Origin of the sequence: Phaeobacter gallaeciensis, from assembly GCF_001678945.1 — a bacterium.
Lineage (GTDB): Bacteria > Pseudomonadota > Alphaproteobacteria > Rhodobacterales > Rhodobacteraceae > Phycobacter > Phycobacter gallaeciensis_A.
In genome coordinates, this window is record NZ_CP015124.1 from 2,185,874 (window position 1) to 2,299,535 (window position 113,662).

Here is a 113,662-nt window from a genome sequence, read left to right on the forward strand (position 1 = left end):
CAGCCGTTCGGGCGGGTGACCGAAACTGTCGTCCACATCGACGATGAAATCCACGTCCGTAAAGATCTCGCGCAGGCCGGTGGCCACCTCGCGGCGGGTTTCAGGATCGGGGCCATAGACCTCAGCCAGCAGCGTCGCCAGAACCGGCGGTCCGGGCGGCACCTCGACCACCTTGACCGATGTGCCTTCTGGCAGATCCACCTCGGCCAGCCGCGCGCGCAGGTCCAGCGCGATGGCATGGCTTTGGCGATCACGCTCTTCCGAGTCGGCCAGGTTGATCTGCAGATCGCCCAGTTCCGGGTTCTGCCGCACGAAGTAATGCCGCACGAGGCCGTTGAAGTTGAACGGCGCCGCAGTACCTGCATAGGCTTGGATGCTTTCGATCTCGGGGATTTCGGCCGCCGCCTGCGACAGTGCGAACAGGGCGCGCTCGGTGTCTTCCAGTGTCGCGCCTTCCTGCAGATCGACGATCACCTGCACTTCGGACTTGTCATCAAAGGGCAGAAGTTTCACGACCACCGACTGGGTGCCGAACAGGGTGACCGAGGCCCCGGTGGCCACAAAGACGAGGATCAGGAAAATGGCCGCGCCGCTGCGGCTGGCCAGCAAGGGCCGGGCAATGGCGCGATAGATGCGGGCCATGCGGGAATCCTCGCCGTGACCATCCTCTACCCCATGAGCCGCAACAGCGCCCGGTTTCCGCCGCTGAAGCCGCAGCATGATCCAGGGCGCAAAGATCACCGCCACGAAAAAGCTGAGAATCATCGCCGCCGAAGCATTAGTGGGAATGGGACTCATGTAGGGGCCCATCATGCCGGAGACAAACAGCATAGGCAGCAAGGCAAAGACGATGGTGAGCGTCGCGATGATGGTCGGATTGCCCACCTCGGCTACCCCGCGCAGGGCGACCTTGGTCTTGTCGCCATTGGGATCCAGCCGCCAATGGCGGGCGATATTTTCCACCACCACGATGGCGTCATCCACCAGGATCCCGATCGAGAAGATCAGCGCGAAGAGCGACACCCGGTTGATCGTGAACCCCATCAGGTAGGAGGCGGCAAAGGTCATCAGGATGGTGGCGGGAATGATGATCAGCGTCACCACTCCTTCACGCCAGCCGATGAAGACCACGATCATCAGGAAGATCGACACGCTGGCCCCCGCAAGGTGCGAGAACAGCTCGTCCGATTTCTTCTGCGCCGTCTCACCGTAGTTGCGGGTGACCTCAACCTCCAGCGCATCGGGCAGGAAATCGCGTTCAGCGATCTCCAGCCGCTGCAGCAGCTCCTTGGCCACGTTGACAGCATTGGCGCCTTCACGTTTGGCAAAGGCAAGCGAGACCGCCGGTCGTGGTGTGGCCTCTCCAGGGTGCAGGGTCCAGGCGCGGTTGTCGGCATCGGCGGGCGCAATGCTGACGCGGGCGACGTCCTTGACATAGACCGGGCGCCCGTCACGGGTGGTGACCAGCAATAGGCCCAGATCGGGCTTGCCAACCAGGCTCTGCCCGCTCAGCAAATCGCGGGAGGCGCCGGTCTGGCGCACCCGGCCCAACAACTCAGACCGGTTGGCATTGCGCACCTTCTCGGCCAGTTGCTCCAGCGTGACACCATAAAGGGCCAGCGCCGCCGTGTCCGGCTCCACCCGGATTTCGGTGCGGCTGTCACCAACGATATAGGTGCGGCCCACGTCATCGGCCTTGGACAGTTCCGACATCAGCTGCGAGGCGACTTCGCCCAGGTTTGCCCTGTCCCACCGCTCTGCCTCATCGCGCGGCAGATCCGCGCGCGGGGCGAGTGACAGAACCAGAATGGCGACGTCGTTGACCCCGCGCCCGATGATCAGAGGCTCCGGAATGCCGATGGGCAGTTGGTCGAAATTTGCTCGGATTTCTGAATGAACGCGGAGGATGGCGTCATCCTCGGGAACGCCCACCTCGAACCGGGCGGTGGCCATGATACGGTCGTCAAAGCTCTGACTGTAGACATGTTCGACGCCGGGCAGGCGCTGCAGCAGTGCCTCGATCGGTTTGGCGACAAGCTCCACCGCGTCATCGGCGGCCAACCCGTTGGCCTGGATGAAGACATCCACCATGGGCACCGAGATCTGCGGCTCTTCCTCGCGCGGCAGCAGCAGCAGGGCCACAAACCCCAGAATCAGAGCCGCAATCAGCAGCAGCGGCGTCAGCGGTGAGTTTATAAAGGCGCGTGAAATGGAACCCGCAATGCCCAGCGATTCCCCGGCCCCGTCATCGGTGCGCGCGTCGGTGTTGGGTGTCGTGCTCATTGCTGCGCCGCCTCATAGGGGGTCAGCCGGTCGCCGGGCTTCAGCCCCGCCAGAACCTCGATCCCGCCATCGACACGCACGCCAGGCTGCACCACCACTTCGGCATCGCTGTCGAGCCGGGCAAAGGTGACACCGTGGCGCTGCTGCAGATACCCTTCGGGCACCACGATGGCGGGGCGCTGGCCGGTGGCGATCAGCAGCCGCACCCGTTCCCCGACAAAGAAATCGCCCAGCCCCTCGGCCTCCACATCGACCACGACCTGACCGGCCACCAGCTCGGGATAGATCTTGGCGACGCGTCCATCGCTTTGCACCTCGGTGTTGGTCAGCGCGCCGCGCGCCAGAATGCGCACGGTTTCACCGGTTTCCAGATAGCGGGCGTGGCGTTCCGGCAATTCGGTGCGCAGCACGAAATTCTCGGTGGCGATGGTGGCGATGGTTTCGCCGGGATTGACGAACATGCCATCCACCACCGGCACGCTGAGGATCCGACCCGCTTCGGGCGCCAGTACAATCCCCTCGGCCTGACGCGCCTGCAACAGATCCCGCTGGGCCTGCTGGGCGGCCAAATTTTCCTCGGCCACGTTCAGCGCCGTCTGCGCCTGATCCACCGCCGTTTTGGGCGAGGCGCCCCGCTCGCGCAGCTCCAGGGCGCGGGTCAGATCAATCCGCGCAAGGGCGATCTGCGCCTCCAGCGCCCGGATGCCGGCCTCAACCCCGGCGATCTCAAGCGCCAGCTTTTCATCGACGATCCGCGCCAGGGTCTCGCCGCTTGCGACGCTGTCGCCTTCCTCCGCGCTCAGCTCGTACAGGTTGCCGGACAGGCGGGCGCGGGCAAGGGCGCGTTTCACGCTTTCGACCTTGCCGAACACCGGCCGCCAGTCAGAGACCTCGGTCATCTCAACATCAAAAGCCTGCGCATGGACCCCGTTTGAGGCCAGCAGGCAGATCACCGGCAGCAAGGCACGCAGTGATGAAATTCGGAGCGGCAAGGCTCGGGGCGAAAAGCGCATATTCGTTCCTCTTCAGGGCTTGGGGTCGCGCAACATGACTGGTTCCGCACCGAAAGCTTTGGCCGACACATTCGCAGGGCGAAATGTATCGGGCTTTGACCTAGCTCAACCAACCATCCCAAAGGTTGCATGAAAAACAAAGCTTTTGATCGTGGAAACCTCGACAATTGCGCCCTGGTGGGGCCGGTCCGGGAGCGTTCCCCCGTTGAAACCCAACCTTGATCCTTTCCAAATCGCCTTTGACACACGCTCACTCATTCCATTGCGTCATGAATTGAGCTTGCATACTCATTGGAAATCCGCCCCCATCTGGAGGATAACCCCAACCGGACACTGACATGAGGACATCAGATGGATCGCGCCCAGATCGTGCATCAGAATTTTCTGGACCGGGTTGCAGCCGGACAGTTGCCAGCCGGAGCTTCACCGCGCAGCGGGCTTGCCCCAGAAACAGCCGTCGCGGTCTACCGCGCCCAGGTGCTGAGCCGGGCGCTGGATCTGACCAGCCGCGCCATGCAGAAGGCCGGTGAGGGGTTCTATACCATCGGCTCCTCCGGCCACGAAGGCATGGCCGCCGTCGCCCGTGCCCTCCGCGCCGATGACATGGCCTTCCTCCATTACCGCGACGCCGCCTTCCAGATTGCCCGCGCCGACCAGGTGCCGGGGCAGCGCATCGCCTGGGACATGCTGCTGTCCTTTGCCTGTTCTTCCGAGGATCCCACCTCGGGCGGACGGCACAAGGTTCTGGGCTCCAAGGCACTGATGATCCCGCCGCAGACCTCCACCATCGCCAGCCACCTGCCCAAGGCGGTCGGTGCCGCCTATTCGGTGGGGGCGGCGCGCCGCCACCGCCCGGAACATCAGGTGCTGGCCGATGACAGCATCGTCATGTGTTCCTTTGGCGATGCCTCGGCCAACCACTCTACCGCGCAGGGCGCGATCAACACGGCGGGCTGGACCTCCGTGCAGTCGATTCCGCTGCCGCTTCTGTTCGTCTGCGAGGATAACGGGATCGGCATTTCCACCAAGACGCCAACCGGCTGGATCGAATCCTCGATGGCGGGGCGGCCCGGTATCAAGTATTTCAAGACCGACGGGCTGGATCTCTACGAGGCCTACGCCACTGCGCTGGAGGCCGCCGAATACGTGCGGGCGCGGCGCAAGCCCGCCTTCCTGCACCTGCGCACCGTGCGTCTTTATGGCCATGCGGGCGCCGATGTGCCCACCACCTATCTGGCAAAGTCCGAGGTTGAAGCCGATGAGGCGAACGATCCGCTGCTGCACTCCGTGCGCCTTCTGGCCGAGGCAGGCGCGCTGGAGCCGCAGGAGGCGTTGAAGATCTATAACGACACCTGCGACCGCGTGGAACGCATCCGGACCGAGGTCGTCACCCGCCCGCATCTGAAAACCGGCGCCGATGTGGCCGCCAGCCTGATCCCGCCCGCGCGGGCCTGCACGCCCACCAACGGGGTGCCCCCGGAAAAACGCGCCGAGACCTTTGGCAGCGACATGCGCGCCATGGACGAGCCACAGCCGATGTCCCGCCTGATCAACTGGGCATTAACCGATCTGATGCTGGAGCATGGCGAAATCGTCATGATGGGCGAGGACGTGGGCCGCAAGGGCGGCGTCTATGGCGTAACGCAGAAGCTGCACCAGCGGTTCGGCCCCGACCGGATGATCGACACGCTCTTGGATGAACAATCCATCCTTGGGCTGGCCATCGGCATGGGCCACAACGGCTTCCTGCCGATGCCAGAGATCCAGTTCCTTGCCTATCTGCATAACGCCGAGGATCAGATCCGCGGCGAGGCTGCGACGCTGCCGTTCTTTTCGAACGGGCAGTTCTCGAACCCGATGGTGCTGCGCATTGCCGGGCTTGGCTATCAAAAGGGTTTTGGCGGGCATTTCCACAACGACAACTCCTTGGCCGTGCTGCGCGACATTCCGGGGATCGTCATCGCCTGCCCCTCGGACGGGGCCGAGGCCGCGATGATGATGCGCGAAGCAGTTCGCCTTGCCCGCGAGGAGCAGCGGGTCGTGGTCTTTGTCGAGCCTATCGCACTATATCCCATGCGCGACCTGCATGAGACCAAGGACGGCGGCTGGATGCGGAGCTACCCTGCCCCGGATCAACGGATCGCACTAGGAGAGGTCGGCATCGACGGCGATGGCACCGATCTGGCCATCGTGACCTATGGCAACGGGCGGTATCTGTCGACACAGGCCAAGGCCGAACTGGAAGCCAAAGGCATCAAGACCCGCATCATCGATCTGCGCTGGCTGGCGCCGCTCCCGGCGGAGGCGCTGCTGGAGGCGACCAAGGGCTGCAAACACGTACTGATCGTGGATGAATGCCGCACCACCGGCAGCCAGTCCGAGGGGTTGATGGCGCTGTTCACCGAAAACGGCGTCACGGCGCTCGCCCGCCATGCGGCGGGGGATTGCTTTATCGCGACCGGGCCCGCCTATGCGGCCACTCTGCCGTCCAAGGATAGCATTCTGGCCGCCGCGCTGGACCTGACCGGAGGTGCAAAATGACCCGCAAGGCCGTACTGATCTGCCCCGGGCGGGGCACCTACAACAAACCCGAACTCGGCTACCTGCACCGCCACCACGGGGACAAGGCGGCGCTATTTGCGGGCTTTGACGCCCAGCGCAGCGCCGCAGGACAGGAAGAGGTCACCACGCTGGACGGGGCCACCCGGTTCTCGGTCTCGAAATATTCCCGCGGAGATATCGCATCGCCGCTGATCTATGCTGCTTCGCTGGCAGATGCGCAGTCTCTGGCGAAGGATATCGAGGTTGTCGCGGTCACTGGCAATTCCATGGGCTGGTACATTGCCCTGGCCGCCGCCGGGGCGCTCAGCGCCGAGGACGGCTTTACCGTGGTCAACACCATGGGCACGCTGATGCAGGAGCAATTGATCGGCGGGCAGCTGGTCTATCCTTTCGCAGGCGCTGACTGGCAGAACGATCCCGCCCGCAAGGCGGAACTGCTTGCGATCGTGGCCGATATCAACACTCGCGCGGGCCACGATCTGGTACTGTCCATTGATCTGGGCGGTATGCTGGTCTTGGCCGGGAACGAGGCGGGCCTGTCTGCCTTTGAGGCTGCCGTGCCGGTGGTCGAGGAGCGGTTCCCCATGCGCCTGGCCAATCACGCGGCCTTCCATACCTCCCTTCAAGCCCCCGTCGCTGCCGAGGGGCGCAAACGTCTGGCCGCAGGCATGTTCAGCCAGCCCAAGGTGCCGCTCATTGACGGGCGCGGTCATGTCTGGTGGCCCGGCGCCACCGATACGCAGGCGCTGTGGGATTACACGCTCGGCCATCAGGTGGTGGAGCCTTATGATTTCACCCGCGCGGTGCAGAACGGGGCGCTGGAGTTTGCGCCGGATCTCTTCATCGTCACCGGCCCCGGCACCACGCTGGGCGGCGCGGTGGCGCAATCGCTGGTGCACGCGGGCTGGCAGGGTATGAGTGGCAAGGCTGATTTCAAGGCACAGCAGGCCAAGGCGCCCTCCCTGATCTCGATGGGCGATGACGCGCAGCGCGCGATTGTCACGGGTTAGGGTCTAATCAGCCCTGCGAACAGGCCCGTGATCGGCGGCGCATTGGCTATGATCGCCAAGCGCCGTCAGCACCTTGCAATGACCGCCATTGCCCCCGTCACACAGATGGGAAATACGTTCCAACTCGCTCGCCAGTTGCTGCAACCGTGCAATGCGGGCGCGCACCTGATCAAGCTGCGCGCGGGCGATGCGGTTGGCCTCGGCGCAATCTTCGCCCAGCTCCCCGTCCAGCGCCATCAGCACCTTGATATCCTCCAGCGCAAAACCAAGGTCGCGGGCGTGTTTGATAAAGCCCAGCGCCTCAAGGCCGTCCTGACCATAGCGGCGCTGGTTGCCCGCATTGCGCCCGGCAGGCGGCAACAGGCCAATCTCCTCGTAGTATCGGATGGTGGGCACCTTGACCCCCGTTGCCTTGGACAGCGCGCCGATGGAAAACATTTTAGCCCCCTCTTGAACCTCTAGTGACTAGAGACATTAGGTTGAGCTCGAATCGGAACAAAGGACAAGGGTAATGGCAGGATGTTGCGGGCATGAGGCGCGGTTCGACGGGGTTTCGGCCGCCTATAAACGGCGCCTCTGGATCGTGATCGCGATCAACGCGGGCATGTTCGCGGTGGAGATGGGCGCGGGCCAGATGGCAGGCAGTCAGGCGCTAAAAGCGGACGCGCTGGATTTCCTCGGCGATGCGCTGACCTATGGGATTTCACTCGCCGTCATCGGTACATCGCTCAGCACCCGGGCGCTGGCGGCGCTGGCCAAGGGGATCAGCCTTCTGATGATGGGGATGTGGGTGTTTGGGTCGACCGTCTACCACGTGTTTGTTCTGGGTGTGCCGCAGGCCGAGGTGATGGGCGTCATCGGGTTCATGGCCTTGGCGGCCAATGTGACATCGGTCCTCCTGCTGGCGGCCTATAAGGACGGAGATGCCAATGTGCGCTCGGTCTGGCTGTGTTCGCGTAATGATGCCATCGGCAATGTGGCGGTGATGATCGCGGCGCTGGGGGTCTGGGGGACAGCCACCGGCTGGCCGGACCTGATCGTCGCCGGGATCATGGCAGGGCTGTTCCTGAATTCCGCCTGGCAGATCCTTGTGCAGGCCATTCAGGAACGCCGCGAGGATCTGGCGCATCAGCACTAAGGACTAGGGCGGTGCCTGCCTGGGGAGGCGCATATGCGCCTGCCGGGGGACAGGCAGGCGCAGCCCGACCTATCGGCCGGGCGAAACTCAGGCAAACAGCCCGGCATAGTGTTCGCGCAGGGCCTTTTTCTGCACCTTGCCCATTGTGTTGCGCGGCAGTGCGTCGAGCAGGATCACCTCTTTGGGCTGCTTGAACTTCGCCAGCTGCCCCGAAAGTGCGGCCTTCACCGCCTCGGCACTGGTGCCTTCGCCCGTGGGGACAACCACGGCGACGACGGCCTCGCCAAAGTCGGGATGCGGTACGCCGATCACCGCGCTTTCCAGCACGCCCGGCAGATCGTCGATCAGGCTTTCAACCTCTTTCGGGTAAACGTTGAAGCCGCCGGTGATCACCAGATCCTTTTCCCGGCCGACGATGGTGACATAGCCGTCTTCGTCCATGCGGGCCATGTCGCCGGTGATGAACCAGCCATCAGGCAGCAGCTCCTCGGCGGTCTTTTCCGGCATCTGCCAGTAGCCCTGAAACACATTGGCCCCGCGCACATGAAGGACGCCGGTCTCGCCCGTCGGGACTTCCTTGTCCCCCGCCATGATCCGCGCCTCGACCCCCGGCAGGGGAAAGCCCACGGTGCCTGCGCGACGTTCGCCGTCATAGGGGTTCGACGTGCTCATATTGGTTTCAGTCATGCCATAGCGTTCCAGGATGCGGTGGCCGGTGCGGGCCTCCCATTCCTCATGCGTGTCCACCAACAAAGGCGCCGAGCCGGAGATGAACAGACGCATATTCGCGGCCTGCTCCCGCGTCAGGCGCGGATCCGCCAGCAGGCGCGTGTAGAAGGTCGGAACCCCCATCAGCGCCGTGGCGCGCGGCATCGCCTCCAATATCTCGTCTGCGTTGAAGCCCTTGAGGAACACCAGCCGCGCGCCCGCTAATAGCGCCACATTGGTGGCCACAAACAGCCCATGGGTGTGAAAGATCGGCAGCGCGTGGATCAGCACGTCCTGATCGGTGAACTGCCAGTAATCGCGCAACATCTCCGAATTGGAGGCAAGGTTTGCGTGGCTCAGCATCGCGCCCTTGGAGCGCCCGGTGGTCCCCGAGGTATAGAGGATCGCCGCCAGATCATCCGGTCCGCGCGGCACCGGATCAAAGCCGCCGCGCCCCACGACGGCATCGGTGAGGCTGCCCAGACCCTTGCCATCCAGCGTCACCACGCGGGCATCGCCTGCCACTTCGGCGATATCACCTTCGCGGGCAGGGTCGCAGACCACCACGCGGGGGCTGGCATCGCCAAGGAAATAAGCCACCTCGGGCGTTGTATAGGCGGTGTTGAGCGGCAGAAAGACGCCCCCGGCCATCACGGTACCAAGGTAAAGCTGGATCGCCTCGATGGTCTTTTCCACCTGCACCGCCACCCGGTCACCGGGCTGAACTCCCATCGCCACCAGCGCTGCCGCGTTGCGCTCGGCACCGGCAAACAATTCGCCGAATGTCATGCTGGCCCGTGCCGGGAAAGTGGCGAAATTGCGCGTCTCGTGGCCCATTGAGGCGGCCCGCAGCCGGGAAATCAGGTGGTTGGCATCATACATCGGCTGGCTCCTTCATCAACGCAGGTATCTGCGCCAGAGCGGGGCGGAAAATCAAGCCATTGATCTTTGCCGCGCAGGGGCGCAGGTTCCCCGCCATGACAAAACCCTTAACATCGCATCGACCGATTCTGGCAATCCTGCTGAAAGTCGCCGCCATCGGTCTGTTCACCATGCTGTCGGCCTTGATCAAGGCGGTATCAGAAGAGGTTCCGACAGGTGAGGCGGTGTTCTTCCGTTCCTTCTTTGCCATCCCGGTGATCGTGGTCTGGCTGGCCCTGCGCGGCGATCTGCGTGATGGGCTGAAGACGAAGAACCCGATGGTACACGTCTGGCGTGGGTTGGTGGGAACCTCTGCGATGGGGATGACGTTTCTGGGCCTTGGCCTCTTGCCCCTGCCAGAGGTTACCGCCATCGGCTATGCCACGCCGATCTTTACGCTGATCCTGGCGGCCGTGTTTCTGGGCGAGACCATTCGCATGGTGCGGATCTCGGCCGTTGCCATCGGCCTTGTCGGGGTGATGATCATGATCTGGCCGCGGCTTGGCTCTGGCGCGGATCTGTCGGACGGGGCGACGCTGGGCGCGCTACTGGTTCTTGGGGCGACCATTGCCCGGGGGTTCGTGCAGATCCACGTGCGCCGCATGGTGATGACCGAACCGACCGCCGCCATCGTGTTCTATTTCTCGCTGACCGCATCCGCGCTGTCGCTGCTGACGCTGCCCTTTGGCTGGGTCATGCCCAGCGGAGAGGTTCTGGCGATGCTGATCGGGGCTGGCCTTGTTGGCGGGATTGCGCAGATCCTCGTGACCTCTTCTTATCGCTTTGCGCCCGCATCGATGCTGGCACCCTATGATTATGTCTCGATGATCTTTGCAATCCTGCTGGGGTATTTCTGGTTCGACGAGCTACCGACCTTTGTCATGCTGGCCGGGGCGACGCTGGTAATCGCGGGCAATGGGCTGGTGATCTGGCGCGAAAGCCGCTTGGGACTGGAACGCGGCAAGGCGCGCGCGGTCACCGATCCCAAGGGGGGATAAGGGCAAGGCAGCCACGGCAATGTGATTGGCCCGGACGCCCTGCATGGCGCCACTATGCCGGGATTGACGATAGCCGCTACGGACCGCCGCCTTGACCGAGACATCCCCCAGTTTCCGCCCGCCCGCAATCACGCTGGCGCGTCTGACCGACGTACCGCTCGAGCAGATCCTGGCGCATATGTCCGATCCCCGTGTGGCGACGCATCTGCCCTTGATGACCGAAGGCTGGGATGCCGCGATGGTGCGCCAATTCGTTGAGATGAAAGAGGCACGCTGGCAGCAAGACGGGTTGGGCCATTGGGCGTTTCTGGCTGATGGCGCCTATGTCGGATGGGGCGGATTTGAAAAGGAAGGGGAGGAATGGGATCTCGGGCTGGTTCTGCGGCCAGACTGCTTTGGCCTTGGGCCGCGCATCTCACGGCACCTGCTGGAGTTTGCGCGGCATGATGCGCGCATTCCCTATGTCACCTTCCTGTTGCCGCCCTCGCGCAAATCGCTGGGTGCCCTGTCCCGGCTGGGCGCGCGGTTTCTGGAAGAGATCGACTACGATGGCACCCGCTTCCTGAAATTCCGCCTCAATACTGTATGAGGGCTCCGGCAGACGGCGGAGAACGAAGTTGGCCCGGGACAGTGCCCCGGGCCCTTGGTTCGGTAACTGTGTTCAGTCCTGACAGGCAGTCAGATCAGATGCTGGCGCCCTTGGGATCCAGAGTGATCTTCCACAGCTCCTGATCGGCGCGGTCCATCAGGCGCACGGTCATCTGCTGGGTGGCGCCGTCGATGTCCACCAGACCGAAGAACTGTAGACCCATTGAGGGCGGCAGGTTGGCGCCCTGCTCCTCGGTCGGGGCCTTCACGAACTTCACTTCGGGGCCAAAGGTGCCGTCCAGCGCGTTCGGACCAAAGGTACCGGCGTGCAGCGGGCCGGAGACGAACTCCCAGAAAGGTTCGAAGTCCTGGAAGGCGGCCTTGTCCGGGTTATAGTAATGCGCCGCAGTGTAGTGCACATCGGCAGTGAACCAGACGGTGTTGTCGATCTTGGCGGTCTTGATGAAGCGCAGCAGGTCGGCGATTTCGAATTCGCGGCCCTTGGCGCTGCCATCGTCACCATTTGAGATCGCCTCGACCCGCTCCCCGTCGCGCACGACCAGACCGATGGGCATGTCGCAGGCGATGACTTTCCAGGTGGCGGTGGATTTCACCAGCTCACGCTTGAGCCATGCGATCTGCTCGGCGCCCAGAAGCGTGGTTGCCTCATCCGCGGGGTTTTCCTGCAGACCCAGGCTGTTGCCCGCGCGATAGCTGCGCAAATCCAGGAAGAAGACGTCCAGCATCGGGCCGTAACCGATCTTGCGGTAGACCCGGCCCGGCTCGGCGGGCGTGTAGCTGATCGGGGTCATCTCGTGGAAGGCCTTGGCCGAGCGGGCCGCCAGCACATGCACGTTCTTCTCGGTGTAGCGGTCGTCGCCGCTCAGATCCTTGGAATCGGACCAGTTGTTGACAACCTCGTGGTCGTCCCACTGGAAGAAGGTCGGGCACAGGGCGTTCATTTCGCGCACATGCTCGTCCATCATGTTGTATTTCCACTGGCCGCGGAATTCGTCCAGGGTCTCGGCGACTTTGCGCTTTTCGTCGATCAGGGTGGCGTTCTTCCAGATCAGCTGACCGTCCTTTTCGACCTCGTCCTGCATCGGGCCATCGGCATAGATGGTATCGCCCGAGTGGATGAAGAAATCGGGGCGGTGCTGGGCCATGGTCGCATAGGTGCGCATTCCTTCGTCATCGATGCCCCAGCCCTGACCGGCGGTGTCGCCCGACCAGGCAAAACGCACATCGCGGCGCGCGGTCGGCGCGGTGCGGAACTGACCGACGATGGGGTCCGATGTCGCCTGCAGATCGTTCAGATCCGCAGCCACAAAACGGTAGAAGATATCCTGATCCGACGGCAGGCCATCAACCATGCGCTTGACGGCGAAATCGTTGCTGGGGCCTGCGGTCAGCGGCGCCAGCTGGCGCGCATTGGCAAAGCTTTCGGTGGTGGAGACTTCCATCATCACCCGCGCGGGGCGGTCGGTGCGGGTCCAGATCATGCCGGACATGGTGTCCACGTCGCCGGACTGAACGCCGTGCGTAAAGACCGGGCGTGCCGAAGCACGCGAAATCGAGGGCGCCGCCAGCGAGGCAGCAAAAGCGGTACCGCCCGCCAGGAAAGCCCGGCGGCTGGGGCGCATAAAGCGATGAGAAGACATGAGATTCCCCTGTCTGTTACATTGGATAGGTGGCGCCAGACAGACCGCGCCAATGTAAAATCTTTCCGTGCTCAAAATGAAACTTTGACGAACGTTTTGTGACCCCCTGCCCGCGCGGTGAAAGGACGGGCTGGCCAGGTCAGGCGGAGTCCAGCCGCGCACGCAGGGCGTTTACCCGGTCGCGCAATTCGATCAGCTCATTCAGATCGCCGCCCATCGCCTCGATGACGCAGGTGGAAATTTCCTGCGCCTCGGCCTGCAGGGCCTGCCCCTTGTCGGTCAGGGACACGATCAGGCTGCGCTCATCCTCGGGATTGCGGCGGCGGGTCAGGTAGCCTGCGCTTTCCATCCGCTTCAGCAGCGGCGTCAGCGTATTGGTTTCCAGATCCAGCCGCTTGCCCAGATCTCTGACCTTCTGTTCGTCCTGCTCCCACAGGGCCACCAGCACCAGATACTGCGGATAGGTCAGGCCCAAGGGCGCCAGCAGGGGACGGTACAGTCGCGTCAGCGCGTGGTTCGCCGAATAGAGCGAGAAGCACAGAAGATCGTCAATTTTCAGGGTCCGGTCCATGTCTTCATGATTTATGTCGCGCACGCTTTAATCGCAAGCGGTTGATTTTTGGCTCGTAGCCTCTATTTATATCGTACACGATATAATCGTACACGATTCAAAAAGGAGGCAACATGTCCATCACCCCGATCTACACCGCAGGCGCCACTGCAACCGGCGGCCGCGACGGCAAAGCCAGCATCCACGGCAGCGAGGTTCATTTCGATCTGGATCCGCCCCGCGAAATGGGCGGCGGCGGTAAAGGCAGCAACCCGGAACAGCTTTTCGCCGCCGGATATGCGGCCTGCTATATCGGTGCGATGAAATTCGCCACGACCCAGGACACATCCCTGGCCAAGGTGCCCGACGATGTTTCTGTCGATGCCGCGGTTGGCATCGGTCCGCGCGCCGAAGGCGGCTTTGGCCTCTCGGTGAACCTCAAGGTCTCCATGCCCGGTGTGGACAAGGTCGAAGCCCAACGCATCGCCGATGCGGGCCACGCCATCTGCCCCTATTCCAACGCCACCCGCGGCAATATTGAAGTCACCACCGAGGTGGTCTGACAGCCCCGCCACCGGGCGCCCACTGCACCGCAGGTGCTGAAACAGAAAAAGCGCGGGCCAATCGGCCCGCGCTTTTGCATCTTACCAACAGATCTGACGGATCAGCTGCGCACCAGCGCCTCATAGGCCTCGGCGATCTCGCGGGTCAGCGCGCCCACTTCGAATTTATAGGGGCCGATCTCGCCCACCGGGGTGACCTCGGCAGCGGTACCGGTCAGCCAACACTGTTCAAAGCCTTCCATTTCCTCGGGCATGATGTGGCGCTCGTGCACGGTGATGCCACGGTCCTTCAGCATGCCGATCACGGTCTGACGGGTGAGGCCGTTGAGGAAGCAATCGGGCAGCGGCGTATGCACTTCGCCATCCTTCACGAAAAAGATATTGGCGCCAGTCGCCTCGGCCACGTAGCCGCGGTAATCCATGAACAGCGCGTCCGAGCAGCCCTTGGCCTCGGCCTTGTGCTTGGAGATGGTGCAGATCATGTAAAGGCCAGCCGCCTTGGCGTGCACCGGGATGGTTTCCGGACTCGGGCGTTTCCACTCTGCGATGTCCAGCTTGGCGCCCTGCATCTTGGCGTCACCGTAATAGGCGCCCCAGCCCCAGACAGCGACCGCCATCCGCACCGGGTTCTTGGCCGAAGCGACGCCCATGTCTTCACCCGCGCCGCGCCAGACCAGTGCGCGCACATAGGCGTCGGTCAGACCCGAGGCCTTCAGGGTCTCTTCCTTGGCGGCTTCGATCTGATCCACGGTATAGGGCATCGGCATGTCCAGCGCCTCGGCAGAGGCGATCAGGCGCTCGGAGTGTTCGCGGCTCTTGAAGATCTTGCCGTTATAGGCGCGCTCGCCCTCGAAAACGGAAGACGCATAATGCATCGCATGGGTCAGGATATGCACCTTGGCATCCCGCCATTCGACCATCTCCCCGTCCATCCAGATCAATCCGTCACGGTCATCATATCCGGCCATGCCGCACCTCCACTAAATCCATCGATGTTTTCATAAGTTGCGCTCGAAATGACCGGAGCGGACATATTGTTGCGCCAAAGCTGCGATTCGATACATCTTCACCCTTGGAATGTCAATAACGCTGACTTAAACTGCCTGTGAGAGCAGTGGAGGGGACAGCCATGCCGGAAGGGCGTTCAGGACAGGGTTTTGGCGGCGAAAGCCTGTTGTTTCTGACGGACGAACAGCTCCGCCAGGGGATCGAGGCGGTGTTCTTTGCCTACCGGGGTTTTACCGCAGATCCCGACCGGATCCTCGCCGAAATGGCCTATGGCCGGGCGCATCACCGGGCGATCCACTTTATCAACCGGGCGCCGGGCACAACGGTCAACAACCTGTTGACCATTCTGGGCGTCACCAAGCAATCGCTGAACCGGGTACTGCGCACCCTGATCGAAGACGGGCTGGTCGAAAGCAGGGTCGGCACCGCCGACAAGCGGGAACGGCATCTTTACCTCACCGAAAAGGGCGTGGCCCTGGAAACGGCACTGTCCGATGCCCAGCGCGCCCGCATGCGCAGCGCCTATAAAGAAGCCGGCCCCGAGGCGGTACAGGGCTTCAAGAAGGTGCTGGAAGCGATGATGGATGCGGATATGCGCCGGGTCTATGCCAAGCTGCGGGAAACCGGATCATGAGCACCAACGACGCACATCTGATGATCGTGGATGATGATGAGCGCATCCGCAGCCTGTTGAAGAAGTTCCTGATGCGGGCCGGGTTCCTTGTTACCGCCGCGCGCGACGGCGCCCATGCCCGGCGGCTGCTGGCCGGCCTCGATTTCGATCTGATTATCATGGATGTGATGATGCCGGGCGAGGATGGCGTCAGCCTGACCCGCGCCTTGCGCGAAACCATGACCACGCCGATCCTGCTGCTGACCGCCAAGGGTGAAACCGATGACCGCATCGCCGGGCTGGAGGCCGGGGCCGACGATTACCTCTCCAAACCGTTTGAGCCCAAGGAGCTGCTGCTGCGCGTCAACGCCATCCTGCGCCGGATGCCCGATACCGTGGCCGAGGACAGCATTCCCAAGGTTCTGCACCTCGGCGCCATCCGCTATGACATCGAACGGGGCGAGATGTGGCAGGGGGACGATCTGATCCGCCTCACCGGCACCGAAAGCCAGCTGATGAAGATCTTTTCCGCCCAGCCCGGAGAGCCGATCAGCCGGGCAAAACTGGTCGAGGATCTGGGCCGCGACCGGGGCCAGGCGCAAGAACGCGCCGTGGACGTGCAGATCACCCGCCTGCGCCGCAAGATCGAACCCAACCCGAAACAACCGCAATACCTGCAAACCGTGCGCGGTGCGGGCTATATGCTGGCGCCGGACTGAGCCACCCCCGGCCCCGCCCCAGACCGGTAAAGCTGCCGCCTTTCCACGGCGCGTTTATGCCGCTCTCACACCTCGACTTTGACGTGCAGATATGATCTGAACGCCCTGCCCGTCTCCGCCCGGGCACATGTGGAAGAACTGACAGAGGCAGCCAGATGACCGAAACCCAGACCCCCGTCGAAGAGATGAGCTTTGAACAGGCCATGCACGAGCTGGAACGCGTGGTGGATCAGCTGGAACGCGGCGATGTGGCGCTGGATGCCTCGATCGCGCTGTACGAACGCGGCGCGGCGCTGAAGAAACGCTGCGAGGACGAGCTGAAGCGCGCCGAGGAAAAGGTCGCCGCCATCACCCTGGATGCAAATGGCACCCCGACCGGCACCCAGCCGCTGGATGCGGGCTGAGGGCATGACCACGGAGATGCAGGCGGACACGCGCGCCTTTCAGGCGGCGCTGCTGGATGCCCAGACCCGGATCACCGCCCATATGGACATGCGGCTGGGCGGCACCGACCGGCTGCACGATGCCATGCGCTATGCCATGGTCGGCGGCAAGATGCTGCGCGGATTTCTGGTGCTGGAAAGCGCCCGCTTGCATGGTGTCGATGCCACCGCCGCGCTGGATGCGGCGCTGGCCATCGAATGCGTGCACGCCTATTCGCTCGTGCATGACGATCTGCCCTGCATGGACGATGACGATCTGCGCCGGGGTCAGCCGACCCTGCACCGCAAATGGGACGAGGCCACGGCGACGCTCGCCGGGGATGCCTTGCAGACATTCGCCTTTGAACTGTTAGCTGCCGATCACATCGGCCCGCAGGCGCTGGTGCTGATCCGGGCGCTGGCGCAATCGGCAGGCAAGGATGGCATGGTTTCGGGGCAGATGATGGACATCGCCGCGGAAACCGCAGGCACGCCGCTGACACTTGACGAAATCACCCGGCTGCAAGCCCGCAAGACCGGTTGCCTGATCGAATGGTCCGCCACCGCCGGTGCGGTTCTGGCCGGCGCGGATACCGGGCCTTTGCAGGCCTATGCCTCGGCGCTAGGGCTTGCTTTTCAGATCGCTGACGACATCTTGGATGTTGAAGGCGATGCCAGCAAGGTCGGCAAGGCCCTGCGCAAGGACGAAACTGCTGGCAAGGCCACCTTTGTCTCCCTGCTGGGGCTGGAACCGGCAAAAGCCCGCGCAGAAGAGCTGTGCGACACCGCCTGTGCCGCGCTTTCTCCCTATGGGGAAGAGGCTGCAATCTTGAAGGACGCCGCCCGCTTCGTTATTGCGCGCGATAGCTAACCTGCGCACCATTTGCTGCGCCACTCCCGAGGAGGAGCCATGTCTGAGAGGCCCCATACCCCGCTACTGGATCAGATCGCCCGCCCGGCGGATCTGAAAGGCCTCAGCGACCGCCAGCTGACGCAGGTCGCGGACGAGCTGCGCCAGGAGACCGTTTCGGCCGTTTCCGAAACCGGCGGCCACCTGGGCGCAGGCCTTGGCGTGGTGGAGCTGACAGTGGCGCTGCACGCGGTGTTCGACACGCCGCGCGACAAGGTGATCTGGGATGTCTCCCACCAGTGCTATCCGCACAAGATCCTGACAGGCCGCCGCGACCGCATCCGCACCCTGCGCAAGAAAGACGGGCTGTCCGGTTTCACCAAACGCGTCGAATCTCCCTACGACCCCTTTGGCGCCGCCCATAGCTCCACCTCGATCAGCGCGGCGCTGGGGTTCGCTGTCGCCCGCGATCTTGGAGGCAACGTGCCCGAAGGACTGGGTGATGCCATCGCGGTGATCGGCGATGGCGCCATGTCGGCTGGCATGGCCTTCGAGGCGATGAACAACGCCGGCCACCTGGGCAAGCGGCTGATCGTGATCCTCAACGACAATGAAATGTCGATTGCCCCGCCGGTGGGCGCGCTGTCGTCCTACCTGTCGCGCCTTTACGCCGAAGAACCCTTTCAGGAGCTGAAGGCCGTGGCCAAGGGCGCTGCCTCCTTGCTGCCGGAACCCTTCCGCGAAGGTGCCAAACGCGCCAAGGACATGCTGAAGGGCATGGCCGTCGGCGGCACCCTGTTTGAATCCTTAGGCTTTTCCTACCTCGGACCCATCGATGGGCACGACATGGACCAGCTTTTGCCGGTGCTGCGCACCGTGAAGGCGCGCGCCTCGGGACCGATCCTGATCCACGTGCTGACGAAAAAGGGCAAGGGATACGCCCCCGCCGAGCGCGCCGATGACAAAGGCCACGCCACGGCGACCTTTGACGTGATCACCGGCAAGCAGAACAAGCCGCCGTCGAACGCGCCGTCCTATACCTCGGTCTTTGGCGACGAGCTGGTGAACCTGGCCGCGAAGGACGACAAGATCTGCGCAGTGACCGCTGCCATGCCCGATGGCACCGGCCTGGGGTTGATGGCCGAACGCTACCCCTCGCGCACCTTTGACGTCGGCATCGCCGAACAGCATGGCGTCACCTTTGCCGCCGCACTGGCCGCCGGGGGGATGAAGCCCTTCTGCGCGATGTATTCCACCTTCCTGCAACGCGGCTATGATCAGGTGGTGCACGATGTGGCAATCCAGCGCCTGCCGGTGCGTTTCGCCATCGACCGCGCTGGTCTGGTGGGCGCCGATGGCGCCACCCACGCGGGCAGCTTCGACATCGCCTATATGGCCAACCTGCCCGGCATGGTGGTGATGGCCGCCGCCGACGAGGCCGAACTGAAACACATGGTCGCCACCGCCGCCGCCCATGACGACGGCCCCATCGCCTTCCGCTATCCGCGCGGAGAGGGCGAAGGTGTCGATATGCCCGAAGAGGCCGAAGTTCTGGAGATCGGTAAGGGCCGGATGATCCAGAAAGGCGCCCGCGTTGCGATCCTGTCTTTCGGCACCCGTCTGGGTGAGGTGAAAAAGGCGGCCGAGTCCCTGTCTGCCAAGGGGATCACGCCCACTATCGCGGATGCGCGGTTCGCCAAACCCTTGGACCGCGAGATGATCCTGCAGCTGGCCGAAGGTCACGAGGCGCTGATCACCATCGAGGAAGGCGCAGTGGGCGGTTTCGGCAGCCACGTTGCGCAGCTCCTCGCCGAGGAAGGCGTTTTCGATACCGGCCTGAAGTTCCGCTCGATGGTGTTGCCCGATACTTTCATCGATCAGGCCAGCCCGGCGGATATGTACGACGTGGCCGCCATGAACGCCCCGCAGATCGAAGCCAAGGTGCTGGAGGTTCTGGGTATCGCAACGATTGGGGAAAAGCGGGCTTAACACGCCGTCAATACGCCCGTGACTGCCTGGGGAGGCCCGGCCGATTGGTCCTACTACAAGGCTGGCGGATCCGCCGGGGGCGTGTAGCTTTCCAGATCCTCAGCCATTTTCACCGCGCGCAGGCCCGTGCGGTAATCGGGATAGGCCAGCGTGACGCCCAGTTCCTCCTTGATGCGGGTATTCCGAACGCGCTTGTTCTCTCCGTAGAAACTGCGCGCCATCGGGGTCATCCCGGCCTCATCAAAGGGCACTTCGGCAGGCACCGGCAGGCCCAGCAGCTCGGCGCCGTAACCAAGCACATCCTGCGGCGGAGCGGGTTCATCATCGCAGACATTGTAGATCGCACCCGGATTGGGTCGGTCGATCGAGGCCTCCAGTATCGTAGCGATATCCTCCACATGGATGCGGGAAAACACCTGTCCAGGCTTCACGATGCGCCGCGCCTTGCCCGCCATCAGCTTGGCAAAGGGACCGCGGCCGGGACCGTAGATGCCCGCGAGACGAAAGATGTGCAACGGTAGATCAGGGATCGCCTGCCATGCCGCCTCGGCCTGCGCGCGCCAGTTGCCGCGACGGCTGGAGGGGGCGACGGGCGTGTCCTCATCCACCCAGGCGCCGCCCTGATCTCCATAGACCGCGGTGGTGGAAAGATAACCGACCCAGTCGAACTGTCCAGACGCCGCGCGCGCCACCAGTTCCTCCCGCAGCGCCTCCATCACCGGATCTCCGCCCTCATTCGGACCAACCGAGGAGAGCACATGGGTGACGCCCTCCAGCGGGACGTTCGCGCCGGGCCATTGCAGCAGCTCCACGTCCTCATCCGGCTGGGCCTCACCCAGATCCCTCGTGGTGCCAATCACCCGCCAGCCCCGCGCCAGCATCCGCCGCGCCAGTGCCCGGGCCGAGTAGCCATATCCGATACAGAGAAGTGTTTTTGTCATGCCCCAATAGATGCGTCGCAGAGAGCCGCCCGGCAAGGGCGGAAATATCCGCGATGACGCAAACGGGATGGACCGGGGCGAAAACGGCGCTAAACCGGGGGCAGCGAACGGAAAAGGATCAGGCGATGGCGCTGCTACTCGGTGTGGATACGGGCGGAACCTATACGGATGCGGTGCTGATCCGCGACGAGGAAGAGGTGATCGCATCGGCAAAATCTCTGACCACCCGCCACGATCTAGCCATTGGCGTCGGTGGTGCGGTACGGGCGGTGCTGGCGCAATCCGGCGTTGCGGCGCAGGATGTCTCGATGGCAGCACTGTCGACAACACTCGCCACCAATGCGCTGGTCGAAGGGCAAGGTGGGCGGGTGGCGCTGATCTATATCGGCTTTGCCCCCGAAGATCTGGAACGTCACGGGTTGCGCGATGCGCTGAAAGGCGATCCGGCGCTGGTGCTGGCGGGCGGTCATACTCATGCGGGCAGCGAGGCTGCGCCGTTTGATAAAGACGCGTTAATGGCCTTTTTAGAGACTGAATCGGCAGGGGTGAGCGGCTATGCCGTGGCCGGTGTCTTTGCCACCCGCAACCCTGCGCATGAGCTGGAGGCTGCCCGGATCATCACCGAGGTGACCGGGGCGCCAGTCACCTGTTCGCATCAGCTGTCGGCAAAACTCAACGGGCCGAAACGGGCGCTGACAGCGGTGCTGAACGCGCGGCTGATCGGAATGATCGACCGGCTGATCGGGCGGGCACAGCACACATTGGCGGATCTTGGTATCACGGCACCCATGATGGTCGTGCGCGGCGATGGCGCCCTGATGTCGGCAGAACAGGCGCGGGAACGCCCCATCGAAACCATCCTCAGCGGCCCGGCAGCCTCGATCGTCGGCGCGCGCTGGATGACCGGGGTCGACACCGCGCTGGTCAGTGATATCGGCGGCACCACCACCGATGTCGCGCTGATCCGGGACGGCAAACCGGCCATCGACCCTGCCGGGGCGCGGGTCGGAGATTACCGAACCATGGTAGAGGCTGTGGCCATGCGCACCACTGGCCTTGGCGGCGATAGCCAGATCCATATCCAGAGCGAAGGGCTGAACGGCGGGGTAACTCTGGGTCCGCGCCGTGTGGTTCCGGTCTCGCTGATCGCCCATCAGGCGCCAGAGGTGGTGCATGCGGCGCTGGACCGGCAGGTCAACGCGACGGTTGTCGGGGAACACGACGGCAGGTTTGTCCGGGCGATCCCGGGTCAGCCGACCAGCGGCCTTGGTGAGCGGGAGGCGGCGCTGCTGGAGCGGATCGGCACCGATGTTCACCCCCTTGGCGCCGTGCTGCGCACCCGGATGGAGCAAGGCGCCCTGAACCGGCTGGTGGATCGCGGGTTGGTGCAGCTGGCCGGCGTCACCCCGTCGGATGCCTCCCATGTGCTGGGCCGCCTGAACGATTGGGACAGCGCAGCCGCCGAAAAGGCGTTGTCCATCTTTGCTCGCCGCCGCATCGGCAGTGGCGATCCGCTGGCCCCGGATGCCCAGACGCTGGCGGGCATGATTATCGACCAGCTGACAGAACAGACATCATTAGCCTTGTTAGAGACTGCTTTTGCCGAAGAAAGCGACACATTCGGATTGCCCGCAGATCAGTTGGCCCGCCACGTTCTGCTGCGCAGGGGGCTGGAAAATCACCGGGGCATGCTGTCGCTCAGCGCGGCGCTGAACGTGGATGTGGTGGGGCTTGGGGCCTCGGCCCCCAGTTACTACCCGGCGGTGGGGGAACGCCTGCATTGCCGGATGATCCTGCCCGAACATGCGGGCGTCGCCAATGCCATCGGCGCCGTCGTCGGCCGCGTCACCCTGCGCCGCAGCGGCACCGTGACTTCCCCTGCCGAGGGGAAATTCCGGGTACATCTGGAGGATGGGCCGCAGGATTTCAACGCCTCTGAGGACGCGCTGGCCTTGCTTGAAACCCATCTGAGCCAAGAGGCAGAGAAAGAGGCCCGCGCCGCAGGCGCCGAGGATATCCATGTGCATGTGGAGCGGGATATCCGCACCGCCCAGGTCGAGGCGCGCGAGGTCTTCGTCGAAGCCTTCATCACCGCCGAGGCCAGCGGCCGCCCGCGCGTGGCACTTGGCTGACAGCCAGCAAGAAAGAACCCGCCCCTGCGGCAGCAAGGACGGGTTCAGCACCTTATATTCCGATGATATCAGGCTCTATTCTGCGGCATCTGCCCGTTTTGGCAGCACCCAGTCGGGGCGCGGGAAATGGCAGGTATAGCCATTGGGCAGACGCTCCAGATAGTCCTGATGCTCGGGCTCTGCCTCCCAGAAATCACCGACGGGTTCCAGTTCGGTCACCACCTTGCCGGGCCAGATGCCCGAGGCATTCACATCGGCAATGGTGTCTTCGGCCACGACCTTTTGCGCGTCATCCACATAGTAGATGGCCGAACGATAGCTCATCCCGATGTCATTGCCCTGCCGGTTCACCGTGGTCGGATCGTGGATCTGAAAGAAGAACTCCAACAGTTCCCGGTAAGAGGTCTTTTCCGGATCAAACAGGATTTCGATCCCTTCGGCATGGGTTCCGTGATCGCGGTAGGTGGCATTGGGGACATCACCGCCGGTATAGCCGACGCGGGTCTTGATCACCCCGGGGCGTTTGCGGATCAGGTCCTGCATGCCCCAGAAACAACCGCCGGCCAGGACGGCACGTTCAGGATTGCTCATCTGTTATCCTCCACTTGGTCGATATAGTCGCCATAGCCTTCGGCCTCCATCTCGTCGAGAGGAACGAAGCGCAGTGACGCCGAGTTGATACAATAGCGCAGGCCACCCCGGTCCAGCGGCCCATCCGGGAACACGTGGCCCAGATGGCTGTCACCATGAGCCGAGCGGACCTCGGTGCGGATCATGCCCAGCGAGCGGTCTTCCAGCTCGGCCACATGCGCCGGTTCGATGGGTTTCGTGAAACTGGGCCAGCCGCAGCCGGATTCATATTTGTCGGACGAAGCAAACAGCGGCTCCCCCGAGACGATATCCACATAGATACCGGGCGCCTTGTTATGCAGCAACTTACCCGTGCCGGGGCGTTCGGTGCCGGATTTCTGCGTGACGTAGTACTCTTCGTCTGACAGGGCGGCAATGGCATCTGGATCTTTGGTGTATCGCGTCATGTCGGGTCTCCGGCAAATCGTGGTGAGTCAGTACATGGGCCGCTGCGACGAAAATGCAAAGCGATTATTGCCCATCTCGCGGTCTTGTGCGGCAGCGGGTCATCCCGAAATGATCCAAACCGGCGCCTGGTCCGTAGCCCTTGTAACAACGGTGGAGAGTGGAAATGGTTCGAATATGGGTACTGACGGCGCTGTTGATGGTGGGACAGATGGTGCAGGCGGCACCTGTCGGGGGCGTCTTTGCCTCCATCGATGGCGGCAAGATCGACATATCATCCTTCCGGGGGCAACCGGTTCTGGTGGTGAACACCGCCTCGCGCTGCGGCTTCACCAAGCAATACGACGGGCTGCAAACGCTCTATGACCGATACAAGGACCGCGGCCTAGTGGTGCTGGCCGTGCCGTCGAATGATTTCAAACAGGAATTGTCCAGCGCCGAAGAGGTCAAGGAATTCTGCGCCCTGAACTATGATCTGACCCTGCCGATGACCGACATCACCCCGGTGCGGGGCGATGGGGCGCATCCGTTCTTCCGGGCGGTGCGGGCGGAAACCGGATTTGAGCCGGGCTGGAACTTCAACAAGATCCTGATCGCCGCCGATGGCACGGTTGCGGGCACCTGGGGTTCCATCACGCGGCCTCTGTCGGGGCAGATCACCGGCGCCGTCGAAGCCAACCTGCGGCGATAACAGAAATCTATTCCGCGGGTTTCGCTGCGACTTTGGCCGTTCTGCCCGGCTGACGGGACAATTGCACCGCCAGAATGCCGCCGGTGACAATCACCACCCCAACAATATCCAGCGGCCCCAGTTTTTCACCCAAAAGAAGGCTGGCGATCGCCACCCCGAAGACCGGGTTCAGAAAGTGGAAGGTGGCCGCACGCACCGCGCCAATGCGGTTCAGCAGCAGCACCCAGATAAAGGTCGCGGCAAGCCCCGGCACCAGCGTGGTATAGGCAAAGGCCAGTGCCAGCGGCAGGGTCGGATTGACAAAGATATCCTCGAACAGCGGCGCGGCGATGAACAGGCAGGCCGATCCGATCAGCATCTGCAACCCGACCACCATCATGAAATTGCCGCCCGATGTGGCCCCGCGCAGGGCCAGAGTTGCCAGGGTCAGGGCCAGAACGCCGACACCGCAAAGCGCCATGCCGAACAGATCGACCCCGGCGCTGATCCGGGTGCCCATGATCAGGGCAACGCCGACAACACCGGCCAGAAGGCCGACAATACCCAGGGGTTTCAGACGTTCCCGGAACACCAACCAGGAGGCCAGCGCCACCAGCAAAGGCATTGTCGAAGCGATGATCGCCGCCAGCGACGCTTCGATCGTCTGCATGGCGACAAAGTTCAGCCCCAGATACAGCGCATTCTGACAAATCCCGAAAATGATGGTCGCGCGCCACTGTCCGCGTGTCAGCCGCCAAGTCTGTCCCATTGCCAGCGCAATGGAAATTCCGATCAGGCCCGAGATCAGGAACCGCACCGCCAGGGAAAACAGCGGCGAAGCATCCACGACGATGATCCGCGCCGAGGTGAAAGCCGAGGACCACATCAGGGCAAATGTCAGCCCCATGGCGATTGCACGAATATCCAAAGCTGATCCTCCCCTGAATTGCCCGGACAGTCCCGCAAAAGGCGCCGGGGCGCAAGGCCCGCTCACATCACAGTGAGACATCCCGGCTGGTCCCGCGCCCAAAAAGAAAGGGCCGCCCGAGGGCGACCCAAATTCCTGTCAGATCCAAAGGATCCGGTCCGAGACTTATGCGTCTTCGTTGACGCTGTCTTTCAGAGCCTTGGCGATGGTCATTTTGACAACCTTGTCGGCTTCTTTCATGAACTTTTCGCCAGTGGCAGGGTTGCGCACTTCGCGCTCGGGGCGCTCGCGGCAATAGATCTTTCCGACACCGGGCAGGGTCACGGCGCCGCCGTTGGAAACTTCACGCGTGATCAGCGCGCAGACGGCGTCCAGAGCGGCACCAGCTGCTTTCTTATCGCTGCCCATTTCCTCAGCCAGCGCTGCGACAAGCTGGGTTTTGGTCATCGGTTTGGACATTCTTAGCTCTCCTTAAAACTGCCCGAACTGTGGGGCCTCATTGCGTGACATTATCGTTATGTTGTGCGGTAACACAACGCGTAGCGATAGCAAAGATCGTGAAAACAAGCGAATTTCCGCAGAAATTTGGGGAAAACTAGCCTCAGAGGAAGGCCGTTTCATCAAAAGAGCGCAGTTTTCGGCTGTGAAGCCGCTCCAATGGCATGCCGCGCAGCTGCTCCATTGCCCGAATTCCGATCTGCAAATGGCGCGCAACCTGAGTCTGATAGAAGTCCGACGCCATGCCGGGCAGCTTCAGCTCGCCATGCAGCGGCTTATCCGAGACACAGAGCAATGTGCCATAGGGAACCCGGAAGCGATAGCCATTTGCGGCGATCGTCGCGCTTTCCATATCCAGCGCAATGGCGCGCGACTGGCTGAGCCGCTGCACCGGGCCGGACTGGTCGCGCAGTTCCCAGTTGCGATTGTCGATGGTGGCGACGGTGCCGGTGCGCATGATCCGCTTCAGATCGTAGCCTTCGAACTCGGTCACCTCGGCCACGGCCTGTTCCAGTGCGATCTGGATTTCCGCCAGCGCCGGGATCGGGGTCCAGACAGGCAGGTCATCATCCAGCACGTGATCCTCGCGCAGGTACGCATGGGCCAGCACAAAATCGCCCAGCGCCTGCGTGTTCCTGAGGCCGGCACAATGGCCCACCATCAGCCAGGCATGCGGCCGCAGCACCGCGATATGATCGGTGGCGGTTTTGGCATTGGACGGGCCAACGCCGATATTAACCAGCGTGATGCCGCTGCCATCCGCCCGTTTCAGATGGTAGGTCGGCATCTGCGGCAGTTTGGCGATGGCTGGAATGTCGGCATCTGCATCGGTGATCTCATGATCGCCGGTACTGACAAAACTGCTGTAGCCCGAGGCCGGATCGGCCAGCTGCGCGCGCGCATAGGCTTCGAACTCGGCCACGTAGAACTGGTAGTTGGTGAACAACACGTGGTTCTGGAAATGGGACGGATCGGTTGCCGTGTAATGGGCCAGCCGTGCCAGCGAATAATCGACACGCTGCGCAGTGAACAGTGACAGGGGGCCGCTGCCATTGGCGGGCTGATGAGTGCCGTTGACGATATCATCATTCGTCGTGGACAGATCCGGCACGTCAAACACATCGCGCAGGGTAAACCCGGCGGCGCCGTCCTGTGGCACCGTCAGATCCTGCCGCGAGGCCACGGCAAAATGCACCGGGATCGGCGTTTCCGAAGCACCGATGACCACTGGCTGTCCGTGGTTCTTGATCAGCAGGCCGATCTGCTGGATCAGGTAATTGCGGAACAGGTCCGGGCGCGTCACCGTGGTGGCATAGGTTCCCGGCATCGACACATGGCCAAAGCTGAGCCGCGAATCCACTTGCGCAAAGGAAGAAGTGGTAAAGCGAATTTCAGGATAGAAGGCGCGGATACGCTGATCCTGCGGCGCATTTCCAGACATCACCGCCATGAAAGCGTTGCAAAGGAACTCCGTGGACTGCCGATAAAGCAGCTCCAGCCGCTCCACGGCCTGCGCCGCGTCAGTGAATGTCTCGGGGGCGGGATGTTCAGGCAGGCGGATGGTGGTCATGAAATCGGCTCTAACACGGGGATTTTCTTGAATGTGCGCACATCCACCAGCCCCAGATCTGAAATCCGCAGCTCAGGAATTACCACCAGCGCCAATAGCGAATGCTGCATATAGGCGTTGTTCAGCTTGCAGCCACAGGCCTCCATCGCCTCGACCATCTTCTGCGCCTTGGCGGCAACCTCGGTCGCTGGGCTGCTGGACATCAGGCCCGCGATGGGCAATTCGACCAGCGCCAGCTCCTCTCCGTCGCGGAACAGGGTGATACCGCCGCCGACCTCGGCCAGGCGATTTGCGGCCAGCGCCATCTGCTCCCGGTCGGTGCCAACCACGATCATGTGGTGGCTGTCATGCGCCACGGTCGAAGCCATCGCCATGGACCCCTGATAGCCAAAGCCCGAGACAAAGGCGTTGGTGACGCCGCCCGTGGCCTGATGGCGTTCGACCAAAGCGATCTGGCAGACCTCGCCGCTGCCTTCGACCAGCCCTTCGACCACTGGCAATTCCGCCTTCAGCGCCTTGGTCGGGGCCTGGTTCTCTACCACGCCAATCACATTGGCGGTAACCGAGTTCGCCCCCTCCGGCGCCTTCAGTTCAAAATCACCCGCCGACAGCGCGTGGCCCAGATGCACGGTACCCGTGGCGCTCTCTGGCCAGTCATAGTGCGGGCATTCAACAGTAATAGAGCCGTTTTCTGCCACGATCTGCCCACGCGCGATCACCAGTTCGATGGGCAATTCGCGCAGGTCCGAGGTCAGGATTACATCCGCGCGCCGCCCAGGGGTGATCGAGCCAAGCTCGCGCTCCAGCCCAAAGTGCGTCGCCGTGTTGATGGTCGCCATCTGCAGCGCGATTACCGGATCGCAGCCGCAGGCGATGGCGTGGCGCACCACCCGGTTCATATGGCCATCGTGCACCAGCGTGCCGGAATGGCAGTCATCGGTGCAGAGAATGAAGTTGCGCGGATCCAGGCCCTTTTCCGTCACAGCGGTGATCTGGCTTTCGACGTCATACCAGGCCGAGCCCAGCCGCATCATTGACCGCATGCCCTGACGGACCCGGGCGATGGCATCGGCTTCGCAGGTACCTTCGTGATCATCCGCCGGGCCACCGGCCACATAGGCCGCGAAATCCGGTCCCAGATCGGGAGAGGCATAATGCCCGCCTACTGTTTTACCTGCCCGTTGGGTGGCGGCGATTTCCGCCAGCATCTTGGGATCGGCGTTGGCGACGCCGGGGAAGTTCATCATCTCACCCAGACCGATGATGCCGGGCCATGTCATCGCCTCGGCCACGTCTTCGGCGGTGATTTCATATCCGGTGGTTTCCAGCCCCGGCGCCGAAGGCGCGCAGCTGGGCATCTGGGTGAAGATATTGACCGGCTGCATCAGCGCCTCGTCATGCATCATACGCACGCCATCAAGGCCCAGAACATTAGCAATCTCATGCGGGTCGGTGAACATCGAGGTGGTGCCATGCGGGATCACCGCGCGGGCAAATTCCGCCGGAGTCAGCATGCCGGATTCGATATGCATATGGGCATCGCACAGGCCGGGAACCATAAAGCGACCGTTGGCCTCGATCACCTCTGTCTCTGGTCCGGTGCAATAAGAGGCGTCCGGCCCGACATAGGCAATGCGCCCCGCGACGATGGCGATGTCGTGCCCGTCCAGCACTTCACGGGTGTGGACATTCACCCATCTGCCCTGACGGATCACCGTATCTGCGGGCGCGCGGCCTGCGGCAACTTCGATCAGTTTCGGGGCGGAATCGGGCCAGCTGGGAAATGCGGTCTGTGTCATGCGCCAATTGTTCTGATTGCGCTCACAAGTGCAAGGGCCGAAGGCATCCTGTCATCAAAGGATCACCTTCTGCACAAAGCGAAAAATCCCCCTTGCCACTTCCCTGTCGGCGGAGGAGGCTGGGGCAGGATGATCAATGAGCCCTGAAACAGGCTCTAATTTGGATATATGAAGAGGTTCCCATGACCGTCACGGATCTGCGCCCCGATGTCGACCGGCAGAATATAGAACACTGGCAGGAGCGGGTGGACCTTGCAGCGACCTTCCGCTGGACCGAGCGGCTCAATATGCACGAAGGGGTGGCGAACCATTTCAGCCTCGCGGTGAACCCCGAAGGCACGCGGTTCCTGATGAACGCCAACCAGATGCATTTCACCCGCATCACCGCCTCGAACCTGTTGCTGCTGGATGCGGATGATCCGGCCACGATGAACCGGCCCGATGCCCCCGATCCCACCGCCTGGGGGCTGCATGGCTCGATCCACCGCCTGTGCCCGCACGCGCGCTGCGTGATGCATGTGCATTCGATCTTTGCCACGGTTCTGGCCTCTCTCGCCGACAGCAACCTGCCTGCCATCGACCAGAACACCGCGACCTTCTACGACCGTTACGTAATCGACGATGGCTATGGCGGTCTTGCCTTCGAGGATGAAGGCGCCCGCTGCGCCGCCATGCTCACCGATCCCAAGAAGAAGGTGATGATCATGGGCAACCATGGGGTTCTGGTGATCGGCGACACGCCCGGCGATACCTTCAACCGGCTCTACTATTTCGAACGCGCGGCCGAGACCTATATCCGCGCCCTGCAGACCGGCCAGCCGCTGCGCTATCTGTCGGACGAAGTCGCCGAAAAGACCGCTGCCGAGCTGGACGCCTATCCCGGGCAGGCCGAAGCACACCTGCGCGAGATCAAGGCAGTACTGGACAGCGAGGGGTCAACTTACGCAAGCTGAGGCGGGGCCTGTCCCCGCATGAGTTGTTGATGAGGGCTGCCCGATGCATGCGATTGCCGATACCACCCGTCTGACGGCAGAGGGCGTGATCACCGCCGATCAGGCCCGCATCATCGAATCCCGCGCCCGCGAAGCGATGATCACCCTCGGGGTCAACGTCATCCTGTGCCTCGGGATCCTCGCGGCGACGGGCGGCTTCATCTTCTGGCTGGCCGATCCGCTGCCCGTGGCGATTGCGGGTCTGCTGATGACCCTCACCGGGCTGGCGATCCTGGCCCGGGGGGGCGAGATGTTCCACATGTTCGGCAACGCTGCCACGCTGATCGGCGCAGGCATGCTCATCGGTGGCGCCACGCTGGAACTGATGGACAATTACGAAGAGATCGCGGGCTGGGTCCTGTGGCCTGTGGGTGGTTTGCTGCTGGCAGTTCTTTCCCTGCGGTACTGGCGCGGCGGGCTATCGTCGCATTTCGTGCTGGGGGCGCTGATCCTGATGGGGCTGGCCGTCCATATCATCGGGATCGAGGCGCTGAGCAGACAACACGATATCGGCTCACCGCTGCGCAACTTTGAAATGCTGTATTATGCGGCGCTGCTGGCGGGGATCGGCGCGCTGATCGACGTGCGGCTGGTCACCGCCTTTGCTCTGGCGCCTTTTGCTCAGGCGCTGGAAACGGGCAGCGCCTATTTCCACGCCGCCTACGTGTTCTATTCCCCGGAACCGACCCTATCGATTCTGCAGATGTCTGCGCTGATCGCCCTGTGCCTGTGGCTCGCCCGCAGCCAGCCGGAACGCATTGCGCGGCATCTGCGCATTCTTGTCATGCTGGCCTTTGTGGTGGCCAACCTCTGTGCACTGGTCGGTTCGCTGTGGGGGGATTTCGTGGGCGAAACCATCTGGGGGCCGGGACGCTATTACGGCAGCGTCCATCAGGACTGGGACAGCTTCAATGCCGCGCGCACCGTGTTCCGGGACACTGCGCTGGAGCTGTCGGCCAATCTCTATTCCATCCTCTGGGCACTGGCGCTGGCGGGCATGGTGGTCTGGGCGGCGATGCGCAACGAACGCGGTCTGTTCAATGCGTCGCTGACCTTTGGCGGCATCCACGCCTATACCCAGCTGTTCGAGAGCTTTGCCGATGAACCGCTGGCCTATGTGATCGGCGGACTCACGGCGGTTCCGCTGGCCTGGGGGATCTGGCGGCTGAACCTGTGGATCACTGCCCGGCAGGCTGCCCCCTAACCCCTACCCCCTGCGCATCTGGCGCGGGGTACTGCCGAACTCCTGCCGGAAGGCACGTGTCATGGCGCTGGGATCCTCATAGCCGCAACGCAGGGAAATCTCGGCCACGCTGAGCGTGGTTTCCAGCACCAGTTTGCGCGCCTGTATCAGCCGCAGCCTGCGATAGACCGCTTGCGGCGGCGCGCCCAGTTCCGCCTTCATCCGCGCCTCCAGATCCTTTTGACTGCGGCCCACCCGGCGGGCGACCTCTCCGATGGGCAGCGGCATCTCCAGATTGGCCTGCATCAAGTCGATGGCCCGCACCAGCGACCGGCTGCGGGCCAGTGGGATGACCTGACCGCCAGTGGCCTCCGGGCTCATGAACAGGGCCGCAAGCTCCAGCCGCAGCGCTTGGCCGTGGCGTTCCGCGATCAGATCCAGCATCAGCTCGAAGGCAGCCAGCGCGCCGGAACAGGTGACCCGATCCCCGTCCCGCACATAACGCAGCCGCTGCGCATCGACCGAGGGGAAGGCCTCGGTGAAACCCTGCAACTCTTCCCAGTGGATGGTAGCCCGGTGCCCGTCCAATAGCCCCGCAGAGGCCAGCAGCCAGGCCCCGGCATCAAACCCCGCCATCACCGCGTAGCGCCGCGCCGCAGCCCGCAGCCCGCGCAACGCCTTATCGGTGGCCAATGGCCGGTAATGATAGCTGGGCATGGCGATCAGCATGTCGCCGCCGTATTCAGCGAGCCGCCCGTGCGCGTTGACCTCCATCCCCGCCGAAGACACCGCCGTGCCGCCCTCCAGCGTAAGAAAGCGCCAATCGTAGATCTGCCGCCCGGCCAGCGTATTGGCCGCGCGCATGGGCTCGACTGTATTGGCCAAACAGTGACCCGAGAAATCATCAAACAGCAGCACATCCACCTGCTGCGGTGCGGCGCGATCTTTCACCCAACTTTGCATGATTTTCTCCATTTACGCATGAAACCTACCTATATCCCGCGTAGTCTCCCGGACAAGCGAACAAGAAGGATTCCGCAGATGCAGTTTGGGATGACCGAAGAACAGTCGATGATCGTCGACACCACCCGCGCCTTTGTCGAAAAAGAGCTGTACCCGCATGAGCTTGAGGTGGAGCGCAGCGGTCATCTGCCGATGGAGCTGATCAAGGAGCTGCAGGCCAAGGCGATGGAAGCGGGTCTTTATGCCGCCAACATGCCCGAAGAGGTGGGCGGCGCCGGGCTCGATACGCTCAGCTGGCTGATGTACGAAAAGGAACTGGGTCGCGCCAACTACGCGCTGCACTGGACCTGCGTTGCGCGCCCGTCGAACATCCTGCTGGCCGGTACGGATGAGCAGAAGGAAAAGTACCTCTACCCCTGCATGAAGGGCGAAAAATGGGATTGTCTGGCGATGACAGAGCCGGGCGCCGGGTCCGATCTGCGCGGCATGACCGCCACGGCGCGGGCGGATGGGGATGATTACATCCTCAACGGCACCAAGCATTTCATCAGCCACGCCGATATTGCCGATTTCGCCATCGTCTTCATGGCCACGGGTGAAGAGGATACCCCGCGCGGGCCGAAAAAGAAGATCACCGCCTTTTTCGTCGACAAGGGCACGCCGGGCTTCAGCGTGCGCGACGGCTACCGCAATGTCAGCCACCGCGGCTATACCAACGCGGTGCTGGAATTCGACGATTGCCGCCTGCCGAAATCCGCCATTCTGGGTGAGGTGGACAAGGGGTTCGAGGTTGCAAACACTTGGCTAGGCGCAACGCGACTGCAGGTTGCGGCCACCTGTCTGGGCCGCGCTGAACGCGCCTTGCAGCATGCGGTGGAATACTCCGCCGAGCGCAAGCAATTCGGCCAGCAGATCGGGAAATTTCAGGGCGTGTCCTTCAAACTGGCGGATATGGCAACCGAGCTGAAGGCAGCAAACCTTCTGACCTGGGAAGCAGGCTGGAAATTCGATCAGGGCAGCGTCACCGAAAGCGACATGTCCATGGCGAAACTGAAGGCGACTGAAATGCTGGCCATGGTCGCGGATGAGGCGATCCAGATTCACGGCGGCATGGGCCTGATGGACGAACTGCCGCTTGAGCGTATCTGGCGCGATGCCCGGGTTGAACGGATCTGGGAAGGCACCAGCGAAATCCAGCGCCACATCATCAGCCGGGAGTTGCTGCGTCCTCTGGGCGGGTAACCCCCGGTGGTGAAGACCATATTTCACTGCTACCGGCCGTTTTTCACTCATTGGATGAGCACCGAATTTGGGTCAGATTTCGCGACCTGTTTACGGTACGCCTCTGTCGCAGACCTGATACCGTCGGGTTCCTGTGCAACCAAAGTGCAGCGATCTCCCGGGAAAAAAGGCAGTTCAAAAACGACAACCCCCCGGACCCAAAAGGAACCGGGGGGCGTTCTGAAATCGCGGTCTAAAGCATCCCTACTCAATCCGCACAACCATAAAGGGATCATTTCGTTAATGAAACGTTATCAGCGCGGCTATAATTCCGCCCTTGGCCCAAAATTTTTCAGTTTGCATGGGGTTTCAGCATGACTCCGCGCCTGTCACGACTGTTGCGGCCCGAAACAATCGCCGTCATTGGCGGCGGCGACTGGTGTCGGCTGGTGGTTGAGCAATGCCGGTCGATGGGATTCGCTGGCCAGATCTGGCCAGTTCACCCCAAGGCCGAAGAGATCGCAGGTCTGCCCGCCTATGCATCGGTTGCGGATCTGCCCGCTGCACCGGATGCCAGTTTCATCGGGGTGAACCGCTTTGCCACTGTGGATATCGTCGCCGACCTTGCCGCCCGGAATGCCGGCGGAGCGGTCTGTTTCGCCTCCGGTTTCCTCGAGGCCCAGGCCGAGGATGCCGAAGGCGCTGACCTGCAGGCCAAGCTGCTGGAGGCCGCGGCCGAGATGCCGATTCTCGGACCGAACTGCTATGGCTTCATCAACTATCTGGACGGCGCGCTTTTGTGGCCGGATCAGCATGGCGGGCAACCCACCGACAGCGGTGTGGCCATCGTCACTCAAAGTTCCAACATCGCCATTAACCTCACCATGCAGCAACGCGGTCTGCCCCTTGCCTATGTGGTGACAGCGGGCAATCAGGCGCAATCCGGCATCGCCGACATTGGCGCCGCCCTGCTGGAAGACGACCGGGTGACGGCCCTTGGTCTGCATATCGAAGGCTTTGGCGATCTGCGGGCCTTCGAGGCCCTCGCCCAGCGTGCCCGGGAGCTGGGCAAACCCATTGTTGCCCTCAAGGTTGGAAAATCAGCCGAGGCACAGGCAGCGACCGTTTCCCATACCGCATCGGTCGCCGGGGGAGATGCCGGGGCGGCAGCGCTGCTCGCCCGCCTTGGCATTGCGCGGCTCGATGATCTCTCTTCTTTCCTTGAGACGCTGAAACTGCTGCACGTCACCGGGCCTCTCGCCTCAAACCGGATCGCCTCGATCAGCTGTTCTGGCGGCGAGGCCAGTCTGGCGGCGGATACGGCCCATGACCTTGATGTGGTCTTTCCGCCGCTGAACGAGCGCCAGACGACCAACCTGCGCGCGGCGCTGGGACCGATGGTGGCACTGGCCAACCCGCTGGATTACCACACCTATATCTGGCGCGACGTCGATGCGATGACCCGCGCCTTTTCCGCGATGATGGACCCATCGCTGGCGATGACCCTGCTGATCGTCGATTTCCCGCGCCCCGATCGCTGCTCGGCCGCGGACTGGGACTGCGCGATTGAGGCCGCGATTGGCGCCCGCCAGCAGACTGGCGCCAATGTCGGGATGGTAGCCTCACTGTCCGAACTCTTGCCCGAAGAAGTCGCGGCGCAGCTGATGGCGGCAGGCGTGGTGCCCTTCTGCGGATTGCGCGAAGCGATCATCGCCTGCGAAGCCGCCGCAGGATCCCCCCTGCCCGCTGCCGAGCCGCTGTTGCTGCCCACGCCGACGGTGGATCCCGATCTGATCCCCGAGGCCGAAGCCAAGCGGCGCCTTGCGGATTACGGACTGCGTATCCCGAAATCCCATCGCGCAAAAACACCGGGCGCAGCGCGCGCCAGCGCAGCCGACATTGGCTACCCGGTAGCGCTGAAAGGTGAAGGCGTTGCCCACAAGACCGAGGCGGGCGCCGTGGTTCTGAACCTGATGTCCGGCGGCGCCGTAAGCGCGGCCGCAGAGCAGATGCCTGCCTCCTCCTTCCTGGTCGAAGAGATGATCACGGATGCGGTGGCCGAACTGCTGATCGGCGTAGTGAAGGATCCAGCACATGGCTTTGTCCTGACCCTGGCCGCCGGTGGAACCCTGACCGAATTGATGCAGGACAGCGTCTCACTTCTGCTGCCCGCCAGCGACGCGGCCATCGAGGCTGCGCTCAGCTCCCTGCGTATCGCCCGGGTGCTCGACGGCTATCGGGGCAGACCCGCCGCAGACCACGCGGCCATCCTGCGCGCCGTTCGCGCGGTCGGCTCTTATGTGCTGGACCACGCCGAAGGACTGGAAGAGATTGAGATCAACCCGCTGATTTGTACCGCCGATGATGCCATCGCGGCGGATGCGCTTATGCGCAGAAAGGACTGGATGAGATGACCGACACAGATACCGCACAGAGCCCCGTCAAAACCCGCCGCGAAGGCGCCATCCTTGAGGTGACACTGGACCGACCAAAGGCCAACGCCATCGACCTGAAGACCAGCGTTGTCATGGGCGAGGTGTTCCGCGAATTCCGCGATGATCCCGAATTGCGCGTCGCCATCGTGACAGGTGGCGGTGACAAGTTCTTCTGCCCCGGCTGGGACCTGAAGGCTGCCGCGGATGGTGATGCCGTCGATGGCAATTACGGCGTTGGCGGCTTCGGCGGCCTGCAGGAAATGCGCGAGATGAACAAACCGGTGATCGCAGCGGTGAACGGCATCGCCTGTGGCGGTGGGTTGGAACTGGCGCTGTCAGCCGACATGATCCTTGCTGCCGATCACGCCACCTTTGCCCTGCCGGAAATCCGTTCGGGCACGGTGGCCGATGCGGCCTCGATCAAACTGCCCAAACGCATCCCCTATCACATCGCCATGGAGCTTTTGCTCACCGGACGCTGGTTCGACGCAGAAGAGGCGAACCGTTGGGGTCTGGTGAATGAAATCGTCGCCGCCGATCAGCTGATGGACCGCGCCTGGGAGCTGGCCCGGCTGCTCGCCTCGGGGCCGCCGCTGGTCTATGCGGCGATCAAGGAAATCGTGCGCGATGCCGAAGATTCCAAGTTCCAGGACGCGATGAACCGGATCACCCAGCGGCAATTGCGCTCGGTCGATGTGCTCTATGACAGCGAAGATCAGATGGAAGGTGCCCGCGCCTTTGCCGAGAAACGCGATCCGGTCTGGAAGGGCCGCTAGAGCTTTTCGGGCTGAGCCTGAAACAATGGATCAACTGAGGCATGTCACCTAATCGCCCGCCATGCGGCGGGCGGACGCATGCCTGCCGCTGGCGCGACAGGCGTGAAAAGCTTCAACTCCCTTTGATGCGCTGCACCGCCCAGCGCGCGGCATCGGCGACCACGGGATCCGGATCCTCGGTCAGCCGCGCCGCCACCGGGCCAAGGGCGGGATCGCCCGAATTGCCGATGGCATATAGAACATTGCGCACAAACCGATCCCGCCCGATCCGCTTGATCGGCGAGCCCGAGAACATCGCCCGGAACGCCGTATCGTCCAGCGCCGCCAAATCGGCCAGACGCGGCGCGCTGAGCCCTTCGCGGGCGGCATAACGCATGTCGCTGGCTGCAACCGCAAATTTGTTCCACGGGCAGGCGGCGAGACAATCGTCACAGCCATAGATCCGGTTGCCCATCTTGCCGCGCAGCTCTTCGTCAATCGGGCCTTTGTACTCGATTGTCAGATAGGAAATGCAGCGCCGTGCATCCAGTTGATAGGGCGCGGGAAAGGCATCTGTCGGACAGGCCGCAAGGCAGGACCGGCAGGAGCCGCAATGATCTCGCTCTGGCGCATCGACCGGCAGCTCCAGCGTGGTGAAAACAGAGCCTATGAAGGCCCAGTTGCCCCAGTCCCGGCTCACCAGGTTGGTATGTTTGCCCTGCCAACCCAGCCCGGCCGCCTGCCCCAGCGGCTTCTCCGGCACCGGCGCAGTATCGACAAAAACCTTTACCTCGGCAGGATCGCCCGCCTTCTCCGCCTCGGCAATCAGCCAGCGAGCCAGACGTTTCAGACGTTTCTTGACCAGATCATGATAATCCTTGCCGCGCGCATAGACCGAGACCGCACCCCGGTCAGGCTGGCCCACAACCGCCATCGGGTCTTCGTCGGGGGTATAGCTTTCGGCGAGCATGATCACTGATCTTGCCTCGGGCCACAGCTGCGCCGGATCACCGCGCCAATGGCTGCGCTCCGCCATCCAGCCCATCTGCCCGTGATACCCTGCCTCCAAAAAGGCCTGCAGCCGCGCGGGCACCTCGGGCACATCCCCCGGGCGGCAGACCCGGCAGGCGACGAACCCTTCGTCCAGCGCCTGGCGGATCAGCTTTTCCTTCAGGGCAGCGCTCATGCCAACACCGGCAGGCGCAGATCAAAAATCGAGGTCAGCATAATGCGGCGGCGGCCGGAAGCCGGGGATCTGATCAGCCAGGATCGACCGGAATGCCGGGCGCGACTTGATCTTGGCATACCAATCCTTCACGGCGGCAGAGCGGTTCCAATCCACATCGGAGATATAATCGAGCGATGACAGATGCGCGGCGGCAGCAAAATCCGCCAGCGTCATACTATCCCCCGCCAGCCAGCGCCGGTGGTCCAGCAGCCAGGCCATGTAATCCAGGTGATACTTGATCGCCCGGGCGCCAGCCTTGACGTTGCGGCTGTCGGGATAGCCTTCGCCGGTGACCTTCTTGTTGACCCGCTCATACAGCAGTTTCGAGGTCACCTCGTGGTGGAACTTGTCATCGAACCAGCTGACCAGACGGCGCACCTCATAACGGCCATCGGGATCAGAGGGCATCAGCGACGGTTCGGGGCGGCTTTCCTCCAAGTATTCGCAGATCGCCGCGCTTTCCGACATCATCTTGCCATCAAGACGTACCACCGGAACCTTGGCCGCCGGGTTGCGCCGCAGGAAATCGGGATCTTTCTCCCAATAGCGTTCTTCGACCAGTTCGACCTCGATCTTCTTTTCCGCCAGCGACAAGCGGACCTTGCGACAAAACGGTGAGAGCGGGACATGATACAGGCGTGCCATTGGCGGGTGGAGTCTCCTGAAGCGTGCGGGATAGAACCAGCAATGCCCGCTTGCGGCAAAAGTTTCAATCCTCGAAACAGGCTGATCGTCCATCTGCGCGGATGGTGGCCGCCCCATCCCGGATCTGCGCCGCCCGTTGACGGACGAATTTTGACGGCCGCGACGCCGATCTGCCCTTGGGATCCGGCAGCACCGCCGCGATCAGCGCCGCCTGACGCGCGGACAAAGCATCAGGGCCGACGCCGAAATACTGCCGCGCCGCCGCCTCGACGCCAAAGACGCCTTCGTCCATCTCCGCGACGTTCAGATAGACCTCCAGGATGCGCCGTTTGCTCCAGATCGCCTCGACCAGCGGAGTCATCAGTGTTTCCAGCGCCTTGCGGATCCAGCTGCGCCCCTGCCAGAGGAATACGTTCTTCACCACCTGCTGGGAAATAGTCGACCCGCCACGCTGACCGCCCTCGGCAAGGGCCGCGCGGATCGCGGTGACATCAATCCCCCAATGCTGGCAATACCGCGCATCTTCCGCCGCCACCACGGAGCGCGCCATGACCGGCGCGATATGGTCAAACGGGACCCATTCCCGATCCACCTCACCCAGCCTGCGCTGTTCGCTCCAGATCGTATGGGTGATCGGCGGGTTCACCACCGAATAGAGCGCCACCAACGCCACAGCCAGCAGGGCAGCCGCAAAAAAGGCTCTAAGAACCCATTTGCGCACCCACCTCAAGGGCCAGGTCATCCGGCGCAGCAGAGACGCACTGCGCGGGCCCGGCTTTTTCTTCGCTGCCTTCGCCATACCCCCTCTATACGGCAGAGCCACCCGTGGCTGCCACCGTGAAATCCGCCTGCTGCTCCGGACCCCTCATCGCATGCCCAAAACGGGCACGGGACAAAGGGACGGCTCAGGCAGAATTGCGGAGGCTCCGCGCCGCAGGCGGGGAAACCGCCATTGTGCTTGAACCGGTCCTGTCCCGGGACAGGCAGGGGTCAGGCGATGTAGGCGCCAGGGCTTGCTGCTCGGGTGACCCGGAGAAACACTCCCCCAAAAAGAAAAAGCCCCGCAGGCGGGTCGCCTGCGGGACAATTTGATAGCACTGTTTTCGTTCGGCTTATTCGGCGGGAACGGCAGCCTGCTCTTCCGAGATCGGATGCGTCAGCTTGTTCAGCATTTCCTTGGGGCAAACCTGCAGGAAATTACCCTTCTCGATGTCCCAGTGTTGCAGGATCTCCGCGGCCTTGCGGCTTCCGGTTTCCTCAAGATGACGCTCGATCAGGCCTTTCAGCTGCGCTTCCCAATGCTCAACGGTGACCGGGCAGGTAACCAGCGATTCCATGTTCATCATGGTCTCGGCCTTACCCTCGGGGTCATAGAGATAGGCCATACCCCCGGTCATGCCGGCACCAAAGTTGGCGCCGATGGAGCCCAGGATGACCGCAACACCGCCGGTCATATATTCACAACCGTTGGAGCCGCAGCCCTCGATTACCACCTTGGCGCCCGAGTTGCGGACCCCGAAACGCTCGCCCGCGCGGCCCGCTGCGAACAGGTAGCCGTCCGTAGCGCCATAAAGCACGGTGTTGCCAACGATGGTGTTGTCGCTTGCCACCAGCGGCGAGGCCATCGGCGGACGCACGACGATCATGCCACCCGACAGGCCCTTGCCGACATAGTCGTTGGCATCACCGGACACTTCCAGTTTCAGACCCGGCGCCGCAAAGGCCCCCAGGGACTGACCGGCCGAGCCTTGCAGCTTCACCGTCAGGTGGTTGGGCTGGAAGGAATTACGCATACCGAAGTTGCGCACGATATGGCTCGACGTGCGGGTACCCACGGTGCGGTGGGTGTTCTGCACCGCATAGGACAGCTGCATCTTTTCGCCATCCTGCAGGAACCGCGCCGCATCGCGCACGATTTCCGCGTCCAGCGTATCCGGCACCGCGTTGCGGTCCTTGTCGCGGTTGTAGACGATGCTGGCAGAGCCATCGACGGTGATCAGCAGCGGGTTGAGGTCGAGATCATCGAGATGCGCCGAACCGCGTGAGACCTGCGCCAGCAGATCCGCACGGCCAACCACTTCATCCAGGCTGCGCGCACCGATGGAAGCGAGGATTTCCCGCACTTCCTGCGCGTAGAAGGTGATCAGGTTCACCACCTTGTCGGCGTTGCCGGTGAACTTGTCACGCAGGCTTTCGTCCTGGGTGCAGACGCCCACCGGGCAGGTGTTCGACTGGCACTGACGCACCATGATGCAGCCCATCGCGATCAGCGCGGCGGTACCGATGCCGTATTCCTCGGCGCCCATCATCGCGGCCATGACGATGTCGCGTCCCGTGCGCAGACCACCATCGGTGCGCAGAGTCACGCGGCCCCGCAGGTTGTTCATCGCCAGCACCTGATGCGCTTCGGTCAGACCCATTTCCCAGGGCAGACCGGCGAATTTGATCGAGGTCGCGGGCGAAGCACCGGTGCCGCCATTGGCGCCCGAGATCAGGATGATGTCGGCCTTCGCCTTGGCAACGCCAGCAGCAATGGTGCCAACACCAGAGGAAGCCACCAGTTTCACCGTCACCTTGCAGCGCGGGTTGATCTGTTTCAGGTCATAGATCAGCTGCGCCAGATCCTCGATCGAGTAGATATCGTGGTGCGGCGGCGGCGAAATCAGGGTCACGCCCTTGGTCGAATGGCGCAGGCGGGCAATCAGGTCGGTGACCTTCATCCCCGGCAGCTGACCACCTTCACCCGGTTTGGCACCTTGAGCGACCTTGATCTCCAGCTCTTCACACTGGTTCAGGTATTCGGCGGTGACACCGAAACGGCCTGAGGCCACCTGTTTGATCTTGGCCGACGGGTTGTCGCCATTGGGCTCGGGCACAAAGTGTGCCGGATCCTCGCCACCCTCACCGGAGTCCGATTTGGCGCCGATGCGGTTCATTGCGACGTTCAGCGTCTTATGCGCCTCGGGCGACAGCGCCCCCAGCGACATGCCCGGCGTCACAAAGCGTTTACGGATCGCGGTAATGCTTTCCACTTCCTCCAGCGGCACCGGCTTGCCCAGCGGCTTGATGTCCAGAAGGTCGCGCAGATGGATCGGCGGATTGCTTTGCATCTTGGCCGAATACTGCTTCCACATCTCGTAGGACGCCTTGTTGCAGGCCATCTGCAGCATATGCATCGAGCTGGCTTCCCAGGCATGGGTCTCACCCGATTTACGCGCCTTGTAAAAGCCGCCAATCGGCAGAACGTTTTGCTGCTCTGCCCATGCGGTGCCGTGGATTTCCTCAGCCTTGACCTGGATACCCGACACACCGATGCCGGAAATCCGGCTGGTCATACCCGGGAAGTATTCGGCGCACATGGCGCGGGACAGGCCTACGGCCTCGAAATTGAGACCGCCACGGTAAGAGGAGATCACCGAGATTCCCATCTTGGCCATGATCTTCAAGAGGCCCTGGTCAATGGCTTCGCGGTAGCGGCTGACGTTCTCGGTCAGGCTGCCGTCCAAGAGGCCGCGTTCGATACGGTCTGCCAGCGAATCCTCGGCCAGATATGCGTTCACCACGGTGGCGCCACAACCGATCAGCACCGCAAAGTAATGCGGGTCGATACACTCGGCCGAACGCACGTTCAGCGAACAGAAGGTCCGCAGACCCTTGCGGGTCAGATGCGAATGCACGGCAGAGGTCGCCAGGATCATCGGCATTGCAACCTTATCCGCATTCGAATGCTGGTCGGTCAGAACGATATGGCCAGAGCCGGAGCGCACTGCCTCTTCAGCCTCGGCGCGAATGCGCTGGAGCGCCGCATTCAGCGAGCCTTTGCCCGGTACGAAAGTACAGTCGATCTCGACCAGCGGCGCGTTGAGGCTCTCCATCAGCTTGTCCCACTGGGCGTTGCCGACAAAGGGGCTTTCCAGAACGAAGATCTCGGTCTGGCTGCTGTCCTCATCCAGAACGTTCTTGAGGTTCCCGAACCGCGTTTTCAGCGACATAACCCGGTATTCACGCAGGGAATCGATCGGCGGGTTGGTCACCTGGCTGAAGTTCTGACGGAAGAAATGCGACAGCGGGCGGTATTTCTTGGAGAGAACCGCCGACGGGGTGTCATCGCCCATGGAGGCCAGCGTTTCCTTGCCGTCCTCAGCCATCGGCGCCAGGATCTGCTCCAGCTCTTCGATGGTGTAACCGGCCGCAATCTGGCGGCGGCGCAGTTCTTCGCCCTGGAACAGCGGCTTTTCCGTCACCGTGGCAAGGGATTCGTCCAGATCGTTGATCTTTTCAACCCACTCGCCGAACGGCAGCGCGGCGGCCAGCTTGTCCTTGATCTCGGTGTCGTGGAACAGCTTGCCCTTTTTCATGTCCACGGCCAGCATCTGACCGGGGCCAAGCGCACCCTTTTCCACCACGTTGGCTTCGTCGATCGGAACCATGCCCGCTTCGGACCCCGCGATCACCAGACCATCGCCGGTGACGACATAGCGCATCGGGCGCAGGCCGTTACGGTCCAGACCGGCGCAGACCCAGCGACCATCTGTCATTGCCAGCGCGGCAGGGCCATCCCAGGGCTCCATCACGGAGTTGCAGTAGGAATACATGTCGCGCCAGGCTTCGGGCAGTTCGACCGCCTGTTTCGACCAGCTTTCGGGTACCAGCATGGTTTTCGCCATGGGGGCGGAGCGGCCCGCGCGCACCAGAACCTCAAACACCGAATCGAGCGCCGCCGAGTCGGAAGACCCGCCCGCGATGATCGGTTTGATGTCCTCAGCATAGTCGCCAAAGGTGGAGGAAGCCATGCGGATCTCGTGGCTCTTCATCCAGTTGACGTTGCCCTTCAGCGTGTTGATCTCACCATTGTGGGCCAGCATGCGGAACGGCTGTGCCAGCCACCACTGCGGGAAGGTATTGGTGGAATAGCGCTGGTGATAGATCGCAAAGGCAGATTCAAAGCGTTCGTCCATCAGGTCGGGATAGAAAACCGCAACCTGTTCGGCGAGCATCATGCCCTTGTAGATGATCGACCGGCAGGACAGCGACGCGATATAAAGACCACCAATCCCGGCAGCAGCGGCTGCTTTCTCAATCCGGCGACGGATCACGTAAAGCTCCCGCTCAAAGGTGTCTTCGTCCACGCCCTTGGAGTTGGAGATCAGGATCTGCTCGATCTCGGGGCGGGTGGCGTTGGCCTTTTCACCCAGGCAGGTCACATCCACCGGCACGTGGCGCCAGCCATAGATGTAATAGCCCATGCGCAGAACTTCGGTTTCCACGATGGTCCGGCAGGTTTCCTGTGCGCCGAAATCGGTACGCGGCAGGAAGACCTGACCAACCGCGATCAGCTGATCGGTGTGCGGCTCGTGGCCGGTGCGCTTGATCTGGTCATAGAAGAAGGGAACCGGGATCTGCACGTGGATGCCCGCACCATCGCCGGTCTTGCCATCGGCATCGACCGCACCGCGGTGCCAGATCGCCTTCAGCGCGTTGATACCGGCTTCGACCACCTTGCGGCTGGCGCTGCCATCCTGCGAGACGACCAGACCCACACCGCAGGAAGAATGCTCTTCTTCCTCGGAATAGAGACCGTTTTCTGCCATCCACTTGCGCTTGGCTTCTTCGGCGCGGACCCATTCTGCATCATATTTCGTCATGTCATTTTCCTTTGCCTGGCGGGGGCGCCTCGCCTGTTTCAGGGGCGCGCATCCGCGTGGGACCGAAGTCTTTGGTTATTCAGCTGCGACGGCTGCCTTTGCGTTGAACCGCTCCAGGATCGCCTCGGCACAGTCACGGCCGTCCTTGATGGCCCAGACCACGAGGCTCGCCCCGCGCACGATATCGCCCACGGCATAGACGCCGGGAAGATCGGTTGCGCCGGATTTGAACTCGGCCTTGACGGTGCCCCAGCGGGTGACCGGCAATTCGGGCTGGCCCCAGAGGGTCGGCAGATCTTCCGGCTCAAAGCCCAGCGCCTTGATCACCAGGTCGGCCTCTTCGACATAGTCGGCACCTTCGATCACCTCGGGAGCCTGACGGCCGGTGGCATCGGGGGCACCCAGGCGCATCTTCTGCACCATCACGCCGGTCACCTTGCCATCCGCATCGGCAAATCCCTTGGGCGCCGACAGCCATTCAAAGACGACGCCTTCTTCCTCGGCGTTCTGCACTTCGCGCTGCGAACCGGGCATGTTGGCACGGTCGCGGCGGTAGAGACATTTCACCGATGTCGCGCCTTCGCGGATCGAGGTCCGCACGCAGTCCATCGCGGTATCACCGCCGCCGATCACAACGACCTTCTTGCCTTCGGCATTCAGCTCACCGCTGTCGAATTCGGCAACCGTGTCGCCAAAGCTGCGCTTGTTGGAGACGGTCAGGAAGTCGATCGCCTTGACGATGCCCGCCGCGCCGCTGCCCGGCATGGCCAGATCGCGGGATTTATAGACGCCGGTGGCAATGATCACCGCATCATGCTTGGCCCGGAGGTCAGCAAAGGAGATGTCCTCGCCCACGTTGCAGTTCATCACGAATGTAACGCCGCTGTCTTCGAGCAGTTTGTTGCGGCGCATCACCACGTCTTTTTCCAGCTTGAAGCCGGGAATGCCGTAGGTCAGCAACCCGCCGGCCCGGTCATAGCGGTCATAGATGGTGACCTGCACACCCGCGCGGCGCAGCATGTCCGCAGCTGCCAGACCACCGGGGCCGGCACCGATGATGCCAACGCTTTCGCTACGCTCATGAAGCGGTGCAAAGGGTTTGACCCAGCCGTTTTCCCAGGCGGTGTCGGTGATGTATTTCTCCACCGCGCCGATGGTGACCGTGCCATGGCCGGATTGCTCGATGACACAGTTGCCTTCGCACAGGCGGTCCTGCGGGCAGATGCGGCCGCAGATTTCCGGGAATGTATTGGTCGCCTGGCTGGTGGCATAGGCTTCTTCCAGACGGCCGGTCGCGGTCAGACGCAGCCAGTCGGGGATGTTGTTGTGCAGCGGACAATGGGACTGGCAATAGGGCACGCCACACTGGCTGCAGCGGCTGGCCTGCTCTTCTGCCTTCGCCTGGGCGAACTCCGCATAGATTTCGTCGAAATCTTCCTTGCGCGCTTCCGCGGTCCGCTTCTCGGGCATGTCGCGTTCGATCTGCACGAATTTGAGCATTGGTTGCTTGGCCACGGGGGGACTCCATTTTTAGCTTGCTCCGGTCGTCATAGATCGAAGCGCGGCGGATTAAAAGTCAACTGTACTGACCTATTTTGTCAGTTCTCGCTTTCTGATACCCGCTGGAGCAAAAAAGTACAGTGATTTTAGATCCGAATCGGACCTAAGTGCTGCGCTTCCCATCCGGGTGCAAATTTACTAAAGAAAATTGACCGCTTAGGACCCCTCCGGTCCGATACAGGAGCGCCCGGCCATGCCTCTCTTTCAACTCGTCCTGGTCGCCCTCATTCAGGGCATCACCGAATTCCTGCCGATTTCCTCCTCCGGGCACCTGATTCTGCTGCCTGCGCTGACCGGGCTGGACGATCAGGGGCAGGTGATCGACGTGGCCGTTCACGTCGGCACACTGGCGGCCGTGGTGATCTATTTCTGGAAAGATGTGCGCACCGGCTTGATGGGGTTGCCGCGTCTGGCCTGCGGACATGTAGACACCGAAGGTGCCCGACTGGCGCTGGGGCTGATCGTCGCAACAATCCCCACGGTCCTGTTCGGCGCCGCCCTGCATTTCACCGGCTTCAGCGACGCGCTACGCTCCACCGCTGTCATCGGCTGGACCATGCTGATCTTTGGCATTGTCCTTTATGTCGCCGATCAGAAGGGCGCGAGCCTGAAATCCGCACAAGACTGGGGCCTGCGTGATGCGCTGATCATGGGGCTGTGGCAGATGATCGCGCTGATCCCCGGCACCTCGCGGTCCGGCATCACCATCACCGGTGCCCGGCAGTTGGGCTATACCCGCACCGAAGGCGCACGGATTGCCATGCTGATGTCGATCCCCACCATTATCGCCTCAGGCGTTCTGCTGGGGGCTGAAGTCGCGGTCGAGGCAAATACCGCCCTGATGCGCGACGCCGCCATCGCCGCCGTGCTGGCGCTGGTCTCGGCCCTTGCAGCCCTTAGCCTGATGATGCGGCTGCTGAGATCGGTCAGCTTCACCCCCTATGTGATCTACCGGGTGGTTCTGGGCGTTGTGCTGCTGATCGTCGCCTATAGCTGAGATCCCTCTGCGCCGATCAGACAAAGAACAGTCAAAGAAAAAGCGCGGCACCAGATGGACCGCGCTTCATGATCTTATATGGACCTGCCGCCAACGCGATCAGGCGTCGCCCTTCAGGTTGCGAGCCGAAGCGGTCATCACGTCGTATTGCCCGGAGGGGCGGAATTTCCACAGGTAATCCGGCAGGATCGGGCCCATCAGTTCCGGCTCGATCCCCAGATCGGCGAACCCTTTGGCGCCCTCAGATACCACATTGTCGCGGCGCAGGCTCTTCAGCTGGTCGCGGGTCAGCACCTTGTTCTCGATCAGCTGGAAGCTGGCGGCCTGAAGCACGTCAAACCCGAAGGCCACGATACCGGCAACGAAACGCGGCAGCGACAGCACCAGACGACGGCGATGGATGACCGACAGCATCTCCTGCATCAGCGCGGCAAAGCTCTTCACTTCCGGCCCGCCCAGCTCGTAGATGCCCGGCTCGGCCTGACCCAGAACTCCGGCCACGGCGGCGCGCGCCACATCATCCACATAGACCGGCTGGAACAGGGTCTTGCCGCAGGCAATCGGCAGCACGGGCGACATCCGCGTCATCGAGGCGAAACGGTTGAAGAACTGATCTTCGGTACCAAAGATGATCGAGGGGCGCAGGATCACTGCAGCCGGGAAAGCCCCCTGAACGGCGGCTTCGCCTGCGGCCTTGCTGCGGGCATAGTCGCTGTCGCTTTCGGCATCGGCGCCAAGGGCAGAGATATGTACCAGTTGCTGGACACCCTGTTCGGCAGCGATCCGGGCGATGCGGCCCGCGCCTTCGGCCTGGACGGCATCAAAGGTATTCTTGCCCAGCTCGTTCAGAACGCCGACGCAGTTCACAACCGCATCCGCGCCCTGCATCACCGCCGCGACAGAGGCATCGTCGCGGATGTTGCAGAAGACAGGCTCGACCTGACCAGGGACACCGTAGGGTTTTACATGCATCGCCTCGTTCGGGCGGCGCACGGCGACCCGGACCCGCCAGCCTTCCTTGGCCATCCGGCGCGCAATGTATCGACCGACAAAACCAGATCCGCCATAGATCGTGACCAGTTTGGACATCTTTTGGCTCCTGCAGTTAGCTCTTGACCCGATCTACCGGGCCAGCGGGTTTCAAACAAGGCGCAAAATCATGTCCGGACCCACAGTTTCATGATAAATCGCTGGCTTTACCGCCGCCATCGGCCCCGGCCTTCACGGGGTCCCGGCCGCGGGGCCCTGAATCCGGCTGCAAATTGCCACCCGATGTAAAAATCCGTTTGACGCTCCCGCCGCCGGTGCGTATACGCCGCTGCACGACACCTGCCCAGGTGGCGGAATTGGTAGACGCGCTAGCTTCAGGTGCTAGTGTCCGTATGGACGTGGAGGTTCGAGTCCTCTCCTGGGCACCATAATCCTTTGTTGGAACCCCTACAGTTTCAGATGTTCAAAGACGCCCCACAGGGCGCCCTTGAATGATGTCTTGCCTCAGCTCAGGCTGATATTCAGCCCTGCTTCCGGCTTTAGAAATCCTGCCACTTGTCGAGGGCGGCGTTGCCATCCGTGGCAGCGGCAGGTGTCGCGTCGCTGAAGTCCCAGTCCGCATCCCCATGGGCCGTTGGCATGCTTGGCGCTGCTTCAGGGGTGCTGGGCATTGCCGTGATATTGCCACCGCCTGCGATTTTGAAATGAGCAACCAGCTCGGCCAGCTTGGTGGCGTCGCTGTTCAGCATGTGCCCTGCTGCGGTGGCCTCTTCCACCATGGCGGCGTTCTGCTGAGTCACCTGATCCAACTGCACCACGCCGGTGTTGATCTCACCAAGGCCCGTGGATTGCTCCACAGCGCCTTCGGCGATATCGGTGACCAGACCAGAGATATGGTTCACCCGCTCGACAATGTTCTGCAGGGCCTCGCCGGCCTTGCCAACCAGATCCACACCGCGTTCCACCTGTCTCGAGCTATCGCCGATCAGCGTCTTGATTTCCATCGCCGCATCCGAGGACCGCTGCGCCAAAGCCCGCACTTCGGAGGCAACCACGGCAAAGCCTCGGCCTGCTTCGCCTGCACGGGCGGCCTCGACCCCCGCGTTCAGCGCCAGAAGGTTGGTCTGGAAAGCGATGTCGTCGATGACACTGATGATCTGGGCGATATGGGTCGAGGATTGCTCGATCTCGGTCATCGCCGAGACTGCACTTTGCACCACGACGCCACTGTTCTCGGCCTCTTTCTTGGCCTCGTTCATGATGTTTTCAACGCTACGAGCGCCATCGGCAGCGGATTTGACCGACGCCGTCAGCTCGTCCAGCGCAGCAGCGGTTTCTTCCAGCGTCGCGGCCTGACTCTCGGTGCGGTGAGACAGATCATCCGAAGACTGGCTGATCTCGGCGGCACCGTTGCGGATGCTGGAGGCGGATTCCACCACTTTCGTCACCGTGCCGTTCAGATTTTCGACGGTTCGGTTGAAATCCAGACGCAGCTGTTCGTAATCCTCGGGGAACCGGTCGGAGATGCGAGTTGTCAGATCACCGCCTGACAATTCGGACAGACGCGCGCCGAGGCTGGCAACGACCTTGGCCTGATTTTCACTATGTGCCTTTTGAGTCTGCTCCATCTCACGCTGGCGAACCAGGGCCGCATGGAAGACGCCCAGACTGCGGGCCATGTCGCCAATTTCGCCTTTGTCTGGCAGGCCTGTCATCTCGATGTTCAGATTGCCCTCAGACAAGGAAATCATCCGGTTGCTGATCCGGTTCAGCAGACCACACAGCCATTTCCCCAGACCCAGCGCCATGGCGCCGGCCAGAACCATCGCCACGATGGCCGCGCCGATACCGGTGTTGCGGATCGTATTGGTGATCGCCGTGATCGCATCCAAGGGGACAAGCGCATTGCCCACGGCAACCAGATTTCCGGAGAAGTCACGGATTTCAAACGGGCTGCCCGCATAGGCATGGCCGCCAAGGTCATAGTCCGACGTCTCTGCCGCCTCGCCTTTCACAAAACCTGCAATGGCAGCCGCATCCAGAAGCGCGGGACCGTCGTAACTTCCGGTCAGTCGGCGGATCTCTTCGCCAGTGCTGGAGAACGAACTGATATCGCTGTCTGGCAAAAGGTAGATTTCAAGCGCGGAATCGCCTCCTTCGGTCAGGCTTTGAACCAGGGCGCTGTCGAATTTGAGGCCGATTTCCACGCTGCCCACGTGGCTGCCATCATGGCTGATCGGGGCGATACCGCGGATACCGATGCCCGCGCGTCCCCGTTCAAGGCCCGAAACTGGCGCCTGCGTCTTGTTCGCGGCAACAACGGAATGGCGGAACCCGGATAGGTCATCGCCAAACTTCTCGGGCTTGTGCACCCGGAACAGAGACAGCGCCTCTGGAGTGTGAAACTGGAACTGAGCGATCCCGGCACTCGTTGCCAGTCCTTTGAAGTTTTGGGCGAAAATCCGGTCAAGCGTGTCTCGGTCCTGCTCTGCCACGGCGCGCTGCACGTCCGACATGGCAGCCACGGTCTGAGCCGTGGTCAGGGCGAGTCGCTGGCGCCCTTCGATCTCGGAACTGACACGGGCCTCGAACTGACGCAGCTCGCGGAGTGTTCCCTCATCCGAGACTGTCCCCAGGCCCATGAACAAAGGCACAGTGACAATCGCGATCGCAACCAAAGAACTGACCAACAGCGCAACAACAATCCGCATTCTGAGGGACATCGTTAAAAACTCCTATCAACAGAGTCTTTTCCTAGCGCGAAGAGGCTTAAGAATTTGCATACTTAAATCACGACATGTTGATCTTTTCGCACCTACGGGTATTGGGGAGCCGCCTGAACCTTGGCTCCATATTTAGCATTTATTCGAATAAGTTACGATTTCAGAACCATGGGCGGACGGATCCCGGGCGCATGAGCAGACCAGAATATCGCCCGATTAAATCACCGAGAATAACAAGAGAAACCGGATCGACCGGCGTTAGAAATCTACCCGTTCGGTAGGCTCAGTACGGGTCCGGGGAGGCATCAAAGCCGACTGTCCTGAACCTCTTTCAGATCGGGAATGACATCGGCGGTGCCATGGCGAGTCACCATCAGGGCCGCCGCGCGGGAGGCTTGCGCCATGGCCTGCGCCATCGGCATTCCGCGATCCAGACCGGAAAGGACATAACCGGTAAAGGTGTCTCCTGCCCCGGTGGTATCGACCGGGGTGACCGGCAAGGCTGGAATATCCTGCACCGCGCCTGTGGTGCCATGGAAATGGCGCGCGCCCTCTGCCCCGAGGGTAACGATCACATCTTCAACGCCCAGCGCCTCGGGCGGATTGCCGGTTGCATCCTGCAATTGACGCGCCTCGACCGCATTCAGAAACAAAAGATCCAGATGCGGCAAGACCGCTGCAACCGCTACCGCGTCAAAAGGCGCCGCCGCATAGGCCACCCGCAGCCCCAGATCACGGCCCATCCGCGCTGCATCGACCTGCAGGTTGGTTTCGTTCTGCATCACCAGAATATCCCCGGCAGAGGCAGCCGACAGGGCCTGACCGATCTGATCCGGGCTGATCGCGCGGTTGGCTCCGGGAAACAGGATGATCTGGTTTTCGCCGTCCTGATCCACAGCAATGATTGCATGGCCCGTGGGCGTGTCGATCTGCGCGATATGGCGGGTATCGACGCCGTACTCCAGCAGGCGGTCCACCGCCCATCTGCCATCAGCGCCAACAGCACCGATGTGGCAGACGTGGCTACCGGCCCGGGCGGCGGCGACCGACATATTGGCCCCCTTGCCGCCCAGAAACTGGTCCAGACCCGAGGCTGCCAATGTCTCACCCGCCACCGGAAGATGCGGCAGCGCGTAGACCATGTCAGCGTTGATCGAGCCCAGGTTCCAGATTGCCATCGTTACCGCCTAGCCGATGTTGCAGGCAGCCAGAACCGCCATGTTCAGCACGTCATTAGCGGTCGAGGTGGTCGAGCAGATCTGGATCGGCTTGTCCACGCCCGCCAGGATCGGGCCAACCACGGTGGCACCGCCCATTTCCTGCATCAGCTTGACCGAGATGGAGGCCGAGTGCCGGGCAGGCACGATCAGGATGTTGGCGGGGCCCGATAGACGCTGGAACGGGTAATTCTCCTGCGCCTTGGCATTCAGCGCCACATCCACGGTCATTTCGCCTTCGTATTCGAAATCGACGCCGCGCTTGTCCAGAACACCCGGGGCGATATGCATCTTTTCCGCCCGCTCGGACACCGGATAACCAAAGGTCGAGAAGCTGACAAAGGCCACGCGGGGATCCAGCCCCATGTGCCGGGCCACACCAGCAGCGCGTTCGGCAATCGTCGCCAGATCGTTCTCATCCGGCCATTCATGCACCAGCGTATCGCCAATCAGCACGATCCGGCCCTTATGCAGCAACGCGGTCACGCCGGCCGCGCCGTGTTTGGCATCGGCATCAAAGACGTGGTTGATCTGATCCAGAACATGCGCGGATTTCCGGGTGGCACCGGTGACCAGACCATCGCCATGCCCATGCGCCAGCATCAGCGCCGAGAAGACGTGCCGGTCACGTCCCACCAGACGGTGGATGTCCTTACGGTCGAAGCCCTTGCGTTGCAGGCGGTTGAACAGGAAATCCTTGTAGGTGTCGAAATGCTGGGTATTGGCAGCATTGACCACCTCCAGCTCGCGCACCGCATCGCCAAGGCCGGCCGCTTCCAGCTTGGCCTTCACATCATCGGCACGGCCAACGACCAGCGCCTTGCCAAAGCCGGACCGCTGATAGGTAACGGCGGCGCGCAGCACGCGGGGATCGTCGCCCTCGGCAAAGATCATCCGCGACTGAGCCGAACGCGCGCGGGCGTTGAGGCCGCGCAGGATCGAGGCCGTCGGGTCCATCCGGCTTTTCAGGCTGATCTCATAGGCTTCCATGTCGATGATGGGACGACGCGCGGCACCCGTGTCCATGCCCGCCTTGGCCACGGCTGGGGGAATCCGGTGGATCAGACGCGGATCAAACGGTGTTGGGATGATGTAATCGCGACCAAAAGTCAGCGATTTGCCATAGGCTAGCGCCACCTCATCCGGCACATCCTCGCGCGCCAATGCGGCCAGCGCATGAGCACAAGCAATCTTCATCTCGTCATTGATGGCGCGCGCATTGATGTCCAGCGCCCCGCGGAACAGGTAGGGAAAACCCAGAACGTTGTTCACCTGGTTGGGATAGTCCGAGCGGCCCGTGGCGACGATGGCGTCGACGCGGACCTCATGTGCCTCTTCCGGGGTGATTTCGGGATCCGGGTTTGCCATGGCAAAGATCACAGGGTTGTCGGCCATGGAGGCAACCATCTCCTGCGTCACCGCGCCTTTGACCGACACGCCAAGGAAGACATCGGCGCCTTCCATTGCTTCCTCAAGCGTCCGCAGCTCAGTCTTGACCGCATGGGCCGACTTCCACTGGTTCATACCTTCGGTACGGCCCTGATAAATCACACCCTTGGTGTCACAGACGATGCAATTGTCGTGCCGCGCGCCCATGGATTTCAGCAGCTCGATACAGGCGATGCCCGCCGCGCCCGCGCCGTTCAGCACGATTTTCACGTCTTCGATCTTTTTGCCCGAGATATGCAGCGCATTGATCAGGCCCGCCGCACAGATCACGGCGGTGCCGTGTTGGTCGTCATGGAAGACGGGGATATCCATCTCTTCCTTCAGGCGCTGCTCGATGATGAAACACTCGGGCGCCTTGATGTCCTCAAGGTTGATGCCGCCAAAGGTCGGGCCCATCAGCTTGACCGCGTCGATGAACTTGTCCGGATCTTCGGTGTCGAGCTCAATGTCGATCGAGTTCACATCGGCAAAGCGTTTGAACAGGACAGATTTCCCCTCCATCACCGGTTTCGATCCCAGCGCGCCCAGGTTTCCAAGCCCCAAAACCGCCGTCCCGTTGGAGATGACAGCCACCAGGTTGCCCTTGTTGGTATAATCATAGGCGGTTTCCGGGTTCGCCGCGATCGCTTCGCATGGCACCGCAACACCGGGGGAATAGGCCAGGGAGAGATCCCGCTGCGTGGTCATCGGGACGGTCGCATTGATTTCCCATTTGCCGGGTGTCGGCTCCAGATGGAAGGCAAGCGCCTCTTCGTTTGTGATCTTCGCTTTGGGCATGGGCTGTAGGTGTCCTCTCCTAATCGGGCACAGTCTTATCCCAGCCCTGCGTCCCTCTCAATCCGATCCGGAAAGAAAACGACCCCTAAAAAGCAATAATATTTCAAATAAAACTTGATAGATTTCGTCGGCTTTTCGCCACAATCTCGACCGATCCGCGCTATATTCCGTTAATAATACTTAACAGCTTCTGTGTGACGCGTGGCTATAAGGCCGCAAACCGGCGCCAGAACAGCACATGTCAGAACGGCATACGACCATTTCTGAAAAGTCACACCCGCCGCCGCAATACCGGCGGGCAGGGTAAATTTGGGATGCACGATATGACAAGTATCAACTCCAACACCGGCGCCGCCACAGCGCTACACCTGCTGGGAGGGACGACACAGCAGCTGGAAACCGTCCAGAACGAGGTCGCAACCGGAAAAGAGGTGAATACCGCCAAAGACAATGCCGCGCTATGGGCGATTTCCCAGATCATGGAGGCCGATGTCTCCGGGCTGCGGGCAACCTCTGATGCGCTGTCGCTGGGTGAGTCCACCGTCGCCGTCGCCTCGGCTGGTGCGGAACGGATTTCCGAAGCTGTCATCGAAATGAAGGAACTGGCACTTACAGCAAGCAGCGGCCTTGTTGACTATTCCAAGATCGAAGCGCAGCTGGCCCAGAAGACGGAGGAAATCAATTCGATCATTTCTTCCTCCCAGTTCAACGGTGCCAACCTGCTGGCCACAAATGTGGACGGCAATGGCGCAACCGGCCTTAGTATTCCAACCGGAGCAGACCTGTCGTTGCTGACAGTTGATGGTGTCGATTTCGAAAGCGACCCGTTGTTCGATATCAACAACCGCACCCAGGTCACGGATCAGGCAAGCGCCCAAACCGCGCTGAGCGAGATTACCGGTTTCCTGCGCTTTGCCATCGAAGGTGCCGCTGCACTTGGGGCCTCGGCCAATGGACTGGCAGAAGAGAACAAGACCGTGCAGAACCTTGCTGATGCCACAAAGAAGGGGATCGGCGCCCTGGTGGATGCCAATATCGAGGAATCCGCGGCGCGACTGGTTGCGCTTGATGTGCAAAAGCAGCTGGGCACCACCTCTTTGTCGATTGCGAACTACAGCCCGCAATCGATCGGCGTGCTCTTCTGATCAACTCCGGCCCGCCAGGGCCTGAGCAACGGATTGCAAATCCGGGTAATCGGGTTTTCCTTGGACCGTCCGCATTGTAAATGTCGGGCAAATAACCCCGGGGGAGCTCGCATGACCGTTACGCCCATGATGGCGCAATATCTTGAGATCAAAGCAGCGCATCCCGATGCGTTGCTTTTTTATCGGATGGGCGATTTCTACGAGATGTTCTTTGACGACGCGGTCAATGCCGCCGAGGCGCTGGACATCGCCCTGACCAAACGGGGCAAACACGACGGCGAGGATATACCCATGTGCGGCGTTCCCGTGCATGCCGCCGAAGGGTATCTGCTGACCCTGATCCGCAAGGGGTTCCGCGTCGCGGTAGGCGAACAGCTGGAAAGCCCGGCCGAAGCCAAGAAACGCGGCTCCAAATCCGTGGTGAAACGGGATGTGGTGCGGCTGGTGACTCCCGGCACGCTGACCGAGGATTCCCTGCTCGAAGCACGGCGCCACAACTTCCTGGTTTCCTATTCCGAGTTGCGCGACGAAGCGGCCTTGGCCTGGGCGGATATTTCCACCGGCGCGTTTCACGTGATGCCCATCGCCCGGGTGCGCCTGTCGCCGGAACTGGCACGGCTGGCGCCATCGGAATTGATCGTCGCTGATGGCGCGCCTTTTGATGCGACCCGCCCGCTGGCAGATGAATACAAGATCCCGCTGACCCCGCTGGGCAAAGCAAGTTTCGACAGCACGGCGGCAGAAAAACGCATCTGCACCTTGTTCAACGTTGGTGCGCTGGATGGGTTCGGCACCTTCACCCGCGCCGAGGTCTCAGCCATGGGTGCGCTGATCGACTATCTGGAGATTACGCAGAAGGGCAAACTACCGCTGTTGCAGCCGCCGGTACAGGAGGCGCAGGATCGCGTGGTGCAGATTGATGCCTCCACCCGCGCCAGCCTGGAACTGACCCGATCCCTGTCGGGCGGGCGCGCCGGATCGTTGTTGTCGGTGGTGGACCGAACCGTCACCCCAGGCGGTGCCCGCCTTTTGGAACAACGTATGGCAAGCCCCTCGCGCACGTTGGATGTGATCAGCGCACGATTGGCGGCACTGGATTTCACGGTAGAGGCGACACAGCTTTCGCAGGATATCCGCGCCGCGCTGCGCAAGACCCCGGATCTGGACCGCGCTCTGTCCCGTCTGGCGCTGGAGCGCGGTGGTCCGCGCGATCTGGCCGCCATCCGCAACGGGCTGGTGCAGGCCGAAACCATCGCCCAGATGTGCGAAGGACAGGAGCTACCCGATTTGATCGGCGGCGCCGTACGTGATCTTCTTGGCTTTGACGATCTTCTGTCGCTGCTGGATGCCGCGCTGGTGGCCGATCCGCCGCTGCTGGCCCGTGACGGCGGGTTCATCGCGACCGGCTATGATCCGGAACTGGATGAGGCCCGCACCCTGCGCGATGAGGGACGCTCGATCATTGCCGGGATGCAGCAAAAATATGCGGAGCACACCGGCATCACCTCGCTGAAGATCAAGCACAACAACGTGCTGGGCTATTTCATCGAAACCACCGCGACCCACGCGGAAAAGATGCTGTCTGCGCCGCTGTCCGAAACTTACATACACCGTCAAACTACCGCAAATCAGGTGCGTTTCACCACGGTGGAGCTGAGCGAGATTGAAACCAGGATCCTGAATGCAGGGAACCGAGCACTGGAGATCGAAAAGCGGCTCTATGACAGGCTTTCTACCGCCATTCTGGACACCGCTGCGCGACTCAATACCGCTGCCAAAGGGTTGGCAGAGCTGGATCTGGTGACCGCATTGGCCGATCTGGCCCGCGGTGAAAACTGGACCCGTCCCAAGGTGGACGCCTCCCGCGCGTTTCACGTGGAGGGCGGACGCCATCCGGTGGTGGAACAGGCGCTGCGACAACAGGGCGGCGATACCTTCGTCGCCAATGATTGCGATCTCTCGGCCGGGGATGGCGCCGCGATCTGGCTGCTGACCGGTCCCAACATGGCCGGTAAATCGACCTTCCTGCGGCAGAACGCGCTGATCGCGCTGTTGGCGCAGATGGGCAGCTATGTTCCCGCCGAAGCCGCGCATATAGGGTTGATCAGCCAGCTGTTCAGCCGTGTCGGGGCCTCGGACGATCTGGCGCGCGGACGCTCGACCTTTATGGTTGAAATGGTGGAAACCGCCGCGATCCTGAACCAGGCCGATGACCGTGCTCTGGTGATCCTTGATGAAATCGGGCGCGGCACCGCGACCTATGATGGGCTGTCCATCGCCTGGGCCACGCTGGAACACCTGCACGAGGTGAACCAGGCCCGCGCCCTGTTTGCGACCCACTATCACGAGATGACCCAACTGGCCGGTAAGCTGGAAGGCGTCGAAAACGCCACCGTCACCGTCAAGGAGTGGGAGGGAGAGGTGATCTTCCTGCACGAGGTCAAGAAAGGCGCCGCCGACCGCTCCTACGGGGTGCAGGTGGCGCAGCTTGCCGGCCTGCCAGCTTCGGTTGTGGCACGGGCGCGCGATGTGCTGGATATGCTGGAACAAGGCAGCCGCGAAGGCGCTGGCGCAAAGATCCAGATCGACGATCTGCCGCTCTTTGCTGCTGCCCCGCCGCCACAACCCAAACCCGCCGCAGGTCCGTCACCTGTCGAGGAATTGCTGGAGAGTATCCACCCCGACGATCTGACCCCGCGCGAGGCACTGGAGGCGCTCTACCGTCTGAAAGACGCTACTGCGTAAATGCAAAGCCGTATTAATGCAAAAAGGCGACCCTGGCGGGTCGCCTTTTTCAATTCTGAATGCAGGGTCCGAAGCGATTTACACCAATAACCCCGGCAGCCTTATGCCGGTGTCGAGGAGACCCCGACCTGCGCCGGCCGCAGCAGGCGGTCGTGCAGCATGAAACCTTCAGCGGAAACCTGAATAATCTCGCCAGCCTTGGTGCCGGGCACCGGGGCTTCGAACATGGCTTCGTGCACCTGCGGGTCGAACTTGTCACCCACTGCGGGCGAGACAACGCGGATGCCGTGCTTTTCAAACACGCCCAGCAGCGCCCGCATGGTCAGCTCAACACCTTCGATCAGGGCCGAGGCCGCCTCTTTCTGTTCGTCGGTTACCGATTCAACCGCGCGCTTCATGTTGTCGAACACCGGCAGCATGTCACGGGCCAGCTTCGAGCCACCGTATTGCTCGGCTTCGCGGCGGGCCTTGTCGCCCCGCTTGCGCGAATTCTCGGCATCCGCCAGAGCGCGCATGAACCGGTCCTTCAGCTCATCACGTTCCGCCCGCAGGGCATCCAGCTCCAGCGCCGCGTCATCAAATTCTTCGGTCTGTGCCGCCAGCTCTTCTGCTTCGGCATTTGCGATATCGTCGAGAAAATCGTCGTTCTTGGGCTCTGCCATTTTTCACCTCTAACTCCGGTCTGACAGCAATTTGCCGACCAGTTGCGCCGTATAGTCCACGATGGGCACAATCCGTCCGTAGTTCAGGCGGGTCGGGCCAATCACCCCCACCGCGCCAATCACCTTTCGATCCGCGTTCATATAAGGAGACACCACCAAAGAGGAACCCGAAAGTGAGAAAAGTTTGTTCTCCGAGCCAATAAAAATGCGCACGCCCTCGCCCTCTTCGGTGAGTTCCAGGAATTCGGCAATATCCTGCTTGCGCTCCAGATCGTCGAACAGGCTGCGGATCAGATCCAGTTCTTCTGTGACGCCATTATCCGCCAGCAGATTCGCGCGTCCCCGCACGATCAGACGCGCCTGGTCGCTGCCGTCTTCTTCCCAGGCGGCCAGACCGCTTTCGATCAGCTGATGCGCCAGGTTGTCGATCTCCTGCCGCCGGGTGGCGATCTCTTCCTGCATGTCGAGGCGCACGTCACTCAGCGTGCGCCCTTCGACGAGGGCATTCAGGAAATTGGCCGCCTCGCGCATCGAACTGGGCGTCTGCCCCGGCGGCGGGGTGAACAGCCGGTTTTCCACGTGACCATCGGAAAACACCAGCACCACCATCGCTCGGTCATGACCCAGCGAGACGAATTCGATATGGCGGATCTCTGCTTCATGCTTTGGCGTCAGGACCAGCGAGGCACCCTGCGTCACCCCGGAAAGCGCCGCCCCGACACGGTCGAGCATACCGCTCACATCGCCGGAATTGCGACCCAGGGTGGCGTCGATCTTTTCGCGGTCCTGCGCCTTCAGGTCCTCGACCTCCAGCAGGCCATCGACGAACATCCGCAGACCCAGCTGCGTCGGTACCCGTCCGGCGCTGACATGTGGGCTGTCGAGCAGGCCCAGAAACTCCAGATCCTGCATCACGTTGCGTACCGTCGCCGCGCTGACCTTTTCGCTCAGCGACCGGGTCAGGGTACGGCTGCCGACGGGATCGCCGCTTTCCAGATAGGATTCCACGACCGCCCGGAACACATCCCGCGACCGGTCGTTCATGTCTTTCAGGATATTGTTTGCGTCTGTCATGAGCATTTTCGGCGGTTACACGCTACATAGATAGGAAGCCTTCTCCGGATTGCCATTAAAGAGGCCCACACGCAAAGGTCAATCATGCTTGCATACCGCGCGCAGGCAGGGCTATCCGAAGGCCAGCAAAAAAAGGATTACTCATGCGACCCTCTGGACGACAACTGAACGAGATGCGCCCGATTTCCATCGAAACCGGATTCACCAAACATGCCGAGGGATCATGCCTGATTAAGGCGGGTGACACCCATGTTCTGTGCACCGCCACCATCGAAGACCGCGTGCCGCCCTTTATCAAGGGATCCGGCCTTGGCTGGGTGACTGCGGAATACGGCATGCTGCCCCGCGCGACCAACACCCGGATGCGCCGCGAAGCCTCGGCTGGCAAGCAAGGCGGCCGTACCGTCGAAATCCAGCGCCTGATCGGCCGTGCCCTGCGCGCCGGCGTGGACCGCGTGGCCCTGGGTGAACGCCAGATCAGTATCGACTGTGACGTGCTGCAGGCCGATGGCGGCACCCGCTGCGCCTCAATCACCGGCGGCTGGGTGGCCCTGCGTCTGGCAGTCAACAAACTGATGAAGGCCGGCGATGTCAGCATCGACCCGCTGGTCGATCCGGTGGCAGCCGTATCCTGCGGGATCTATGCCGGGCAGCCGGTTCTGGATCTGGACTACCCCGAAGATTCCGAAGCCGGCGTCGATGGCAACTTCATCATGACCGGATCCGGTAAACTGATCGAAGTGCAGATGTCCGCCGAAGGATCGATGTTCTCGCGCGAGCAGATGAATTCCCTGATGGATCTGGCCGCAAAAGGCACCGCCGAGCTGGCAGAAATGCAAAAGGCAGCCTGCGCATGAGCCGGAAGTTTGAAGGCGATCGGCTGTTGATCGCCACGCATAACAAAGGCAAGCTTGAGGAGATGGCGCATCTCCTCAAGCCCTTTGGCGTCTCCGTTGTCGGCGCCGCCGAAATGGATCTGCCAGAACCTGAGGAAACCGAGGACACCTTTGTCGGCAATGCCAAGATCAAGGCGCATGCCGCGGCCAAGGCAACCGGGCTCCCTGCCCTGTCCGATGATTCCGGGATCACCATCGACGGCCTTGATGGGGCACCGGGCGTCTACACCGCAGACTGGGCAGAGACCGGCAATGGCCGCGACTTCATGATGGCCATGACCCGCGCCCACAACGAGCTGGAAGCCAAGAATGCCCCCCACCCGCGTACCGCGCAGTTCCGCTGCACGCTGGTTCTGGCCTGGCCCGATGGTCACGACGAGGTGTTCGAGGGCGTCGCCCCCGGTCATCTGATCTGGCCGATCCGTGGCGAGGCTGGTTTCGGCTATGATCCAATGTTCATTCCCGATGGGCACGACGTGACCTTTGCCGAGATGGACCGCTGGGAAAAGAACAAGATCAGCCATCGCGCCAATGCCGTGGCGAAGTTTATCAAAGGGTGTTTCGGGGAATGACCCATCCCGTGGATGACTGGCGCAATGGGGGCTTTGGCCTCTATGTGCACTGGCCCTTTTGTCAGGCCAAATGCCCCTATTGCGATTTCAACAGCCACGTCACCGCAAATATAGACCAAAGCGTCTGGGTCAAAGCCTATCAATCCGAGCTGGCACGTGTGTCCGAGCAGCTTCAGGGCCGGGTGTTGAATTCGATCTTCTTTGGTGGCGGTACCCCTTCACTGATGCATCCCGACACCGTTGCCGCCGTGATCGAGGCCGCGCGGGATATCTGGCCCTTTGCCAATGACATCGAAATTTCGCTCGAGGCGAATCCCGGATCGGTCGAAGCTGGCAGGTTTGCAGGCTATCGCGACGCAGGAGTGAACCGGGTCTCGATGGGCATTCAGGCGCTCAACGACGCCGACCTGCGCCGCCTTGGCCGTATCCATTCCGTGGGCGAAGCCAAGGCCGCCTTTGACATTGCGCGCAATTGTTTTGACCGCGTCAGTTTCGACCTGATCTATGCCCGGCAAGGTCAGACGCCGCAGGACTGGCAGGCAGAGCTGACCGAAGCACTGTCGATGTCCATCGACCACCTGTCGCTCTATCAGCTGACGATCGAAGAAGGCACCGCCTTTGGCGACCGTTATGCCCGGGGTAAGCTGCGGGACCTGCCCAGCGATGACAGCGCCGCAGACATGTACCAGCTGACACAGGACATCTGCGCCGCCCATGGCATGCCCGCCTATGAGGTTTCCAATCACGCGGTTCCCGGCGCGGAGAGCCGCCACAACCTGATTTACTGGCGCTACGGCGACTATGTGGGCATCGGCCCCGGCGCCCATGGTCGTATCACTCTGGATGGCGCCCGCTATGCCACCGAAACCCACCGCGCCCCCGGTGCCTGGCTGCAAGCCGTTTCTAACGGCTCTGGCGAAAACCTGCGGGAAGCCCTGGAGCGCGAGGATGCCGCTGTCGAATGCCTGATGATGGGGATGCGCCTGCGGGAAGGGCTGGATATGGAGCGCTACGCACAACTCTCTGGCACGCCGCTAAACGCTGACAAGCTGCAGGACCTTGCCAAGATGGGAATGATCTCTATCTCAGAACAAAGACTGCATGCGACGGACAAGGGACGTGCGGTGCTCAACGCGATCCTTCGCGATCTCTTGGTGGACTGACCCAATGCGCTATATCTACGCCGGACTAGGGATTTGTTGCGTAGCATTGGCAATCGTCGGGGTTATCCTTCCCCTGCTCCCCACCGTGCCCTTCTTGCTTCTGGCAACATTCTTTTTCGCAAACTCTTCGGAGCGGCTGCACGACTGGATCATCTCTCACAACATCTTCGGGCCAATGATCCTGGATTGGCGCGAAAACGGTGCCATCCGACCAACCGCAAAAAAGGCGGCAACCGGATCGATTGCCGCCGTCTTTCTGTTGTCTCTGATGCTGGGCGCCCCCTCCCGCATCCTGATTATTCAGGCGGTGGTTCTGTCAGGCGTGTTGACCTTTATCTGGTCGCGCCCTAACGGCTGAGCAGATTGCAAAGCTCATCAAGCTGGTCGAGCGTCTCATAACTGATCGTCACCGAGCCGCTTTCCCCGCCCGCGATATGATCAATCGATACCTTCATCCGCAACATCGCTGACAGATCGCCTTCAAGCGCGCGGGTATCCGCGTCCTTTTCCACCTCTTTGCGCGGTTTTTTCGGAGAAGAGTTGGTAGTGGTACCCGCTGCATCCTTTTTGACCAGATTCTCGGTCGCACGTACGGAGAGTCCGCCTTTGACGATCTTCTTGGCCAGTTCCGATGCATGGTCTGACGTAATCAGCGCCCGCGCGTGGCCCGCGGACAATTTCCGTTCCTGAACAAGCTGTTGCACGTCGGAAGGCAGGTGAAGAAGCCGCACAAGGTTGGCAATATGGCTACGGCTCTTGCCCAACGCCTCAGCCATTTTTTCCTGGGTGTGGCCGAACTTTTCCATCAACTGCTTATAGCTTTGCGCCTCTTCCATCGCATTCAGGTCTGACCGCTGAATGTTTTCGATGATGGCGACTTCGAGCATTTCAACGTCGTCATAGTCCCGGATTAAAACCGGAACCTCATGCAACTGCGCCGCCTGCGCGGCCCGCCAGCGCCGTTCACCAGCCACGATCTCGTACATGCCGCCATCGCGCGGACGCACGATCAGCGGCTGCAAGACGCCCTTTTCCTTGATAGAGGCCGTCAGGTCATCCAGATCTTCTTGAAGAAACTGCCGACGGGGCTGATCAGGGTTGGCGGTAACCTTCTCGATTGGCACCAATACTTCGGCATTGCGGGGTGCTTCGGCTTGGGTGCTGACGGGTTCCGGGTTCACATCGGCCATCAGCGCCGACAATCCACGTCCCAATCCGCGAGGTTTGTTCTTTTTTTCCGTCATGGTGCCCTCCCCTTTATGCTGCCAGTCTTTGATGATTGGCGACTATTTCTTCTGCCAGTGCCCGGTACGCCCGCGCCCCCAGCGAGTTCGTATCGTAGTTCAGGACCGGCAACGCATAGGACGGCGCCTCGCTCACCCGTACGTTCCGGGGAATCACAGTCCGGAAGACCAGCTCACCCAGGTTGTCGCGCGCATCCTGTTCAACCTGTTGCGACAGATTATTGCGACGGTCGTACATCGTTAGCACCACACCCTCGATCCTCAGATCCGAGTTTGCCGCCTGCCGTACCTCACGAATCGTCAGCATTAGCTGCGATACCCCCTCAAGCGCGAAGAACTCACTTTGCAGCGGGATAAGAACCGAATGCGCGGCGACCATGGCATTCACCGTCAGCAGGTTCAGCGACGGCGGGCAATCGATCAGGATGTAATCCCATTCGTATTCGTCCATCGCCGTCTGTCGCAGGGCGTCATGCAATAGGAAGCTGCGTTTTTCGTTGGAAACCAGTTCGATATCGGCGGAACTCAGATCCACCGTCGCCGGAATAACGCAGAGATCCTCGATCTCAGTTGCCCGAATAACCTCGGACAGCGGCGCATCATCAACTAAAAGATCGTAGGTGGTGTAGTCCCGATCATCGGCCTCAATTCCCAGGCCGGTGGATGCATTCCCCTGCGGGTCCAAATCAACGACCAGGACACGCAATCCGCCTTCGACCAGGGCCGCGGCGAGGTTTATTGCCGTCGTTGTCTTACCTACTCCACCCTTTTGATTAGCAACCGCGATGATACGTGGCCCATCCGGGCGGGATAAGTCAGACACGAGCAACTCCCTCTATTTTCAGTACGACCGCGTCGGGTTCAGTTAAACTTGTAATCGGTTCGAAATCGAATCGCCATCGTTGCCGCGCGTTATCCACTTCTTTTTTCCAGTTTGCACCTTTTGGGAACAAGGCGGTGCCTGTCGGGCTGAGGTGACGTTCAGAAAATTCCAGTAGGAGCGACAGATCCGCAAGTGCCCGCGCAGACAGAACATCCGCATTTTGCGGGTCCGCCTGCTCTATTCGCTTTGAAATTACGGTAAGTTTCGCCCCGCACTCCCGTGCCGCCGTACGCAGGAAGGCCGACTTTCGTTGATCCGATTCGATCAGGGTAACCTTGGTATTCGGAGATTCCTCTGCCGCCATAATGGCGACGATAACACCTGGAAGGCCACCGCCACTTCCCATATCAACCCAGTGATTTGGCGGAGAAACACATCGGAAAACCTGAACCGAATCGATGATATGACGGGTCCAAAGGTCATCCAGGCTGTTCCGAGAAACTAGGTTGATCTTCGGATTCCATTTTAGCAAAACTTGTTCGAATATTTTCAGCCGGTCGAGTGTTTCACGTGAAACATTCAGCCGTTCCAACAAAGCTTCGGTTGTCATTCAGTACGGCTCCGTTGGGTGGAACTCTTCCGCAACCTTGCCAAAAGCAGGGCCAGTGCAGCCGGCGTCATCCCATCCAGACGTGCTGCCTGCGCCAGGTTTTCAGGCCGGGCTCGCTCCAGTTTTTGTTGCAACTCGTTGGAAAGACCTTCGATCCCGACGTATTCAAAATCCCTCGGGATCAGATAGCTCTCATCCCGCTTTAGCGCTGCGATCTCTCGCTCCTGCCGGTCGATGTAATTTGCATAAAGCGCGTCACGCTCCAACTGACGTCGTGTTGTAGTATCGCTGTTCGCGAGTTCAGGTAGCAAAGGAAAAAGATCTTCGAACGACACATCAGGAAACGCCAGGACGTCCAAGCCGGTCCGTTTATTGCCATCCTGATTTACGCGGATACCAGCCTCGGAAACCTGTTTTGGAGTGAAAACCGACTCAGTCAGAACATCACGCGCAGCATCCAGGCGCTCCATCTTCTTTTGGAACATTTCTTTGCGGGCCTGCCCCGCGCAGCCGACTTCAATCGCCAGAGGCGTGAGGCGCTGATCCGCATTGTCGGCCCGAAGGGACAAACGGAATTCCGCACGGGAAGTAAACATCCGGTAGGGTTCCGTCACGCCATTCGTGGTCAGGTCATCAACCATAACCCCAATGTAGCTGCCGGAGCGACCAAAGATAATCGGGTCCTCCTCCCTACTCCGCCGCGCAGCATTGAGGCCTGCGACCAGGCCCTGTGCAGCGGCCTCTTCATATCCGGTTGTACCGTTAATTTGTCCAGCTAAGAACAAGCCGGGAACTTCCTTGAGTTCTAAACCCAGTGTTAGCGCCCGCGGATCAATGTAATCGTACTCAATGGCATATCCGGGTTGAATGATCTTGGCGTCTTCCAGGCCAAAGATCGAATGCACGTAGTCCTCTTGAACATCCACCGGCAGGCTTGTCGAAATCCCGTTTGGATAAACGGTGTTATCGTCGACGCCCTCTGGTTCCAAAAAGATTTGGTGCGATGTTTTATCAGCGAACCTGACGACCTTGTCTTCAATCGACGGGCAATACCGCGGTCCGACCCCTTCGATATGACCGCCGTACATAGCAGATCGTTCAAGGTTTTCCCGAATGATCTCATGCGTCTTTTCGTTGGTGTGCGTGATACCGCAGGACACCTGTTTTGCGGTCACCTGCGTGGTTGCAAAGGAAAAGAACGTTGGATCATCATCCCCGGGCTGCGATTCCAATTCATCCCAACGAATCGTTGTGCCGTCCAACCGAGGCGGCGTACCGGTCTTGAGGCGTCCCAACGGTAATTCAAAGCTATCGAGACGCTCTGCCAGGCTGACCGACGGCTTGTCGCCCATACGGCCGCCAGGTCGCGACACATCTCCGATATGAATAACACCACGCAGAAACGTCCCGGAGGTAAGAATGACAGCCTTCGCCGGGATTTGAGATCCATCTGCCAAGACGACGCCGGTTACCGATTGGCCGGACATGATGAAATCGGTCGCTTCACCTTCGATAATGTCGAGACAGTCCTGCTGTTCGGTAAGCTTGAGCATCTCCCGACGATAGATTGCTCGGTCGGACTGGGCGCGAGGGCCCTGGACGGCTGGTCCCTTCCGCCGATTCAGGAGTCGGAACTGAATGCCAGCGAGATCGGCAACACGACCCATGACGCCGTCAAGAGCGTCAATTTCCCGTACGAGGTGGCCTTTGCCCAAACCGCCAATAGCCGGGTTACAGGACATAACACCGATGCCTTCGCGTTTTAACGTGATCAGCGCGGTGTTTACACCCATCCGAGCCGCCGCATGAGCAGCTTCGGTGCCGGCGTGACCACCGCCGATTACAACAACGTCATAGGCTGAATGTTTCACGTGAAACACTCCTCATTTTCCAAGGCAGAAACTAGAAAAAATCTCATCCAGGAGATTTTCAACTCCGACACGTCCAACCAACAGTTCAAGCGATCGGATTGCTGATCGCATATCCTCAGCCGCAAGATCATAGTGCTCCGGTCCCAGTTCGAGAACCGATTGCGCCTGATGTAAGCTCTTCAACGCGGAAGACAAAGCCTCCCTGTGGCGATTTCGGGTGGAGATCCCTGGATGAGCCGAGCGCGACTTCAAAACCGTCGCAATGTGCTCAACTAGCCTATCGATCCCCTGCCCCGTTTTCCCGGAAATTGCATCTTCCGCATCATCCCGAGCATCCGCTTTTGGCAGCAGGCGAATATCTCCGTCCTGCATTTCCACGTCAGGCGTTTCGCTAGCTTCTGCCAGAAACACACGGATATCAGCATTCTCGGCCCTCTTCCGCGCCAAGGCAATACCAATGCTTTCGACGTGATCCTCGGTATCGCGCAGGCCGGCTGTGTCCAGAAGCGTGACCGGAAGGCCAGCGAGATCCATCTTCACTTCGATAATATCCCGCGTGGTGCCAGCGTATTCCGACGTAATGGCTGCCTCACGTCCCGCAAGCGCATTCAGAAGCGTCGATTTCCCGACGTTTGGCGCACCAACGATGGCCACCTCAAACCCAGAGCGGATGCGCTCGGCGATTTTGACGCCGGCGACCTCGGTTTCCAAATCCTTTTGAACGCCTGCAAGGAGGCTCGATACCTCGGGCGTAACGTCCACCGGAACCTCTTCATCCGCGAAATCAATGGTGACTTCGATCAAAGAGGCTGCCCGGATCAGATCGTCTCGCCAACGTTCTGCCAATTTCCCGATCGCGCCCGAGAGAACCACCTGGGCCTGTTTACGCTGCGCTTCGGTTTCGGCGTCGATCAGATCGGCAAGGCCTTCGACCTGTGCCAAGTCCAACTGCCCGTTCTCCAGCGCTCTTCGAGTGAACTCACCGGGCTCTGCATGACGCAGTCCGTCGAGCTGCCCCAGCCTTTCCAGAAGAGCGGACACCACAGCCGTACTGCCATGGACCTGAAACTCGACGACATCTTCCCCGGTAAAGCTATGCGGTGCGGCGAAAGACAGCACCAGCGCCTCATCCAGAGGGCTGCCTGCCGCATCAGTCAGAACCCGCAGACCCCGCCCGGGAACCGGCACAGGGGTTTTGGACAGCGCATTCATCGCCTCCAGGGCTTGGGGGCCGGAGACACGAACAACCGATACCCCGGCCTTCCCCTGAGCAGAGGCCAACGCAAAGATCGTATCCATGTGTGGCCGTCCTTTCCTGAGCTGCCGGGTTCTAGGTGTTCATCGAGTCGAAGAATTCAGAATTGGATTTCGTCTGTTTCAGCTTCGAGAGCAGGAATTCAATGGCGTCCGTGGTACCCATCGGGTTGAGAATTCGCCGCAAAACAAAGGTCTTAGCCAGATCCCCCTTGTCGACAAGCAGGTCTTCCTTCCGGGTGCCCGACTTGAGAATATCGATCGCCGGGAAGACGCGTTTGTCGGCAATTTTACGATCCAGGACCAGTTCGGAGTTACCGGTACCTTTGAATTCTTCGAAGATGACCTCGTCCATGCGGCTGCCGGTATCGATCAGCGCGGTTGCGATAATGGTCAGCGATCCGCCTTCTTCGATGTTCCGGGCAGCACCGAAGAAGCGTTTCGGCCGCTGCAGGGCGTTGGCGTCGACACCGCCGGTCAAAACCTTACCCGAGGACGGAACCACGGTGTTAAAGGCCCTACCAAGTCTTGTGATCGAGTCCAAAAGAATCACAACATCTCGTTTGTGCTCAACCAGACGCTTGGCCTTTTCGATGACCATTTCCGATACTGCAACGTGGCGCGTTGCCGGCTCGTCAAAGGTGGAGGAAACGACCTCGCCCTTGACCGAACGCTGCATGTCGGTGACCTCTTCCGGGCGTTCGTCGATCAGCAGGACGATCAGGTAGCATTCCGGATGGTTCTTCTCGATCGAGTTCGCAATGTTCTGCAAAATCACGGTCTTACCAGTCCGCGGCGGCGCCACGATCAGGGAGCGCTGACCTTTACCGATGGGCGCGACCAGGTCGATCACACGCGCGGATTTATCCTTGATCGTGGGATCTTCGACCTCCATTTTCAGCCGCTCATCCGGGTACAGCGGCGTCAGGTTGTCGAACGCGATCTTGTGACGGGCCTTTTCAGGATCTTCAAAATTGATCTTGGTGACATTGGTCAGCGCGAAATAGCGTTCATTTTCCAGTGGCGCCTTGATCTGCCCTTCGACGGTATCGCCAGTGCGCAGAGAATACTGACGAATCATGTCGGGCGAGACGTAGATATCATCGGGACCGGGCAGGTAGTTCGCTTCGGGCGAGCGCAAGAAACCGAATCCGTCTTGCAGAACTTCCAGAACGCCGTCGCCGGCAATGTCCCATCCTTCATCTGCGCGTTCACGCAGGATCTGGAACATCATCTCGCCCTTGCGCATGGTCGAGGCGTTTTCGATCTCCAGATCTTCAGCCATGGACAAAAGGTCCTTGGGGCTTTTGGCTTTCAGATCGGAAAGATTCAGGGATTGGACGGTCATCTACATACAGCCTTTGCGTCCCCGGCATCGGGGAGAGGTGTCATTATCAAATCGGAAGACACGAATGCCCGGACGGGCCCGTTGAGGGCCATACATAGGGGCATGTCCACGATGAGTCAAATACCGCCTCAGAGACCGCCTGAGGCAATGCTGACAACTGTGGCACGCCCGACCCTGTCAGGGGCGTAAGATCGGCCTCAGAACTTGAAAATGACCGATATGACGATGACCACCATCAGGAGCGTCGGCACTTCATTTGCCATCCTGAACTGTCTTCCCGTCAGGCGGTTCCGCCCGGCTTCGAAATCCTTGATGCGCCAGACAAGCCAGGTGTGAAACAGCGTCATACCGATCACACAGGCGCCTTTGGTCCAAGGCCATATATAGGACCAGTCGATCATGCCCGGCGTAAAGACGATGAAAAGGCCGGCGAGCCAGGCGGTGTGCATCGCAGGGCGCATGATCACCTTCATGAGCTTCTGTTCCATGGTCAGGAACACCGGACCCGTCTCTGGCACCTTCACAGCCTGCTCCACGTGATACACGAACAGACGTGGGAGATAGAAGAGACCCGCCATCCAGCTGAGCACGGCCATGATATGGAGCGACTTTGCATAGGGGTACAGGGTGTACATCCAGTCTGTCAGGTCCATGCGTGTCTTCTCCGCCGTTCGTTTGGGTCACCCTAAAATAAATAAGAAAGATTTAAAGGATGATGTTTTTGTAGGGCCCCCTGTTTTCCGTGGATTACTGAGTGCTTCCTCCCCTTATCCCCAGCGTGGACAAGATTCCACCAGCTGGCGGCTTGAAAGGGTATAAGAATCCTTAACGGCCTTTGTTTTATGGATCGTTAAGTGATCCTTAATCTTGAGCATCGTGGGGATAACTAAGGGATCGATTGTGAAGTTCTGGGATATCCCCGGGTTTGAAGTTATCCCAATCCACGCGGGATGGATGCGGGTGAAACTGGGATGGAATCCGGGCTTTGCCTGTGGGCTTGCCAAAACCGGGGAAAACCATACAAAACGTCCTTAACTTCCGAACCGCTTTCCCACGGGGTTTTCCACATGACTGCCCACATCGTGCTCGCCTCCGGGTCTAGTATCAGGGCCCAGCTGCTGCGGCAGGCAGGCATTCCCTTTGAAACAGATGTGCCGCGTCTTGATGAAGATAGCATCAAGGCAGCCTTGCTGGCAGAGGGCGCGCCGCCCCGGGATATCGCCGATGCCCTGGCCGAGGCAAAAGCCCGCAAGATCAGCAGTAAACATCCTGGTCAGATGGTGATCGGCTGCGATCAGGTACTTGATTTCAAGGGAAAACTTCTGTCCAAACCGCGTTCTGCCGAAGAGGCACTGTCGCAGCTTTGTGAGATGCGCGGACAGCGGCATATGCTATTGTCCGCGGCGGTGATCTACCGCGATGGAGAACCATTGTGGCGCCACGTCGGTCAGGTCCGGTTGCTGATGCGCAAAGCCTCGGATGAGTATCTGCGTGATTATGTGGACCGCAACTGGGACAGCATCCGCCACGCCGTTGGCGCCTACAAACTGGAAGAGGAAGGCGTGCGGCTGTTCGCCAGTATCGATGGTAGCTATTTTAATGTCTTGGGCCTGCCGCTGACTGAACTTATAAACTACCTTGGACTGCAGGGGATTATCGATCAATGAATGCCGTGAAGATACCTCTGGCCGGGGTCATTGGATGCCCGGTGGCCCATTCACGTTCGCCGCAGATCCAGAACCATTGGCTCCGCAAATACGGAATCGCCGGACATTATGTGCCGATGCACGTGGAACCGCAGGATCTTGAAACTGTGATCCGCGCGCTGCCAAAGGCCGGCTTTGTCGGGGCTAATGTGACCTTACCACACAAGGAAACGGTGATGACAATCGCCGACAAGGTTACGGACCGTGCCACGCTGATGGGGGCGGCGAACACGTTGATCTTCCGCGAAGATGGATCGGTTCTGGCTGATAATACAGATGGGTATGGGTTTATCACCAATCTGCATCAGGGTGCACCGGATTGGAAACCGGACGCGGGCCCTGCGGTGGTTCTGGGCGCCGGCGGCGCCTGCCGCGCGGTGGTTGCCTCGCTGATCGAGGCTGGCGTGACCGAGATCATGCTGACCAACCGAACCCGCGAACGGGCGGACAAGCTGCACAAAGAATTCGGCAAACGTATCAAGGTCGTGGATTGGGTTCTGGCCGGCAATATCGTCGAAGAAGCCGCGCTGGTGGTGAATACCACCTCCCTAGGAATGGAAGGGAAGCCGCGGCTGCGGGTGCCGATGGACGGTTTGCGCCCGGGCTGCGTTGTGACCGATCTGGTCTATACCCCGCTGAAAACAGATATGCTGCAAGCCGCAGAGGACGCAGGTTGCACCGTTGTCGACGGTCTCGGAATGCTGCTGCACCAGGCTGTTCCGGGCTTTGAACGCTGGTTTGGCAAACGGCCCGAAGTGGATGAGGAAACACGGGCGGCAGCACTGGCATGACGTTTAAACTGGGTCTCACCGGCTCCATCGGAATGGGCAAAAGCACCACGGCAAAGATCTTTGCCGAACTGGGCTGCACGGTCTGGGATGCGGATGCGGCGGTGCATCGTCTTTATATGCCAGGCGGCGCCGCTGTCGCCCCAATGCAGGCGCAGTTTCCGGAGGCGATTGTCGACGGTGCGGTGGATCGTGCCGCGCTGAAGGACATCATTGCCCGCGACCCCTCTGCCCTGCCCCGGATCGAAAAGATCGTGCATCCGCTGGTTGGGGAAGACCGCGCCGAATTTCGTCGCACTGCAGAGAGCGATATCCTCGTCTTCGACATCCCGCTGTTGTTTGAAACTGGCGGTGAGGCAGCGATGGATGCCGTGGCCTGCGTCACCGTGGATGCGGAAACCCAGAAACAACGGGTTCTGGACCGTGGCACAATGACGGTTGAGCAATTCGAGCAGATCCTGCAGACACAGATGCCAATCGAAGAGAAACGCGCCCGCGCCGATTACGTGATCGAGACTGACACGCTGGAACACGCCCGCGCGCAGGTGGAACAGATCCTGGCCGAGATCAGGGGAAAGATGGCAGATGCGTGAGATCGTTCTGGATACCGAGACCACGGGGTTCGACCCGTTTTCCGGGGATCGGATCGTCGAAATCGGTGCGGTGGAACTCTATAATCATATGCCCACCGGCAAGACCTATCACGAATACATCAACCCCGAACGTGACATGCCAGAGGAAGCCTTTGGCGTGCACGGCATCGGCCCGGACCTGCTGAGCCCGCCGCAAACACCGGCGCCCGGTGCCGTTACCCTGCGGGACAAGCCTGTTTTTGCCAAAATCGGTCAGGGGTTTCTGGATTTTGTCGGTGATGCCCGGCTGGTGATCCACAACGCCAGCTTTGACATGAAGTTCCTGAACGCGGAACTGGGCTGGTTGAACCTGCCGCAACTGCCGATGGAACAGGCGATCGACACGCTGGCCATGGCGCGCAAACGGTTTCCCGGCTCGCCGGCAACGCTGGATGCCCTGTGCCGCCGGTTCAGCATCGACAACTCCAACCGGACCCTGCACGGCGCTTTGCTCGACTCCGAAATCCTGGCCGAGGTTTATCTGGAGCTGATCGGCGGCCGCCAGCCTGATTTCGCTCTGTCCAGCAGCGGCAGCGGATCGGATACCGCAGCGGTAGACAGCAATTGGCGCCCGGAACCACGGCCCACTCCCCTGCCCTCGCGCCTGACGGCCGAGGAAAAAGCCGCGCATGATGCCTTTGTGGAAAAACTGGGCGAAGACGCGCTTTGGGTTTCGGCACAGTCCTGAAATATTGTCCCGATAAATAAAAAACGCTGTCGGCCTGACCGACAGCGTTTGAATTTTCAAAGCAATAGCGTGGCTTATTGCGTCGGCTGGGTTTCGGCCTGACGGCGTGCCAGCTCGTTGCGGTAGATCGCAACGAAGTCGATGTTGTCGAGGTTCAGCGGCGGGAAGCCACCGTCGCGGGTCACGTCGGACACGATGCGGCGCAGGAACGGGAAGGTCATGCGCGGGCATTCGATCAGCAGGAAGGGGTGCAGTTGGTCGTCCGGAACACCCTGAATGTTGAAGACGCCGACATATTCCAGCTCCAGAACGAACAGAACCTCGCCGCCGTCCTTGTTCTTGGACTCGACGGTCAGTTTGGTCATCACTTCGTACTGATGATCTGCTGCGCGTTTCTTGGCGTCCAGATTGACCTGAACGTTCACGTCGGGCTGAACTTCACCGGCAGCGCCCTTTTGCGCCATCACGTTTTCGAACGACATGTCGCGAATGAACTGACCCAGAATGTTCATCTGGACCTGGGGCTGCTGCGGGGCTGCTGCTGCGCCCTCTGGGGTGTCGTTTTCGGCCATGGAGATACTCCTGAAAATATATCTTTGCCGATTGCTTAGCAGCTTGGCGCGGGTATCTCAACGGTCTGTCCAACAGTGGCAAACAGCGTGGCGCAACAGGCTTTGACTGTGCCCTATTTTGGGCCGTCTTCCGGGCCTTTTACCCAGCCGGAGGAGCCATCCCCGGGGCGTCTGGGCGTCACATCTTCGTATTCGCCGTCGATCACATCGCCGGGCTGCCCGGGACGCCGTTGCCCGGGCTGCTGCGCATGGCCATGGGGGCCGTGGGGCCCACCGGGCCGGGCCTGTCCAGATCCCATTCCGGCGCCCATTTCAAACCGTGCGACGGTCACCCGTTTGCTGATGTAGCGGAACATCGCAAGCCGCACCGGCGGCATCAGCAGTGCAAAACCGACCGCATCGGTGAAAAACCCGGGCGTCAGGAGCAAGGCGCCGGCGAATAGGATCATCGCCCCATGCGCCAGCGGTTCAGCCGGGTCCGACAGGGTCTGGAACGAGGACCGCAACTGCCCCATGGCCAGCCGCCCCTGCGAGCGCACAAGCGAGGTTCCCAGAATGGCGGTCAGCACCACGATGGCCAGCGTTGGCCACAGTCCGATCATCCCGCCAACCTGTACAAACAGGGCGATTTCAACCAGTGGCACCATCAGAAAGGCCAGAAAAAGATACATTTTGGGGTCCTTGGATCTTGCGCTGAACGGTGGACTTGGCCCCACCCGTCACCTACATAAGAGCAGTCCGCTTTGGTTTCAAACAAGGCACCAATGCCTAGCACGAGGTTCACATGGAGTCGCCCTTGATTCAGATTTTGGTTTTGGCCGGCATCGCCGTCTTTCTGATCCTGCGCCTGAAAAACGTTCTGGGCACCCGTGAAGGGTTCGAAAAGCCCACCCAGCCGCAGCAGGCCCCGGCAGAGAAACGCCGCCCCGACTTCGAAGTGATCGAAGGCGGCCCGGATCTGGATATCACTGATTACGTCGCTGAAGGTTCGCCCCAGGCCGACGCGCTGGCCGCGATGAAGCGGGCAGAGCCGTCGTTCCAGGTGCAGGACTTCGTACACGGTGCACGCGGCGCCTATGAGATGATCCTGATGGGCTTTGAAAACGGCGAACTCGACGATCTGGAGCCGCTGCTGGCTGCCGACGTCTACGAAAGCTTTGTTGATGCCGTGGCGCACCGCGAAGATCAGGGGCTGACCATCGAGGCCGAATTCATCGGGGTGCGTGAAACGACCCTTGCGGATGCGCGGTTCGATGAGAGCACCCGCACTGCCGAAATCACCATGCGGTTCGTGGCTGAATTGACCTCGGTCGTGCGCAACAGCGAAGGTGAGATCGTCGAAGGCGATCCCAAGGCCGTAAAACGCCAGAAGGATACCTGGGTCTTTGCCCGTTCGATGGGCACCGACGATCCGAACTGGCAACTGGTGGCCACGGACGCATGATTGGGGCGCTACGGGCGGCATTCCGGGCAGCAGCCATTATTGGTGCTGCCATGACCGCTTCGGGCGCATCCGGCGAGACTGCCTATTCCATATTGAATTTCTCACAGCTGGACGGCTGGGACAGGGACAACCACGCAGAGGCGCTTGAGGTGTTTTTGGGGACCTGTCCCGACCTTGACGACCCCGATTGGCAAAGCCTTTGCGCGCTGGCGCAATCGCAGACGCCTGCCGGGGCCAAGCAATTCTTCGAGCTGTTCTTTCGCCCTGTCCTGATCGAGGACGGCGCAGATCCCCTGTTCACCGGCTATTTCGAACCGGAATTGCAGGGGTCGCGTTACCGGACGGACCGGTTCCGTTATCCTGTCTACAAAATGCCAAACGAAGCGCGCCAGACCAACCTGTGGCTGCCGCGCCGCGATATCCTGACGAGTGGTGTCATGGACGGGCGCGGGCTGGAAATCGCCTGGGTCGATGACCCGGTTGAGCTGTTCTTTCTGCAAATTCAGGGGTCCGGCCGGATCAAGATGCCCGATGGTGCTTCGGTTCGCGTCGGCTATGGGGGGGCCAATGGGCACCCATATAAATCGGTTGGCGCTGAAATGGTCCGGCGCGGCATCTACAAGGCGCATCAGGTCAGCGCCCAGGTGATCAAGGCCTGGGTGCGGCGCAATCCCATGGCGGGTCATGAGCTGCTGATGCACAACCCGTCTTATGTGTTCTTCCGCGAGGTGAAAAAAGTGCACCCGTCGAAGGGGCCATTGGGGGCGATGAACCGTTCGGTTACGGCGATGCGCAGTATCGCGGTGGATCCGAAGTACACGCCGCTGGGGGCGCCGGTCTGGGTGGAAAAGGACGGCGCGGAGCCGATGCGCCGCCTGATGATCGCGCAGGATACCGGATCGGCGATCAAGGGTGCACAGCGGGCGGATATATTCTTTGGCACCGGGGATGGCGCCGGCGAGGCGGCCGGCCGTCTGCGGGATCCGGGGCGGATGATCGTTTTCCTGCCTATTCAACGCGCCTATGCGATGTTGCCGGAAGATTTCTGATGACCCGGCGCAAACTGACATCGGATGAAATCGACCTTTGGCACAAGGTCGTCAAACACGCGGAGCGTCTGCATCCGGGCAGTCATACGACGCCGCCTGATTTGCCGTTGCCCAAGCCAAAGCCGAAAAAGACACCGCATCCGCACTCCGAACCCCAGATCGAAGCCTTCCGCCTGGGCAGTCGCGCGCCGTCAAAGCCTGGCAAACACGATCTGAAGAAACCTGTGGCGCAATCGCTGTCTTCGGCGCCGGTGCAGATGGATGAAAAGGCGTTTCGACGGATGAAACGCGGCAAGCTGCGTCCCGAGGGCAAGCTGGACCTGCATGGCATGCGGGTGGATACAGCGCACCCTGCCCTGACCCGGTTCATTCTGTCGGCGCAGGCCTCGGGGAAGCGGCTGGTGCTGGTCGTGACTGGCAAGGGCAAGGATCGGGACGAGCCGGGACCAATCCCCACCCCGCGCGGCGTGCTGCGTCACCGGGTGCCGCAATGGCTGGCCTTGCCGCCGTTGTCGCAGGCGGTGTTGCAGGTGACGCCGGCCCATATCAGCCATGGCGGTGAGGGTGCCTATTACGTCTATCTGCGGCGCGGACGCTGATCGTCGCGCGGTTATCGCTGGCTGTCGGTGATATCGATGAGCGACAGATCCTGAATCTGCTTTTTCTCCACCATCGGTGGCGGCAGCACCCCATCAAAAATCAACCCTTTGCGTGAAAACGCTTGCGATGATTGCCGCGCCGAACTGAGGATCGCGAGGAGCGCGGGCGAAGTGCCAGCAACCAAATGGCCAGAGCTGGCGGAATCGGCGTAATCGGTGGTGTCGATGATGCTGATCGGCAAATCCTCCAGACCATCGGTCGATCCCAGATTACCCAGCCGCGCGCGGCTGGACGTGCCCCGCAGCCGTTGCGACAGGGTCAAAATCTTGTCCTTGCGGGAAATGAAAACCAGAAATGGCTGCGGAACCGGGTTGAGGCGGCTCATCTGGCTGCGAAAGACGTCCAGATCCAGATCCGGCGACATCAGCACCACGCCGTCAAGGCTCCTGTCAGACCAGCCGGGTGTGCGGATTTCAATCTGGCGCAATGTCTCCATCGCCAGCATCGACCCCATGGAATGCGCCACCAGAACGATCCGCCGCGCGTTGCTTTTGCTGAGTTGTTTCAGCAGCCGTTCCAGCCCGTCGCGGGCAAACATCACGCTGTCGGCATCATAAGCATAGCCAAGCGGACTGCCGAGGCTGGGCCAGGAATAGACCACGGTGGCACCGGGAACCTTGGTATCATGGGTCAGCTGCGCCGCGCGAAAGGCGGTTTCGGATTGGGTGGAATTGAACCCATGCACAAAGACGGTGATGTCACGCTCGTCCGGTTCAAATTTTGCCAGTTCGCGGTTCAGTCGATCCATGAAAACCGCAGGTGTCTCAATCTTTCGCCGACCCGCCATGGTGAACTCGGTCTTCGGGTCCGGTGTGTCATAGGCAAACAGCAGCTGCCCGGGCTGGTGGTTGGGCGGGATCGAAACGGTCAATTCCAGCAGGTGATAGTCTTCGGTCCTTCCATTGCCAAACCCGCCTTCGGGCAGCGGGTCACGGATCGTGGCGGCAAAGATCGTCTTTGCCGTTCCGATCTCCAGCGCTTCGGGGATGGTCGGTGTCGACGGCCGAATGCCACAGGCGGCAGCGGCAAAAAGGGATAGAAACAAAACCTTCCGGAAAAACAACATGCCAAATATCCAACCTGTTTCACGCCTTGGATATACCGGAAACCGCCCGGTTCCAACTGGCAGGACCAGCCGCAACCGGGCGGTGTTGTTTACAGGACGTAGCGGCTCAGATCGTTGGAGCCGCCCAGCTCACCAAGGTTCTTGGAGACAAATTTAGCATCAACCACAACAGCCTCGCCGCCCCGGTCCGGCGCGGTAAAGGACAGCTCTTCGAACACCCGTTCCATCACCGTGTAAAGGCGCCGCGCGCCGATGTTTTCCACCGACTGGTTCACCTCGGCCGCGATTTTCGCCAGCGCTGCGATACCCTCTTCGGTAAAGGTGACCTCGACCTCCTCGGTGCCCATCAGGGCGGTGTACTGGCGGGTCAGCGCATTGTCTGTCTCGGTCAGGATGCGGATGAAATCCTGCTCGCTCAGCGCGCGCAGGTTCACCCGGATCGGCAGACGGCCTTGCAATTCCGGCAGCAGGTCTGACGGTTTTGCAATGTGGAAAGCACCGGAAGCGATGAACAGGATATGGTCCGTTTTGACCGGTCCGTGTTTGGTGCTGACGGTGGTGCCCTCGATCAGCGGCAGCAGATCGCGCTGCACGCCTTCGCGGCTGACGTCGCCACCACGGGCATCGGAGCGGGCGCAGACCTTGTCGATCTCATCCAGGAAAACGATGCCGTTCTGCTCCACCGATTCCAGGGCAACGCGGGTGACCGTCTCGTCGTCCAGCAGCTTGTCCGCCTCTTCCCCGATCAGCACGTCATAGCTTTCGGCGACGGTGAGGCGCTTCTTCACGGTGCGCCCGCCCATGGCTTTGCCGAACAGGTCGCCCAGGTTCATCATGCCGCCCATGGCCCCGCCGGGCTGGCCGGGAATATCGAACATGCCGCCCATCGGGTTCGAGGTATCGGTGACCTCCAGTTCGATGACGGTGTCGTCCAGCTCGCCGGATTTCAGTTTCTTGCGGAACACTTCGCGGGTGCTGTCGCGGGCCTCGGTGCCGGCGATGGCGGTGATGACGCGCTCCTCGGCGGCCTTGTGGGCCTTGGCCTTGACGTCTTCGCGCATGAATTCGCGGGTCTGCATGATCGCGGTGTCCACCAGATCGCGGATGATCTGTTCGACGTCACGGCCAACATAGCCGACCTCGGTGAACTTGGTGGCTTCGACCTTGATAAAGGGCGCGCGGGCGAGTTTCGCCAGACGGCGGCTGATCTCGGTCTTGCCGACGCCGGTGGGGCCAATCATCAGGATGTTCTTGGGGTAAACCTCGTCGCGCAGGTCATCGCCTAGCTGCTTGCGCCGCCAGCGGTTGCGCAGGGCGACGGCGACGGCGCGTTTGGCGTCTTTCTGGCCGATGATGAACCGGTCCAGTTCGGAAACGATTTCGCGGGGTGTCAGGTCAGTCATGGGATTTCCCGTATCAATGAGAGGGTGGCAGCCGGTGAAGCGGCACCAGCCCGGACAAGGGTGAAAGAAGCGCGGCGCGGATGCGGGTCCAGAAAGCCCCCAGCGCCACAAGGAACACGCCCAGAACCAGAATGGTCGATGCGGCGCCTTCGCCGTCGAACACCGTTCCGGCCAGGGTCACGCTATAGCCGATCGCGGCAATCAGGAATGACCGCCGGTCGATCACGATGGCAACAAAGGCAAAGGCCAACAGCACGGCCAGCAGCAGCAGATGCGCGCCGCTGCTGCCGTTTTCCAGCAGGCTGAGCGCGATGGTATTGACCAGCGCCGGGGCAGCGACCACGTGCAGCCAGAACCCCTGCGCCGAGCGCCGGGTGACCCGGTGCGGATCGCTCATGTCGAAGACCATCGCCACGACAAAGACCGCAAGGCCCACCAACAGCGTGATCCAGGCGAAGGGACCGCTGGCCGACAGTAGGAAGAAATCGCCGATATCGGCGGGGGTACCCATGCGGATCGCCCCCATCAGCAGTGCCAGTGCAAAAACGCCAAGCGCGATCAGGGCCATGGCAAAGGGCACCCGGAACCGCAGCCAGTAGATGGCGATGGCGACCGTGGTCAGCGCGAATGGCAGCTGCATGCTGGAATAATCGGTCTGGGCAATCATGAAGGGCTGGGAAAACTGCGCCGACAGCCCTGCCCCGGCATTCAGCGCCCAGAGGACAGACAGCGCAATGGCCGGCGCCACCATACGTCGGCGGCGGATGAAATATTCTGACAGCGCCCACAGAACCGCGGCGCCGATCACCGCGGCGGTGACCGTCTTGCTTTGATATCCGCCCAGGCTGCCCGCCAGCATTGCTGCCGTGACCGCCGCCCATCCGGAGGCGAGGATCAGCAGCCCGATGACGATGAAGATCTCGTTGAACCCCTTGAATAGCTCAAACGGTTCATCGCCTTCTGCCAGGTTTTCACGCGCGCCCCGGCGGCTGTCGGCCAGCGCCAGCAGCGAGGCAGCCTGCACCTCGCTCAGCAGGCCCGATCCCACGGCGGCGCGCAGATCATCGCGGTCGATGCCGGACACCCTATTTCTCCGGGCTGATGGTTTCGACGGTCAGCCTGCCGTTGGTGTAAACGCAGATATCGGCGGCGATCGCCATGGATTCGCGGGCCACGGTTTCCGCCGATTTGTCACTGTCCATCATCGCGCGGGCCGCCGCGAGGGCGAAATTGCCGCCCGAACCGATGGCGGCTACGTCATGTTCCGGCTCCAGCACATCGCCGGCGCCAGTGATGACCAGAAGGTCCGTTCCATCGCTGACGATCAGCATCGCTTCGAGCTTTTGCAGGTATTTGTCGGTGCGCCAGTCCTTGGCCAGTTCGACGCTGGCGCGCGCCAGTTGGCCCGGCGTTGCTTCCAGCTTGGCCTCAAGCCGCTCCAGTAGGGTAAAGGCATCTGCGGTGGAGCCGGCAAAGCCCGCGACCACGTCATAGCCGCCGGGGGACAGGCGGCGAACCTTGCGGGCGCTGCCCTTGATCACGGTCTGGCCCAGCGACACCTGCCCATCACCGGCAATCACCACAAGCCCGTCTTTCTTGACACCGATAATGGTGGTCCCGTGCCAGCCGGGGAATTGATCGTCTGCCATGCATGCCTCCAGTGTTGTTGCAGCCATATATGGGCGTTGGGTCCTTATTGCTCAACCGGGTATCTGACCTGCGGCTGCCTTTGCCCAATCTATTGCCGTGCCTAGCCTTCAACTTGCGTTGATCCATCTGGCGGGCAGGGGGCTGTTGCCGGGGTTCCTGACCCGAAAACTATGAGAGATGCAGGGCAAACCCATGCGTTATCAAATGATTGCAAGCCAGGCGATGAAACGGCAAAGCATGCCAAAGGATGGATCGGCGTTCGGCCCCGGGCAAATGTGCCGATCGGCGGCCGTTATCAAACCCGCTGATGCGCCCCTTGCACTGTATTAGAAGAGCGGATCACGGCGTTAACAAACTGATCATTTGTTATGCAATAGGCGCAGATCGGGACTGTCAAACGGGCAATTGTGAGACTCACCCGCCTCTCCTACATGGGCGATAACACCGGCATGGGGCCGGTTGTTTTGTTACAGGACCCATAAAATGGCCACAACAGCAAATATCCATGCACCCCTCGGTGCGGTTGCCGTCCTCCGCATCGTCGACACCGTTCTGAACGCAAAAGCTGCCTTCGCAGAAGCCCGTGAAGCCCGCATCACCCGCCGTGCGCTGTACCGTCTGTCCGACGTCCAGCTGGCCGATATCGGTCTGACCCGCGAAGACATCTCGAAGATCTGATAGGCAGACCTTCACATGACCTTATACAGCTAGCAAAGCCGTCCGAACCCGGACGGCTTTGTGCATTTCAGGGGGCTTTTATTCCGACCACCTGTAGCGTCCGGCCAGATCGGGCAGCCAGGCCTCGATCGCAGCCGTTGCGATGACATGCGGCGCCTTGCCATCCACACCCGCCACATCCAGCCCCCCGAAAACGGCCCGCACTTTTGCCCGGCCACGCGGCAGATCGGCGGCCACCAGATCACAGTCCACCGCTTCGGGCTTTTGCACGGCAATAGTCACCTCAACCCGCATTTCGGAATGATCGATGCCCAGTTCGGAAAACAGGGTAATCGAGGAATGATGCAGCGCATCCTGCACCGCACGCCGGGCCGCCTTGGTGTAGTCCTGCCCGTAAAGATCGTTGCCGGTGCCCATTTCCAGAATGATACGTTTCTCCGTCATCACACCGCCTCCATTTCAAAAGAGACAATGACGGCGGCATTGGCGATGACCGTCTTACCGCCACCCGGTTTGTCGATGTCCAGACCACCTTTGGTGATGCGGATGTCGGGGCGGCCATAGGGAAAGATCTCCTTCAGCGCATCGGCATCCACGGAGTCCGGCTGCTGCACCCCGATTTCGGCGTCGATGATCATGGCTTCCTTCGGGAAATCGAACAGTTCGGCCATGTTGACCGAATTGTGCCACAGGGCATCCCTGATCGCGCGTTTTGCCGCTTCGGTGTAATCGGCGCGGCGCAGGGATGTGCCCATGCCGAATTCCACCAGTACCCGCGTTTTGGCCATGACGGTCCTCCTTTTTCTGGCGGCCACTTTGCCGGGGATCCGGCGCAGGGAAAAGGGGCAGTCTGCAACAGCCACAATTGCGACACGGGGCCGTCGCTGTGACGCTAGAGCGAATGGCGGCATGCGGGGACAAGCGTGGCAACCGTCAGAGGAGGGCGCCGACATGACCGACCAGATCCGCCTGAAAGATAGTCCGGAGTGGGATTATCTGCTACGGGATTTCTATGAGTTCTACCGCCGCCTGCCTGCGGGTGGCAGCGTCAAGATCCGCAGTCATCAGCGCATGGTCCGTGAACGCATCAGCCGGGTTCTGAAATCCAATGCCGAGGTTCGCGCCGGTGCCAGCGTTGATAAACCCGTGACGGCGCATCTGCAGCGGGCGCTCGACAACGGACGGCAGGAACGCCACGGCGCCTTTATCCGCGCGATCGAGGCGGTGCGGCAGCATCTGGTCTGGCAATACGGCTATGAAAAGGTGCCCCGCGGGTTGGAGCGCAAATACGCCTATGCCGAACTGGCTGGTCCCACCGGCCCGGTGATGACCGACGAGGTGATCCTCGGGCTGGTGCTGTTCGCGCCAGGCTGCACCTATCCGGCCCATTCCCATGATGGCATCTCGGAGAGCTATATCTGCCTCTCTGGCGCGGTGTCGGAGAACGATCAGGGGGTCTATGCGCCGGGGTCGCTGATCTTCAACCCGCCGGGACAGCTGCACCGCATCACCGTGGCGGATCATAACCCGTCGCTGCTCTGCTACGCTTGGGTTGGCGATCAGGAGAAACTAGCCAACCAGAAGATGGTGTTCACGCGCGCACCCAAATAGGCGCAGATCACCGGACGGGTTTTATTGCGGGCCCAAATGAAAAAGGGCGCCACCGGGGCGCCCTTTAAAAATTCTCGCTTCAGATCCAAGCGGATCAGATGCTTTCGTTGATCCAGCTTTGCAGCGCGGCCTTGGGTGCGGCGCCGGCGCGGTTGGAGACAACCTGACCGTCCTTGAAGATGAACAGCGCCGGAATACCGCGCACGCCCATGGCGGCAGCAGCGTTCGGGTTGCTGTCAACGTCGACCTTGGCGATCTTCACCTTGTCGCCGTATTCGGCGGCCAGCTCTTCCAGAGCGGGGCCGATCTGCTTGCAGGGGCCGCACCATTCGGCCCAGAAGTCTACGACAACGGGAACTGAGGAGTTCTTGACTTCGGCGTCAAAGGTTTCGTCGGTGACGGCTACGGTGGACATGGAAATGTCTCCTGAGATGAGTGGCAACTGGATGCTGAACCTAGGTAGGGCTTAAGGACTCGTCAAGGTTCCCCGTGACGCTGGAAGGCCCGCGTCACAACTTCGTGCGGCAGGGGCATCAGGGTTGCATTGCGGGTCCATATCAGCGCTGTTTCGATGGTTTTACCGGGGTAGATGCGCCCAAGCGCCAGCGCATAGGCGCCCATTTGCCGCAGCAGCCCGTCGGGACAGTCGGTGACCGATTGCGGAACAGTGGCATTCGATTTGAAATCCACCGCCAGAACCCGTGCAGGCTCCACGATCAGCCGGTCGATCACCCCGTGCAGGCGGATGCCATCCAGATCGGCCGTCACGGCCATTTCGGACAGGGTGCCGGGGGCAAAGACATGCGCGAGATCGGGATTGCGCAATACGGCGCTTGCCTCCTGCAGCAGTTCCCCTTGGTCCTCGCATCCCGCCAGCAGCGCCCGGGCCAGATCCGGCCAGCGGTCCTCTGGCTGTGCGGGCAGATGTTCCAGCAGCAAGTGCAGGTTGGTGCCGCGCGCCTTGGCAGCCTCCTCGTCCAGACCCTGATCGCCAGGCAGCGCCTTGGCGCCGCCCAGATCCGATGGGCTGAGCGTCGGTTCCGGTGCGACATAGGCCGGGGCAGGCTGTGTAAAGACCTGTGGCAGGGTCACTTTCTTTGGCTCGGGGGCGTCGTGGGCGACAAACTCCAGCCCGTCCCAATCGCCATGCTGTAGCCGCAGTCCCGGCCCACCGGGCAGGTCGGCTTCGGCAGCGCCGCCGTCATTCAGAGCCCGTTCGACCATCTGGTACCAGCTGTCACCCTCTTTCGACAGCTCCCCGGCGGTCGCAACGATCAGCCACTTCTCTGCCCGCGTTAGCGCCACATACAATAGGCGCAGTCTTTCGTTCTGCTGTTTCTCCTGCGCGGCCTCGCGCGCGGTGAGCATGGCGGCGGGCATCTGGTCCTTGGGCACGCGCCACAGCGGCGCGCCTTCGGCCACGATGATCTCGGCATCGCTGGGCGGCTTGCGTTTGGCGGTATCTGGCAGGATCACGATCGGCGCCTCCAGCCCCTTGGAGCCATGCACCGACATCACCCGGATCATATCCCCGGCGGCGCCCATCTGGCGCTTGATCTCAAGATCGTCGGTCTGCATCCAGACAAGAAACCCGGTAAGGCTGGGAATATCGGTGCGTTCATAGGCCAGCGCTTGCGACAGGAGCGCGTTGATGCCGTCCTCTGCCTCTGGGCCAAGGCGGCCCAGCAGGCGCTGGCGGCCCCTGTGACGGGTCAGGATCCGCTCGATCAGATCATAGGGGCGCAGAAAATCGGTCTGGCTGCGCAGATCGTCGATCACCTGCATCGTTTCGGGGAATTCCGCCGCCCGTTCGCGCAGCGCCGCCCACAGATGGCTGCCGCCTTTGCGCCGGTGGGCAAGGTCGAACAGCATCTGTTCCGACCAGCCAAAAAGCGGTGATTTCAGCGCGGCGGCCAGCGACAGGCTGTCCTCGGGCGTCGCCAGAAACGACAAAAGCGCGGCGATATCCTTGACCGCCAGTTCGGCACCCACCTTCAGCCGGTCGGCACCGGCGATGGGCAGGCGGGCGGCCTTGCAGGCGCGGATGATTTCGGAAAACAGCTCGGACCGGCGCTGCACCAAGATCAGGAAATCCCCGGCATGTACCGGGCGGCGCTGGAATGTACCGCGGGTGGGGCCGTCCTCGGGGATGGTGACCTTGTCGTCGATCATCCGCTTGATCTCGCGGGCGATGCGTTCGGCCAGGATCACCGTATGATGACGGGCGCCGGGCCGGTCCACCGGGTCGGTCCAGTCGCGGTCTTCCTCATCATCCAGCTTTTCCACCGCAGGCCAGAGGTCCACGCGCCCCGGCAGATCGGATTTAAAGGCACGGTGCAACGCGTCCTTGTGAAAGCCGGCGCGGGGGCTGTCCTTGAAAACCAGATCGACCAGCCGCAGGATCGCCGCAGAGGAGCGGAAGGAAAATTCCAGCGCCGCATTCTGAAGCGCCGCGCCGGTTTCGGCCAGTCGGCGGCCGAATTCTTCCTGCATGCGGTCAAAGGCATCCGGGTCGGCGCCCTGAAAGGAATAGATCGACTGTTTCTTGTCGCCGACCACAAAGATCGTGCGCTCCACATCCGATCGCGCGCCGATCCCTGATGTGAACTCCTGCGCCAGTTTTTCGATCACGTCCCATTGCACCGGGCTGGTGTCCTGCGCTTCGTCCACCAGGATATGATCAATGCCGCCATCCAGCCGATAGAGCACCCAGGCCGCCACCGCCGGATCGTTCAGCAGCAGCCGCGCCTTGAGGATCAGATCATCAAAGTCGAGCCAGCCGCGCAGCTGTTTGCGCCGCTCGTATTCCGGCAGGAACACGGAGGCAAAGGCGTGCAGGTCCTCGGATTTCTGCGCCGCTGCCAGCGCCAGCCGTTTGGCACGGGCGTCCTCGACCCGCAGCATGAAAGGCTCCAGCCGATCCATCAGATCGGGGTTGTCCTTTTGCAGCTTCTTGGTCGGAAAGCTGCCGACCTTGGCCGTAAAGGGCGCCTTGGCGCTGGCGCCAGTCAGGAAAACCGACTCTAACACAGGCAAATCGGCCATTTTCGGCGTGGCGATCCCGGCGAGTTTCGCGGCAGCTTTCTGATCGTTGGTGCCGCCGGTTGCCAGCATATCGCGGGTGCGGCTCAGCAGCTCATCTTCTCCACCCAGGAACACCAACCCCTCCAGCGCGGCTGCGTCAAACCCTTCGGGCAGGTCGAACAGTTTCAGCAGACCCGCGCGATCCAGAGGCTGGGCAAATTCGGCGCGGCGCTGGCAGATGGCAGCGGTCAGATCGTCAAAATCGCTGCCTGCAACATGCCGGGCCAGCGCCTCGACCAGATGCGCCTCCGGGCCGTTGGCGATATCCTCGACGATTTCAGCGCGCAACAGTGTGGCGGCGCGGTCTTCCATTTCGGCGAATTGCGGGCTGACGCCAGCCTCCAGCGGGAAACGCCGCAACAGCGAGGAACAGAAAGAGTGGATCGTCTGGATCTTGAGGCCACCCGGCGTTTCAATCGCGCGGGCAAAGAGCGTGCGCGCCTGCGCCAGCCCCTCGCCCCGGGCCACGTCGCCTGCGCCCAGATCCTCCAGCGCTGCGCTGAGGCTGTCATCGCCCAGCATCGCCCATTCACCCAGCCGCTGGAACAGCCGGTTCTGCATCTCGCTGGCGGCGGCCTTGGTATAGGTCAGGCACAGGATGTGCTGCGGCTGCACGCCTTTCAGCAACAGCCGCGCCACCCGGTCGGTCAGCACCTTGGTCTTGCCCGATCCGGCATTGGCCGCCAGCCAAGTCGAGGCATCGGGCCGCGCGGCGCGAAACTGCGCCTCAGATGCTGCATCGCGGGGGGCGGTCATGTCAGATCCTCCGGCTTTGGCATGTCGCTGCGGTCCCATTCGCCAAAGCGCGCCAGATGATCGTAGTCGCCGGCAAAATCGTCCCGGTGCACCATGCGACGGCTGCTATAGCCCTGTTCGGGGTCGAAATAGGCTTCGATCAGTTTCTTCAGCTCAGCCCAGACCTTGGCCGGGGGTTCATCCGCCAGCGGCGCGGGCACTTCCTTGATCGGGGATTTCAGGCCGATGAAGGTCGCGCGCTCGACCCGCGCGGCGCCGTAGTCTTCAAAGGCGCCCTGTTCGGCCATGGCGGCCTCGATCAGCAGCTGTTTGTCAAAGGCGCGCTGTTGTTTGTCGGTCGGTGGATCGCCGGTTTTGTAGTCAAAGATATGCAGGCAACCGCGTTCATCGACGTCGATCCGGTCGGCCTGTCCGGTGATCTGGAAATCGAGCGGCGCAAGGCGAACTCCTCCGCTGATTTCGAACCCCGAAGGGCGCGCAGCGGCGCGGCGGGTCTGCTCACCCGCGACAAAGCTTTCGGCGATACGGGCGATCCTCGCCAGCCACAGGCTGCGGGCAACGGGCCAGGGGACCTCTGCCTGCAACTGGCTGCGGGTGCGCGCGATCAGCTCTTCCGGGGTCAGCAGCTCCGGGTTGTCGCGGCTATCGCGGATATAATCCTCAAACACCTTGTGCACCACGATCCCGCGCAACAGCGCATCGGGTTCCCGCATCAACGGGTTCAGCGGTTTCAGGCGCAGCACATGTTTGGCGTAAACCGCATAAGGATCGCGGATCAGGCGCGGGATTTCCGTGACTGACAGCTGTCGCGGACGGGCGGCAACTGGCGGGCGCGGGGCAGGGCGGCTGGCAGGTTCGCTTGGCAGCGGGACCTCCAGCGCCGTTGACCAATCCAGCCATGTCTGCCCGCGTGCGCGCATTGCCTCCAGCGCGGCGCGCCCGCCTTGTTCCGGCAGGCCGCGCAACAGGTTCATCATCCGGTTGAGCCAGCGCGAGGGTACGGTATCTGCCTCTTCCGAGCGTTTGGCACGGGTCAACCAGACCTCAGGCGCGGCCACGGCCTGCTGGAAGTCATGCGCAGAGAGACCGATGCGGCGTTCGGGCAGCAACAGCCCGGCCTGATTGCGCAACTGGCGGTTCAGCCAGGGATCGGGGCTGGCGGCCTCGGGCCAGCTACCCTCGTTGATGCCGGCCAGAATGACCAGATCGGCGCCTTGAACACGGGCCTCTAGCGTACCCCAGATCATGATCGACCCATAAGGCGCGTCGCGGTCGCGCACCTCTTCCTGCGCCAGCAGCGCGCCCAGAAGATCGGCAAAGTCGCGGGCGCTCATCTCGCCGCCGAATTGCGCGTTCTCTTCCAGATCGGTGATCACCTTCAGCGCCTTCTGGCCGGCTTTCTTGTCCCAGAGCGTGCCGCTGCCGCCCAGCTGACTGCCAGAGGCAATGCCTTCGGCGCGGGCGCGCAGGCGGGTGATCCAATCCGTCAGGGACAGGTTGCCCGGGGTGACCTGATCGGCAAATTGTGTCGTCAGCCAGTCGACCCAGCCGGGGATCAGATCGCGCGTGGTGCCAAAGGCGGCAAAACTGTCTGCATCGGGGAAGGGCGGGCCATTGCGGCGCAGCTCGAGTTCGAAATCGCGGGTATGGCGCAGGTGTTCGCCGCGCGCAGCCTCTGGCCCGTCATGGGTCAGCGGGTGTTTCAGCAGCGTCAGCAGCATGTCCGGCGTCAGCACGTGGCAGAACAGCTCGGCCACGTGGCGCAGGAAACGGCCCGGCGGAGACAGTTGCAGCGGCTGACCGGCGGAATCATCCGGCAGGATGTCCCAGCGGTCCAGCGCCGCCGACACCTGCCGCGTCAGCATCCGGTCGGGGGTGATCAGCGCCGCGGTCTGGCCATCCTCGGCGGCCTGCCGCAGACGCAAAGCGATGGTGAGCGCCTCGGATCTGGGGCTTGGCGCTTCGACAAGGGTGATGGTCTCGGCAGCGCGGTCGATATCGGTCAGCTGCGGTCCTTCGCTCATCCAGGCGTCGGTGACGGGGGCAGGGCGCAGCGCCAGCGACACCAGCCGGTTGCGGGCCGGAAACGGTGGGGTTTCATCTGTCCAGGGTTCAACATCACGCGGCGTGAGCTCCAGATCCTTCATCAGCCGGTAGAACCGGTATTGCGGGTGGTCTTCGGAGATCAGCGGATCATCAAGGCCGGACCAGACGTGATCGGGCTGGTCGAAATCGAACCCCGGCAGGATCACCGCGCCCTGCGGCAGGCGGGCGATGGCTTCCATCAGCATCAGCGTGGTACCGCGCGAGCCGGTGGAGCCGGCCAGGATCACCGGGTGTTGCGGCGGTGCGCTCTGCCACTGGTCGATCAGGTTCAGAACCACCTGCCGCTGGCGGGCTTCCTTGTCCATGGCATCGTCGTGGCGGTCGACAAAATCATCTGCGATCCCGATGAAGGCCTGCGCGCGCGCCCAATGCCCGGACATGTCCGAGACATCAAGATTGCGGATGGTGTCGGTGCTGACGCCTTCGCCCTGCATTTCGTCGATCAACGCCGCCAGACTGTCGGAGAGATCGAAAAGCGAGGCCCGCGCGGCAAGATCCGGCTGCGCGTCCAGCAGTTTCGCGATCAGCTGCGACAGCTCCAACCGGCGCCTGAGCGAGGGCAGAGCAGGTGGCAGGCCGTGCAGGGTGGCGCGCTGTGCCAGATCGGTCAGCAGCGACAGGCGTGGCAGCAGCAGGGTGGGACCTGCGTCAAACAGATCGCGCACCCGGCGCTGCATGCGGGCGGTGTTGACGATCACCTCGGCGCGGGCCAGCGCCTCGGGCGGGAGGCCAGCGCTGCGCGCGATTAGGCCGTTCACTAGCGCCCGCGGGAAATCGACACCGCAGGGCAGGGCGAACAGGCGCGGTTTGTCCTGTGGTTCAAACATCGTCATGTGCCAGCAATTGCTCCGCCAGGGTGATGCCTTCGGGGTGGCCCACATCGCACCAGTGGCCGGGATATTCGAGGGCGTACAGCCGTTTTTCCTCGATCATCGGGTTCCATAGCAGGCGGGTGGAAAAGGCGGCCTCGTTGATGCTCTGCAATCCGTCTGTCTTGAGGATCTGCACACCGCCCCAGACCAGATCGCCGCCCCATGAAATGCGCCCCGCCGCGTCGGCCGAGAAATCACCGCCGCCCTTCCGCCCCACAGCGCGCGCCAGCGGTACGCAGAGCATGAGGCCGTCCATCTGCGCGGGATCCCAAGCCGCGCGCAGCATTTCAAAGGGGTTCGGCCCAGCCCAGATCGCATCGGAGTTTGAGGTGTAAACGGGACCATCACCCAGAAGGGGCAGCGCATGGCGCAGACCGCCGCCGGTATCCAGGATCTCCGGCTGTTCGTTGCTGATCAGAACGCCCTGCGATTTCAGGTGCTCCTGCAGGATCTCTGCCTTGTAATGGGTGTTGACCACGATCCGCGCGGGCTGCACCGCGTGGGCCAGATCCAGCGTGTGGTCGATCAGGGGCCGCCCGGCAACCGGGATCATCGGTTTCGGCAGATTCCGGGTCAGCGCCTTCATCCGGGTGCCAAAGCCGGCCGCGTAGATCATTACTGCTTCGGGGGATAGCGCCGCCATTATCGCAGCCTGTCCAGGTTTTCGGGGCTGGGTGGGGGTAGATCACTGCGCAGCCAATCCGCCAGAGGCGCAAGGGCGGGGTGCTCCAACCCGCGCATGACATGGCCCCAGACGCGCGGGATCAGATCCAGATACTGCGGCTTGCCGCCTTCCTGCGACAGCCGCGCAAAAATGCCTAGGATACGCAGGTTTCGCTGCACGCCGATCACCGTATAGGCGGTGCGGAACCCGGAGGGATCGACACCGGTGACCTCAATGTAGTGATCGATCATCTGCATCTCGACCCCGGCGGGCACATCGCGGCGGGCGTCCTGCAGGAGCGAGACCAGATCATAGGCCGGATGACCGGTGCGGGCGTCCTGAAAATCGATGACGCCGACGCGGGCGATCCCGTCCCGATCCGGCAGCCACAGCAGGTTCTGGGCATGAAAATCCCGGTGCACAAAGACGGCGTCGCCCTTGACGCTGTGGCGCAGGATGTCTTCGAACTGATCTTCGAACCGGTTGGTCAGCACGCTGTCCTCCTGCCCGGTGATGCCGCTTCGGTAGGTTGTCATCACAAGGCTGGCCATTTCCGCCATGACACGCGGACCAAGCGGCTCCAGATCGGGCAGCGGCGCCTGATGCAGCGCAATCAGAAGATCGGTTGCGGCCCGGTAGAGGGACATTTCCTGACTGGGATCCTGTTCGATCACGCTGCTGAACAGCCCGTCGCCGAGGTCCTCAATCAGCAGGAAGCCGTGTTCTGAGTCCTCAGCCAGAATTTCGGGCGCGCTGACGCCCTGCTCGTGCAGGTATTCGGCGATCTGAACGAAGGGGCGGATATCCTCGCCCTTCTCTGCCGGGGCATCCATCAGCACCGCAGAGCCGCCGTGTGGGCCGATCAGCCGTTCATAGCGGCGCATCGAGGCATCGCCGGCCAACGGGCGGCGTTCCCAGCTGCCGTATCCGGCGCCCGACAAAAAGGCGGAGATCAGCTCTGTTCGGTATGTCATGAAAAAACTTGCTCCATCAGGGGCTGCCATCTGTCATCGCTCCACCGCAGGGTCAGCAGACGGGCATCTTCGCTATCGGGGTCCAGTGCAAATGTCAGGTGCAAAGCGTGCTGCGGCGCCAGCTCCTCCAGTCGGTCGGGCCATTCGACCAGGGTGATCGCGGTATCAAAGGCGGCGAGCAGCCCCAGTTCTTCGACCTCATCAAGCGACGACAGGCGGTAAAGATCCGCATGCCACAGCTCACCCGCCGGGACCTCGTAGGTCTGGACCAACGTGAAGGTGGGAGAGGGGACATCTTCGGGGATGTCCTGCAACGACTGGATCAGGTGGCGGGCGAAATGCGTCTTGCCGGCGCCGATGGGACCTTCCAGAAGCAGGCAATCGCCCGGGCAGAGGGCCCCGGCGATTTTCTGTGCCAGATCAGCGGTATTTTCGGCCGAAGCCAGAGTGCAGGAATGAGGACTTTTGATCATGGCGCCACAATGGCGTCAGGCGTCATGCGCTGCAAGCGGGATTGCCCCTGGGGTTGCCCGGCTTGCAGTCCTGTTCAGCTGTGATCAGAGATGGCAAAGCGTTCCTGTTCGGCGCAGGGCAGGCTGGTCTGCGGATTGCAGAAGCTGACCATGGTGGCGCCGTTCTGGATGCCGGTGACCTTGCACATCAGCGGCGTGCCGTCGCGCAGTTTCACATTTGCCCACCAGGGGTCGCGCGCATCGCTGGCTGCGACGAAATCGCGGATCTCTCCCCAAGCCGGTGTCGGGGCGCAGGTGTCCTGCCAGACGCGGCTGGCATCCATGATCGACACTTTGGCAAAGCTGGCGTCTGGGTCCATTTTCCACATCTGATGATAGGCGGCGTTGGAGAAAGTCATGCTGCCATCATTTGCAAAGACGGCGATGGCTTCGTCCATCTGGTCCATGATCGACTGGCCCATTTCCAGCTCAGAGCGGAACTGACGCGTCAGGGTCACTTCGGCGGTGATGTCCTCGAACAGGAAGGCAATGGCACCATCGGGATGCGGGCGGCCAGAGACAGAATAGACCGAACCCGAGGGCAGCGACCATGTTTCCTTGTACCGGCCTTCAGCAGCGGCCTCGAGCAGGTCTTCGAACTGGTGGCGCCAGCTGGAGTAATTCTTGGGCTCGGGCATCATACGCTGGTCGCGCAGACGGTCGAAAAAGCTCATCAGGTTGGGACGGGAGCTGAGGAAATCGGGCGGCAGCGCGGTCAGGTCGATCAGCACCGGATTGAACAGGACGAGCTGGCGGTTGCGATCAAAGATGGCCAGACCAATGGACAGCTGGGCAAAGGTTTTTGCCAGAGTCTGCACAAAGTTGCGCTGGGCGATTTCGGCATCCACCACCGCATTCACATCGACAGCGTGACACAGCCAGCCGGCTTCGGTTTGAGTGGTCGAGATATTGTACCACAGCTGCTTGTTGCTGTCGGGCAGTGGGATGGAAATCCGTTCCGGTTTGCCGCTGGATTTGGGTTCTTCAAGATCGGTGAACAGGGGCACCGACACATCCACGTCGCGGCCGCGGATTTTATGGGTAAGGTTGTCATAGGCCAGGTTGGACCAGGTGATTGCGCCTTCATCCGATTGCAGCCAGACCGGATAAGGGGCCTGATGCACGGCTGCGCGCAGGGTGGTCAGTTCCTGATCCTGCGATCTGTTCTGCTCTTCCAGTGTCGAGCGGCGCAGCTGCACGCGGGTAATACCGTCGATCCATTCACAATGCGCTTCGCGGCTTTCGGCGGATTCGGTGCCCGACAGGACAAGGGGACCGACATCTTTCAGAAATCCGGGCGATTGCGGCAGGCCGGGGTAATTGCGCGCCAGCTGGTCGCGCAGCATGTTCCAGCTGAACGCCTCGGCGTGTTCGCCAATGAATTTGCGTGCGCCCGAGGACCAGCCGATCAGGTTGGTGTCGTCAAACAGGAAGACCGCATCAGTACGCCCGTCGCTGGACAGCAGATCCTGCTCCAGCGATTTGGAGCGCGCGCCGGGAGACAGCCACCACACGGCGGCCGCGGCTGTGGCGGCGCAGAGGGTTGCCAAGATTAGCCATTCGATTGAAACGATGTTCTGCATGTTGTCCTGCCTTGCTCGCGTATCGCTTTATCAATGGTTGCTTAAAAATGGTTAAATGAAGTTTAATTGGTTGCTAAAAAGTGAACAGTTAAATTTCAATTCTCTGGTTTTTCCCGGTTGGAACGGCATTTTCGCCCTTGAGCGCGTCGACTTTGTCACGCGGCCAGGAGACTTCGACGATGGCACCCCGGCGTTCTTTTGGCAGTATTAGTCCGGGAAGCGGGGCCGATCCATTGGTAAACCGCAGGTTGGCGCCGCTGCGTTCCAGCAGGGTTTTGGCGATGAACAGCCCCAGCCCCATGCCTTCGTAACCGGGGCGTTTGCGCCGATCAGATCCGCTGCGCCGCCGTTTCATGAAGGGATCGCCGATCCGGCCCAGCATCTGAGAGGGGAACCCGCGCCCGTCGTCGCTGATCCGAACCTCGATTTTTTCGTCGTCCCAGGCGGCGTCGATCCAGACGGTGCTGCCTGCGAAATCCACCGCGTTCTGAACCAGGTTGCGCAGACCGTGGATGATCTCGGGTTTGCGCAGGATGGTGGGTTGCTGCAGGCTGCCGTCCTCAAGCGGGGCTTCGTGAAAAACGACCGTCGTGCCGCGGTCCATATGGGGTTCGGCCGCCTCGTGGATGACGGTAGACAGCGGCGCCTGGCGCAGATGCAAGTCGTCCTTGCCGGCCCGGCCCATGCTGCGCAGGATGTCGCGGCAGCGGTCTGCCTGCTCGCGGATCAGGGCTGCGTCTTCACGCAGGTCGGGGCGGTCGTCCAGCTCGTCCAACAGTTCTGCGCTGGCCAGTTTGATGGTGGCTAGCGGCGTGCCAAGTTCATGCGCGGCGGCAGCGACCACGCCGCCAAGGTCGGTCAGCTTTTGCTCACGCGACAGGGCCAGCTGGGTGGCAGAAAGCGCGTCCGACATGCTGCGGATCTCGGTGCTGATCCGGAAGGAATAGAACCCGATGAACAGGATGGCGATGACGATGGCGGTCCAGTTGCCAAAGACAAAGACATCCGGAACCCGCAGCAGGAACCCCTGTTCGGTGCGCAGTGGGATATGAAATTCCGCCATCAACGTCACCAGCATGATGGCGGTGCCGCCGATGATCAGCGTCGAGCGCAGCCCCATCATGGCGGCGGAAATCGTCACCGGCGCCAGAACCAGCAGGGCAAAGGGATTGTGCAGACCACCAGTCAGGCTCAACAAAAACGCCAGCTGCATCAGATCGAACAGCACCATCAGGAAGTTTTCGAATTCCGACAGGCGCTTGTTTTCGGGGAACATCAGGGTGGCGACAAGATTTCCGGTAACCGCGATGCCGACCGCCAGAAAACACAGCGGCAGCACCAGTTGCAGATTGTACATGTACTGCGCCACCAGGATCGCAATGATCTGCCCGGCGATGGCTACCCAGCGCAGCAGGATCAGGGTCCGCAAACGGATCCAGTGGCTGCGTTCCTGGCCATGCATCAGGCCGAATTGGGTCTCGCTCATCTGGGCCTCCTGATCTGCGGCGCATTATCACGTTCCCGCGCCGATCGGCGGTGTGACGCCGTGTGCAGTTGCATCGGCTGAGTTTCTTGATAGGTCTCGCGCCCGAAACGATCAACAACCCTTCCCGTTCGCAAAGTGTGATCACATGACCCGCCTATATGCCCTTCTTGCTGCCCTATTCATTGCTGCTCTTGCCGGCGGCACCTGGTTCCTGACCCGCCCAGGGGACAGCGATGACAAATTCGCCCAGTGCCGCAGCAGTAAGATTGCCGGTGGCGCAGACACCATTGGCGGGCCGTTCGAACTGGTCAACTCCAAGGGTGAGACGGTCACCGACAAGGATGTCATCACCGAACCCTCGCTGCTGTATTTTGGCTACACCTTCTGCCCCGATGTCTGCCCGCTGGATGTGTCTCGCAACGCCGAGGCCATCGATGTGCTGGATGAACGCGGTTACAGCGTGACACCGGTGTTCATCTCGATCGACCCGGACCGCGACACCCCCGAGGTGGTTGGCGATTTTGCCTACAACATGCATGAAAAGATGATCGGTCTCACCGGATCGGCCGAGCAGGTCAAGGCGGCCAGCCAGGCCTACAAGACCTATTACAAGAAACAGGACGGGGATGAGGACTATTATCTGGTCGATCATTCCACCTTTGCCTATCTGGTGCTGCCTGAGGACGGTTTCGTCGAATTCTTCCGCCGCGATGAGACGCCCGAGCAGGTGGCAGACAAGATCGGCTGTTTCATTGATAACATGTAACGGTGTCTGGCATTTGACCTTTGCCACCCGGCGTTTAATATCCAAAACAAGAATTTGCTGAACGAACGCGGAGGAGCGGGCATGGTCGAAGCGACGCAAAGGGACATCGGACCCGACAAATCGCTCTTGTTGGTCGATGATGATGAACCGTTTCTGCGCCGCCTGGCCAAAGCGATGGAAAAGCGCGGTTTCGAGATTGAGACCGCCGGATCTGTCGCCGCTGGCAGCGCCATCGCCACCGCCCGGCCCCCAGCGTATGCGGTTGTCGATCTGCGGCTGGAGGATGGCAACGGTCTGGATGTGGTCGAGGTGATCCGAGAAAAACGTCCCGACAGCCGGGTTGTGGTGCTGACCGGATATGGCGCCATTGCCACCGCCGTTGCTGCGGTGAAGATCGGCGCCACCGATTACCTGTCGAAACCGGCGGATGCGACCGATATCACCAATGCGCTCTTGGCCTCGGCGGATGAACTGCCGCCGCCACCGGAAAACCCGATGAGCGCGGACCGCGTGCGCTGGGAGCATATTCAGCGCATCTATGAACTCTGCGACCGCAACGTGTCCGAAACCGCTCGGCGGCTGAACATGCACCGGCGGACCTTGCAGCGGATCCTCGCCAAACGCAGCCCCAAGTAAAGGCAACCCCCAGGCGAGGACCACACATGACAGAGCATGGCGCCGGACCCGAAGATCAGCCGTTGCCCGACGGGGGCTGGTCCGAGGAGATTGAGACCCTGCGCGGTGCCTGCGTGATCCCGCCGGTCGACAGTGCGCTGGTGCAAAAGGCCGGCGTGTTGACTGCCTCTGGTGATTACTGCGCCAAGGCCGCGCTCTGGCGCAAATACCGCCCGATCACCGTGCAGCCCGACCCGCCGAGTGAGGTCAACGCAACCCTGCCGGGGCGCTGGCTCTGGGGCGGGGTGCTCTGGGCGCATTTCGGGCATTTCCTGGTGGAAAGCTCGTCCCGGCTCTGGGCGCTGCCACATCTGGATCAGCCGGTGGACGGCATCCTGTTCATCCCCAAACGCCCGGCTGTGGGCGATGAAACGCGCGGCTTTCAGCGCGAGTTCATCAATCTCTTTGCGCCGGGCCTGCCAATCCGGGTTGCGGCTGAACCGACCCGGGTTGAGGAACTGGTGGTGCCAGGGCAGGGGTTTGGCCTTGGCCATATCACTCGTGGTACCCGCAAGTTCCGCAATGCGGTGCACAGCCGCTTTGCCCGGGATGTGACCCCTGAAGGCCCTGAAAAGCTCTATATCTCCCGTTCGAAACTGGGCCTCAGTAAGGGCGGTCTTCTGGGCGAAGAGCAGATGGAAGAGCTGCTTCAGGCCGAAGGCTATGAGATCTTTCATCCGCAGGACCACAGCCTGACCGAGCAGCTGGCCCGCTACAAGGCGGCGCGGCAGGTGATCGCGGCGGATGGCTCGGCGCTGCATCTCTTTGCCATGGTAGGAAGGCCGGATCAGAAGGTCGCGATGGTCCTGCGGCGCCAATCCGGCGCCAATAATCTGCTGGCGATGAATGTAGCGCATTTCTGCAAATGCAATCCGCTGGTGATTGGCGCGCTTCGCACTGAATGGGTGCCGGTCAACAAGCCAAAGTCGAGCCGCAACAGCTTTGGCGAGATCGACCATTCGGTGATCGGCCGGGCTCTTGCCACGCATGGATTCATCTCTGCTGATGCGAAATGGCCGGTGCTGAGCGACGATCAGCGGCAACAGATCCTTGTCGAAAAGGGGCTTGGCGGCAGCGACCGTTTCGTGGAATCGCCCGAATTCAAACAGCAGCGGATCCGCGAAATGCGCCGCGCCCGTCGGGCCAGGCGGGCGGCCAAAACCGCCAACGCCTGAGGTAGTGGCCTAAAGCTGCGCCAGCAGCTCTGCATGTCGGCTGACAAAATCACGGCGCACCTCGACCGGCGGGCGCAGGTCGATAGACAGATCGCCCGTGATCTGCGGGTCGATGCGGCCAAAGAACTTGTTGGCCTCGGCCTCCGAAAACCCGGCAATCTGCACCGCCTCCATCCAGGCGCTGATCTTGTCGGCGCGCTTGATCTTGGACTTGATGGTTTTTGGCAGGGCGGCGGGCAGGCCGAAACGGACATGGATGGCCGTAGTCAGCCGCTGATCCAGATCCTCATACCCGGGACCGACTGCTGCCTTCACCGGGGATATCATGTCGCCTATCACATATTCCGGGGCATCATGCAGCAGCGCGGCCAGGCGCCATTTCACGGGCGCCTTGGGATAAAGACGGGTGAACAAGCTCTCGACCAGCAGCGAATGTTCGGCCACCGAATAGGCGAAATCACCTTTGGTTTGCCCGTTCCAGCGCGCCACAAAGGCCAGCCCGTGGGCGATATCCTCGATTTCAATGTCGACGGGCGTGGGATCCAGAAGATCCAGTCGGCGCCCTGACAGCATGCGTTGCCAGGCGCGGGCAGGTTTTGGAGGCATCGGTCGGGTCCGGCTCTTACAGAGGTTTCACCTGTGCCTAGCCGCTTGGCACCCAGCGTGCAAATCCTGAATTGCGTGGCATTTGGTCTGGGGCAACCCTCTGCTCTGGGCGGTTTCATTGCTTGTAAAGCGTTGCGGTGTTAAGTGCGTGGCCAAGTTGAGGCTGAGCCAGAATGGAGTTGCCAATGGGCACGGATTACATCGTCAAAGACATCGCATTGGCCGGGTTTGGCCGCAAGGAACTGGATATCGCGGAAACCGAAATGCCGGGGCTGATGTCCCTGCGCGCGGAATACGGGGACAGCAAGCCGCTGAAGGGCGCCCGTATCGTCGGCTCCCTGCATATGACCATCCAGACCGCGGTTCTGATCGAAACCCTGGTGGCGCTTGGCGCCGATGTCCGCTGGGCATCCTGCAACATCTTCTCGACCCAGGATCACGCGGCGGCGGCGATTGCCGAGGCAGGCATTCCGGTCTTCGCCATCAAGGGCCAGACCCTGGAAGAGCATTGGGATTACCTCGACCGCTCCTTCCAGTTCGCCGAAGGTGCCAATATGATCCTCGACGATGGCGGCGATGCGACGCTCTACGTGCTGCTGGGCGCCCGCGCCGAAGCAGGTGAGGACATCATCCCGGTGCCCGGCTCTGAGGAAGAAGCCGCGATCAAGGCGCAGATCCAGAAGCGCATGAAGGAAAGCCCCGGCTGGTTCACCAAGACCCGCGACGCGATCAAGGGCGTTTCCGAAGAGACCACCACCGGCGTGCATCGCCTTTACGAGCTGGTGAAACAGGGTCAGCTGCCCTTCCCGGCGATCAACGTCAATGACTCGGTCACCAAGTCGAAGTTCGACAACAAATACGGCTGCAAGGAAAGCCTGGTCGACGGCATCCGCCGCGCCACCGACACCATGATGGCCGGCAAGGTTGCCGTGGTCTGCGGCTACGGCGACGTGGGCAAAGGCTCGGCTGCCTCTCTGCGCGGCGCGGGGGCCCGCGTGAAGGTCACCGAAGCGGACCCGATCTGCGCTCTGCAGGCGGCGATGGACGGCTTTGAGGTGGTGCTGCTGGAAGACGTGGTCTCCAGCGCCGATATCTTCATCACCACCACCGGCAACAAGGACGTGATCCGCATCGAGCATATGCGCGCGATGAAGGACATGGCCATCGTCGGCAACATCGGCCACTTCGACAATGAGATCCAGGTGGCGAACCTCAAGAACCACAAGTGGACCAACATCAAGGAACAGGTGGATATGATCGAGATGCCCTCGGGCAACCGCATCATCCTTCTGTCCGAAGGGCGCCTGTTGAATCTCGGCAATGCCACCGGCCACCCGTCCTTCGTGATGTCGGCCTCTTTCACCAACCAGGTTCTGGCGCAGATCGAGCTGTGGACCCGCGGTGAGGAGTATAAAAACGAGGTCTACATCCTGCCCAAGCATCTGGACGAGAAGGTCGCCCGCCTGCATCTGGAGCGTATCGGTGTCAAGCTGACCACGCTCAGCCCCGAGCAGGCCGCCTATATCGGCGTCACCCCGGAAGGTCCCTTCAAGCCGGAACACTACCGCTACTGACCAGCCTCACAGCAGAACACCACAAAGCCCCCGCAAATCATGCGGGGGCTTTTTTGTTACAAGGCAGAGACCGGATCGGTGCCGGTTCCCTGCCCCCGGACAGCAAAGGCCTGGCTTTGAGGCAGGATTGCAAAAATTCCCGTTGCCCTGTCGCGTTCTGCCCTTAAGCTGATCCTGGCCATTATGTGACCGGAAGGATCCGGAGCCGGGTCCGCCCCAGAAGGGAGAAAAGACTTTGGGAAAACGTGACGACCTGATTGCACAATATGCAGATGATCTGAAAAACAAATGCGGCATGGATCCGGATATGGACCTGCTGACCAAGGTGACCATCGGCTGCGGCCCCGCGATCTACGATGCGGATGCCTCCACCGTTGCCTCCAGCCAGGAGAGCGAGCTGGAAACCGTCAAACAGAACTTCCTGATCAAGAAACTGGGTCTTGCTGACGGGCCTGAACTGATGGAGGCGATCAACAAGGTTGTCGAGATCTATGGCAAATCTGAGCGCAACAAATACCGGGCGGTTTTCTACTACATGCTGACCAAGCATTTCGGCAAGGAAGCGGTTTACGGCTAACCCCGCCAAAGCCAGTTAACACCTTTAAAATACACAGTTTGCAAACGCCCCCACCCGGGGCGTTTCGCATTTTAACGGTATTGTCGAAGCTAATGAATTGCCGAATCCAACTTCTCTGAGCTATCTATAGTTCAACCCGCCAGGAAGGCAGGAACCGAATTTCTCATACGCGTGTGGTGGCTACGGAGCACGCGGGGTGAAGGGAAGGTCCTGCATTCGCTGGGCCTTCCCTTTTTCGTTTCAGAACAGGCATTTGGACCAAGCGTCCATGAATGTGGTCCTGCGGCCCAGCCAAGGCTCAGTCCGGATCGGTTCCGCCCAGATCGCAGATGATGCGCCACTCTTCCTCGCTCACAGGCTGCACCGACAGGCGTGAGCTTTTTACCAGCACCATCTCTTCCAGCCGGGGATCGGATTTGATCTGCTCCAGCGATACCGGCGTGGTGAAGCCACGCACCGCCTTGATATCCACGCACTCCCAGCGCGGATCATCCGTGGTGCTGTCTGGGTGCGCCTCGGTGCAGACCTCGACAATGCCAACCACGGATTTTTCTTTCTGTGAGTGATAGAAGAACCCGCGGTCGCCCAATTTCATCTGGCGCATGAAATTACGCGCCTGATAGTTTCGAACGCCGTCCCATTCCTCTCCCGCGTCGCCCTTGGCATGCTGGTCCTGCCAGCCCCAAGTCGAAGGTTCGGATTTGAACAGCCAATAGGCCATCAGCCGACGACCTTTTTCCAGGTGATCAGCTCGACCGCCTCAAACAGGCCTGCCTTGTTGTAGGGGTCATTTGCCGCCCAGGCCTCGCCCGCGGCCATATCCTCGACATCCAGAATGATCAGCGATCCGACCATTTCGCCGTTTTGATCCAGCAACGGCCCTGCCTGCGCCACGGCGCCAGTCTCTTCGATATAGGCCAGATGCGCGGTGCGATTCGCCATCCGGGTTTCCAAATGCCCGGGTTTATCGCGTGCAATCAATGCTATAAGCATTTTATTCCTCTTTTAATGGTCGTGACAGCAGTTGAGCGGTTGCGTCATGAATCGTCAAGCGGCCATCCAGCAAAGCGACAACGGTTTGTGTGATCGGCATGTCCAGCCGCATGTCCTCGGCCTTGGCGGCGGTGGCCCGGGCGGTGGCGGCGCCTTCGACGGTGATGGAGGGATCGAAACTCTCTCCCCGGCCAATGGCAAATCCCAGCCGGTAGTTGCGCGACAGGTCCGAGCTGCAGGTCAGCGTCAGATCGCCAAAGCCCGACAATCCGGCCAGCGTTTCGGCGCGGGCACCGCAGGCCAGGGCCATGCGCTGCATCTCGGCATAGCCACGGGTCATCAGCGCCGCGCGGGCGCTTTCGCCAAGGCCTGCACCGATCACCGCGCCGCAGGCGATGGCGATCACGTTCTTCAGGGCACCGCCCAACTCGGCGCCCACCGTATCCGTAGTGCGATAAAGCCGTAGGTTTGCTGTGGTCAGCTGCTCCTGCAGGGACAATCCCAGCGCAGGGTCTTCGCAGGCCAGCGTCAGTGCCGTGGGCAACCCGCGCGCGATATCGGCGGCAAAGCTGGGGCCGGTCAGCAGGGCGGCTTGTGCCTCTGGCAGGCAATCCCGGATCACCGAAACCGGTCCCATCCCGGTGCTGAGTTCGATCCCCTTGCAGCAGGCCACCAGAGCCTTGCCCGCCAGCGCATCGCCTTCGGCCATCAGCAGCCCGCGCAATTGCTGCATCGGAACGGACAGCAGGATGGTGTCACTTTCCGCCGCTTCGGCCAAATCCGAGGTGACGGTCAACTCTGGCGGCAGATCCACGCCGGGCAGGCGGGCCACATTGCGGCGGCTGGTCTGCATCTGCTCGGCATGGGCGTTATTGCGCGCCCAAAGCGTGACGGGCCCATTGCCCGCCAGAGAAATCGCCAGCGCCGTGCCAAAGGCGCCCGCGCCCAGGACCGAAACACTCATGCCTTGGCCCCCTTTTTACCCGAGCCAAGCAGCGCGGGGCTGCTCTGATCCAGCGGCCAGCGCGGCCGGGCGGTCAGGTCCAACCCGTCGCGCGCACCAGATCGGAACCGCTCTAGCCCGGCATAGGCGATCATCGCGGCATTGTCGGTGCACAGGCGCAGGGGCGGCGCGGTGAACTCGGCGCCTGCTTCGGCGCAAACATCCTGCAGTGCGGCGCGAATGGCGGTATTGGCCGCAACCCCCCCGGCCACAGCCACGGTCGGGGATGCCGGGTTTTCATCCAGATAAAGGCGCAAGGCGCGGCGGGTCTTCTCGGCCAGGGTATCGACCACGGCGGCCTGAAACCCGGCGCAAAGGTCGGCGCGGTCCTGCCGTGTCAGCCCGCCTTTTTCCGCAACGATCTGATCGCGCATCCGCATCAGCGCGGTTTTCAGCCCCGAGAATGACAGGTTGCAATCGGGCCGGTCCAGCAGCGGGCGCGGAAAGCGGAACCGTTTGGGATCGCCATTTTCCGCCTCTGCCTGCACCGAGGGGCCGCCGGGCTGCGGCAGGCCCAAAAGGCGCGCGGTCTTGTCAAAGGCTTCGCCCGGAGCATCGTCGATGGTGCCGCCCAGACGGGTGAAATCCTCTGGTCCGCGCACGATCAGATACTGGCAATGCCCGCCGGACACCAGCAGCATCAGATAGGGAAAGGCAATGCCATCGGTCAGCCGCGGCGTCAGCGCATGGCCCGCCAGGTGGTTCACACCGATCAGCGGCAGGCCGGTGGCGGCGGCAATCCCCTTGGCGCACATCACGCCGGACATCACCCCACCAATCAGCCCCGGCCCGGCGGTGACGGCCACCGCGTCTAGGTCTTTCAGGGTGACACCGGCCTCTTTCAAGGCTTCAATCACGCAGATATCCAGCTTTTCCGCATGCGCCCGCGCCGCGATTTCCGGCACCACCCCGCCATAGGCGCTGTGCAGCTCGGTCTGGCCAAAAACCACCGACGACAGGACCTCGGCCGGGGTATCTCCGGTCTGGCGCACCACCGCCGCTGCTGTATCGTCGCAGCTGCTTTCCAGCCCAAGGATCGTCAGGGTTTGTGTCATCGTGCTACCATTGCATCAGGTTGGCGCCGGGGCTACCACCTATGACAGGTGCAAACAATCCCGGGAGCGCGATGTGACGGATCCGAAGACCGGCCCTGCCGTGGGTTTGCTGATGACGCGGCCGCTGCCCTCGGCCCGCCGGTTCGTGGAGGACCTGCCTGCTAAGACACGCGCAGGGCTTACCGTGATCTATGCGCCACTGATGCGGGTTCAGCCATTATCTGGCGCCTTGGAGGCAACGGATACGCAGGGCGTCCGCGGGTTGATCTTTACCTCTGCCAATGCGGTTGCCACGGCGACCGGACAGGTTTCCACGGATCTGCCGGCCTATTGTGTCGGGCAGCGCACCACGGCGGAGGCTATCGGCGCGGGCTGGTCCGCGCAATGTTTGGGCCAGACCGCCGATGAACTGGTATCCCGCCTTGTGGATATGCGCCCACCCGCGCCCTTGTTGCATCTGCACGGGCGTCATACGCGGGGTGATGTGGCGCAGCGCCTGACGGATGCCGGGCTGTCCTGCCGCGAGAAGGTGATCTATGATCAGGAGCTGCTGCCACTGAATGAAGACGCGCTGCGGGCAATAACGTCGCAACAGTCGCTAATCGTGCCGGTTTTTTCGCCACGAACTGCGCGGCATTTCGCCCAGATTTGTCCCGATGCGTCGAATTTGCATCTGATTGCGCTGAGCGAAGCCGTTGCGAAACCACTGAAAGTCTTGAATTGCAGGGACTTGCAGGTATGTAACACGCCCGATGCAGATGCGATGAGTACACTGGTCCGTGATGCCGCAGATGCTTTGGCGCGGGTTGAGGGTCCCGCGCACGGGAAGTAATGTCGCGCTTGGGGTTGAGCGCCAGCACCGCAGGATTCAAGCATGAGTCGCAGCGGTGAGAATTGAGGGAGATGCCGACGTGGCTGACAAGAAAACTTCGGATGATGTGACCGGGTCGGACGCCAATGATGTGACGGCATCAGAGGTGACTGAGGTCGAAACCCCGGAACCGGTTGACTCGCAAGAAGAAAGCCCGGCGGACACTTCCGAAGCCGAAGCCGAAGCCGAAGCCGAAGCCGAAGCCGAAGCCGAAGCCGAAGCCGAAGCCGAAGCCGAAGCCGAAGCCGAAGCCGAAGCCGAAGCCGAAGCCGAAGCATCGAGCGAGACGGACGCAGACGCAGACGCAGAAACCCCTGAACCGGCGCCCGCCGAACCGCAACAGGTGATCGAACGCGTTGTCGAAAAACGCGGTGGCTTTGGCTCAGCCGTCCTTGGCGGAGCTGTTGCTGCTGTCATCGGATTTGCCCTGGGGCAAGGCGGCGTTTTGAACAGCATCCTGCCGCCCAGCCTGCGCCCGGCCAGTGTTGATGTCACCGCGATCGAAGCAGAGCAGGCCGCTTTGCGTTCGGATCTGTCGGCGCTGAAAACGCAAGTCGAGGGGATCTCCATTCCCAATCTCGCGCCGCTTTCGCAGCGTATCGACGCTGTCGAAGGCACCGTTGGTGATCTCTCCGCACCGCAAAGTGACGCGCTTGAGGCCGAGATTAGCGCGCTTGTGGAGCGTTTGACTGCGCTAGAACAACGCCCGGTGGCCGATGCCGGATCGCCAGAAGCCATCGCTGCGGTGGATGCCCAGCTTGCCAAATTGCAGGACAGCCTGGCGGCACAGCGCGCCGAGGTTGAACAGATGCTCGCCGAGGCCCGCCAGATGGATCAGGCCAGCGCCGAGGCCGCCCGTATCGCCAGCGCCCAGACCGTGCTGGCCCGTCTGCGCTCCAGCCTCGATAGCGGCGCCAGCTACGCGGGGCTTGTCGACGAGTTGGCAGCCCTTGATGTTACCGTGCCAGAGGCGCTGACCTCCCCTGCCGACAGCGGTGTGGCAACGCTCACCGGCTTGGCCGATAGCTTCACCCCGGCCGCCCGCAGCGCCCTTGCTGCTGCGCGGGAAGAGACCAAGGGGACCGGCGGCGTGATGGATTATCTCAAACGTCACCTCGGCGCGCGCTCGGTTGCGCCGCGCGAAGGCGACGATCCGGATGCGGTCTTGTCCCGCGTCGGGGCGTTGGTGGATCAGGGCAAGATTGCTGATGCGCTGGCCGAACTGGACGCACTGCCTGAAACCTCCCGGACCGCCCTGGCTGACTGGGAATCGGCTGCCCGCAGCCGGGTCGCTGCGGTTGCCGCAGCGGATGAACTGGCCCAAAGCCTGAACGCGAAATAAGGACCCTGCCATGCTCTGGTCATTGCTGAAAATCCTCGTCTTTGTTGCAATCGTCGCGCTGCTGGCTCTGGGTGCGGGGATCCTGATGGAAACCGCCGGGGGCGTGCAGATCACCGTTGCAGGCACTGAATACACCCTTGGCGCGCTGCAATCCGTGATGGCGCTGGTTGCGCTGGTCGTGATCGTCTGGCTGTTCTTTAAACTGCTGTCGCTGCTGATCGCCACGCTGAAGTTCCTGAATGGCGATGAAACCGCCCTGTCGCGCTATTTCGACAAGGGACGTGAGGCAAAGGGATATCAGGCGCTGTCTGACGGGCTGATGGCGCTGGCCTCGGGCGAGGGGCGTCTGGCGCTGGCCAAGGCATCGCGTGCCGAACGCTATCTGGAGAAACCCGAACTCACCGATCTTCTGACCGCGCAGGCGGCCGAAATGGCTGGCGATACCAAAAAGGCCGCTGCCGCCTATAAACGGCTTCTGGGCAATCAGAACACCCGGTTTGTCGGCATTCGCGGCATCATGAAGCAGAAGCTGTCCGACGGTGATACCGACACCGCCCGGCAACTGGCCGAAAAGGCATTGGCGCTGCGCCCGAAACACGAAGAGGTACAGGATACGCTGCTGCAACTGCAGGCCCGCGCCGAGGATTGGGCGGGGGCGCGCAAGACGCTTGCGACCAAGCTGAAGACCGGCACCCTGCCCCGCGATGTGTTCAAACGGCGCGATGCGGTGCTGGCGCTTTCGGCCTCCCAAGGGGTGATCGAGGAAGGCGCAACCGTGGAGCAGCGCGAACAGGCCATCGAGGCCAACCGCCTGTCGCCCGATCTCGTGCCTGCCGCCGCTATGGCCGCGCGAGCCTATATCGCCAAGGGCAAGACCCGCAATGCTGTCCGGGTTCTGAAAAAAGCCTGGGAGGCACAGCCGCACCCCGACCTGGCGCATGCCTTTGCCGAAATCGAGCCGACAGAAACCGCCGCCGAGCGGGTCAAGCGCTTTGGCCAGCTGGCGCGCCTGAAACCGCATGACGACGAAACTCGCTTGGTGATGGCCGAGTTGAACATCGTTGCCGAAGATTACCCCGAAGCCCGCCGGGCCCTGGGCGATCTGGCCGAACGGGCGCCGGATGCACGCGCCCTCACTTTGATGGCCGCGATTGAGCGGGGCGAAGGTGCCCCGGATGCGGTGGTTCAGGGCTGGCTGACCCGCGCGCTGACCGCGCCGCGGGGTCCACAATGGGTCTGCGAGAACTGCAACCACATTCACGCGGAATGGGCGCCGGTCTGCGAACATTGCACCAGCTTTGACACGCTCAGCTGGAAGCGCCCCGAAACCGCTGAATTCGCCAGCGCAACGGGCGCCCACATGCTGCCGCTGATCACCGGCGCGGCGAAACCTGCCTTAGCCCCGGAGGCCGGGGATATCCCCGAAGCGGAATTGATCGATGCCGATGCGCCTGACAATTCCGACGATGTCAGCGCAGCGGATGACCGGGCCGAGGACGATCAGAACGCTGAGCCGGAAAACGGCGACACGGAGCACGCTGAAGACGTGGCCGAAAAAGACGCCAAGTAACCACCAGACTGTGCGGCCCGGCGCCGCACAGCCGGATCTGACCCATGATCTGCCTTCTCTCGTGTTCAGCTGGGTGAGACGGCAGAGACCTTTCGCCTGAAAGAGCCCCAAGAGGCTCTGAACATGCAAAACTGATGCTTGCCGTGCCAACGGTGCCTGTAACGGGAATAGAACAACCGTCTTGGGGCACCACCTCTCCATCCAAGGCATTGTTTTGCATCAGTTTTTTGACTGATCAAGACGAGGCGTAGAAACGCTAGAAGGCATTTGTGCTGTTCAGTAGTCACTCTTTAACAGAATGGAACCAAGCGGCGTCACTAGCCACCCTTCGCGACGCTTCTTATGCCTGCTGCCGCCAAAGCCTGCATTCCAACCGATGTGTCGTTCAGGCCTATAGATCCGCTCTATCTGGTAAGCAGCATACCATGGCAAATCAGTATGCAAGGGCCGCCACTCTATTTCTTCAGCATGTTCGGCAAGGGCTTTTTTCAGCGCATGACAGGTCGGATTGGAATAGTGATTGGCCACGCGAGCGTGCAGCTTCTGCATGGTTACACCGATGTACCCCTCACGAAATGGATTAGCGAAGGATGGTAGATGGCCCCAGTATACCATGTGAGGTTGGGTCAGGTAGGACGGATTCGGCATAGGGATGTTTCTCCAAGAAGAGTAGATCCCGTGACCATAAGGTGATTTTAAAAGTGAATCAAATCAAGTACTTAAGGTAATTTCCGCGGTAACAGGACCGCCCCAGTTAAGGTAACTGTCAACAGCTTAACATGCTGTATTTAGCCACCTTCTCAGTATCTCTATCGGGTAGCCGTTCCCGTATCCATGACCCACGCCGTCAGTATGCCACCCCCCGATCTGATCCACGATGTCAGAAGGGCATTCCACAGCCCTTAGCCTGTCCCGCATCGAGTGGCGGAAACCGTGCATCGTGGCTCCCTTCGGCACGTAGGCCTTGAGCCACTTGTTCAGACCTGCACTAGCAGAGTTGCCGTTGGTCGTCCCCGTGGTGTTGTATCTCGGGAAGGCGAACTTGCTGTCCGTTTCCTGCGCATGGATCCTATCTGCTGCCCATTCTGCTGAGCCGACTAGGGGAACGATCCGTTTGCTGCTGTCGGTCTTGAGGCTTCTCCAGGGGTGAGGGACAATCCGAGCGACCCAGCCGCCGCTTTCATCCCGGTAGATGTCTTCCCTCAAAAGGCCTGCAGCTTCGGCCAAACGCATGCCGGTATCTGCCACCATGGCCACCAACCATCGCATTTCGTCGTCGATCACTTTGCATTTGCCCTGAACGGTGCGAATGTCCTGCACAGGGATGGAGCTACGGCCAGAAACCCCGGCGCTACGATCATAGTAGACGTTTGCAAACGGCGCTGTGGTGGACAGCCCTTCCTCTGCCACGGCGAAGTTGAAGACCGCACGGACGGTACCGAAGATCCGGGTAATGCTGCTGCCAGCCAGTCCCCGCTTGATCAGGGCGTCACGGAACTTGTTCGCGTCTGCCTTGGTGTAGCCTGTCAGGGGTTTGTCTCCGCAGACGTCGATCACGTAGCCGCAGGATCTATGTGCGGCACGGTGGAAGGTCTCAGGGCGTCCCTGACCTTTCAGGCGCAGGTACGTCAAGACAGCCTCCGACAGCGTCAGAACATCAGTCGTGACAGAGGCGTCTTCTCCTAAGAGGGGAGCCTGCCGGGTCAGACCATGCCGGAGAAGGTGTTTGCCAGGGAGTTCCGCATCCTGTGTGCGAAGATGGTACCAGTACTCGTCCAACTTGCAGGCAGCCCTGTTTGCCCGCGAGAGAGCGATGGAACGGGATCTGGTCCGCAGCGAGTAGGAGATCTTGCCCGACGAGTAATGCTGTCGGAGGTCCACCGGGATACGGCGGATGAAGTAGTAGATGCCTTCCTTCACGAAGACATGGCTGCCTGAAATGTTCTCCAATTTGTTCTACGCCTCGTCTTGATCAGTCAAAAAACTGATGCAAAACAATGCCTTGGATGGAGAGGTGGTGCCCCAAGACGGACTTGAACCGCCGACCTACTATTTACGAAACAGTTGCTCTACCGACTGAGCTATTGGGGCTACGCGGCTGATCATTTAGCTCCTCACTGCCCACCGCGCAAGGTAAAATCTCAAAGCAGAACAGGCACCAGAGGGCAGGAACGGCTGTGACGGCAAGGTGGTATAGTTGGGTCCCGACGCTCGCCAGCGTTTCAAAGAACTAAGGCGGCGCGGAACCCGAAGGCACCGCGCCTGAAAATTTTTCGGTTCTAAAATAGCGTTCGGCTGCCACCACTCACGGTTTAACAAAAGCGGCCGGACGAAAGTTATACTACCGTACAATAATAACGTGTCAACATGATACCATTTGCTGTTTTAGGCTGTTCGTGTATTACACTCTTGTGACACACACTTGGCATTAAAAATTAATACAGGACGCTATGTCTGACATTTCCAAACTGACAGAGTTGCGAAAACTGATGCTCGACATGGAAAGCTCGATGGGGCTTCAGGAGCTGTCTACGGTTGAACGTGATGTGTACTACGCCGCGAGCGACTTTCCGGACACCTCCGACGGCGTGCGCACCAACACCATCCGGGCGCATGCCATCGTGGCCAGCATGTCGCGTCCGACATTTTTCCGGGCCTTGAAGTCGCTGGTCGGCAAAGGATATCTGGAGCAAAGCGGCAGCGCGAGCCGGGGGCGATATCTGGTGAAGGCACCCAAATAGGAACAGGGGGCGTCACACAGATGAAGGCGGGGACGGGATTTGAAAGCTCTGGCGACAGAAACAACAGTGGTTACACTGTGCTACCTGCTGGCTTGCCTGGTCGCATTCGAACTGCTGATGCCGATCCAATTGAGAGTCTTTCCCGGCGTTGAAAGCGATTCCAGCCTTCTTTTCCTTCCGCATGGGGTGAAGGTGCTTGCCGCCTGGCTGCTAGGGTGGCGGGCAACCATTGCCCTGTTTCCCGGCGTATTTCTGGTTTTTCTGTACTTCTCAGGGGCCAGTGTTCTTGAACCGCCCCGGATCGCTGCAATGGCGATTGCGGTTCTTGTTCCGTCGGCCGTCTTTCACCTGATCAAACTGGCCGGATGGGATCTGTCGCCTTATTCCGGCCGCAGGCCACGCTGGGCCAGCATCATGTTTGCCGGATTTCTGGTTTCCGTGGTGTCTTCGGTGCTCAGCAATCTGGCCTTCCAAAGCCCGCCCCAGGATTACTTCGTTTACCTGATCGGTGACTTCTTTGGATTGTTCTTCTTGTCACTGATCCTGATGTTCCTGTTCCGCGCCCTGCGCAAACACCAGATGCGTTGAGCCTGTAAATCAGGGCAAAGACTGCGCTTTGCCCTGATGTCATCTCAGATCAGCTTTTAGGCCGACGGGGTTTTGCGGAACCGCCTTTTCCCGCCTTGGCCAGGGCCGCACGGGCCTTGTTCTTCTTGCTGTTCGGCTTACCCTTTGGCGGCGGCGGTCCCTTGGGGCCGCGGGTCGCGAAATGCGGTTTGCCGCCGTCCTTTTTGCGCAGGCTCTTGCTGGCATCGCCCGCGCCGGGCTTGCCTGCTGGTTTACTTGCAGGCTTGCTGCGCGGGGTTACCACTGCGTTCGGCTCGCGCGGGGCGGCGGGCTCGTGCTTCTTGTGACGGGGGCGCTCGTCCCGGTCCGATTTGTTGGCGCGAGGTTTGCGCGGACCATCGGATTTGTCGAAGCCTGGCTTGTCATAGGACCGTTCACCGCGCCGGTCATCCGGGCGTGAGTCCTGACCACGATGCGGACGTTTTCCGCCGGGTTTCGGTCCGTCGAACTTTCTGGGGCCACCGGGGCGGCCTGCGGGACGTCCGGCGGGGATGTTCGGCGGGCTGTCCAGTTGTGTCAGCTTGGTGCCATCGTCCAGCACCATCTCGGTGCCAAGCGCCGCCAGAAATCCGGCTGCGCTGCTTTCGCGAATCTCAGCAAAGGTCTCGTCCTGCTGGATGCGGATGGCACCGATATCGGATTTGGTGATATTACCGGCCCGGCACAGCATCGGCAGCAACCGGCGCGGATCGGCGCCTTCGTTGCGCCCTGCGGCGATCGAGAACCAGACGCTGGGACCAAAGGGTTCGCGCGGCTCAGGCTTGGCGTTTGCTTCGGACAGCTCTTCAGGGGCAGAGCGCGCGCTACGCCACAGCCGCAGATAGGCTGCGGCCAGTTGTTCTGCCGAGAAGGCTTCGCTCAGCTGCGTCACCATGGGCTGTTCGCTGTCACTGACGGCTTCGTGCCAGGCGGGATCTGCCAGCATACGTTCGCCATCGCGTTCCGACACGGCCTCGGCCGAGGGCGCGTTGCCCCATTCGGCCTGAAGCTTTGCCATTTTCAACAGGCGCTCGGCCTTTTTGCGGGCTTTCGGTGGCACGATCAGCGCGCTGACGCCCTTGCGGCCGGCGCGACCGGTCCGGCCCGAACGGTGCAGCAGGGTTTCGTGGCTGGAGGGCAGTTCGGCGTGGACCACCAGATCAAGGTTCGGCAGGTCGATCCCGCGCGCCGCCACATCGGTTGCGACGCAGACGCGGGCACGCCCGTCGCGCATGGCCTGCAGGGCATGGCTGCGTTCGGACTGGGACAGCTCACCCGACAGGGCCACGACCGAAAAGCCACGGTTAGACAGGCGTGTCACCAGTCGGTTCACCATGGCGCGGGTGTTGCAGAACACGATGGCGTTGGGGGCCTCGTAGAACCGCAGCACGTTGATGATGGCGTTTTCATCGTCGCGCGGTGCCACTGCCATAGCGTGGTATTCGATATCGCTGTGCTGCGATTTCTCGGCGACGGTGGTGATCCGCATGGCATCGCGCTGATAGCTTTTTGCAAGCTGGGCAATTGCCGGGGGAACCGTGGCAGAGAACAGCAGCGTCTGGCGTTCTTCCGGGGCCTCACCCAGAATGAACTCCAGATCCTCACGGAAACCGAGATCGAGCATTTCATCGGCTTCGTCCAGCACCACTGCGCGCAGCTCGGACAGGTCGATGGACCCGCGCATGATATGGTCGCGCAGACGGCCTGGGGTGGCAACAACGATATGAGCGCCCCGGTCCAGCGCCCGGCGCTCATCCCGCATGTCCATGCCGCCCACACAGGAGGCGACGGTTGCACCGGCCTCACCATAGAGCCAGCTGAGTTCGCGTTTCACCTGCAGGGCCAGTTCGCGGGTCGGTGCAATCACCAGCGCCAGCGGCAAAGCTGCCGAGCCAAAACGGTCTTCATCGCCCAGAATGGCCTCGGCGATGGCGAGGCCAAATCCGACGGTCTTTCCCGAACCGGTCTGCGCCGAAACCAACAGGTCCGCGCTGCCCAGGGCCGGATCGGTCACGGCCTCCTGAACGGGAGTAAGTTTGTCATATCCACGGCGCTCCAGCGCCATAGCGAGTGTCTGTTTCAAAGGAAGGTCTGCTTTTTTCTATAGGAGCGGAGGCGGCTCGGGAGGTGGCGCAAAATGCTGCGCCGGTGCCGACAATTGGCCGCGTATAGGGCATTCAGACCCGAATGTATAGCTATCTTGTCATCTGGCCGGTATGCGGCCAGCGCGGGGCAGCGTAAAGCCTAGCTTGGCGCCAACCGCGCTACGCCGATCACCCGCCGTGCCCACATTCTGTTGCGGCTGACGGCAGGGCGCAGATTGTTGACGTTTTTCAGGACGGTGACAGGGACACCGGCTGTTTCAGGCTCACGCCAACCTTGGCCAACTGGGCGCCAAGCTCGTTGATGATTTCGTCCTGTTTGCTGCAATCCGCGATAATCTTGTAAAAGTTTTCGACGTCGTCTTCGTTCAGGACGGGCCGGGAATCGCACAGAGCGGTGGCGCCGTCTTGTTCTGGTGTCTCGGACCCGGTTACCATCAGGTCGCTGCGGGAAATACCAAAGCACCGGTGCAGAACTTCGATACGAACCAGGCTTTCCAGCGAATTCCGGTTTACCCTGATGCAGTCGGGCGCTTCATCCAGGCAAGTTTCAGCGCAGGCTGCCAATTTCTTCCATGAGATCAGCCGGTCGATTTCGGACAGAATTCTTTCTTGCCGCGTTGCCTTTTTCTTCCGTCCGAGCAGGTTCTGTATCATTGCAGACCG

The 113,662-nt window shown here is 61.5% G+C and carries 102 protein-coding genes and 2 tRNA genes (1 of these 104 only partly in view); 45 read left to right on the top strand and 59 right to left on the bottom strand.

Translation table 11 applies throughout. The features are described from left to right. A protein-coding gene (locus JL2886_RS10490) for an efflux RND transporter permease subunit (RefSeq protein ID WP_065271953.1) crosses the window boundary here: on the bottom strand, positions 1-2,283 show its 5' portion. Its footprint begins 990 nt before the window's first position; the window shows 2,283 of its 3,273 coding nt (coding positions 1-2,283); it begins with the start codon at positions 2,281-2,283; the stop codon falls past the left edge of the window. Next, the gene (locus JL2886_RS10495; RefSeq protein ID WP_082996059.1) at positions 2,280-3,296 is read right to left on the bottom strand and encodes an efflux RND transporter periplasmic adaptor subunit; all 1,017 of its coding nucleotides are present in this window, start codon (positions 3,294-3,296) and stop codon (positions 2,280-2,282) included. Before JL2886_RS10495 ends, JL2886_RS10490 begins: the two co-directional genes overlap by 4 nt. Positions 3,297-3,647: 351 nt before the next feature. On the opposite strand from JL2886_RS10495, the gene JL2886_RS10500 reads away from it, so the two are divergent. Both JL2886_RS10500 and JL2886_RS10505 read left to right on the top strand, forming a co-directional pair. Next, entirely contained in the window at positions 3,648-5,837 is a 2,190-nt protein-coding gene (locus JL2886_RS10500; protein ID WP_065271954.1) for a thiamine pyrophosphate-dependent enzyme, read from the top strand. Further along, the gene (locus JL2886_RS10505) at positions 5,834-6,868 is read left to right on the top strand and encodes an ACP S-malonyltransferase (RefSeq protein WP_065271955.1); all 1,035 of its coding nucleotides are present in this window, start codon (positions 5,834-5,836) and stop codon (positions 6,866-6,868) included. The genes JL2886_RS10500 and JL2886_RS10505 overlap by 4 nt, the downstream gene beginning before the upstream one ends. A 3-nt stretch (positions 6,869-6,871) precedes the next feature. Here JL2886_RS10505 and JL2886_RS10510 read toward each other — a convergent pair whose 3' ends face one another. Next, on the bottom strand, positions 6,872-7,306 hold the full coding sequence (locus JL2886_RS10510) for a MerR family transcriptional regulator (protein ID WP_065271956.1): 435 nt from the start codon (positions 7,304-7,306) through the stop codon (positions 6,872-6,874). 73 nt (positions 7,307-7,379) lie between these two features. On the opposite strand from JL2886_RS10510, the gene JL2886_RS10515 reads away from it, so the two are divergent. Further along, positions 7,380-8,006: a cation transporter gene (locus tag JL2886_RS10515; protein WP_065271957.1), complete on the top strand. Its 627-nt coding sequence runs from the start codon at positions 7,380-7,382 to the stop codon at positions 8,004-8,006. 87 nt (positions 8,007-8,093) lie between these two features. Here the strand turns inward: JL2886_RS10515 and JL2886_RS10520 are convergent, their stop codons facing one another. Then, a complete protein-coding gene (locus JL2886_RS10520) occupies positions 8,094-9,596 on the bottom strand; it encodes a malonate--CoA ligase (protein WP_065271958.1) in 1,503 nt (500 codons plus the stop codon). 95 nt (positions 9,597-9,691) lie between these two features. Between JL2886_RS10520 and JL2886_RS10525 the strand changes: the two genes are divergently transcribed. Both JL2886_RS10525 and JL2886_RS10530 read left to right on the top strand, forming a co-directional pair. Then, positions 9,692-10,633: a DMT family transporter gene (locus JL2886_RS10525; protein WP_065271959.1), complete on the top strand. Its 942-nt coding sequence runs from the start codon at positions 9,692-9,694 to the stop codon at positions 10,631-10,633. A 91-nt stretch (positions 10,634-10,724) separates the two neighbouring features. Beyond that, complete coding sequence (locus JL2886_RS10530; RefSeq protein WP_065271960.1) at positions 10,725-11,222, top strand: GNAT family N-acetyltransferase; 498 nt, start codon at positions 10,725-10,727, stop codon at positions 11,220-11,222. Between the two features lie 94 nt (positions 11,223-11,316). On the opposite strand, the gene JL2886_RS10535 is transcribed toward JL2886_RS10530, so the two are convergent. Further along, the gene (locus JL2886_RS10535; protein ID WP_065271961.1) at positions 11,317-12,882 is read right to left on the bottom strand and encodes an alkaline phosphatase D family protein; all 1,566 of its coding nucleotides are present in this window, start codon (positions 12,880-12,882) and stop codon (positions 11,317-11,319) included. Between the two features lie 139 nt (positions 12,883-13,021). After that, on the bottom strand, positions 13,022-13,453 hold the full coding sequence (locus tag JL2886_RS10540; RefSeq protein ID WP_065271962.1) for a MarR family winged helix-turn-helix transcriptional regulator: 432 nt from the start codon (positions 13,451-13,453) through the stop codon (positions 13,022-13,024). Positions 13,454-13,566: 113 nt separating this feature from the next. Here JL2886_RS10540 and JL2886_RS10545 point away from each other — a divergent pair, with 113 nt between their 5' ends. Then, the gene (locus JL2886_RS10545) at positions 13,567-13,995 is read left to right on the top strand and encodes an organic hydroperoxide resistance protein (RefSeq protein ID WP_065271963.1); all 429 of its coding nucleotides are present in this window, start codon (positions 13,567-13,569) and stop codon (positions 13,993-13,995) included. A gap of 101 nt (positions 13,996-14,096) precedes the next feature. Here the strand turns inward: JL2886_RS10545 and JL2886_RS10550 are convergent, their stop codons facing one another. After that, the gene (locus JL2886_RS10550; RefSeq protein ID WP_065271964.1) at positions 14,097-14,963 is read right to left on the bottom strand and encodes a branched-chain amino acid aminotransferase; all 867 of its coding nucleotides are present in this window, start codon (positions 14,961-14,963) and stop codon (positions 14,097-14,099) included. A gap of 161 nt (positions 14,964-15,124) precedes the next feature. Here JL2886_RS10550 and JL2886_RS10555 point away from each other — a divergent pair, with 161 nt between their 5' ends. The 5 genes from JL2886_RS10555 to dxs all read left to right on the top strand — a co-directional run bounded on the left by JL2886_RS10555 (position 15,125) and on the right by dxs (position 19,596). Then, a complete protein-coding gene (locus JL2886_RS10555; protein ID WP_065271965.1) occupies positions 15,125-15,637 on the top strand; it encodes a MarR family winged helix-turn-helix transcriptional regulator in 513 nt (170 codons plus the stop codon). Continuing rightward, complete coding sequence (locus JL2886_RS10560) at positions 15,634-16,335, top strand: response regulator (protein WP_065271966.1); 702 nt, start codon at positions 15,634-15,636, stop codon at positions 16,333-16,335. The genes JL2886_RS10555 and JL2886_RS10560 overlap by 4 nt, the downstream gene beginning before the upstream one ends. Positions 16,336-16,490: 155 nt before the next feature. Then, on the top strand, positions 16,491-16,739 hold the full coding sequence (locus JL2886_RS10565) for an exodeoxyribonuclease VII small subunit (protein ID WP_065271967.1): 249 nt from the start codon (positions 16,491-16,493) through the stop codon (positions 16,737-16,739). Positions 16,740-16,743: 4 nt separating this feature from the next. After that, positions 16,744-17,628, top strand: a complete 885-nt coding sequence (locus JL2886_RS10570; protein ID WP_065273641.1) for a polyprenyl synthetase family protein — start codon at positions 16,744-16,746, stop codon at positions 17,626-17,628. Positions 17,629-17,667: 39 nt separating this feature from the next. After that, the gene (dxs, locus tag JL2886_RS10575) at positions 17,668-19,596 is read left to right on the top strand and encodes a 1-deoxy-D-xylulose-5-phosphate synthase (protein ID WP_065271968.1); all 1,929 of its coding nucleotides are present in this window, start codon (positions 17,668-17,670) and stop codon (positions 19,594-19,596) included. Positions 19,597-19,649: 53 nt separating this feature from the next. Here the strand turns inward: dxs and JL2886_RS10580 are convergent, their stop codons facing one another. Next, positions 19,650-20,537 (bottom strand): SDR family oxidoreductase, encoded by an 888-nt coding sequence (locus tag JL2886_RS10580; RefSeq protein WP_116560347.1) that lies wholly within the window; start codon positions 20,535-20,537, stop codon positions 19,650-19,652. A 125-nt stretch (positions 20,538-20,662) separates the two neighbouring features. Here JL2886_RS10580 and JL2886_RS10585 point away from each other — a divergent pair, with 125 nt between their 5' ends. After that, on the top strand, positions 20,663-22,669 hold the full coding sequence (locus tag JL2886_RS10585; RefSeq protein ID WP_065273643.1) for a hydantoinase/oxoprolinase N-terminal domain-containing protein: 2,007 nt from the start codon (positions 20,663-20,665) through the stop codon (positions 22,667-22,669). 75 nt (positions 22,670-22,744) lie between these two features. On the opposite strand, the gene msrA is transcribed toward JL2886_RS10585, so the two are convergent. Further along, complete coding sequence (gene msrA / locus JL2886_RS10590; RefSeq protein WP_065271969.1) at positions 22,745-23,260, bottom strand: peptide-methionine (S)-S-oxide reductase MsrA; 516 nt, start codon at positions 23,258-23,260, stop codon at positions 22,745-22,747. Then, entirely contained in the window at positions 23,257-23,706 is a 450-nt protein-coding gene (gene msrB, locus JL2886_RS10595; RefSeq protein ID WP_065271970.1) for a peptide-methionine (R)-S-oxide reductase MsrB, read from the bottom strand. Before msrB ends, msrA begins: the two co-directional genes overlap by 4 nt. A 164-nt stretch (positions 23,707-23,870) precedes the next feature. On the opposite strand from msrB, the gene JL2886_RS10600 reads away from it, so the two are divergent. Beyond that, positions 23,871-24,395 carry a glutathione peroxidase gene (locus JL2886_RS10600; protein ID WP_065271971.1) on the top strand — a complete coding sequence of 175 codons (525 nt, stop codon included), beginning with the start codon at positions 23,871-23,873 and terminating at the stop codon, positions 24,393-24,395. Positions 24,396-24,402: 7 nt separating this feature from the next. On the opposite strand, the gene JL2886_RS10605 is transcribed toward JL2886_RS10600, so the two are convergent. The 4 genes from JL2886_RS10605 to ade form a co-directional block, all read right to left on the bottom strand. Beyond that, positions 24,403-25,302 (bottom strand): DMT family transporter, encoded by a 900-nt coding sequence (locus JL2886_RS10605; RefSeq protein WP_065271972.1) that lies wholly within the window; start codon positions 25,300-25,302, stop codon positions 24,403-24,405. Between the two features lie 165 nt (positions 25,303-25,467). Next, complete coding sequence (locus JL2886_RS10610; protein ID WP_065271973.1) at positions 25,468-25,761, bottom strand: HU family DNA-binding protein; 294 nt, start codon at positions 25,759-25,761, stop codon at positions 25,468-25,470. 142 nt (positions 25,762-25,903) lie between these two features. Then, on the bottom strand, positions 25,904-27,370 hold the full coding sequence (locus JL2886_RS10615) for an AMP nucleosidase (RefSeq protein ID WP_065271974.1): 1,467 nt from the start codon (positions 27,368-27,370) through the stop codon (positions 25,904-25,906). After that, the gene (gene ade / locus JL2886_RS10620; protein WP_065271975.1) at positions 27,367-29,169 is read right to left on the bottom strand and encodes an adenine deaminase; all 1,803 of its coding nucleotides are present in this window, start codon (positions 29,167-29,169) and stop codon (positions 27,367-27,369) included. Before ade ends, JL2886_RS10615 begins: the two co-directional genes overlap by 4 nt. Before the next feature lie 182 nt (positions 29,170-29,351). On the opposite strand from ade, the gene JL2886_RS10625 reads away from it, so the two are divergent. Both JL2886_RS10625 and JL2886_RS10630 read left to right on the top strand, forming a co-directional pair. Next, complete coding sequence (locus JL2886_RS10625; RefSeq protein ID WP_065271976.1) at positions 29,352-30,122, top strand: class II aldolase and adducin N-terminal domain-containing protein; 771 nt, start codon at positions 29,352-29,354, stop codon at positions 30,120-30,122. A 43-nt stretch (positions 30,123-30,165) separates the two neighbouring features. Next, the gene (locus JL2886_RS10630) at positions 30,166-31,365 is read left to right on the top strand and encodes a hypothetical protein (RefSeq protein WP_065271977.1); all 1,200 of its coding nucleotides are present in this window, start codon (positions 30,166-30,168) and stop codon (positions 31,363-31,365) included. A gap of 3 nt (positions 31,366-31,368) precedes the next feature. Here JL2886_RS10630 and JL2886_RS10635 read toward each other — a convergent pair whose 3' ends face one another. Next, complete coding sequence (locus JL2886_RS10635) at positions 31,369-32,307, bottom strand: GlxA family transcriptional regulator (RefSeq protein ID WP_065273644.1); 939 nt, start codon at positions 32,305-32,307, stop codon at positions 31,369-31,371. 78 nt (positions 32,308-32,385) lie between these two features. Between JL2886_RS10635 and JL2886_RS10640 the strand changes: the two genes are divergently transcribed. From JL2886_RS10640 to JL2886_RS10650, 3 genes are all read left to right on the top strand, one after another. Further along, positions 32,386-33,549, top strand: coding sequence for an acyl-CoA dehydrogenase family protein (locus tag JL2886_RS10640; RefSeq protein ID WP_065271978.1), 1,164 nt, complete (start codon positions 32,386-32,388; stop codon positions 33,547-33,549). A gap of 353 nt (positions 33,550-33,902) precedes the next feature. Then, positions 33,903-35,942, top strand: a complete 2,040-nt coding sequence (locus JL2886_RS10645) for an acetate--CoA ligase family protein (RefSeq protein ID WP_065271979.1) — start codon at positions 33,903-33,905, stop codon at positions 35,940-35,942. Further along, positions 35,939-36,739, top strand: a complete 801-nt coding sequence (locus JL2886_RS10650) for a carnitinyl-CoA dehydratase (protein WP_065271980.1) — start codon at positions 35,939-35,941, stop codon at positions 36,737-36,739. The genes JL2886_RS10645 and JL2886_RS10650 overlap by 4 nt, the downstream gene beginning before the upstream one ends. A 112-nt stretch (positions 36,740-36,851) precedes the next feature. Here the strand turns inward: JL2886_RS10650 and queG are convergent, their stop codons facing one another. From queG to JL2886_RS10675, 5 genes are all read right to left on the bottom strand, one after another. Then, positions 36,852-37,904, bottom strand: coding sequence for a tRNA epoxyqueuosine(34) reductase QueG (gene queG / locus JL2886_RS10655; protein WP_065271981.1), 1,053 nt, complete (start codon positions 37,902-37,904; stop codon positions 36,852-36,854). Between the two features lie 21 nt (positions 37,905-37,925). Next, positions 37,926-38,591 (bottom strand): glutathione S-transferase family protein, encoded by a 666-nt coding sequence (locus JL2886_RS10660; RefSeq protein ID WP_065271982.1) that lies wholly within the window; start codon positions 38,589-38,591, stop codon positions 37,926-37,928. Positions 38,592-38,655: 64 nt separating this feature from the next. Continuing rightward, on the bottom strand, positions 38,656-39,390 hold the full coding sequence (mtgA, locus tag JL2886_RS10665; RefSeq protein WP_065271983.1) for a monofunctional biosynthetic peptidoglycan transglycosylase: 735 nt from the start codon (positions 39,388-39,390) through the stop codon (positions 38,656-38,658). 313 nt (positions 39,391-39,703) lie between these two features. Further along, positions 39,704-44,236, bottom strand: coding sequence for a glutamate synthase large subunit (gltB, locus tag JL2886_RS10670; protein ID WP_065271984.1), 4,533 nt, complete (start codon positions 44,234-44,236; stop codon positions 39,704-39,706). 75 nt (positions 44,237-44,311) lie between these two features. Further along, complete coding sequence (locus JL2886_RS10675; RefSeq protein ID WP_065271985.1) at positions 44,312-45,751, bottom strand: NAD(P)-dependent oxidoreductase; 1,440 nt, start codon at positions 45,749-45,751, stop codon at positions 44,312-44,314. A gap of 238 nt (positions 45,752-45,989) precedes the next feature. Here JL2886_RS10675 and JL2886_RS10680 point away from each other — a divergent pair, with 238 nt between their 5' ends. Continuing rightward, on the top strand, positions 45,990-46,793 hold the full coding sequence (locus tag JL2886_RS10680) for an undecaprenyl-diphosphate phosphatase (RefSeq protein WP_065271986.1): 804 nt from the start codon (positions 45,990-45,992) through the stop codon (positions 46,791-46,793). A 99-nt stretch (positions 46,794-46,892) separates the two neighbouring features. Here JL2886_RS10680 and JL2886_RS10685 read toward each other — a convergent pair whose 3' ends face one another. Next, positions 46,893-47,882, bottom strand: coding sequence for a complex I NDUFA9 subunit family protein (locus tag JL2886_RS10685; RefSeq protein WP_065271987.1), 990 nt, complete (start codon positions 47,880-47,882; stop codon positions 46,893-46,895). Positions 47,883-48,124: 242 nt separating this feature from the next. Between JL2886_RS10685 and JL2886_RS10690 the strand changes: the two genes are divergently transcribed. After that, positions 48,125-48,211 (top strand) — tRNA-Leu (locus JL2886_RS10690). A gap of 111 nt (positions 48,212-48,322) precedes the next feature. Here the strand turns inward: JL2886_RS10690 and JL2886_RS10695 are convergent. From JL2886_RS10695 to JL2886_RS10705, 3 genes are all read right to left on the bottom strand, one after another. Further along, entirely contained in the window at positions 48,323-50,506 is a 2,184-nt protein-coding gene (locus JL2886_RS10695) for a methyl-accepting chemotaxis protein (RefSeq protein ID WP_165832687.1), read from the bottom strand. A 305-nt stretch (positions 50,507-50,811) separates the two neighbouring features. After that, a complete protein-coding gene (locus tag JL2886_RS10700; RefSeq protein WP_065271989.1) occupies positions 50,812-51,684 on the bottom strand; it encodes a ribokinase in 873 nt (290 codons plus the stop codon). Positions 51,685-51,693: 9 nt separating this feature from the next. Continuing rightward, complete coding sequence (locus JL2886_RS10705; RefSeq protein ID WP_065271990.1) at positions 51,694-53,949, bottom strand: NADP-dependent malic enzyme; 2,256 nt, start codon at positions 53,947-53,949, stop codon at positions 51,694-51,696. Positions 53,950-54,272: 323 nt separating this feature from the next. On the opposite strand from JL2886_RS10705, the gene JL2886_RS10710 reads away from it, so the two are divergent. Beyond that, positions 54,273-55,094, top strand: coding sequence for a flagellin (locus JL2886_RS10710; protein WP_065273645.1), 822 nt, complete (start codon positions 54,273-54,275; stop codon positions 55,092-55,094). A gap of 111 nt (positions 55,095-55,205) precedes the next feature. Beyond that, positions 55,206-57,839 carry a DNA mismatch repair protein MutS gene (gene mutS, locus JL2886_RS10715; protein WP_065271991.1) on the top strand — a complete coding sequence of 878 codons (2,634 nt, stop codon included), beginning with the start codon at positions 55,206-55,208 and terminating at the stop codon, positions 57,837-57,839. Between the two features lie 101 nt (positions 57,840-57,940). On the opposite strand, the gene JL2886_RS10720 is transcribed toward mutS, so the two are convergent. Then, positions 57,941-58,501 (bottom strand): nucleotide exchange factor GrpE, encoded by a 561-nt coding sequence (locus tag JL2886_RS10720; RefSeq protein ID WP_065271992.1) that lies wholly within the window; start codon positions 58,499-58,501, stop codon positions 57,941-57,943. A gap of 9 nt (positions 58,502-58,510) precedes the next feature. Then, positions 58,511-59,575, bottom strand: coding sequence for a heat-inducible transcriptional repressor HrcA (gene hrcA, locus JL2886_RS10725; RefSeq protein ID WP_065271993.1), 1,065 nt, complete (start codon positions 59,573-59,575; stop codon positions 58,511-58,513). A gap of 143 nt (positions 59,576-59,718) precedes the next feature. Between hrcA and rph the strand changes: the two genes are divergently transcribed. From rph to JL2886_RS10745, 4 genes are read left to right on the top strand one after another with little or no spacing between them, the layout of a single operon-like run. Next, positions 59,719-60,432, top strand: coding sequence for a ribonuclease PH (rph, locus tag JL2886_RS10730; protein ID WP_065271994.1), 714 nt, complete (start codon positions 59,719-59,721; stop codon positions 60,430-60,432). After that, positions 60,429-61,043 carry an RdgB/HAM1 family non-canonical purine NTP pyrophosphatase gene (gene rdgB, locus JL2886_RS10735; protein WP_065271995.1) on the top strand — a complete coding sequence of 205 codons (615 nt, stop codon included), beginning with the start codon at positions 60,429-60,431 and terminating at the stop codon, positions 61,041-61,043. The genes rph and rdgB overlap by 4 nt, the downstream gene beginning before the upstream one ends. A gap of 8 nt (positions 61,044-61,051) precedes the next feature. Further along, complete coding sequence (gene hemW / locus JL2886_RS10740) at positions 61,052-62,206, top strand: radical SAM family heme chaperone HemW (RefSeq protein WP_065273646.1); 1,155 nt, start codon at positions 61,052-61,054, stop codon at positions 62,204-62,206. 4 nt (positions 62,207-62,210) lie between these two features. After that, the gene (locus JL2886_RS10745) at positions 62,211-62,564 is read left to right on the top strand and encodes a YbaN family protein (protein ID WP_065271996.1); all 354 of its coding nucleotides are present in this window, start codon (positions 62,211-62,213) and stop codon (positions 62,562-62,564) included. Here JL2886_RS10745 and JL2886_RS10750 read toward each other — a convergent pair. The 7 genes from JL2886_RS10750 to JL2886_RS10780 form a co-directional block, all read right to left on the bottom strand. Next, positions 62,554-63,450 carry a ParB/RepB/Spo0J family partition protein gene (locus tag JL2886_RS10750; RefSeq protein ID WP_065271997.1) on the bottom strand — a complete coding sequence of 299 codons (897 nt, stop codon included), beginning with the start codon at positions 63,448-63,450 and terminating at the stop codon, positions 62,554-62,556. The two genes, JL2886_RS10745 and JL2886_RS10750, sit on opposite strands and share 11 nt — an antisense overlap. Before the next feature lie 13 nt (positions 63,451-63,463). Next, entirely contained in the window at positions 63,464-64,273 is an 810-nt protein-coding gene (locus tag JL2886_RS10755; protein WP_065273647.1) for a ParA family protein, read from the bottom strand. Further along, positions 64,266-64,883 (bottom strand): 16S rRNA (guanine(527)-N(7))-methyltransferase RsmG, encoded by a 618-nt coding sequence (gene rsmG / locus JL2886_RS10760; protein ID WP_065271998.1) that lies wholly within the window; start codon positions 64,881-64,883, stop codon positions 64,266-64,268. Before rsmG ends, JL2886_RS10755 begins: the two co-directional genes overlap by 8 nt. Beyond that, a complete protein-coding gene (gene mnmG / locus JL2886_RS10765; protein ID WP_065273648.1) occupies positions 64,880-66,754 on the bottom strand; it encodes a tRNA uridine-5-carboxymethylaminomethyl(34) synthesis enzyme MnmG in 1,875 nt (624 codons plus the stop codon). Before mnmG ends, rsmG begins: the two co-directional genes overlap by 4 nt. 12 nt (positions 66,755-66,766) lie before the next feature. Further along, a complete protein-coding gene (mnmE, locus tag JL2886_RS10770) occupies positions 66,767-68,053 on the bottom strand; it encodes a tRNA uridine-5-carboxymethylaminomethyl(34) synthesis GTPase MnmE (protein ID WP_065271999.1) in 1,287 nt (428 codons plus the stop codon). A 31-nt stretch (positions 68,054-68,084) separates the two neighbouring features. Then, positions 68,085-69,356, bottom strand: a complete 1,272-nt coding sequence (gene rho / locus JL2886_RS10775) for a transcription termination factor Rho (RefSeq protein ID WP_065272000.1) — start codon at positions 69,354-69,356, stop codon at positions 68,085-68,087. 197 nt (positions 69,357-69,553) lie between these two features. Further along, on the bottom strand, positions 69,554-70,009 hold the full coding sequence (locus JL2886_RS10780) for a CopD family protein (RefSeq protein WP_065272001.1): 456 nt from the start codon (positions 70,007-70,009) through the stop codon (positions 69,554-69,556). A 414-nt stretch (positions 70,010-70,423) separates the two neighbouring features. On the opposite strand from JL2886_RS10780, the gene JL2886_RS10785 reads away from it, so the two are divergent. Genes JL2886_RS10785 through dnaQ form a run of 4 tightly spaced genes read left to right on the top strand, consistent with a single transcriptional unit; the run spans position 70,424 to position 73,170 of the window. After that, positions 70,424-71,023, top strand: a complete 600-nt coding sequence (locus JL2886_RS10785) for a Maf family protein (protein ID WP_065272002.1) — start codon at positions 70,424-70,426, stop codon at positions 71,021-71,023. Continuing rightward, positions 71,020-71,853 (top strand): shikimate dehydrogenase, encoded by an 834-nt coding sequence (locus JL2886_RS10790; RefSeq protein WP_065272003.1) that lies wholly within the window; start codon positions 71,020-71,022, stop codon positions 71,851-71,853. Before JL2886_RS10785 ends, JL2886_RS10790 begins: the two co-directional genes overlap by 4 nt. After that, positions 71,850-72,443 (top strand): dephospho-CoA kinase, encoded by a 594-nt coding sequence (coaE, locus tag JL2886_RS10795; protein WP_065272004.1) that lies wholly within the window; start codon positions 71,850-71,852, stop codon positions 72,441-72,443. The genes JL2886_RS10790 and coaE overlap by 4 nt, the downstream gene beginning before the upstream one ends. Further along, positions 72,436-73,170, top strand: coding sequence for a DNA polymerase III subunit epsilon (dnaQ, locus tag JL2886_RS10800; RefSeq protein ID WP_065272005.1), 735 nt, complete (start codon positions 72,436-72,438; stop codon positions 73,168-73,170). Before coaE ends, dnaQ begins: the two co-directional genes overlap by 8 nt. Before the next feature lie 74 nt (positions 73,171-73,244). On the opposite strand, the gene secB is transcribed toward dnaQ, so the two are convergent. Together secB and JL2886_RS10810 are read right to left on the bottom strand one after the other, a co-directional pair. Next, complete coding sequence (gene secB / locus JL2886_RS10805; RefSeq protein WP_065272006.1) at positions 73,245-73,742, bottom strand: protein-export chaperone SecB; 498 nt, start codon at positions 73,740-73,742, stop codon at positions 73,245-73,247. Between the two features lie 113 nt (positions 73,743-73,855). After that, positions 73,856-74,413, bottom strand: coding sequence for an FxsA family protein (locus JL2886_RS10810; protein ID WP_065272007.1), 558 nt, complete (start codon positions 74,411-74,413; stop codon positions 73,856-73,858). Positions 74,414-74,526: 113 nt separating this feature from the next. On the opposite strand from JL2886_RS10810, the gene JL2886_RS10815 reads away from it, so the two are divergent. The 3 genes from JL2886_RS10815 to JL2886_RS10825 are packed head-to-tail and all read left to right on the top strand — an operon-like array spanning position 74,527 to position 76,834. Beyond that, positions 74,527-75,186, top strand: a complete 660-nt coding sequence (locus tag JL2886_RS10815; RefSeq protein ID WP_065272008.1) for a Tim44/TimA family putative adaptor protein — start codon at positions 74,527-74,529, stop codon at positions 75,184-75,186. Next, positions 75,183-76,235, top strand: coding sequence for a murein transglycosylase A (locus JL2886_RS10820; protein WP_065272009.1), 1,053 nt, complete (start codon positions 75,183-75,185; stop codon positions 76,233-76,235). Before JL2886_RS10815 ends, JL2886_RS10820 begins: the two co-directional genes overlap by 4 nt. Then, complete coding sequence (locus tag JL2886_RS10825; protein WP_065272010.1) at positions 76,235-76,834, top strand: Smr/MutS family protein; 600 nt, start codon at positions 76,235-76,237, stop codon at positions 76,832-76,834. Before JL2886_RS10820 ends, JL2886_RS10825 begins: the two co-directional genes overlap by 1 nt. An 11-nt stretch (positions 76,835-76,845) precedes the next feature. Here the strand turns inward: JL2886_RS10825 and JL2886_RS10830 are convergent, their stop codons facing one another. The 4 genes from JL2886_RS10830 to hslV form a co-directional block, all read right to left on the bottom strand. After that, complete coding sequence (locus JL2886_RS10830; protein ID WP_065272011.1) at positions 76,846-77,961, bottom strand: alpha/beta hydrolase; 1,116 nt, start codon at positions 77,959-77,961, stop codon at positions 76,846-76,848. 89 nt (positions 77,962-78,050) lie between these two features. Next, positions 78,051-79,364 (bottom strand): ATP-dependent protease ATPase subunit HslU, encoded by a 1,314-nt coding sequence (hslU, locus tag JL2886_RS10835; RefSeq protein ID WP_065272012.1) that lies wholly within the window; start codon positions 79,362-79,364, stop codon positions 78,051-78,053. A 13-nt stretch (positions 79,365-79,377) separates the two neighbouring features. Next, the gene (locus JL2886_RS10840) at positions 79,378-80,448 is read right to left on the bottom strand and encodes a hypothetical protein (protein ID WP_065272013.1); all 1,071 of its coding nucleotides are present in this window, start codon (positions 80,446-80,448) and stop codon (positions 79,378-79,380) included. 1 nt (position 80,449) lies between these two features. Then, complete coding sequence (gene hslV / locus JL2886_RS10845; protein WP_065272014.1) at positions 80,450-81,013, bottom strand: ATP-dependent protease subunit HslV; 564 nt, start codon at positions 81,011-81,013, stop codon at positions 80,450-80,452. Positions 81,014-81,497: 484 nt separating this feature from the next. Here hslV and JL2886_RS10850 point away from each other — a divergent pair, with 484 nt between their 5' ends. Then, positions 81,498-81,692 (top strand): DUF1127 domain-containing protein, encoded by a 195-nt coding sequence (locus tag JL2886_RS10850; protein WP_065272015.1) that lies wholly within the window; start codon positions 81,498-81,500, stop codon positions 81,690-81,692. A 78-nt stretch (positions 81,693-81,770) separates the two neighbouring features. Here JL2886_RS10850 and JL2886_RS10855 read toward each other — a convergent pair whose 3' ends face one another. Together JL2886_RS10855 and JL2886_RS10860 are read right to left on the bottom strand one after the other, a co-directional pair. Further along, on the bottom strand, positions 81,771-82,136 hold the full coding sequence (locus JL2886_RS10855) for a Lin0512 family protein (RefSeq protein ID WP_065272016.1): 366 nt from the start codon (positions 82,134-82,136) through the stop codon (positions 81,771-81,773). Next, positions 82,136-82,480 (bottom strand): Lin0512 family protein, encoded by a 345-nt coding sequence (locus JL2886_RS10860; RefSeq protein WP_065272017.1) that lies wholly within the window; start codon positions 82,478-82,480, stop codon positions 82,136-82,138. Before JL2886_RS10860 ends, JL2886_RS10855 begins: the two co-directional genes overlap by 1 nt. A gap of 163 nt (positions 82,481-82,643) precedes the next feature. On the opposite strand from JL2886_RS10860, the gene JL2886_RS10865 reads away from it, so the two are divergent. Further along, the gene (locus JL2886_RS10865) at positions 82,644-83,303 is read left to right on the top strand and encodes a dimethylsulfonioproprionate lyase family protein (protein WP_065272018.1); all 660 of its coding nucleotides are present in this window, start codon (positions 82,644-82,646) and stop codon (positions 83,301-83,303) included. 94 nt (positions 83,304-83,397) lie between these two features. On the opposite strand, the gene trxA is transcribed toward JL2886_RS10865, so the two are convergent. From trxA to regB, 8 genes are all read right to left on the bottom strand, one after another. Beyond that, positions 83,398-83,718 (bottom strand): thioredoxin, encoded by a 321-nt coding sequence (gene trxA / locus JL2886_RS10870; RefSeq protein WP_065272019.1) that lies wholly within the window; start codon positions 83,716-83,718, stop codon positions 83,398-83,400. Between the two features lie 62 nt (positions 83,719-83,780). Beyond that, a complete protein-coding gene (addA, locus tag JL2886_RS10875; protein ID WP_065272020.1) occupies positions 83,781-87,143 on the bottom strand; it encodes a double-strand break repair helicase AddA in 3,363 nt (1,120 codons plus the stop codon). Further along, entirely contained in the window at positions 87,140-90,076 is a 2,937-nt protein-coding gene (gene addB, locus JL2886_RS10880) for a double-strand break repair protein AddB (RefSeq protein ID WP_065272021.1), read from the bottom strand. The genes addA and addB overlap by 4 nt, the downstream gene beginning before the upstream one ends. After that, positions 90,069-90,764 carry a nucleotidyltransferase family protein gene (locus tag JL2886_RS10885; RefSeq protein ID WP_237028357.1) on the bottom strand — a complete coding sequence of 232 codons (696 nt, stop codon included), beginning with the start codon at positions 90,762-90,764 and terminating at the stop codon, positions 90,069-90,071. The genes addB and JL2886_RS10885 overlap by 8 nt, the downstream gene beginning before the upstream one ends. After that, a complete protein-coding gene (locus JL2886_RS10890) occupies positions 90,764-91,759 on the bottom strand; it encodes an aminoglycoside phosphotransferase family protein (RefSeq protein WP_065272023.1) in 996 nt (331 codons plus the stop codon). The genes JL2886_RS10885 and JL2886_RS10890 overlap by 1 nt, the downstream gene beginning before the upstream one ends. Beyond that, entirely contained in the window at positions 91,756-92,232 is a 477-nt protein-coding gene (gene tsaE / locus JL2886_RS10895) for a tRNA (adenosine(37)-N6)-threonylcarbamoyltransferase complex ATPase subunit type 1 TsaE (RefSeq protein WP_065272024.1), read from the bottom strand. Before tsaE ends, JL2886_RS10890 begins: the two co-directional genes overlap by 4 nt. Positions 92,233-92,306: 74 nt before the next feature. Continuing rightward, positions 92,307-93,854 (bottom strand): PAS-domain containing protein, encoded by a 1,548-nt coding sequence (locus JL2886_RS10900; protein ID WP_065272025.1) that lies wholly within the window; start codon positions 93,852-93,854, stop codon positions 92,307-92,309. 88 nt (positions 93,855-93,942) lie between these two features. Continuing rightward, positions 93,943-95,340, bottom strand: a complete 1,398-nt coding sequence (regB, locus tag JL2886_RS10905; protein ID WP_065272026.1) for a sensor histidine kinase RegB — start codon at positions 95,338-95,340, stop codon at positions 93,943-93,945. Between the two features lie 145 nt (positions 95,341-95,485). Between regB and JL2886_RS10910 the strand changes: the two genes are divergently transcribed. The 3 genes from JL2886_RS10910 to JL2886_RS10920 all read left to right on the top strand — a co-directional run bounded on the left by JL2886_RS10910 (position 95,486) and on the right by JL2886_RS10920 (position 97,956). After that, positions 95,486-96,106, top strand: a complete 621-nt coding sequence (locus tag JL2886_RS10910) for an SCO family protein (RefSeq protein ID WP_065272027.1) — start codon at positions 95,486-95,488, stop codon at positions 96,104-96,106. An 81-nt stretch (positions 96,107-96,187) separates the two neighbouring features. Next, a complete protein-coding gene (locus tag JL2886_RS10915; RefSeq protein WP_065272028.1) occupies positions 96,188-96,742 on the top strand; it encodes an ActR/PrrA/RegA family redox response regulator transcription factor in 555 nt (184 codons plus the stop codon). A 26-nt stretch (positions 96,743-96,768) separates the two neighbouring features. Next, positions 96,769-97,956 carry a glycosyltransferase family 61 protein gene (locus JL2886_RS10920; RefSeq protein WP_065272029.1) on the top strand — a complete coding sequence of 396 codons (1,188 nt, stop codon included), beginning with the start codon at positions 96,769-96,771 and terminating at the stop codon, positions 97,954-97,956. Between the two features lie 9 nt (positions 97,957-97,965). Here JL2886_RS10920 and JL2886_RS10925 read toward each other — a convergent pair whose 3' ends face one another. After that, positions 97,966-98,562, bottom strand: a complete 597-nt coding sequence (locus JL2886_RS10925) for an HD domain-containing protein (protein WP_065272030.1) — start codon at positions 98,560-98,562, stop codon at positions 97,966-97,968. 185 nt (positions 98,563-98,747) lie between these two features. Between JL2886_RS10925 and ahcY the strand changes: the two genes are divergently transcribed. Next, positions 98,748-100,136, top strand: coding sequence for an adenosylhomocysteinase (ahcY, locus tag JL2886_RS10930; RefSeq protein ID WP_065272031.1), 1,389 nt, complete (start codon positions 98,748-98,750; stop codon positions 100,134-100,136). Between the two features lie 235 nt (positions 100,137-100,371). Beyond that, entirely contained in the window at positions 100,372-100,713 is a 342-nt protein-coding gene (locus JL2886_RS10935) for a DUF2853 family protein (protein ID WP_065272032.1), read from the top strand. A gap of 298 nt (positions 100,714-101,011) precedes the next feature. Here the strand turns inward: JL2886_RS10935 and JL2886_RS10940 are convergent, their stop codons facing one another. From JL2886_RS10940 to tsaD, 4 genes are read right to left on the bottom strand one after another with little or no spacing between them, the layout of a single operon-like run. Further along, on the bottom strand, positions 101,012-101,434 hold the full coding sequence (locus tag JL2886_RS10940; RefSeq protein ID WP_065272033.1) for an EVE domain-containing protein: 423 nt from the start codon (positions 101,432-101,434) through the stop codon (positions 101,012-101,014). Then, on the bottom strand, positions 101,434-101,706 hold the full coding sequence (locus tag JL2886_RS10945; protein WP_065272034.1) for a YciI family protein: 273 nt from the start codon (positions 101,704-101,706) through the stop codon (positions 101,434-101,436). Before JL2886_RS10945 ends, JL2886_RS10940 begins: the two co-directional genes overlap by 1 nt. A gap of 1 nt (position 101,707) precedes the next feature. Beyond that, positions 101,708-102,670 carry an NAD(P)H-dependent glycerol-3-phosphate dehydrogenase gene (locus tag JL2886_RS10950; RefSeq protein WP_065272035.1) on the bottom strand — a complete coding sequence of 321 codons (963 nt, stop codon included), beginning with the start codon at positions 102,668-102,670 and terminating at the stop codon, positions 101,708-101,710. Continuing rightward, positions 102,667-103,764, bottom strand: coding sequence for a tRNA (adenosine(37)-N6)-threonylcarbamoyltransferase complex transferase subunit TsaD (tsaD, locus tag JL2886_RS10955; RefSeq protein WP_065272036.1), 1,098 nt, complete (start codon positions 103,762-103,764; stop codon positions 102,667-102,669). Before tsaD ends, JL2886_RS10950 begins: the two co-directional genes overlap by 4 nt. A gap of 73 nt (positions 103,765-103,837) precedes the next feature. Here tsaD and JL2886_RS10960 point away from each other — a divergent pair, with 73 nt between their 5' ends. The 3 genes from JL2886_RS10960 to JL2886_RS10970 all read left to right on the top strand — a co-directional run bounded on the left by JL2886_RS10960 (position 103,838) and on the right by JL2886_RS10970 (position 107,547). Continuing rightward, positions 103,838-104,596, top strand: a complete 759-nt coding sequence (locus JL2886_RS10960) for a uroporphyrinogen-III synthase (RefSeq protein ID WP_237028358.1) — start codon at positions 103,838-103,840, stop codon at positions 104,594-104,596. A 79-nt stretch (positions 104,597-104,675) separates the two neighbouring features. Continuing rightward, positions 104,676-105,977, top strand: coding sequence for a COG4223 family protein (locus JL2886_RS10965; protein WP_165832718.1), 1,302 nt, complete (start codon positions 104,676-104,678; stop codon positions 105,975-105,977). Between the two features lie 10 nt (positions 105,978-105,987). Beyond that, positions 105,988-107,547, top strand: coding sequence for a heme biosynthesis protein HemY (locus tag JL2886_RS10970; RefSeq protein WP_065272038.1), 1,560 nt, complete (start codon positions 105,988-105,990; stop codon positions 107,545-107,547). A 276-nt stretch (positions 107,548-107,823) separates the two neighbouring features. Here the strand turns inward: JL2886_RS10970 and JL2886_RS19450 are convergent, their stop codons facing one another. The 3 genes from JL2886_RS19450 to JL2886_RS10980 form a co-directional block, all read right to left on the bottom strand. Further along, positions 107,824-108,096: a hypothetical protein gene (locus tag JL2886_RS19450; RefSeq protein ID WP_133245410.1), complete on the bottom strand. Its 273-nt coding sequence runs from the start codon at positions 108,094-108,096 to the stop codon at positions 107,824-107,826. 225 nt (positions 108,097-108,321) lie between these two features. Continuing rightward, the gene (locus JL2886_RS10975; protein WP_065272039.1) at positions 108,322-109,497 is read right to left on the bottom strand and encodes a DUF6538 domain-containing protein; all 1,176 of its coding nucleotides are present in this window, start codon (positions 109,495-109,497) and stop codon (positions 108,322-108,324) included. A 65-nt stretch (positions 109,498-109,562) separates the two neighbouring features. Beyond that, positions 109,563-109,638 (bottom strand) — tRNA-Thr (locus JL2886_RS10980). Between the two features lie 359 nt (positions 109,639-109,997). On the opposite strand from JL2886_RS10980, the gene JL2886_RS10985 reads away from it, so the two are divergent. Together JL2886_RS10985 and JL2886_RS10990 are read left to right on the top strand one after the other, a co-directional pair. Next, positions 109,998-110,288, top strand: coding sequence for a hypothetical protein (locus JL2886_RS10985; protein ID WP_065272040.1), 291 nt, complete (start codon positions 109,998-110,000; stop codon positions 110,286-110,288). Positions 110,289-110,354: 66 nt separating this feature from the next. Beyond that, a complete protein-coding gene (locus JL2886_RS10990; RefSeq protein ID WP_237028359.1) occupies positions 110,355-110,876 on the top strand; it encodes a hypothetical protein in 522 nt (173 codons plus the stop codon). A 49-nt stretch (positions 110,877-110,925) separates the two neighbouring features. Here JL2886_RS10990 and JL2886_RS10995 read toward each other — a convergent pair whose 3' ends face one another. Both JL2886_RS10995 and JL2886_RS11000 read right to left on the bottom strand, forming a co-directional pair. Continuing rightward, positions 110,926-112,977: a DEAD/DEAH box helicase gene (locus JL2886_RS10995; RefSeq protein ID WP_065272041.1), complete on the bottom strand. Its 2,052-nt coding sequence runs from the start codon at positions 112,975-112,977 to the stop codon at positions 110,926-110,928. 250 nt (positions 112,978-113,227) lie between these two features. Then, positions 113,228-113,653, bottom strand: coding sequence for a hypothetical protein (locus tag JL2886_RS11000; protein ID WP_065272042.1), 426 nt, complete (start codon positions 113,651-113,653; stop codon positions 113,228-113,230). Positions 113,654-113,662 lie beyond the last annotated feature (9 nt).

Excerpts from the sequence above, each read along its gene's own strand:
- JL2886_RS10705 (WP_065271990.1), bottom strand. The coding sequence starts at position 53,949 with ATGCCCAAAGCGAAGATCACAAACGAAGAGGCGCTTGCCTTCCATCTG.
- msrB (WP_065271970.1), bottom strand. The coding sequence starts at position 23,706 with ATGACGCGATACACCAAAGATCCAGATGCCATTGCCGCCCTGTCAGAC.
- mtgA (WP_065271983.1), bottom strand. The coding sequence starts at position 39,390 with ATGGCGAAGGCAGCGAAGAAAAAGCCGGGCCCGCGCAGTGCGTCTCTG.
- JL2886_RS10860 (WP_065272017.1), bottom strand. The coding sequence starts at position 82,480 with ATGGCCAAAACGCGGGTACTGGTGGAATTCGGCATGGGCACATCCCTG.
- JL2886_RS10550 (WP_065271964.1), bottom strand. The coding sequence starts at position 14,963 with ATGGCCGGATATGATGACCGTGACGGATTGATCTGGATGGACGGGGAG.
- ahcY (WP_065272031.1), top strand. The coding sequence starts at position 98,748 with ATGGGCACGGATTACATCGTCAAAGACATCGCATTGGCCGGGTTTGGC.
- addA (WP_065272020.1), bottom strand. The coding sequence starts at position 87,143 with ATGACCGCCCCCCGCGATGCAGCATCTGAGGCGCAGTTTCGCGCCGCG.
- JL2886_RS10825 (WP_065272010.1), top strand. The coding sequence starts at position 76,235 with ATGACCCGGCGCAAACTGACATCGGATGAAATCGACCTTTGGCACAAG.
- JL2886_RS10600 (WP_065271971.1), top strand. The coding sequence starts at position 23,871 with ATGGTTCGAATATGGGTACTGACGGCGCTGTTGATGGTGGGACAGATG.
- rdgB (WP_065271995.1), top strand. The coding sequence starts at position 60,429 with ATGAGCCGGAAGTTTGAAGGCGATCGGCTGTTGATCGCCACGCATAAC.
- JL2886_RS10555 (WP_065271965.1), top strand. The coding sequence starts at position 15,125 with ATGCCGGAAGGGCGTTCAGGACAGGGTTTTGGCGGCGAAAGCCTGTTG.
- JL2886_RS10680 (WP_065271986.1), top strand. The coding sequence starts at position 45,990 with ATGCCTCTCTTTCAACTCGTCCTGGTCGCCCTCATTCAGGGCATCACC.
- JL2886_RS10815 (WP_065272008.1), top strand. The coding sequence starts at position 74,527 with ATGGAGTCGCCCTTGATTCAGATTTTGGTTTTGGCCGGCATCGCCGTC.
- JL2886_RS10500 (WP_065271954.1), top strand. The coding sequence starts at position 3,648 with ATGGATCGCGCCCAGATCGTGCATCAGAATTTTCTGGACCGGGTTGCA.
- JL2886_RS10920 (WP_065272029.1), top strand. The coding sequence starts at position 96,769 with ATGACAGAGCATGGCGCCGGACCCGAAGATCAGCCGTTGCCCGACGGG.
- JL2886_RS10565 (WP_065271967.1), top strand. The coding sequence starts at position 16,491 with ATGACCGAAACCCAGACCCCCGTCGAAGAGATGAGCTTTGAACAGGCC.
- JL2886_RS10720 (WP_065271992.1), bottom strand. The coding sequence starts at position 58,501 with ATGGCAGAGCCCAAGAACGACGATTTTCTCGACGATATCGCAAATGCC.
- queG (WP_065271981.1), bottom strand. The coding sequence starts at position 37,904 with ATGAGCGCTGCCCTGAAGGAAAAGCTGATCCGCCAGGCGCTGGACGAA.
- JL2886_RS10650 (WP_065271980.1), top strand. The coding sequence starts at position 35,939 with ATGACCGACACAGATACCGCACAGAGCCCCGTCAAAACCCGCCGCGAA.
- JL2886_RS10585 (WP_065273643.1), top strand. The coding sequence starts at position 20,663 with ATGGCGCTGCTACTCGGTGTGGATACGGGCGGAACCTATACGGATGCG.
- JL2886_RS10910 (WP_065272027.1), top strand. The coding sequence starts at position 95,486 with ATGACCCGCCTATATGCCCTTCTTGCTGCCCTATTCATTGCTGCTCTT.
- JL2886_RS10855 (WP_065272016.1), bottom strand. The coding sequence starts at position 82,136 with ATGACGGAGAAACGTATCATTCTGGAAATGGGCACCGGCAACGATCTT.
- JL2886_RS10695 (WP_165832687.1), bottom strand. The coding sequence starts at position 50,506 with ATGTCCCTCAGAATGCGGATTGTTGTTGCGCTGTTGGTCAGTTCTTTG.
- JL2886_RS10710 (WP_065273645.1), top strand. The coding sequence starts at position 54,273 with ATGACAAGTATCAACTCCAACACCGGCGCCGCCACAGCGCTACACCTG.
- JL2886_RS10865 (WP_065272018.1), top strand. The coding sequence starts at position 82,644 with ATGACCGACCAGATCCGCCTGAAAGATAGTCCGGAGTGGGATTATCTG.
- JL2886_RS10970 (WP_065272038.1), top strand. The coding sequence starts at position 105,988 with ATGCTCTGGTCATTGCTGAAAATCCTCGTCTTTGTTGCAATCGTCGCG.
- rho (WP_065272000.1), bottom strand. The coding sequence starts at position 69,356 with ATGACCGTCCAATCCCTGAATCTTTCCGATCTGAAAGCCAAAAGCCCC.
- JL2886_RS10900 (WP_065272025.1), bottom strand. The coding sequence starts at position 93,854 with ATGCAGAACATCGTTTCAATCGAATGGCTAATCTTGGCAACCCTCTGC.
- JL2886_RS10830 (WP_065272011.1), bottom strand. The coding sequence starts at position 77,961 with ATGTTGTTTTTCCGGAAGGTTTTGTTTCTATCCCTTTTTGCCGCTGCC.
- JL2886_RS11000 (WP_065272042.1), bottom strand. The coding sequence starts at position 113,653 with ATGATACAGAACCTGCTCGGACGGAAGAAAAAGGCAACGCGGCAAGAA.
- JL2886_RS10945 (WP_065272034.1), bottom strand. The coding sequence starts at position 101,706 with ATGCTTATAGCATTGATTGCACGCGATAAACCCGGGCATTTGGAAACC.
- JL2886_RS19450 (WP_133245410.1), bottom strand. The coding sequence starts at position 108,096 with ATGCAGAAGCTGCACGCTCGCGTGGCCAATCACTATTCCAATCCGACC.
- hrcA (WP_065271993.1), bottom strand. The coding sequence starts at position 59,575 with ATGACAGACGCAAACAATATCCTGAAAGACATGAACGACCGGTCGCGG.
- JL2886_RS10560 (WP_065271966.1), top strand. The coding sequence starts at position 15,634 with ATGAGCACCAACGACGCACATCTGATGATCGTGGATGATGATGAGCGC.
- tsaE (WP_065272024.1), bottom strand. The coding sequence starts at position 92,232 with ATGATCAAAAGTCCTCATTCCTGCACTCTGGCTTCGGCCGAAAATACC.
- JL2886_RS10570 (WP_065273641.1), top strand. The coding sequence starts at position 16,744 with ATGACCACGGAGATGCAGGCGGACACGCGCGCCTTTCAGGCGGCGCTG.
- JL2886_RS10540 (WP_065271962.1), bottom strand. The coding sequence starts at position 13,453 with ATGGACCGGACCCTGAAAATTGACGATCTTCTGTGCTTCTCGCTCTAT.
- JL2886_RS10625 (WP_065271976.1), top strand. The coding sequence starts at position 29,352 with ATGACCGTCACGGATCTGCGCCCCGATGTCGACCGGCAGAATATAGAA.
- coaE (WP_065272004.1), top strand. The coding sequence starts at position 71,850 with ATGACGTTTAAACTGGGTCTCACCGGCTCCATCGGAATGGGCAAAAGC.
- JL2886_RS10745 (WP_065271996.1), top strand. The coding sequence starts at position 62,211 with ATGCGCTATATCTACGCCGGACTAGGGATTTGTTGCGTAGCATTGGCA.
- JL2886_RS10510 (WP_065271956.1), bottom strand. The coding sequence starts at position 7,306 with ATGTTTTCCATCGGCGCGCTGTCCAAGGCAACGGGGGTCAAGGTGCCC.
- dnaQ (WP_065272005.1), top strand. The coding sequence starts at position 72,436 with ATGCGTGAGATCGTTCTGGATACCGAGACCACGGGGTTCGACCCGTTT.
- JL2886_RS10635 (WP_065273644.1), bottom strand. The coding sequence starts at position 32,307 with ATGCAAAGTTGGGTGAAAGATCGCGCCGCACCGCAGCAGGTGGATGTG.
- JL2886_RS10785 (WP_065272002.1), top strand. The coding sequence starts at position 70,424 with ATGACTGCCCACATCGTGCTCGCCTCCGGGTCTAGTATCAGGGCCCAG.
- mnmE (WP_065271999.1), bottom strand. The coding sequence starts at position 68,053 with ATGGATACGATCTTTGCGTTGGCCTCTGCTCAGGGGAAGGCCGGGGTA.
- rsmG (WP_065271998.1), bottom strand. The coding sequence starts at position 64,883 with ATGACAACCGAAGCTTTGTTGGAACGGCTGAATGTTTCACGTGAAACA.
- JL2886_RS10545 (WP_065271963.1), top strand. The coding sequence starts at position 13,567 with ATGTCCATCACCCCGATCTACACCGCAGGCGCCACTGCAACCGGCGGC.
- ade (WP_065271975.1), bottom strand. The coding sequence starts at position 29,169 with ATGACACAGACCGCATTTCCCAGCTGGCCCGATTCCGCCCCGAAACTG.
- JL2886_RS10810 (WP_065272007.1), bottom strand. The coding sequence starts at position 74,413 with ATGTATCTTTTTCTGGCCTTTCTGATGGTGCCACTGGTTGAAATCGCC.
- JL2886_RS10535 (WP_065271961.1), bottom strand. The coding sequence starts at position 12,882 with ATGTCTTCTCATCGCTTTATGCGCCCCAGCCGCCGGGCTTTCCTGGCG.
- mutS (WP_065271991.1), top strand. The coding sequence starts at position 55,206 with ATGACCGTTACGCCCATGATGGCGCAATATCTTGAGATCAAAGCAGCG.
- JL2886_RS10685 (WP_065271987.1), bottom strand. The coding sequence starts at position 47,882 with ATGTCCAAACTGGTCACGATCTATGGCGGATCTGGTTTTGTCGGTCGA.
- hslV (WP_065272014.1), bottom strand. The coding sequence starts at position 81,013 with ATGGCAGACGATCAATTCCCCGGCTGGCACGGGACCACCATTATCGGT.
- gltB (WP_065271984.1), bottom strand. The coding sequence starts at position 44,236 with ATGACGAAATATGATGCAGAATGGGTCCGCGCCGAAGAAGCCAAGCGC.
- rph (WP_065271994.1), top strand. The coding sequence starts at position 59,719 with ATGCGACCCTCTGGACGACAACTGAACGAGATGCGCCCGATTTCCATC.
- JL2886_RS10850 (WP_065272015.1), top strand. The coding sequence starts at position 81,498 with ATGGCCACAACAGCAAATATCCATGCACCCCTCGGTGCGGTTGCCGTC.
- JL2886_RS10820 (WP_065272009.1), top strand. The coding sequence starts at position 75,183 with ATGATTGGGGCGCTACGGGCGGCATTCCGGGCAGCAGCCATTATTGGT.
- JL2886_RS10890 (WP_065272023.1), bottom strand. The coding sequence starts at position 91,759 with ATGACATACCGAACAGAGCTGATCTCCGCCTTTTTGTCGGGCGCCGGA.
- JL2886_RS10780 (WP_065272001.1), bottom strand. The coding sequence starts at position 70,009 with ATGGACCTGACAGACTGGATGTACACCCTGTACCCCTATGCAAAGTCG.
- msrA (WP_065271969.1), bottom strand. The coding sequence starts at position 23,260 with ATGAGCAATCCTGAACGTGCCGTCCTGGCCGGCGGTTGTTTCTGGGGC.
- JL2886_RS10925 (WP_065272030.1), bottom strand. The coding sequence starts at position 98,562 with ATGCCTCCAAAACCTGCCCGCGCCTGGCAACGCATGCTGTCAGGGCGC.
- JL2886_RS10640 (WP_065271978.1), top strand. The coding sequence starts at position 32,386 with ATGCAGTTTGGGATGACCGAAGAACAGTCGATGATCGTCGACACCACC.
- JL2886_RS10615 (WP_065271974.1), bottom strand. The coding sequence starts at position 27,370 with ATGACCACCATCCGCCTGCCTGAACATCCCGCCCCCGAGACATTCACT.
- JL2886_RS10520 (WP_065271958.1), bottom strand. The coding sequence starts at position 9,596 with ATGTATGATGCCAACCACCTGATTTCCCGGCTGCGGGCCGCCTCAATG.
- tsaD (WP_065272036.1), bottom strand. The coding sequence starts at position 103,764 with ATGACACAAACCCTGACGATCCTTGGGCTGGAAAGCAGCTGCGACGAT.
- dxs (WP_065271968.1), top strand. The coding sequence starts at position 17,668 with ATGTCTGAGAGGCCCCATACCCCGCTACTGGATCAGATCGCCCGCCCG.
- trxA (WP_065272019.1), bottom strand. The coding sequence starts at position 83,718 with ATGTCCACCGTAGCCGTCACCGACGAAACCTTTGACGCCGAAGTCAAG.
- JL2886_RS10525 (WP_065271959.1), top strand. The coding sequence starts at position 9,692 with ATGACAAAACCCTTAACATCGCATCGACCGATTCTGGCAATCCTGCTG.
- JL2886_RS10750 (WP_065271997.1), bottom strand. The coding sequence starts at position 63,450 with ATGACGGAAAAAAAGAACAAACCTCGCGGATTGGGACGTGGATTGTCG.
- regB (WP_065272026.1), bottom strand. The coding sequence starts at position 95,340 with ATGAGCGAGACCCAATTCGGCCTGATGCATGGCCAGGAACGCAGCCAC.
- JL2886_RS10645 (WP_065271979.1), top strand. The coding sequence starts at position 33,903 with ATGACTCCGCGCCTGTCACGACTGTTGCGGCCCGAAACAATCGCCGTC.
- JL2886_RS10915 (WP_065272028.1), top strand. The coding sequence starts at position 96,188 with ATGGTCGAAGCGACGCAAAGGGACATCGGACCCGACAAATCGCTCTTG.
- JL2886_RS10790 (WP_065272003.1), top strand. The coding sequence starts at position 71,020 with ATGAATGCCGTGAAGATACCTCTGGCCGGGGTCATTGGATGCCCGGTG.
- JL2886_RS10985 (WP_065272040.1), top strand. The coding sequence starts at position 109,998 with ATGTCTGACATTTCCAAACTGACAGAGTTGCGAAAACTGATGCTCGAC.
- JL2886_RS10950 (WP_065272035.1), bottom strand. The coding sequence starts at position 102,670 with ATGAGTGTTTCGGTCCTGGGCGCGGGCGCCTTTGGCACGGCGCTGGCG.
- JL2886_RS10505 (WP_065271955.1), top strand. The coding sequence starts at position 5,834 with ATGACCCGCAAGGCCGTACTGATCTGCCCCGGGCGGGGCACCTACAAC.
- JL2886_RS10700 (WP_065271989.1), bottom strand. The coding sequence starts at position 51,684 with ATGGCAATCTGGAACCTGGGCTCGATCAACGCTGACATGGTCTACGCG.
- secB (WP_065272006.1), bottom strand. The coding sequence starts at position 73,742 with ATGGCCGAAAACGACACCCCAGAGGGCGCAGCAGCAGCCCCGCAGCAG.
- JL2886_RS10495 (WP_082996059.1), bottom strand. The coding sequence starts at position 3,296 with ATGCGCTTTTCGCCCCGAGCCTTGCCGCTCCGAATTTCATCACTGCGT.
- JL2886_RS10580 (WP_116560347.1), bottom strand. The coding sequence starts at position 20,537 with ATGACAAAAACACTTCTCTGTATCGGATATGGCTACTCGGCCCGGGCA.
- JL2886_RS10940 (WP_065272033.1), bottom strand. The coding sequence starts at position 101,434 with ATGGCCTATTGGCTGTTCAAATCCGAACCTTCGACTTGGGGCTGGCAG.
- JL2886_RS10885 (WP_237028357.1), bottom strand. The coding sequence starts at position 90,764 with ATGGCGGCGCTATCCCCCGAAGCAGTAATGATCTACGCGGCCGGCTTT.
- JL2886_RS10515 (WP_065271957.1), top strand. The coding sequence starts at position 7,380 with ATGGCAGGATGTTGCGGGCATGAGGCGCGGTTCGACGGGGTTTCGGCC.
- JL2886_RS10610 (WP_065271973.1), bottom strand. The coding sequence starts at position 25,761 with ATGTCCAAACCGATGACCAAAACCCAGCTTGTCGCAGCGCTGGCTGAG.
- JL2886_RS10630 (WP_065271977.1), top strand. The coding sequence starts at position 30,166 with ATGCATGCGATTGCCGATACCACCCGTCTGACGGCAGAGGGCGTGATC.
- JL2886_RS10660 (WP_065271982.1), bottom strand. The coding sequence starts at position 38,591 with ATGGCACGCCTGTATCATGTCCCGCTCTCACCGTTTTGTCGCAAGGTC.
- addB (WP_065272021.1), bottom strand. The coding sequence starts at position 90,076 with ATGTTTGAACCACAGGACAAACCGCGCCTGTTCGCCCTGCCCTGCGGT.
- hslU (WP_065272012.1), bottom strand. The coding sequence starts at position 79,364 with ATGACTGACCTGACACCCCGCGAAATCGTTTCCGAACTGGACCGGTTC.